This window comes from Paenibacillus sp. 32O-W (assembly GCF_007679495.1).
GTDB lineage: Bacteria > Bacillota > Bacilli > Paenibacillales > NBRC-103111 > Paenibacillus_L > Paenibacillus_L residui.
In genome coordinates this window covers 1-96,731 of sequence record NZ_VEGP01000016.1, presented here as the reverse complement: position 1 = coordinate 96,731, position 96,731 = coordinate 1, and the positions used below count along the sequence as shown (strand labels likewise).

Annotated in this window: 81 protein-coding genes, 1 pseudogene and 1 riboswitch; of the genes and pseudogenes, 54 read left to right on the top strand and 28 right to left on the bottom strand. The window is 50.4% G+C overall.

What is annotated here, in order from left to right; all coding sequences use genetic code 11:
* Positions 1 to 328 precede the first annotated feature (328 nt).
* Together FS806_RS09025 and egtB are read left to right on the top strand one after the other, a co-directional pair.
* Positions 329 to 1,414, top strand: coding sequence for an FUSC family protein (locus FS806_RS09025; RefSeq protein ID WP_144934761.1), 1,086 nt, complete (start codon positions 329 to 331; stop codon positions 1,412 to 1,414).
* Positions 1,415 to 1,426: 12 nt separating this feature from the next.
* Complete coding sequence (gene egtB, locus FS806_RS09020) at positions 1,427 to 2,776, top strand: ergothioneine biosynthesis protein EgtB (RefSeq protein ID WP_260982034.1); 1,350 nt, start codon at positions 1,427 to 1,429, stop codon at positions 2,774 to 2,776.
* Between the two features lie 52 nt (positions 2,777 to 2,828).
* Here egtB and FS806_RS09015 read toward each other — a convergent pair whose 3' ends face one another.
* Positions 2,829 to 3,272, bottom strand: a complete 444-nt coding sequence (locus FS806_RS09015) for a hypothetical protein (protein ID WP_144934755.1) — start codon at positions 3,270 to 3,272, stop codon at positions 2,829 to 2,831.
* A gap of 111 nt (positions 3,273 to 3,383) precedes the next feature.
* Positions 3,384 to 3,827, bottom strand: a complete 444-nt coding sequence (locus tag FS806_RS09010; RefSeq protein ID WP_222126621.1) for a GreA/GreB family elongation factor — start codon at positions 3,825 to 3,827, stop codon at positions 3,384 to 3,386.
* 445 nt (positions 3,828 to 4,272) lie between these two features.
* Here FS806_RS09010 and FS806_RS09005 point away from each other — a divergent pair, with 445 nt between their 5' ends.
* The 9 genes from FS806_RS09005 to FS806_RS08965 all read left to right on the top strand — a co-directional run bounded on the left by FS806_RS09005 (position 4,273) and on the right by FS806_RS08965 (position 17,016).
* The gene (locus tag FS806_RS09005) at positions 4,273 to 6,630 is read left to right on the top strand and encodes a helix-turn-helix domain-containing protein (protein ID WP_186328288.1); all 2,358 of its coding nucleotides are present in this window, start codon (positions 4,273 to 4,275) and stop codon (positions 6,628 to 6,630) included.
* A 484-nt stretch (positions 6,631 to 7,114) separates the two neighbouring features.
* Complete coding sequence (locus FS806_RS09000; protein ID WP_144934745.1) at positions 7,115 to 8,092, top strand: ABC transporter permease; 978 nt, start codon at positions 7,115 to 7,117, stop codon at positions 8,090 to 8,092.
* Positions 8,093 to 8,106: 14 nt separating this feature from the next.
* Positions 8,107 to 8,991, top strand: coding sequence for a carbohydrate ABC transporter permease (locus tag FS806_RS08995; RefSeq protein WP_144934742.1), 885 nt, complete (start codon positions 8,107 to 8,109; stop codon positions 8,989 to 8,991).
* 151 nt (positions 8,992 to 9,142) lie between these two features.
* A complete protein-coding gene (locus FS806_RS08990; protein WP_144934739.1) occupies positions 9,143 to 10,669 on the top strand; it encodes an ABC transporter substrate-binding protein in 1,527 nt (508 codons plus the stop codon).
* Positions 10,670 to 10,983: 314 nt separating this feature from the next.
* A complete protein-coding gene (locus FS806_RS08985) occupies positions 10,984 to 12,663 on the top strand; it encodes a cache domain-containing sensor histidine kinase (protein WP_186328287.1) in 1,680 nt (559 codons plus the stop codon).
* Complete coding sequence (locus tag FS806_RS08980; protein WP_186328286.1) at positions 12,656 to 13,411, top strand: response regulator transcription factor; 756 nt, start codon at positions 12,656 to 12,658, stop codon at positions 13,409 to 13,411. Before FS806_RS08985 ends, FS806_RS08980 begins: the two co-directional genes overlap by 8 nt.
* A 122-nt stretch (positions 13,412 to 13,533) precedes the next feature.
* Entirely contained in the window at positions 13,534 to 15,132 is a 1,599-nt protein-coding gene (locus tag FS806_RS08975) for an extracellular solute-binding protein (RefSeq protein ID WP_186328285.1), read from the top strand.
* Between the two features lie 65 nt (positions 15,133 to 15,197).
* Positions 15,198 to 16,118: an ABC transporter permease gene (locus FS806_RS08970; protein ID WP_144934728.1), complete on the top strand. Its 921-nt coding sequence runs from the start codon at positions 15,198 to 15,200 to the stop codon at positions 16,116 to 16,118.
* A 16-nt stretch (positions 16,119 to 16,134) separates the two neighbouring features.
* On the top strand, positions 16,135 to 17,016 hold the full coding sequence (locus tag FS806_RS08965; RefSeq protein ID WP_144934725.1) for a carbohydrate ABC transporter permease: 882 nt from the start codon (positions 16,135 to 16,137) through the stop codon (positions 17,014 to 17,016).
* 608 nt (positions 17,017 to 17,624) lie between these two features.
* Here the strand turns inward: FS806_RS08965 and serS are convergent.
* The 4 genes from serS to FS806_RS08950 all read right to left on the bottom strand — a co-directional run bounded on the left by serS (position 17,625) and on the right by FS806_RS08950 (position 21,949).
* On the bottom strand, positions 17,625 to 18,923 hold the full coding sequence (serS, locus tag FS806_RS08960) for a serine--tRNA ligase (protein ID WP_144934782.1): 1,299 nt from the start codon (positions 18,921 to 18,923) through the stop codon (positions 17,625 to 17,627).
* A 432-nt stretch (positions 18,924 to 19,355) separates the two neighbouring features.
* Positions 19,356 to 20,792 carry an NAD-dependent succinate-semialdehyde dehydrogenase gene (locus FS806_RS08955; protein ID WP_144934721.1) on the bottom strand — a complete coding sequence of 479 codons (1,437 nt, stop codon included), beginning with the start codon at positions 20,790 to 20,792 and terminating at the stop codon, positions 19,356 to 19,358.
* Positions 20,782 to 20,943: a hypothetical protein gene (locus FS806_RS26095; protein ID WP_222126620.1), complete on the bottom strand. Its 162-nt coding sequence runs from the start codon at positions 20,941 to 20,943 to the stop codon at positions 20,782 to 20,784. The genes FS806_RS08955 and FS806_RS26095 overlap by 11 nt, the downstream gene beginning before the upstream one ends.
* 43 nt (positions 20,944 to 20,986) lie before the next feature.
* Positions 20,987 to 21,949 (bottom strand): acetylxylan esterase, encoded by a 963-nt coding sequence (locus FS806_RS08950; RefSeq protein WP_144934718.1) that lies wholly within the window; start codon positions 21,947 to 21,949, stop codon positions 20,987 to 20,989.
* Between the two features lie 268 nt (positions 21,950 to 22,217).
* Here FS806_RS08950 and FS806_RS08945 point away from each other — a divergent pair, with 268 nt between their 5' ends.
* The 8 genes from FS806_RS08945 (at position 22,218) to FS806_RS08910 (ending at position 34,179) form a co-directional block, all read left to right on the top strand.
* Positions 22,218 to 23,357, top strand: a complete 1,140-nt coding sequence (locus FS806_RS08945; RefSeq protein WP_144934715.1) for a PP2C family protein-serine/threonine phosphatase — start codon at positions 22,218 to 22,220, stop codon at positions 23,355 to 23,357.
* Positions 23,358 to 23,389: 32 nt separating this feature from the next.
* The gene (locus FS806_RS08940; RefSeq protein ID WP_144934712.1) at positions 23,390 to 27,085 is read left to right on the top strand and encodes a response regulator; all 3,696 of its coding nucleotides are present in this window, start codon (positions 23,390 to 23,392) and stop codon (positions 27,083 to 27,085) included.
* A 65-nt stretch (positions 27,086 to 27,150) separates the two neighbouring features.
* Positions 27,151 to 27,987, top strand: coding sequence for a CheR family methyltransferase (locus FS806_RS08935; protein WP_144934779.1), 837 nt, complete (start codon positions 27,151 to 27,153; stop codon positions 27,985 to 27,987).
* 177 nt (positions 27,988 to 28,164) lie between these two features.
* The gene (locus tag FS806_RS08930; protein ID WP_144934709.1) at positions 28,165 to 29,775 is read left to right on the top strand and encodes a hybrid sensor histidine kinase/response regulator; all 1,611 of its coding nucleotides are present in this window, start codon (positions 28,165 to 28,167) and stop codon (positions 29,773 to 29,775) included.
* A gap of 424 nt (positions 29,776 to 30,199) precedes the next feature.
* Entirely contained in the window at positions 30,200 to 30,430 is a 231-nt protein-coding gene (locus tag FS806_RS08925; protein ID WP_144934706.1) for a hypothetical protein, read from the top strand.
* Positions 30,431 to 31,084: 654 nt separating this feature from the next.
* Complete coding sequence (locus tag FS806_RS08920; protein WP_144934703.1) at positions 31,085 to 32,020, top strand: helix-turn-helix domain-containing protein; 936 nt, start codon at positions 31,085 to 31,087, stop codon at positions 32,018 to 32,020.
* Positions 32,021 to 32,190: 170 nt separating this feature from the next.
* Positions 32,191 to 32,985 carry a TetR/AcrR family transcriptional regulator gene (locus FS806_RS08915; protein ID WP_186328284.1) on the top strand — a complete coding sequence of 265 codons (795 nt, stop codon included), beginning with the start codon at positions 32,191 to 32,193 and terminating at the stop codon, positions 32,983 to 32,985.
* A 138-nt stretch (positions 32,986 to 33,123) separates the two neighbouring features.
* A complete protein-coding gene (locus FS806_RS08910) occupies positions 33,124 to 34,179 on the top strand; it encodes an alpha/beta fold hydrolase (protein ID WP_144934698.1) in 1,056 nt (351 codons plus the stop codon).
* 136 nt (positions 34,180 to 34,315) lie between these two features.
* Here FS806_RS08910 and FS806_RS08905 read toward each other — a convergent pair whose 3' ends face one another.
* The gene (locus FS806_RS08905) at positions 34,316 to 34,762 is read right to left on the bottom strand and encodes a Dps family protein (protein WP_225312797.1); all 447 of its coding nucleotides are present in this window, start codon (positions 34,760 to 34,762) and stop codon (positions 34,316 to 34,318) included.
* Positions 34,763 to 35,047: 285 nt separating this feature from the next.
* Between FS806_RS08905 and FS806_RS08900 the strand changes: the two genes are divergently transcribed.
* The 4 genes from FS806_RS08900 to FS806_RS08885 all read left to right on the top strand — a co-directional run bounded on the left by FS806_RS08900 (position 35,048) and on the right by FS806_RS08885 (position 37,162).
* Positions 35,048 to 35,401, top strand: a complete 354-nt coding sequence (locus tag FS806_RS08900; RefSeq protein WP_144934696.1) for an STAS domain-containing protein — start codon at positions 35,048 to 35,050, stop codon at positions 35,399 to 35,401.
* Positions 35,398 to 35,850: an anti-sigma B factor RsbW gene (rsbW, locus tag FS806_RS08895; RefSeq protein WP_144934693.1), complete on the top strand. Its 453-nt coding sequence runs from the start codon at positions 35,398 to 35,400 to the stop codon at positions 35,848 to 35,850. Before FS806_RS08900 ends, rsbW begins: the two co-directional genes overlap by 4 nt.
* Positions 35,847 to 36,626, top strand: a complete 780-nt coding sequence (locus tag FS806_RS08890) for a sigma-70 family RNA polymerase sigma factor (protein WP_144934690.1) — start codon at positions 35,847 to 35,849, stop codon at positions 36,624 to 36,626. The genes rsbW and FS806_RS08890 overlap by 4 nt, the downstream gene beginning before the upstream one ends.
* A gap of 242 nt (positions 36,627 to 36,868) precedes the next feature.
* Positions 36,869 to 37,162: a hypothetical protein gene (locus FS806_RS08885; protein WP_144934687.1), complete on the top strand. Its 294-nt coding sequence runs from the start codon at positions 36,869 to 36,871 to the stop codon at positions 37,160 to 37,162.
* A gap of 28 nt (positions 37,163 to 37,190) precedes the next feature.
* Here the strand turns inward: FS806_RS08885 and FS806_RS08880 are convergent, their stop codons facing one another.
* Positions 37,191 to 37,853, bottom strand: a complete 663-nt coding sequence (locus tag FS806_RS08880; protein WP_260982033.1) for a thiamine diphosphokinase — start codon at positions 37,851 to 37,853, stop codon at positions 37,191 to 37,193.
* Between the two features lie 186 nt (positions 37,854 to 38,039).
* Positions 38,040 to 38,231: riboswitch (cobalamin riboswitch) on the top strand.
* Between the two features lie 164 nt (positions 38,232 to 38,395).
* Here FS806_RS08880 and metE point away from each other — a divergent pair.
* On the top strand, positions 38,396 to 40,690 hold the full coding sequence (metE, locus tag FS806_RS08875; protein ID WP_186328289.1) for a 5-methyltetrahydropteroyltriglutamate--homocysteine S-methyltransferase: 2,295 nt from the start codon (positions 38,396 to 38,398) through the stop codon (positions 40,688 to 40,690).
* 570 nt (positions 40,691 to 41,260) lie between these two features.
* On the opposite strand, the gene FS806_RS08870 is transcribed toward metE, so the two are convergent.
* Positions 41,261 to 41,761 (bottom strand): DUF4825 domain-containing protein, encoded by a 501-nt coding sequence (locus FS806_RS08870; RefSeq protein ID WP_144934684.1) that lies wholly within the window; start codon positions 41,759 to 41,761, stop codon positions 41,261 to 41,263.
* Positions 41,762 to 42,098: 337 nt separating this feature from the next.
* On the opposite strand from FS806_RS08870, the gene FS806_RS08865 reads away from it, so the two are divergent.
* Together FS806_RS08865 and FS806_RS08860 are read left to right on the top strand one after the other, a co-directional pair.
* Positions 42,099 to 42,617, top strand: coding sequence for an NfeD family membrane protein (locus FS806_RS08865; protein WP_144934681.1), 519 nt, complete (start codon positions 42,099 to 42,101; stop codon positions 42,615 to 42,617).
* Between the two features lie 26 nt (positions 42,618 to 42,643).
* Complete coding sequence (locus FS806_RS08860; protein WP_144934678.1) at positions 42,644 to 44,179, top strand: flotillin lipid rafts scaffold protein FloT; 1,536 nt, start codon at positions 42,644 to 42,646, stop codon at positions 44,177 to 44,179.
* A 101-nt stretch (positions 44,180 to 44,280) separates the two neighbouring features.
* Here FS806_RS08860 and FS806_RS08855 read toward each other — a convergent pair whose 3' ends face one another.
* On the bottom strand, positions 44,281 to 48,906 hold the full coding sequence (locus tag FS806_RS08855) for a family 10 glycosylhydrolase (protein ID WP_186328283.1): 4,626 nt from the start codon (positions 48,904 to 48,906) through the stop codon (positions 44,281 to 44,283).
* Between the two features lie 501 nt (positions 48,907 to 49,407).
* Here FS806_RS08855 and FS806_RS08850 point away from each other — a divergent pair.
* Entirely contained in the window at positions 49,408 to 51,309 is a 1,902-nt protein-coding gene (locus tag FS806_RS08850) for an ATP-binding protein (RefSeq protein WP_144934672.1), read from the top strand.
* 106 nt (positions 51,310 to 51,415) lie between these two features.
* On the opposite strand, the gene FS806_RS08845 is transcribed toward FS806_RS08850, so the two are convergent.
* Together FS806_RS08845 and FS806_RS08840 are read right to left on the bottom strand one after the other, a co-directional pair.
* Positions 51,416 to 52,711: a polysaccharide deacetylase family protein gene (locus FS806_RS08845; RefSeq protein ID WP_144934669.1), complete on the bottom strand. Its 1,296-nt coding sequence runs from the start codon at positions 52,709 to 52,711 to the stop codon at positions 51,416 to 51,418.
* A 36-nt stretch (positions 52,712 to 52,747) separates the two neighbouring features.
* The gene (locus FS806_RS08840; RefSeq protein WP_144934666.1) at positions 52,748 to 53,929 is read right to left on the bottom strand and encodes an MGDG synthase family glycosyltransferase; all 1,182 of its coding nucleotides are present in this window, start codon (positions 53,927 to 53,929) and stop codon (positions 52,748 to 52,750) included.
* Positions 53,930 to 54,635: 706 nt separating this feature from the next.
* Here FS806_RS08840 and FS806_RS08835 point away from each other — a divergent pair.
* Entirely contained in the window at positions 54,636 to 55,796 is a 1,161-nt protein-coding gene (locus FS806_RS08835) for a Gfo/Idh/MocA family protein (RefSeq protein WP_144934663.1), read from the top strand.
* A gap of 250 nt (positions 55,797 to 56,046) precedes the next feature.
* On the opposite strand, the gene FS806_RS08830 is transcribed toward FS806_RS08835, so the two are convergent.
* A complete protein-coding gene (locus FS806_RS08830; protein WP_144934661.1) occupies positions 56,047 to 56,391 on the bottom strand; it encodes a hypothetical protein in 345 nt (114 codons plus the stop codon).
* Between the two features lie 146 nt (positions 56,392 to 56,537).
* Complete coding sequence (locus FS806_RS08825; RefSeq protein WP_144934658.1) at positions 56,538 to 57,017, bottom strand: hypothetical protein; 480 nt, start codon at positions 57,015 to 57,017, stop codon at positions 56,538 to 56,540.
* 251 nt (positions 57,018 to 57,268) lie between these two features.
* On the opposite strand from FS806_RS08825, the gene FS806_RS08820 reads away from it, so the two are divergent.
* Together FS806_RS08820 and FS806_RS08815 are read left to right on the top strand one after the other, a co-directional pair.
* The gene (locus FS806_RS08820) at positions 57,269 to 58,168 is read left to right on the top strand and encodes a hypothetical protein (RefSeq protein ID WP_144934654.1); all 900 of its coding nucleotides are present in this window, start codon (positions 57,269 to 57,271) and stop codon (positions 58,166 to 58,168) included.
* Positions 58,169 to 58,358: 190 nt separating this feature from the next.
* Positions 58,359 to 59,552, top strand: a complete 1,194-nt coding sequence (locus FS806_RS08815) for a class I SAM-dependent methyltransferase (protein WP_144934651.1) — start codon at positions 58,359 to 58,361, stop codon at positions 59,550 to 59,552.
* Between the two features lie 530 nt (positions 59,553 to 60,082).
* Here FS806_RS08815 and FS806_RS08810 read toward each other — a convergent pair.
* From FS806_RS08810 to FS806_RS08785, 6 genes are all read right to left on the bottom strand, one after another.
* Complete coding sequence (locus FS806_RS08810) at positions 60,083 to 60,799, bottom strand: response regulator transcription factor (RefSeq protein ID WP_144934648.1); 717 nt, start codon at positions 60,797 to 60,799, stop codon at positions 60,083 to 60,085.
* Positions 60,771 to 62,030, bottom strand: a complete 1,260-nt coding sequence (locus tag FS806_RS08805) for a sensor histidine kinase (RefSeq protein ID WP_144934644.1) — start codon at positions 62,028 to 62,030, stop codon at positions 60,771 to 60,773. Before FS806_RS08805 ends, FS806_RS08810 begins: the two co-directional genes overlap by 29 nt.
* A gap of 128 nt (positions 62,031 to 62,158) precedes the next feature.
* Complete coding sequence (locus FS806_RS08800; RefSeq protein WP_144934642.1) at positions 62,159 to 63,505, bottom strand: GerAB/ArcD/ProY family transporter; 1,347 nt, start codon at positions 63,503 to 63,505, stop codon at positions 62,159 to 62,161.
* Positions 63,486 to 63,743, bottom strand: a complete 258-nt coding sequence (locus tag FS806_RS08795; RefSeq protein WP_144934639.1) for a hypothetical protein — start codon at positions 63,741 to 63,743, stop codon at positions 63,486 to 63,488. The genes FS806_RS08800 and FS806_RS08795 overlap by 20 nt, the downstream gene beginning before the upstream one ends.
* Before the next feature lie 4 nt (positions 63,744 to 63,747).
* On the bottom strand, positions 63,748 to 64,929 hold the full coding sequence (locus tag FS806_RS08790; RefSeq protein WP_186328282.1) for a Ger(x)C family spore germination protein: 1,182 nt from the start codon (positions 64,927 to 64,929) through the stop codon (positions 63,748 to 63,750).
* Positions 64,910 to 66,424 (bottom strand): spore germination protein, encoded by a 1,515-nt coding sequence (locus FS806_RS08785; RefSeq protein ID WP_260982035.1) that lies wholly within the window; start codon positions 66,422 to 66,424, stop codon positions 64,910 to 64,912. The genes FS806_RS08790 and FS806_RS08785 overlap by 20 nt, the downstream gene beginning before the upstream one ends.
* Positions 66,425 to 66,590: 166 nt before the next feature.
* Between FS806_RS08785 and FS806_RS26655 the strand changes: the two genes are divergently transcribed.
* The 7 genes from FS806_RS26655 (at position 66,591) to cdaS (ending at position 72,743) form a co-directional block, all read left to right on the top strand.
* Positions 66,591 to 67,463, top strand: coding sequence for a phospholipase D-like domain-containing protein (locus tag FS806_RS26655; protein WP_260982032.1), 873 nt, complete (start codon positions 66,591 to 66,593; stop codon positions 67,461 to 67,463).
* Positions 67,373 to 68,083 carry a phospholipase D-like domain-containing protein gene (locus tag FS806_RS26650; RefSeq protein WP_260982031.1) on the top strand — a complete coding sequence of 237 codons (711 nt, stop codon included), beginning with the start codon at positions 67,373 to 67,375 and terminating at the stop codon, positions 68,081 to 68,083. The genes FS806_RS26655 and FS806_RS26650 overlap by 91 nt, the downstream gene beginning before the upstream one ends.
* A gap of 93 nt (positions 68,084 to 68,176) precedes the next feature.
* Positions 68,177 to 68,632 (top strand): MarR family winged helix-turn-helix transcriptional regulator, encoded by a 456-nt coding sequence (locus FS806_RS08775; protein WP_144934630.1) that lies wholly within the window; start codon positions 68,177 to 68,179, stop codon positions 68,630 to 68,632.
* Positions 68,633 to 68,858: 226 nt separating this feature from the next.
* Complete coding sequence (locus FS806_RS08770) at positions 68,859 to 70,073, top strand: stalk domain-containing protein (protein ID WP_186328281.1); 1,215 nt, start codon at positions 68,859 to 68,861, stop codon at positions 70,071 to 70,073.
* A 130-nt stretch (positions 70,074 to 70,203) separates the two neighbouring features.
* Complete coding sequence (locus tag FS806_RS08765) at positions 70,204 to 71,094, top strand: PhzF family phenazine biosynthesis protein (protein WP_144934626.1); 891 nt, start codon at positions 70,204 to 70,206, stop codon at positions 71,092 to 71,094.
* 61 nt (positions 71,095 to 71,155) lie between these two features.
* The gene (locus FS806_RS08760) at positions 71,156 to 71,764 is read left to right on the top strand and encodes a transglutaminase-like domain-containing protein (protein WP_144934623.1); all 609 of its coding nucleotides are present in this window, start codon (positions 71,156 to 71,158) and stop codon (positions 71,762 to 71,764) included.
* Positions 71,765 to 72,119: 355 nt separating this feature from the next.
* The gene (gene cdaS, locus FS806_RS08755; RefSeq protein ID WP_144934620.1) at positions 72,120 to 72,743 is read left to right on the top strand and encodes a sporulation-specific diadenylate cyclase CdaS; all 624 of its coding nucleotides are present in this window, start codon (positions 72,120 to 72,122) and stop codon (positions 72,741 to 72,743) included.
* Positions 72,744 to 72,754: 11 nt separating this feature from the next.
* Here the strand turns inward: cdaS and ligD are convergent, their stop codons facing one another.
* From ligD to ku, 3 genes are all read right to left on the bottom strand, one after another.
* Positions 72,755 to 73,639: a non-homologous end-joining DNA ligase gene (ligD, locus tag FS806_RS08750; protein WP_144934767.1), complete on the bottom strand. Its 885-nt coding sequence runs from the start codon at positions 73,637 to 73,639 to the stop codon at positions 72,755 to 72,757.
* A gap of 92 nt (positions 73,640 to 73,731) precedes the next feature.
* Complete coding sequence (locus FS806_RS08745) at positions 73,732 to 74,646, bottom strand: ATP-dependent DNA ligase (RefSeq protein ID WP_144934617.1); 915 nt, start codon at positions 74,644 to 74,646, stop codon at positions 73,732 to 73,734.
* A 1-nt stretch (position 74,647) separates the two neighbouring features.
* Positions 74,648 to 75,478: a non-homologous end joining protein Ku gene (gene ku, locus FS806_RS08740; RefSeq protein WP_144934614.1), complete on the bottom strand. Its 831-nt coding sequence runs from the start codon at positions 75,476 to 75,478 to the stop codon at positions 74,648 to 74,650.
* Between the two features lie 459 nt (positions 75,479 to 75,937).
* Between ku and FS806_RS08735 the strand changes: the two genes are divergently transcribed.
* The 11 genes from FS806_RS08735 (at position 75,938) to FS806_RS08685 (ending at position 87,225) form a co-directional block, all read left to right on the top strand.
* Entirely contained in the window at positions 75,938 to 76,141 is a 204-nt protein-coding gene (locus FS806_RS08735; RefSeq protein WP_144934611.1) for a hypothetical protein, read from the top strand.
* A gap of 58 nt (positions 76,142 to 76,199) precedes the next feature.
* Positions 76,200 to 76,379 (top strand): H-type small acid-soluble spore protein, encoded by a 180-nt coding sequence (locus FS806_RS08730; protein WP_144934608.1) that lies wholly within the window; start codon positions 76,200 to 76,202, stop codon positions 76,377 to 76,379.
* A 456-nt stretch (positions 76,380 to 76,835) separates the two neighbouring features.
* On the top strand, positions 76,836 to 77,378 hold the full coding sequence (locus FS806_RS08725; RefSeq protein ID WP_144934604.1) for an RNA polymerase sigma factor: 543 nt from the start codon (positions 76,836 to 76,838) through the stop codon (positions 77,376 to 77,378).
* Positions 77,371 to 77,688 carry a hypothetical protein gene (locus tag FS806_RS08720; protein WP_144934601.1) on the top strand — a complete coding sequence of 106 codons (318 nt, stop codon included), beginning with the start codon at positions 77,371 to 77,373 and terminating at the stop codon, positions 77,686 to 77,688. The genes FS806_RS08725 and FS806_RS08720 overlap by 8 nt, the downstream gene beginning before the upstream one ends.
* On the top strand, positions 77,685 to 79,196 hold the full coding sequence (locus FS806_RS08715) for a hypothetical protein (protein ID WP_144934598.1): 1,512 nt from the start codon (positions 77,685 to 77,687) through the stop codon (positions 79,194 to 79,196). The genes FS806_RS08720 and FS806_RS08715 overlap by 4 nt, the downstream gene beginning before the upstream one ends.
* Before the next feature lie 425 nt (positions 79,197 to 79,621).
* Positions 79,622 to 80,641: a thiamine-phosphate kinase gene (thiL, locus tag FS806_RS08710; RefSeq protein ID WP_144934593.1), complete on the top strand. Its 1,020-nt coding sequence runs from the start codon at positions 79,622 to 79,624 to the stop codon at positions 80,639 to 80,641.
* Positions 80,642 to 80,644: 3 nt separating this feature from the next.
* The gene (gene tsaE, locus FS806_RS08705; RefSeq protein ID WP_144934590.1) at positions 80,645 to 81,133 is read left to right on the top strand and encodes a tRNA (adenosine(37)-N6)-threonylcarbamoyltransferase complex ATPase subunit type 1 TsaE; all 489 of its coding nucleotides are present in this window, start codon (positions 80,645 to 80,647) and stop codon (positions 81,131 to 81,133) included.
* Positions 81,130 to 81,972, top strand: coding sequence for a tRNA (adenosine(37)-N6)-threonylcarbamoyltransferase complex dimerization subunit type 1 TsaB (tsaB, locus tag FS806_RS08700; RefSeq protein WP_144934587.1), 843 nt, complete (start codon positions 81,130 to 81,132; stop codon positions 81,970 to 81,972). Before tsaE ends, tsaB begins: the two co-directional genes overlap by 4 nt.
* Positions 81,953 to 82,471 carry a ribosomal protein S18-alanine N-acetyltransferase gene (gene rimI / locus FS806_RS08695; RefSeq protein WP_144934584.1) on the top strand — a complete coding sequence of 173 codons (519 nt, stop codon included), beginning with the start codon at positions 81,953 to 81,955 and terminating at the stop codon, positions 82,469 to 82,471. Before tsaB ends, rimI begins: the two co-directional genes overlap by 20 nt.
* A complete protein-coding gene (gene tsaD, locus FS806_RS08690; RefSeq protein ID WP_144934581.1) occupies positions 82,468 to 83,511 on the top strand; it encodes a tRNA (adenosine(37)-N6)-threonylcarbamoyltransferase complex transferase subunit TsaD in 1,044 nt (347 codons plus the stop codon). The genes rimI and tsaD overlap by 4 nt, the downstream gene beginning before the upstream one ends.
* A 924-nt stretch (positions 83,512 to 84,435) precedes the next feature.
* Positions 84,436 to 87,225: a hypothetical protein gene (locus tag FS806_RS08685; protein WP_222126619.1), complete on the top strand. Its 2,790-nt coding sequence runs from the start codon at positions 84,436 to 84,438 to the stop codon at positions 87,223 to 87,225.
* Positions 87,226 to 87,460: 235 nt separating this feature from the next.
* Here the strand turns inward: FS806_RS08685 and FS806_RS08680 are convergent, their stop codons facing one another.
* A complete protein-coding gene (locus FS806_RS08680; RefSeq protein WP_144934576.1) occupies positions 87,461 to 89,386 on the bottom strand; it encodes an ABC-F family ATP-binding cassette domain-containing protein in 1,926 nt (641 codons plus the stop codon).
* Between the two features lie 249 nt (positions 89,387 to 89,635).
* On the opposite strand from FS806_RS08680, the gene FS806_RS08675 reads away from it, so the two are divergent.
* The 4 genes from FS806_RS08675 (at position 89,636) to tatC (ending at position 92,267) form a co-directional block, all read left to right on the top strand.
* Entirely contained in the window at positions 89,636 to 90,304 is a 669-nt protein-coding gene (locus tag FS806_RS08675; protein ID WP_144934573.1) for a 5-formyltetrahydrofolate cyclo-ligase, read from the top strand.
* A gap of 134 nt (positions 90,305 to 90,438) precedes the next feature.
* Complete coding sequence (locus FS806_RS08670) at positions 90,439 to 90,930, top strand: MogA/MoaB family molybdenum cofactor biosynthesis protein (protein ID WP_144934570.1); 492 nt, start codon at positions 90,439 to 90,441, stop codon at positions 90,928 to 90,930.
* 203 nt (positions 90,931 to 91,133) lie between these two features.
* A complete protein-coding gene (locus tag FS806_RS08665) occupies positions 91,134 to 91,388 on the top strand; it encodes a twin-arginine translocase TatA/TatE family subunit (RefSeq protein ID WP_144934567.1) in 255 nt (84 codons plus the stop codon).
* A gap of 126 nt (positions 91,389 to 91,514) precedes the next feature.
* Positions 91,515 to 92,267, top strand: coding sequence for a twin-arginine translocase subunit TatC (tatC, locus tag FS806_RS08660; RefSeq protein WP_144934564.1), 753 nt, complete (start codon positions 91,515 to 91,517; stop codon positions 92,265 to 92,267).
* Positions 92,268 to 92,340: 73 nt separating this feature from the next.
* Here the strand turns inward: tatC and FS806_RS08655 are convergent, their stop codons facing one another.
* Positions 92,341 to 92,721 (bottom strand): glyoxalase superfamily protein, encoded by a 381-nt coding sequence (locus FS806_RS08655; protein WP_144934562.1) that lies wholly within the window; start codon positions 92,719 to 92,721, stop codon positions 92,341 to 92,343.
* A 330-nt stretch (positions 92,722 to 93,051) separates the two neighbouring features.
* On the opposite strand from FS806_RS08655, the gene groES reads away from it, so the two are divergent.
* Positions 93,052 to 93,333 (top strand): co-chaperone GroES, encoded by a 282-nt coding sequence (gene groES, locus FS806_RS08650; RefSeq protein ID WP_144934559.1) that lies wholly within the window; start codon positions 93,052 to 93,054, stop codon positions 93,331 to 93,333.
* Between the two features lie 78 nt (positions 93,334 to 93,411).
* Complete coding sequence (gene groL / locus FS806_RS08645) at positions 93,412 to 95,040, top strand: chaperonin GroEL (protein WP_144934556.1); 1,629 nt, start codon at positions 93,412 to 93,414, stop codon at positions 95,038 to 95,040.
* Positions 95,041 to 95,575: 535 nt separating this feature from the next.
* Here groL and FS806_RS27190 read toward each other — a convergent pair.
* The 3 genes and pseudogenes from FS806_RS27190 to FS806_RS08630 all read right to left on the bottom strand — a co-directional run.
* A pseudogene (locus FS806_RS27190) lies at positions 95,576 to 95,764 on the bottom strand (site-specific integrase); the annotation flags it as partial.
* Positions 95,757 to 96,161, bottom strand: a complete 405-nt coding sequence (locus FS806_RS08635; protein WP_144934553.1) for a type II toxin-antitoxin system VapC family toxin — start codon at positions 96,159 to 96,161, stop codon at positions 95,757 to 95,759. The pseudogene FS806_RS27190 and the gene FS806_RS08635, both read right to left, overlap by 8 nt.
* Complete coding sequence (locus FS806_RS08630) at positions 96,158 to 96,391, bottom strand: hypothetical protein (protein ID WP_144934551.1); 234 nt, start codon at positions 96,389 to 96,391, stop codon at positions 96,158 to 96,160. The genes FS806_RS08635 and FS806_RS08630 overlap by 4 nt, the downstream gene beginning before the upstream one ends.
* Positions 96,392 to 96,731: the final 340 nt, after the last annotated feature.

The window sequence follows — 96,731 nt, the reverse complement described above, 5'->3', positions numbered from 1 at the left end:
TGTTTGGGGGTGAAACAATAGAAGACCCTAGCTAGGAAGCTAGAGTCTGCAACGGAATGTGAATTCCGAGAAGCTTAAGTAATACAAAGGAGGGGCATAAGTGTCTTTCCCTAACCCGGGATACCCAGGGAAGGAGATACGTACCATAGTCCCGGTGTTCTGCGGGAGGCGCTGATGCCTGCGAGGATCCCGACTTATCTATCAGGAAAAGTAACCCCTTTCAAGGTCCCGGTATGCGGGACGAAGGACGCTATGCCTAAAGCCCCTTTTGCCAAATGCACTCCAAACCGTGTAATATGAGGAGAGACGAATCAAGGAGGCAAGCTTGATGGAACTGGGGGCGCGGGTGCTTAAAACCGGTGTAGCGGTTACTCTTGCTCTATACATCTGTGCGCTGTTAGGTCTGACCCCGGCGATAATCGGGGCGGTTGCGGCTATATTTACGATGCAGCCCTCGATCTACCGGTCCTGGAGGCATATTCTGGATCAGGTGCAGACGAATGTGCTGGGTGCCGGACTTGCTCTTTTGGCAGGAATGTTCTTTAGCAACGAACCGATAGCAATCGGTTTGATTTGTATTGTCGTGATTATGGTTTGCATAAAGCTGAAGATGGAGTCGACGATAGGCTTGACGCTGGTGACCGTTATAGCGGTGATGGACGTTGCGGGTGACGCATCTGTTCACTGGCTGTTCGCCGTCAATCGTTTTCTGGTGATTATGATCGGGATCGGCTCGGCCTTTCTCGTCAATATCGCCTTTTTTCCGCCACAGCATGAGAAGCATTTTCTCAAGCAGGTTCGATTTGTATTTGGCCAGCTTTCGCTCCTGCTGCGCACCTCCATCTCTGTGGAGATGAAGGAATCGGTGTTTAAGAAGCAGCGGGAAGAACTGCTTAAGGCGCTTCATAAGCTGGAGGACATCTACGAGATGTTCGAGGAAGAGCGCAAGAAGCTGGGGAAGCGTGGGAAGCGCACGCTCAGCGGGGTCCGTCTGCTCGTCGTTTATAAGCAAATGCTTAGAACATTGAGAAAAGGCTTGGACGTTCAAGAGACCGTCGGCCGTTACTATTTCCATGCCGACGATGGCAGGATGGATGACCGGTTTGACCGGCAATTGGAGGAGCTTATTAAGCATCACGAGCTCGTGCTGTTGAAATTTGAAGGCAAGCTGAAAGCGCACGGAACGGTTCCGAACCGGTCGGAAGAGAGCAGCGAGGCCTTTTTACAGGAAATGATGAGAAACCGAACATTGGATGAAGAGCACTCCTCCCGATTAATTCTCGTGGCCGCAACCATATATGATTACGGCTGTCAGATTACGAGGCTTGATCGGGTGGTCAACAATTATTTGGACAAGAACCAGTCGGGCCGCTCTAATCGGCCTAACCGGCGGAGGACTGCAGAGCGGGCATGATTACGGATGGGGTTGGACGGTTTTCTTGGAACGGAGGAAATCGTCGGCACCGGAACCGATAGGAGGATGATTATGGAATACGCCCAACGGACTGAGGCGGGCTTGTCACCCGGAAGATGGCTGCAGGAACGGTATAGAGATGTTCGGGAAACTACGGAACGGCTGGCCGACCCGCTGGAAGCGGAGGACTATGTGGTACAAGCCATGGAGGATGTATGTCCTCCCAAGTGGCATCTGGCGCATACGACCTGGTTTCTGGAGGCGGCCGTGCTGCAAAGATACGCCCCACGTTACGAATGGTACGACCATAATTACGCAGCTTTGTTTGCCTCCGGCGAATTCGGCGGGGAGTTTCATGCTTCCGCGCCGCGCGGTGTCGGCTTGCGGCCGACCATTGAGGAAATTTACAGATACCGCAGACATGTGGATGAAAGAATACTGGAGCTGCTGGAAAATGCCGACGAGGAGCAGCTCTCCCGGGTAACCCCTTATTTTGAGCTGAGCTTAAATCATGAACTGCAGCACCAGGAACAGCTTGTGGCGGATATCAAATACAATTACTTTGCCGATCCGCTTAAGCCCGTCTATCGTGAGCGCAAGGAAAGCGGACTACATGTGCTTCCCTATTTGACCTGGCACAAGTTTGCGGAAGGTCAGGCCGAAATCGGCCATCAGGGCCCCGGCTTCGCCTTTGACAACGAGATGCCGAGACATAAAGTATGGATCGGGGGCTTTCGGTTAGCCTCCCAGCCGGTTACGAACGGGGAATATCTGCAATTTGTGGAAGACGGCGGTTACAGACAGCCCCGGCTTTGGCTCGCGGAAGGCTGGAACTGCGTGCAAAAATACGGCTGGGAAGCGCCGCTTTATTGGGAGAAAAGGGACGGCAACTGGTGGTATTATACATTGTCCGGCATGAGAGAGCTGGAGCTGGACGAGCCCGTTTGTCATGTGAGCTATTATGAGGCGGACGCATACGCTCGTTGGGCAGGCAGACGGCTGCCGACAGAGGCGGAATGGGAGGTAGCCTTCTCAGCGATCCGGCCTGAGGGCAACTTTGCGGAGTCCGGCTGGTTCCATCCGGCCCCATCCGGAAGCTCGCATGGAGAACTGCTGCTGCAAGGATATGGGGATATCTGGGAATGGACGATGAGCCCATATTTGCCGTATCCCGGCAATAGACGGACCGAAGGTCCGTTCGGGGAATACCATGGGAAATATATGAGCAACCGAATGGTTTTGCGCGGAGGTTCCTGCATTACGCCGCGAGGCCTTATTCGTCCGACCACTCGACATTACCTGCTGCCGGAGAAAAGATGGCAGTTCAGCGGCATCCGGCTCGCGGACGATTTGGAGGAGTAACCCTTGAGCAAACGCCACGACAAGTGGCGTTTTTTTGATCCACCCGATTGGCTTATAAAAGGATCGCCTTTCCTCTCTTCCCTTTCAGATAACGGTCTATCCAGGCATAGAGTAAACCGGCCAGGCCAAAAATCAAAATGGCACTGTTCAAGTTTAAATTATATCCTTCTATAAAGTAACCATCGTGCCAGCCATATAATTTCTTAAAAATTAACATCCCGCCAATTCCGCCTGCCACGGAAAAGATGATGGCCCTTCCAATAAAAGGAATGAATAACTTGCTTAATATTATAGTTAGGGGCAAAAAGGATACGGGATATAAAAGAAAGGCGAACGGCATCACAACGAGAAAATAAATTAAGCCCAAATCAAGCAGTCCCATATACTCTGTTGTCGTGATTTTATTGCCTTCCACCAATTCCAAACTAAAGGTTGCAAAAATAAACAATATCATAAAAGGAATCCACATAATGAAGGAATGCTTAAACCATTTCATCTGAATACCCCGCATATAAAAATGAATTAGTCAAGCTTGGAAAACCGTACTTTGATTAGTGAGCGGACACTGAAAACTATCTGGAGAAGGCGATAGTCCTCCTTTGCCCCCTCACACATCCCCTTCAAAACGGATATCGGCAATGACCGTATCGGTTCCTTCACACTGGGCGGGAAGCCGGACGGTTTCGTGGAGTGAAGCCAACAGCAGCCGCATTCCGATGGGGGAAAGAAAGGACAGGCGCCCCGAATCCGGATCCGCGTCCTGGGGGAAGCAAATTTTGTAGGTTTTCGTCTCTGCCGGCTGCTGCAAAGTGACCGTGCTTCCGATCAGCACTTTGTCGGGCAAGCAGGGAGATTCCCCCGCAAGCCCGGACACAATGTGCTCCAGCTCCGCTACGTAATGCTCCATCCAGGCAGCGGTGGATGAACGTTCCTCGGGCTCCGTGCAATAGGCCGGGAAGTAGGTATCCAGAACATTAAGCTGCTGCTCGTCAAAAAAAAGAAGCTGTCGGATCAAGCTTGTCCGAATTTGCTCCACGGTTTGGCCGTCCATCGATAAACTCGGCGTGAAAAACCCGTGCCTGCCAGGCATACGAGGAAACGCCTCTCCTTTCTAAAATATTTTAAAGAGTGCATATCTTCTTCTATATTGAATTACCCGGAACCGGATCTAGTGATTCACCAATCAAGCGCCAAAGAGGCGTACAGCCTGCGTTTTTTTTCATCATACCACCTTTTGATATTCTGGTCGATAGTCCCGTTATTTGAAAAATATCAGGTGCAATAGTCTCGTTGTTGCGCCTTGTTTCGAGTTATTCCGCGCGAATATCTTCCCGCGGCTGATAGGAATATGGTAAACTGCAAGAGGGTCCTGCCAACGGATGGCGGGGGCCCTTAAGTTTTGTCTGATTTCAAATTATACTGACCGTTTCATGTCTGACTAAGCATCATGTTCGGGCTTAACGTTTTCAGTGATAATGGTCGCGGAGGGAATTGCCGTGAACATCATTCGTTTGTACCGATCCCGAAAATATTTGCGCCGGATTTTGCTGGCGGTGCTCACCATTCCTTTCGTTTTGGTGACGATTTTCTCTATGATTTTGTATATGAATTCCCGGGATACCGCTCTGAAAATTCAATCTGAAGCCGATCGGAAAATATTGGCGCAGATTAACTATAATATTATGTCCATGAATGAAATGGTGGAGAATCTGGCCAAATCCGTTTATTTGGATACCGATATGGTAGCTTTGTTATACGGGCGGGATGAGAACATCTTCGAGCTGCCCTCCAAGATGCTGAAGCTGGAGAAGCTGGTTTCTTCCACCTCCTTTTTGCATTCGATTATTATCTATAACGCTAATACGGGAAAATATTATTCGACGGATTCCTTGTTCCAGCAGAATGCCAATGGGGAGAGAGAACGGCTCGATCGGTTCCTGCATACGAGCGATTCCATCAGCCGCCTTCAGCTCATTCCTATAAGCTACGACCAGGATTCCAGCACGGAAGGCAACGTATCCAGCATCGATTTGTTCGGCTATTTAATGTACGGTTCGGAAGAATCCCCGGCGGACCACTCCTCCAGCATGGTTATCCTGGCCGTCAAGCCGGAATGGCTGTTCGATAATCTGCAGATGCTGAACGGATTAAGCGGCTACGGGGAGAACAGCATTGTGATCGTCAACGGCAAGGGCGAATATTATACCCGCAATCAACTTCCGCCGGCAATCGATCCGGATGAATTGGAGGAAGCCCTGCTGACCGATCAGCCGGGGAGCTTCGGGCAATTTGTCCGCAAGATCCAGGACAGCTCCCACCTGGTCAGCTACATGCATACGGACGTATACGGCTGGACCATTGTCAGCATACGGCCCTATGAGGCTGTGCTCGGCAGCATTTATCAAATGCGCGGGCATTTCATCCTCATCACCGTTCTTTTCCTGCTGCTATCGCTCATTGCCGCGTTTCCGGTTTCAAGGAAGCTCTACGGGCCTCTGGAGAACATTCTGAAGCAATTAAAGCAGGTTCCGCAGTCGATGTTTGCCGGAATGCGGACGGGGGTCCAGGACGAGATGAAGTATCTTTCTCAACTGCATACCCATGTTTTCCGGAAAATGGATGAGTATGAACGGGACCGGGATGCCAAACGATCGATCGTTATCAACTATCAACTGCGGAAGCTTATCCTGGACAGCACGGCCGAGAATGAGCAAACCTTCCGGCAATGGATCGCCGACGGCCGGCTTCGAATTGCCGAGTCCGGGCCTTATGTGCTTATCGTAATGAAAATCGACGATTACAAGCAATATATGCAGTTGTCTTCCGCCGACAGAAGGCTGCTCTCGTTCGCGGTCGGCAATATTTCGGAAGAATTGCTGTCGGTTCTGGCGCCGGTGGAATTCGTGGATATGAAGAACGATCAATTCACCCTGCTCGTCAGTGGGGCGGGAATGGAGCCGGAGCTTATGGACAGGCTGGTCCCTGTTCTCGAAGAGGTTCAAGAGACCCTGTACCGGCTGTACCGTTTGTCTCTGACCGTGGCGATAAGCCAGCCTGCCGCCGATTATAGGGAGTGGACTTCGCGGTATGGGGAAGCTTTGCGCAGTTCGGCCTACCGGATGGTATTCGGCAAGCGCTCAGTAGTCACTCCGGAGCGGATCAGGGAGAAGGCGGGCAGCGATACCTTCCCGAATACGGCCGAATTGGAGAAGAGGCTTGCGGAAAACCTGAAGGCCGCGCGAACGGAAGCTCTTGCCGCCGATTTGGATGAGCTGCTGAACCAGGCGGCCCGCTCCAACATCGAGAACATCCAGCACTGGATTCTTCACCTTCTAGTTGTCATTCGCGGCACAATTATGGAGATTAACAATAACCGTCTGCTTCCCGTCGATATGGACTGGCAGGACGGATATCGCCGGGTGCTCGAGGCCGAAACACTGGAGGAAGTCCGGGACCAGTTCCTTAAGATGTTCGCCAATCTGGAGGAGCATCGGCAATCCTCCAGTGAGGAGAAGAAGGATGCGCTGGTGGATACGATTTGCGAACTGATAGATACCCACTATATGGATATGGATCTCAGCCTGCAGAGCATCTCCTCCATGCTTAAGATGTCATCGGCGTACGTCGGGAGGCTGTTCAAAGCCAATACTTCCGTCACCGTAACGGAGTATATCCATAACGTGAGGCTGAATAAGGCTCTGGAACTGCTGGAAGGGGAAGATTACAGCATCAAAGAAGTGATGGAGCGTGTCGGGTATCGTACCCAAAGTCACTTCTTCAAGCTGTTCAAAAGCAAATACGGAACGACACCCCGGGAATACCGCTTGAAGAGAAGTCTGCCCGGGCACCATTGAAGCCGTTTCCGTTAAATAGAATAAGGAGCCGTCCGGACATTTCGCCGGACGGCTGTTTCCGGTTTCCAAGGTTTGATCAGGGGGCCGAATCAACATTAAAGGCTGAACATCTTCAGCCTTTTTTTGATTGGTTTCGGGGCTCCCCGCAAAGTACCCGGAATACGGTTCGAAGGCTGTGCGTCACTTTGTGGGGTATTTTTTCGGGGCTCCCCGCAAAGTACCCGGAATACGCTTCGAAGGCTGTGCGTCACTTTGTGGGGTATTTATCCGGGGCTGATTTGCTGCGCTAACGGTATATGACAAGCCGGTAAATTCCCTTGATATAGCTGGCTTTAAGCCCTTAATTGTTGCAATTGAGCAGTAAAGTACAAAATGAGCAGTCGTCTTCAGAACAAAAGTACGATCTTTCCAGTTTCGTTTTTCGGGCGGCTCCGATATAGTTCGTACAGAAGCTGAAATTTTGCTTATGACTTGGGGTGAAATTATGGATAAACCAACATCAGGCGGAACGCCGCAAGCGGTACCCATGCGTTCCCGACCCCGCGGCAAGCTGGCCCGAGAGTGGGAGCAGTTCAAGAGAAATAAAGAACTGTTTTTTCTTTCCTTGCCCGGAGTTCTAATCAAGCTTGTGATCAATTATTTGCCGCTCATCGGCTTGATCGTTGCTTTTAAACAGTATCGCTTTGATCTCGGGATTTTTGGAAGCGAATGGAACGGCTTAAACAATTTCAAATTTTTCTTCTCCTCGGAGGCCGCCTTCCAAATTACCCGGAATACGGTTCTCTATAATCTCGGGTTCATCATTATTACAACCACGGCCGCACTTATTCTCGCCGTGCTGATGAACGAGGTGTCCGGACGGTTTGTGAAAGTGTACCAAACGGCTTTGTTCTTCCCGTATTTCTTGTCCTGGGTAGTTGTCGGATACATTACCCTGGCTTTTCTGGAGCATGAGAAAGGGTTCCTGTACCATCTGTTCCTATCCTTCGGGTGGGATCCGGTCCAATGGTATCAGGAGGCGGACAAATGGCCGTATCTGCTTAACGGAGTCCAGCTGTGGAAGGCGGTAGGCTTCTCCACGCTCATCTATTATGCGGGCATTATAGGTATCAATCCCACCTATTATGAGGCGGCGAAAATCGATGGGGCCTCCAAGTTCCAGATGGTCTTCCGCATTACGCTGCCGCTGCTGACGCCGCTCATTATCATTTTGTTTATAATCGCCGTAGGCGGGATGTTCCGGGCCGATTTCGGACTGTTCTATTTCATTCCGAACAACTCCAGCTTCCTGTATACGACGACCGATGTTATCGACACTTATGTTTATCGTTCGCTGCGTGATCTAGGCGATGTTGGAATGAGCGCCGCCGTTGGTCTGTATCAATCCGTCGTCGGTTTTATTCTCGTACTGTCGACCAACTATATCATCAAAAAAATCAACAGCGAAAACGCATTGTGGTAGAGGGGGGCTCGTGAATGTCGACTGACAACCCGAAATGGGCACAAGGAATCATACATTTGTTTTTTATCATCATTACCTTGTGCATGGTGGTGCCGCTCCTGCTTGTTGTCTCTATTTCATTCTCGGATGAAGAAGCTTTGATTCGCGGCGGCTATAAGCTGTTTCCCGAGCAGTTCAGCTTGACGGCCTATCAAACCGTCTTTAAATACCCGGCGCAGCTTCTTATGTCTTACGGCGTGACGATTTTCGTCACGGTCGTAGGTACGGCCGCGGGCTTGCTGCTGACCGCGATGATCGGTTATACGATTTCCCGCCGGGATTACCGTTACCGCCGGATTACGACGTTCTATGTGTTCTTCACCATGCTGTTTAGCGGCGGGCTCGTCCCGTTCTATATTATGATGACGAAGTACCTGCAGTTGAAAGACACGATATGGGTGCTGATCATTCCATACTTGCTTAATCCGTTCTATGTCATGATCATGAAGGGATTCATGGACAAGATGCCGCTCGAAGTGATCGAATCGGCCAAAATCGACGGGGCCAACGAATGGAAAATATTTTTCCGAATTATTCTGCCGTTGGCTACACCGGCGCTGGCTACCGTGGGGCTCTTTATCGGCTTCACCTACTGGAACGACTGGTGGCTGGGTCTGCTGTTCATCGACGACGAGAAGCTGGTGCCTCTGCAGCTGCTGCTGTATCGGACGATGAATTCGATCGAGTTCTTTGCAACGAATGCCCAATACATCAGCGGCAATATCGATTTGTCCCAATTCCCCAGCCTGTCCACACGGATGGCCTTGGCGCTTCTTGGAGCCGGTCCTATGCTCTTCGTCTTCCCTTTCTGTCAGAAATACTTTGTCAAAGGGATGACGGTCGGATCGTTGAAGGAGTAATGTTTCGAGGATGCTTTAAGTAACCGTACGGGAAGCAGGAGCGGAGTCCGCGACAAGCCAAGGAGGTGATGATCGGAGACCGGATTCCGCTCGCAAGCTTCACTTTCCCAAACGGTATAAAAATATATAATTATTCAAGGAGGTCATAAGTATGTCTAACAGAAATAAATGGACTTCGGGATTGACTTTGCTGCTCTCCTCGGCTCTTGTGTTGAGTGCATGCGGAGGCGGAAAGCAGGAAGGAGGGGCTTCTTCTGGAACGGGCTCCGATTCTTCGGACCAGGAATTGAAACCGGTTGAATTGAGCTGGTACTATCCCCAATGGAGCACCCAGCCGGATCTTAAATCGGTAGAGGACGCCGTGAATAAAATTACTCAGGAAAAAATTAATGCCACCATCCGCATGAAGCCGATTGATGGCGGCAGCTATGGACAAAAGCTGAACACGATGGTCGCATCGAACGAGAAGTTCGATATTGCCTGGACATCGTTCTGGATGTTCGACTATGCGCAGAATGCCCGGAAGGGAGCTTTTACCGAGCTTGACGACAGCATGCTGGACAAATATGCTCCGAATTTAAGGAAGGCGCTTCCGGATGTCGTCTGGCAGGCACTGAAGGTGGATGGCAAAACCTACGGCATTCTCAACTACCAGACGATTACGAACAGAGAAGGGTTCTTGATTCAGAAGAAATATGTCGACAAGTACGGCATCGATCCCGAAGCTATTAAAGAAGTGAAGGATATGGAGCCGTTCTTCGAGAAAATCAAGGCAGACGAGCCGGGAACGATTCCTTTCTCCATGACGCGCGGCGGCAAATTTGAAGTAATGAAAACATCCTTCAACAATCTGGAGTTTATCTCCAACCAAGCGCTCATTGGCATTTATCGCGACGACGCTGATCTGCGTGTCGTGGACATCGCGACGACACCGGAGTACAAAGAATATCTCGAATTGATGCACAGCTGGTATAAGAAAGGGCTGATCAATCAGGACGCCCCGATGCTCAAGAGCGACAAAGAAAACCTGAAGGTAGGCAAAGTGGCTTCCTTCTTCCATAACGTGCTGAAACCGGGTCGGGAGCAGGAGGAGAAGACGTCATTCGGCGGCAACGATGTAGTGGCGATTCCAATTACGGAGCCGTTCGTCGGAACGAATACGATCATCCAATCCATGCAGGCCATCAGCAAAACATCGGCCAATCCGGAAAGGGCGCTGATGTTCCTGGATCTGCTTAATTCCGATCCGGAGCTGCTGAATCTCGTCGCCTTCGGAATCGAGGGCAAGCACTATACGAAAGTGAACGAGAATACAGTTAAACCGATTCCTGACGGCGGGTACGATCCTAACCAAACCTGGGTGTTCGGGAACGGATTTATCGCCTACCTGAGGGAAGGACAAGAACAGGCGATTCGCGACCAGACGCTGAAGGAGAACGAGGCTGCCCAGCCGTCCCCGATACTCGGATTTACCTTCGATCCTCAGTCGGTGTTGACGGAGATCGCCAACATCCAGGCAGTAGCCGATCAGTTCGGACCTCCTCTGAATACGGGTGCGGTAGATCCGAATGAGAAGCTGGAGGAATTCATCAGCAAGCGTAAAACCGCCGGCATCGACAAGGTCATAGAGGAAGTTCAGAAGCAGCTCGACGAGTGGAAAAAGCAGAACAAACAATAAGGCGATAAGCAAAGCATAGCCTCAAGCAAGCAAGGGTAGTACCACACCGCAGTCGGCGGACAACCGCCGCTGCGGTTTTTTCATCGCAACGGGGTGAAAAAGAGGAAGACTCCCCAGTTCCCTAAATGAAAGTCATCCTGACCACACCATGGACAATAGTCGCGCTGTCTGGCGTATAATGACTACCCGGCAGTGACGGGATTATGGTAAACTTCATGCAGGTCCCCCTTCCAAATCGTGGGAAGCGGGGCTTTTTTACCGTATTATAAAAATTTGCGGCTCCCATCAATTCAATGCAATGGAGTGGAAGCAACATGAGAGGCATGAAGCCATTGTCGGTTAAGCAGAAATTAACCCTTTATTTTATAGTGTTCTTCTGCTTGCCGTTTCTACTGATTGGATTTATATGGAATTTCGAATCGACCAGGACGATCGAACAAAGTGCAATTTATTTTAACGAGCAGTTGGTCCAGCGGTTGAACAATCAATTGGACGATTATTTTAGAGAAATCAAAGAGGATACGCAGAATCTCCCGGGCCATCCGTTGATTCAACAGTTTATAAAGCTGGACCCAAACAATTCCTATGAAATGTATCAGATCAAAAAACGGATTAGTGATGAATTATACCCGGATATTAATTATAAGCGCAAAGATATCGTTTCTTTTCACATGTATTCTGTCAAAGGAGGCGTTTTTGGGGAGTCCGCTCGCTACAATCTGGATAAAAAAATTGTTGACCATTTGCAGGAAAGCAGTTTTATTATAAACGGCATTGTAAGCACGAACTGGAGTGTAGTGCCGGCTTTTGTTACGGTTTCCCGCCTCATATATGACAATGTCACGTATCAGCCTGCCGGTGTTATAGTGTTCGTATTAAAGATGGATCCGCTATTATCCATTGCAGATGTAGAAACATTCGGCAAGGAAGGCTATATTACTATAGTTGATGCCGAGAACCGTTATATGTATCATCCGGATAAAGCAAAATGGGGGGAAACCATTTCAGAAGAACGATTGGCTAAATTAACATCTCCGCGAGGGCAATTTGTCGAGCATTCGAGCAATGGGAAGAAGAACATTGTTTATAACGTCTCCCGCTTTACTAAGCTGACCATAATATCCGAAGTATCACTAAAACATTTGATTGGAAATTTGGCGGATTTAAGGACGATTACTCTGTTGATCGCCGCCGTTATTTTAGTCTTGGCCTTTATTAACTTCAATAAGATGCTTCTCGAAGTTAAACGGCTTGTAGAAGTCATTCATATCTCCCGGTTGAAGGAAAAGGAGAGCGAGCTTAAGCATAGAGATGCGACTCTGCAGGCTCTTCAATCACAAATCAATCCTCATTTCTTATACAATACATTGGAAGTCATTAACTCCCTTGCCGTTATTGCCAGAAATCGCTCCATCAGCAGCATGACGGTGCGGCTCGCCAATCTGTTAAGATACAGAGTCGGAAACCCCCGGCAAATTATTCATCTGCGGGAAGAGATCGATCACGTAAGCAATTATATTAAAATACAGCAGGAACGTTATGAAAAGCTCGAATTCAGTCTGGAGATAGACGAGGAAATGCTGGATAGAGTGGCGTTGTTCCGCCTAACGATTCAGCCGATTGTGGAAAATTCATTCTTGCATGGATATGAAAATCATGGACTTCCTTCAACCGGGATATATATAACCGGAAAAGCCCATGAGGACTATTATTCCCTGATCGTTGCGGATAAAGGTCGCGGAATGAGCCCTGAATGGATGGCAAAATACAACGAAGCTTTCGAATCGGTTTCGGAGCAGCAAATGCTGGATGGCCGGGTCAAGTTATTCACGAATATTGGACTCTGGAATGTTCATAGCCGGTTGCGGCTAAGTTTCGGTGCTCCCTTCGGGTTGACGATCGTTCGTTCCGACGAGACGGGGACTGAAATAGAAATCAAGCTTCCATATTATTCTCATGCGAATCTTCAACAAAGAGGCGATAATCATGCTTAAAATTATGATCGCCGACGATGAGCGGCTGGTCAAAAAAAGTTTGCGGGTATTGATTGAAACGGAAAGCGAAGGCTTTGAAGTAGTGGCCGAGGCGGATAACGGGCTGGAAGCGCTCCGACTGGCAGAGCAATTCTCCCCGGATCTAATCATTACGGATATTCGTATGCCGAGTATGGATGGGCTCGAATTGATCCAACAGGTGGGAGCGCGCCGAATGAATGCCGAATTCATCATCATTTCGGGTTACAGCGATTTCGCGTATGCGCAATCTGCCCTGCGCTACGGGGTCACGGACTATATTCTTAAACCGGTCGATTCCGATTATTTTCTTACGGTTCTGCAGAACGTTCGAAACAAGCTGCAGGACAAGCTTCCAACCCATACGGATGCGCTCCGGCTGGAAATAGAAGACCATCACTATCAGTCCATGATTAAGGAAGCCTTGGCATTCTTGGAGCAGCATTATGCGGAGCCGGAATTTTCCGTGAAGGATGCTGCCGCTTATTTTGGAATCTCTTCCAATTACTTCAGCACGTTATTCAAGAAGCTTACCGGAATATCCTTCACACAGTGCTTGACCCAGCTTCGCATTGAACAGGCCAAGAAGCATCTGCAAAAACCATTCATTAAAGTGTACGAAATCGGTCAGCTTGTAGGCTATGAGGATTACACCCATTTCTCCAAAACGTTCAAGAAATTAACAGGATGTTCCCCCTCTGAATACAGGAAAAGGTGGAAGGAGCATTAGGCTAAGAGCAAAACCCATAACTTCGGTATTAATTCCATGTTCACTGGTTCGACGGGTTGCTACAATTATTTCTACAAGGGCCTTTGCGATAATAGATGACATGGGAGGGGCATACAGAAGATATGGGACGTCGATCGAAATATATGCTGGTTACCGGATTGCTATCCGCTATGACTGTAGTGGCGGCTTGCGGCGGAGGATCCAACGGCCAGGCGGAAGGCAATACACAAGCAGGCAAAGAAGTGCCGGAGGGCACAAGCGAGAAAAGAGAAATCAGCATTCTGCTGTCTCATAACAATTATCAATTCGCGTCCAGAGCGCCGGAAAGTGAGAAAGAGCTTTATTATAAAGAGCTCGAAAGATTATCGGGATACAAACTATCGTTTGAATTTTTAGGCCATGCGGACGACTACAGACAACAGCTGGCTCTCCGCTTCGCTTCAGGCGAATTGGCTGATCTCGTACGCACAGCGAGTATCGATTGGGATGTGCATGCGGGCGCCGTGGACCAGGGGGTCTTCCTGGAACTAGGTCCGTTAATTGACCAGTACGCTCCAAATTTAAAGAAAAGCATCCCGGAAGTAGCGTGGAACAGTCCCAAAGTTTCGAAAAACGGAAAAATATACGGGATTCCTTTATCCATCGGAGTGCCGGCCGACCGCATCATCATGTACCGCCAAGACTGGCTGGACAAACTGAATATGGAAGTGCCGGAGACGCTGGAAGATTTCTTGAAATTTGCCGAGGCTGTCAAACAGAACGATATGAACGGAGACGGAGACCCCAACAACGAATATGCGGTTTCCCTTACGGATAACTTGGCCTGGAACGATGTTTTCAGCGGATCGTTCGGAGTACGGCCAGGCGCATGGCATATGCGGGACGGTCGTCTGGAGCCGGATATCATTCAGCCGGAAATGAAAGAAGCGATCGCTTTTTATAAACAAATGTATGATGCCGGTTACATTCATAAAGATTTTATAACGAAAAAGCAAGCGGATCGCACAGGCGATGCCTACAAAGGGTTATATGGAACATGGGGAGCCGCAGTCTATCAGTACCCTGGAAACAGCAAGAAGGAGAACTACATTGATCAACCGGATGCCAAATTGACGATGGCCGCGCCGCCTAAAGGTCCGCGTGGAGAAAACTATCTGCAATTGGAGAACGACCAGATTTTTTTCGTGTTCGTCATTCCCTCTACTACGAAAAATCCGGAAGAAGTCATCAAGTTTCTGGAGTGGACCTACACGGACCCGGAAGCCGACAAGTTTTTTACCTACGGAATAAAAGATCATAACTATACAGAAGTAGACGGAAAAATTGTATTGGACCCGGAGGCGGAGGCTAACCAGGGAGGAACACTTGGTTTTGTCCGGGTTTCGCTCAATATGCGTGAATTAGGGGAAAACAGCGAGTCCGTTATTGCGATGCAGCCGGATAGCGATGTTTTAATGGCAGGCTACAAGCTATCGGAAGAAACAACCATTACGAATGATGCCCTGTACTTATCGAAACTGGACGCTTTTGACGGACGCCCAGAGCTGTCAGTAGGATTCTCGCCGGGCAATTTGTTCTATGATACGTTCGTCAAGATCGTTATGGGAAGAGAACCGCTTGATTCCGGATTTGATAATTTTGTAAAGGAATGGAAGAGCCGGGGCGGGGAAGCAGCGATTCAAGAAGCGACAGAATGGTATAACGAATTTCATAAAAAGTAATAGCTAGTAAAGGGAGGTCCTGGCCGAAGCAGAAAGTCGAGGCGGGGCTTCTTTTTATTTCCGTCATGAGAAAGGAGATTGGCAGATTGATTCGTAAACCTAAATCGTTGGATCCTTATGTATTATTCTTAATCGCACTCCCGGGCTTGCTGCATTTTATCGTTTTTAAGTATATTCCCATAGCCGGAAATGTAATCGCTTTTCAGGATTATAACTTATTCCAAGGTTTTATCCATAGCAAGTGGGTCGGGTTAAAGCATTTCATCTTTATGTTCGATTACCCTGAATTTGCCATGGTGTTTAGAAACTCGCTGAAGCTGGGCCTATACTCGATTCTGTTCGGGTTCCCGGCGCCGCTCATTCTAGCTCTGCTGCTGAATGAGATCAGAGTCAGTTGGTTTAAACGGACGACCCAAACGCTGCTCTACCTTCCGCATTTCTTGTCGTGGGTTATAGTAGGAGGAATTTTTACGGAAATTCTCGCCAACGGCGGAACTATAAATTCGTTGTTAAGCCGTTTTGGTTATGAACCTATTTCGTTCCTGACCGAACCGAAGTATTTTCTCGGCATTCTGATCTCGTCCGGTATTTGGAAAGAAGTCGGTTGGTCGACGATTATTTATTTAGCCGCGCTTACCGGCATTAATCCAAATCTATACGAAGCCGCGATGGTGGATGGAGCGGGACGGTGGCGCCAAATGTGGAGCATTACGCTGCCCTTGTTAGTGCCCGCCATAATCGTTCTGCTGATGCTTCGCATTGGGAATTTGTTAGATGCTAACGTGGAGCAGGTGCTGTTTTTCCTCAATCCGTTAGTCAGAGAAGTAGGAGAAGTGTTTGATACTTACGTGTATCGGGCCGGATTGGCGGGCGGACAGTACAGTTATACGACGGCGATAGGTATTTTCAAAGCGGTCATTGGCATCATCCTCGTCGTTACTCTCAACCAGTTCAGCAAGAAGACGACTGGCGAAAGCATATATTAGGAGGGAGGGATAGAACATGAACCTGCATAAATCGGAAAAATCGTTTCAATTTATAAACGGATTGTTTATGATCGTGCTCTGCTTAAGTATGATCGCTCCCATGATTCATTTGCTCGCCATTTCGTTAAGCAATCCTATCTATGCGGAGGCCAAGCTGGTTTACTTATGGCCTAAAGGATTTAATTTAGAGGTCTATAAAAAGCTTTTTCAAATGAATGACATGTGGCGGGCGATGGGGGTAAGTGTCTTTATAACGGTAATGGGGACCTTACTCTGCCTGTTGCTTACTTCTACTCTTGCATTTACATTGACCCGGCCGCAGATGCCGGGACGCAAATGGATTTTGCGGCTCATCCTGTTTACGTTCATCTTTCCGGTGCCTCTGATTCCGAGCTTTCTAGTTGTCAAGTCGCTGGGAATGATGGACACGTTATGGGCATTAATCGTGCCTGGGGCTCTGGGCGCTTACTTCATCTTTATTACGAAAACGTTCTTCCAGGGAATATCATCGGAATTGATCGATGCAGCCAAGATTGATGGAAGCGGTGAATTGGGTATTCTTACACGCATTATCCTTCCCTTATCCACGCCTGTTCTCGCCACCATTGCGTTGTTTCATGCGGTAGGCCAGTGGAATGCGTATTTCGGCGCTTTGATCTACATTCGATCGGTGCACTTGTATCCGCTGCAGTTAAAGCTGCGCAATATGGTACAGAACAGCGTGGCTGATTCCGGCTTGGACGGCGGCGGTTATCAGCTGGACACAAGCATGATGCAAACTCCGGAAATGATGAAAGCAGGCGCTATTATTTTTTCTACCATCCCCATCCTGCTTGTCTATCCATTTTTGCAAAAGTATTTTGTGAAGGGAGCTTTCCTGGGATCATTGAAAGAGTAGCGGCATTGAGCAGCCGGGGCAGAATAGGTACCCGTTGTGGCGCTATGACGTTCTACGATGGTCGACTGCAATGCAAGTGAAGCCCGCCGCGCAAGGTTTTGAGCACCTCGCGAGACACCCAGCGGCCGGTGATTGGCGTCGGATGACGTTGGCGGTCAACCACATGCCTAGCGGTGGCGATAAGGTAGCGCGGCTCATGGGCAGGGAAAGCTTTTGGCGGAAAGAGGGCTTTTGACTCAAAGACGAGCAAAAGTACATTTGAATCCGGCCTATATTCAAAAAAACCGCGAAAGACGCTCAAAAGTGCATGTCTTTTTGACAAAATGGAGCGATTTCTCCCGAAATCGCTCCGAAGACCTGCACAATTGCTTTAGAATAAGGCATGACGGCGCTTTTTCGTAAAAAGACCTGCACAATTGCTTTAGAATAGGGCGTGACGGCGTTTTTCCGAAAAAGACCTGCACAATTGCTTTAGAATAGGGCGTGACAGAGCTTTTTCGTAAAAAGACCTGCACAATTGCTTTAGAATAGGGCATCGCGCCGTTCGGGGCTTCATTCGACCGCCTAACAGTAGGCGACGCTAGGCGCGATATTTAGGCATGCGATGGTCATATTTTCCAAGTTGTCATGTTCGGCCGCAGCTCGCTGAGTCCATTCATATATTTGCGGAGCGCCTTGGGAAGGTAGACGCTGCCGTCCGCTCTTTGATGATTTTCCAAAAGCGGGATGAGAATGCGCGGCGAGGCAACCGCCGTATTGTTTAGGGTATGGCAGTAGCGCGCCTTCCCATCATCGTCGCGATACCGGATATTCGAGCGCCGCGCTTGGAAGTCCAGCAGGCTCGAGGACGAGTGTGTCTCCCCATAGCTGCCGCGGCTAGGCATCCACGATTCAATGTCGTACTGCTTATAATTTTTCTGGCTCATATCCCCGGTGCAAACAGCCACGACCCGGTACGGAATTTCCAGCAGATCCAATAAATCCTCCGCATTCTTCGTCAATTCCTCTAACAGCTGTTCCGAAAGCTCCGGATCGTTGCGGCATAGGATGACCTGCTCCACCTTGGCGAACTGATGAACGCGGTACAGCCCTCTGACATCTCTGCCTGCAGAGCCCGCCTCCTTACGGAAGCAGACCGAGACTCCGGCAAGCCGAATCGGCTCCGTCACATCGATAATCTCATCGCTGTAGTACGAAATGAGAGGAACCTCCGAGGTGCCGACCAGCCATTTGCCCTCCGATGGGATTTCGTAGGTCTGATCCTGACCGAGTGGAAAAAATCCCGTATTCCGCATCGTCTCCTCCCGGACGATAAGCGGTACGTCCATAACCGTGAAGCCGCGCTCCATCAGCAAATCAACGGCAAGCTGCTGAACGGCCCGATGCAGCAGAAGCCCCGCGCCTTTGAGAAAATAATTGCGGGTTCCCGCCACTTTAACCCCTCTGGGCAAGTCGAATAAATCCAGTTCTTCTCCAAGCGCGACATGGTCCTTCATTTCAAAGTCAAAAGCAGGAGGGCTTCCCACTCTTCTAAGCTCCACATTGTCCGCATCGGACAGGCCGTGCGGCGTATCGGGCGATACCGGATTCGGGACGAGCATCAGCAGCGATTGATACCGCCGGTCGAGCTCCGACCAGACGGCTTCCAGCTGCTTTAACTCGAGATTGATCTGTCTGACTTCCTCTTTCAACCGCTCTGCCTTCACTTGATCGCCTGCTTTCATGCAGACGGCGATTAGTTGGGAGCGTTCATTTCTTTCCTTCCGGTTATTTTCAAGTTCCAGCAGCTTTTGCAGCCTCTGGCGGTCTACGTCCAACAACTCGTCCAGGGAAAGCTTAATCCCTTTCTGGTCTGCGACTTGCTGAAGCTGGGCGGCATTGTCCCTAATGTAACGAATGTCCAACATCATTCATCTCTCCTTTCGAAAAAAAACAAAAAGCGCCCTCATCTTTTTGGGACGAGGAGCGCTGCTCGCGGTGCCACCCAACTTGACCGGCGTCCAGGGACGGCCGATCCGCTTGGTTCCGCGGTAACGGCGCGGGAGCCGGTTTACTTAGAGAGGACAAGAAGCGGCTTCTTGCAGCTAGCGGGTTGGCTTCTAGCGGCTAGGTGACAGCGGGTGAAGCCCGAATCTTCAAGCGAGTGGCTCGGCCTTAACGGCTTTGCCTTCGAGTGAAGCACTGCCCGACGCTCATAGATCTTGTCGCTCCGGTCATAAACGCCTCCGAGTTGGATGCTCTTCATTGGCATGATTCCGATCTTGAATTTTTTCTATTATATAGCATAACCAGTTTCCTTGACAATATAGCTAAGTAAAACGTCAGAAGACAGCCATAAATCATAGACCGATCGAAATATATTTCGTCTCCAAGTATTCTTCGATTCCTTCCCGGCCCCCTTCGCGGCCGAGCCCGCTTTCCTTGAACCCGCCGAATGGGGCTTGCGCGGTGGAAGGAGCTCCGTCATTGATGCCGACAATCCCGTATTCCAGTTGCTCGGCGGTCCGGATGGCACGGGTAATATTGGAAGTGAACAAATAGGCGGCCAGTCCGAACCGGGAGTCGTTAGCCTGGGCAATGGCCTCCTCGTCCGCTGTGAACCGGATTAAAGGGGCGACCGGACCAAACGTCTCCTCCTGCATAATCTTCATGTCCGGAGTCACCTCGCCGAGCAGGGTGGGCTCATAGAAGAAGCCGCGGGTCTGATCCGGTTGAACGGGCCGTCCGCCGGAAACGAGCCGGGCTCCTTTGGCAACGGCCTCCTCGACCTGCTCCTTCACTTTGTGCATAGCGTGCTCGTCAATTAAAGGGCCGATGCTTGTTCCCGGCTCCCGCCCGGAGCCAACCTTCAAAGCGGCGATCCGCTCCGCAAGCTCCCGCTCGAAAGCGTCATAGATGCCGTCCTGTACGTAAATCCGGTTAGCGCAGACGCAGGTTTGTCCGGCATTGCGGAACTTGGACGCGATCGTCTGCTCTGCGGCGAGCCGAAGGTCGGCATCGTCGTAGACGATCACCGGCGCATGGCCCCCCAGCTCGAGCGACACCGCCTTGACCGTATCGGCCGCACCTCGCATGATTTGCTTGCCGATTTCGGTCGAGCCGGTGAAGGTCACCTTGCGCACGCGGCTGTCCTGCATGAAAGCATCGCTGATCTCGCGGGCGTCGCCTGTGACCACGTTGAACACGCCGGCCGGCAAGCCCGCTTCCTCGGCGAGCTCGGCCAGCAGCAGCGCGGTCAGCGGCGTCTGGCTCGCCGGCTTGACGATGCAGGTGCAGCCGGAAGCGAGCGCGGGGGCCGCTTTGCGCGTGATCATCGCGGCGGGGAAGTTCCACGGAGTGATGGCGGCAACGACCCCGATCGGCTGGCGAAGAACGAGGATTCTCTTCGCCGAGCTTCTGGCCGGGATAGTTTCGCCATAGATCCGCTTCCCCTCCTCCGCGTACCAGCGCACGAAATCGGCCGCGTACTCCGCTTCCCCCCGCGCTTCCGCCAGCGGCTTGCCCTGCTCCATCGTCATCGTCTCGGCGATCCGCTCCCGGTTGTCCATCATGAGCTGATGCCAACGGAGGAGCAGCTCCGAGCGTTCGTAAGCGGAGCGGTCACTCCAGGCGGGGAACGCTTGGCTGGCGGCATCGACCGCGGTAGATGCGTCTGCGCGGCCGCCCCTGGGCACGGAGGCGACAATTTCCATCGTCGCCGGATCGGTTACTTCGATTGTGTCGCCTGTCATGGACGGAACCCACTGGCCTCCGATGTAATTTAGCTTATGTTCCATAGCGCAATTCCTCCAGGTTTAGGTTTCTTACCGCAATAGAATAAATGAGCTTATGCTCCCTGAACAGTATCTGATTGACGAGCAAGGAGTTTTCCCCCATCCAGCGTTTCAGCAGCGCTTTAACCGGGTAATCATCAGAGATTATGGACACCGCGCGAAGGGTGAGGTGCTTCGCGGCATGGCGCGCCGCATCGTTATCGTTCGAGCAGGTGGCGGTGAATAAAACTTCTCACCCGCTGGCTGTTATGGCGGTTGACGTTATGCCCTCCGAACGGATACACTCCGATCTCCTTATCGGTAGAGGCAATCCGGTTATAGGCGGCGAAGATCGTCTCCGGAGGGCAGATGGTGTCCTTCAGTCCGACGCTCATGAAGACAGGCATCGTCAGCCGCTCCGCGAAATGGACGATATCGAAATAGCTTAACGTTGCAAGGATGGAATCCAGCTTCTCCGGGAACAGATCGGCGAAAGCCGCCAACTCGGTAAGCGAACCGGTAGAATACATGATGCCGTAATCCATGTGGCACATATTGGGGACGCTCGCCGCGCATACGGCCGCCTTGCCGCTCAAGGCCGCCGTGATTAGTGCAAGTCCTCCGCCTTGGCTGGCTCCGGCAACGGCAATTCTCGAGCGGTCGATTTCCGGCTGCTCGGCGACCCAATCGACCGCTCGGATGCTGTCTACGGTGATAGCCTTGTAGTAGCTCTGATCCCGGTCCGCGATCCCTTGGCTCACCCAACCGCTGGTCATTCCCGTGTCGCTGGGAAGGGTGTTGCCGGTCTCTCCGCCTTGCCCTCGGACATCGACTGCGAAGACGGCCAGCCCCATCATTAACCATATGGCGTACTCCTCCGGCATGCCCTTGCTACCGTGATACCCGTGGAATAAGACGACACAGGGAACCGGCTTGGTATCCCGAAACGGGGGAAGCAGGTACCAGCCGTGAATAGGAGTATCATCGAATCCGTTATATTTGACTTTATATACTTCACAATGAGGCATGAAGGGAGAATCCATTCTGGTCTTCTGTTCGTTAAACGGCTTGCTGCGAACTTGCTCCAGCGTATTCTCCCAATAATCATTTAGATCGGAAGGGGCATAAGGCTCCGATAAATATTGGTGGAGATCATTAAGTCTTCTGTTCAGGGCATTCATACAAAATCTATCACCTTTCTTATCATTTATCATTAGTGCTATTTACCATTCATCCTAATAATTTCTTTACACCTTAAAGAATTCCTTCCCGCAGCAGTAAAAGGGCGAAATTAGCCGAAGGAGCGAGCGTGGACAGGGGCTTGCAACCTGGGTTACACTTTACATAATACCGAAACCGGACTCTATTTGCGTTCAGGAGTGCGGCGATACGGGGTCCAACAGGATCTGGAATGGAAGTCTGATCACGCGATAAAGGAGTTTTCACCTTATGAGCATTCTGATCGTAGACGATAATCCGATCAACCTGATTGTGATTGAGAAAATATTGAAGAACGAGGGCTATCCGGATTGTATTAAAGCCCACTCCGCTCAGGAATTGTTCGATTATTTGCGGATCGATTCCGACGAGCCGATGGAATCGGAGGTCGATCTGATTCTGCTTGATTTGATGATGCCGGAAATCGATGGTCTGGAAGCATGCCGGCGGATCAAGCAGGTGGACCGGCTTAAAGACATCCCAATCATTATCGTGACCGCTCTTGGTGATTCGAATAAGCTGGCTAAGGCCCTGGATCTGGGAGCCAGCGACTATGTCATGAAGCCCATTAACAAGGTGGAGCTGATGGCCCGCATTCGGGTAGCCCTGCGGCTGAAATATGAGATGGATTGGCACATTGAGAGAGACCGCAAGATCCGTTACGAGCTGGATTTGGCGAAGCAGGTTCAGCAGAGCGTTCTCAGTCAGCCCATTAACGACGAGCAGATCGATATTCGGGCCAATTATTACCCTTCCTCGGAACTGGCGGGGGACATGTATTCCTGGTTCAAAATCAATGAACACCGCTACGGCATCATTTTGTTGGATACGATGGGCCACGGTATTTCCTCTTCTCTGGTCTGTATGTACATTTCATCCGTTCTGCAGGATACGATCACCGAGCTGACGGATCCGGAGAAGGTCATTCATGAGCTAAATCGCTATATGAGCCAGCTTCATAATAAGGAACATTTTATCCATTACTATTTCACTGCGATTTATATGGTGATCGATACGAAGAACAAGCAGATCGAATATGTCAATGCGGGGCACCCGCCTGCCGTAGTGTTCCGCGATTCCGGACAGGTGACGATGATGGACCGGGGCTGTTGTGCCGTCGGTTTTTTCGAGAAGATCGACATCCGGAAATCCGTCATCCGGTATGAGGAGCAGGCGCGTATTTTTATGTTTACCGACGGATTGGCGGAGGTTCTCGACACGGAAGGGACAGACGGGCTGCAGGAGTTGACCGGGAAGCTCAAGCGGCTTCGGAATCACAAAGTGGAAGATTACGTTCCTCTGCTGGTGCCGGAAGAGCTTCGCGCGGATCACGAGGATGATATGTGCCTGGTGATCGTGACAACGAAGTAGCCGCAGGAGATCTGACTGAAGGGGGTAGGGCCATGAAGATAAGGACGAAATTATTCCTCGGGGTAGGGGCTATTATTATATTAATGTTCTCTTTGGCCGGGATCGGCATTAACCGGCTTTCTTCGATCAATCAGAACATGAATGAAATATATCAAAACCGTTACAGCAAGGTGAAAGTGACCTCCAGCACCCGCAACGAAGTGTCCAAGATCAACAATTTGCTAGTGAACCTGATTCTGAACGAACCCCGGGACCGGGAGGGCCTGATCCGGCAAATTGATGAATCCTCGAACAGAGCGCTGGTTTATTTGCAAGAGCTGGAAGAGCGCTCCGAGCTGGCGGAGGAGAAGCAGCTGCTGGAGGAGGCGGCCGGGAGCTTCGATGCTTATTCAGGCTACAAGAAGGAGGCGATCAACCTCGTCACTTCCGGCAAGCGGGGGGATGCGGCGCAATTGCGTGAAGCGGAAGGCAACCTTATGCTGGATACCCTTCAACAGAAGCTGGATGCCTTGGCCAAGTATCATGAACAGAGGATGGATGAACATTTTCTGGCTTCCCGGGCCAGCAATCGTTCCACACTCACCTTCACCTTGATTCTAAGCATAACCGGCTTATTACTGGGCCTTGTCATCATGTACTGGATCATCTCCAGTATAACGGGCGGCCTGAATATGTTGTCGCGGATGATTGCCGGCTTTGCCAATGGGACCGTCGATGCGAAGGAGCTTAAGCGCATCACTCCGAAAGGCGAAATCGGGGAAGTGGCCGATGCCTTTACCACGATGGCGTTAGATTTGCAGGAGAAGACGAAGCGGGAGAGGGAGATGAACCGGGCGAATGAAGAGCAGGCTTGGTTAAAAACGAACCTGGCCCAGATGACTACGCATCTAAGGGGGCTCGGCGAGCTGGAGGAGGTGGCCCAGAAATTTATCGGCGAGGTGACCCCCATGCTCGGAGCCAGCTACGGGGTCGTCTATTTGCTGGAGGGGGAGGAATCCGACAGACGATTGCGAAGGGGCGGCGCTTATGCCTATAAGGAAGGGCTTCATCCGAGCGGAAGCATCCGGATAGGGGAAGGGCTGGTCGGACAATGCGCTCTGGACAACGAAACGATCCTTCTTAAAGATGTTCCGGCCGATTATATTAAGATCAACTCCGGACTCGGCGAGATTACTCCGGTCAGCCTCGTCTGCCATCCCATCCGTTACGAGAATGAACTGATCGCTGTTGTCGAACTGGCGTCCCTGGGGGAGTTCACTCCCATACAGCTGCATCTGCTGGAGCAGTTGGCAGACCATGTCGGAACGGTGCTTAAAGATATTATCGGACGGAAGAAAGTGGAGGAATTGCTCCGCGTGTCCCAGAGCTTGACGGAGGAGCTTCAGGCTCAGTCCGAGGAGCTGCTTTCCCAGCAGGAGGAATTAAGAGCGTCCAACGAACGGCTGGAGGAGAAAACACGGTCGCTGCAGCGCTCCGAGGAAATGCTGCAGCGGCAGCAGGAGGAGCTGGAGCAGGCCAACGATGAACTGCTTCAGAAGACCCGCCAGCTGGAGCAGCAGATCGAGCAAACCGAGCAGGTGAACAGGCAAATTCAACAGACGAAAACCGAGCTTGAGCGGCAGGCGCTGCAGCTGGCGCTCACCTCCAAATATAAATCGGAATTTCTCGCCAACATGTCCCATGAGCTGCGCACTCCGCTGAACAGCATGCTCATTCTGTCGCAGCTGCTGGCGGATAACCGGGAAGGAAATCTGCATGAGAAGCAGGTGGAATTCGCAGACACGATTCATTCCTCGGGAACCGACCTGCTGAGGATGATAGACGAAATCCTCGACTTGTCCAAAGTGGAGGCAGGCCGGATGGAGGTTCAGATCGAGCCTTATCGGGTACGGGATCTGGAGGATTTCGTCCGCCGCAATTTCGCTCCAATGGCCAAGGAGAATGGACTGGGACTGCATATTGTGGTGGAAGAGGATGTTCCGGAACGGATGAACACAGATCATTACCGGTTGGAGCAAATATTGCGCAACTTGCTCTCCAATGCGTTCAAATTCACCAAGAAAGGGAGCATCAGCCTGCATGTCAAAATGGAGGAGAATCATCCTCTTGTTGAATCCGGACAGTCCGGGGAGCTGATGATCGCCTTTGCGGTGACCGATACGGGGATCGGAATTTCCGAGGAGAAGCAGGAGTTCATCTTCGATGCTTTCCGACAAGCGGACGGTACAACGAGCCGTAAATATGGAGGAACGGGGCTCGGGCTGTCCATCAGCCGGGAGCTGGCCCGACTGCTCGGGGGAACCATTACCCTGGAGAGTGAGGAAGGACGCGGCAGCACCTTCATCCTGTATTTGCCAGTCTCGTCCTCGAGATTGCCCGCATCGGGGCATGAGGATATCGTCGACAGCATGATCAGAGAAGTGGCGATCTCGCGCGGCCATGCGGAGACTTCCGACTTGCCCGCCGAATTAATCATCCCGCAGGTAGAGCTATCGGATCCGAAATTGCTGAATTCCCCGGACGTTGAAGATGACCGCGAACGCATCGAGCCGAACGACAAGGTGCTGCTGGTCATTGAGGATGATGTTCATTTCGTGAAGATCATTATGGATATGGCTCGTCAGCGGGGATTCAAAACGATTGCGGCCCTGCGCGGAGATCAGGGGCTGGCGCTGGCCCGCATGCACAAACCGGATGCCATCATTCTCGACATTCAGCTGCCGGTGGTGGACGGTTGGACCGTTCTGAACCGGTTGAAGGAAAATCTGGAGACCCGGCACATTCCGGTGCATGTTATGTCCGTAATCGATGAATCCTGGCAAGGCCTGACCATGGGGGCTATGGCCTATCTCAAAAAGCCGGTCAGTAAGGAAAATCTGGAGGAGGCGTTTACCCACATCCAATCCTTCCTCGACAAGAAGATCAAAAACCTGCTGATCGTAGAAGACGATAAGGAATTGCTTCGCAGCCTCGTGGAGCTTATTGGCTACGAGGATGTGGAAATCACGGCGATTTCCAGCGGGAAAGAAGCTCTGGAGAAGCTGCAAGGCTGCCGTTATGACTGTATGGTTCTGGATATCGGCTTGTCGGACATCTCCGGGTTCGAGCTGCTGGAGGAGATTCGCGGCCAAGAGCGGCTGAAGGACTTGCCGATCATTATCTATACGGGCAAGGAACTGGATAAAGCGGATGAAATCCGACTGAAGCAATATTCGGAATCGATCATTATCAAAAACGTCAAGTCGCCGGAAAGACTGCTCGATGAAACCTCCTTATTCCTGCATCGGGTAGAGGCCAACTTGCCGGAGGACAAGAGGCAGATGCTCGAGAAGCTTCACAATAACGAGAGTGCCTTCGAGGGCAAGAGCATTCTGCTGGTCGATGACGATATTCGGAACGTATTCGCTCTATCCAGCGTTCTCGAAGCGTTCCATATGAATGTGACCTTTGCTGAGAATGGCATCGAGGCGCTGCAGGTTCTGGAATCCAATGCCGAAATCGATCTGGTGCTGATGGATATCATGATGCCGGAAATGGACGGCTACGAAACGATAAGACGGATCCGCAGCCAGCCCCGGTTCGAGAAGCTGCCGATCATCGCGCTGACCGCAAAGGCGATGAGAGAGGATCGGAATAAGTGCATTGAAGCGGGAGCATCGGATTATATTACCAAGCCGATCAATACCGATCAGCTGTTATCCTTGCTAAAGGTGTGGTTGTACGGATGAGAGGGCGTGAATTCATTCTGCAGAAGCATTCTCCAAGTGATTGGTCATCGGGGGCAGAACGATCGATGAGCCATCCGGACCTTCAGGATAATCGGGAACGAATTGAGATCGAGCTGCTGTTGGAAGGGATTTACAAGCTTTATGGGTACGATTTTCGTAACTACGCCTATAATTCCTTGCGCCGGAGGATTTGGCACCAGGTTCAGGCCATGAAGCTGGGGTCCATCTCCGCCCTGCAAGAGAAAGTGCTGCATGACCCGGCCTCTATGAGGCAGCTGGTGAAGAGCATAATGATCCATGTGACCGAGATGTACCGCGATCCCTCCTTATTTTTAGCCTTCCGGGAGAAGGTGGTTCCTCTTCTGCATACGTACCCTTTTATCCGGATATGGCATGCTGGCTGCTCCACGGGGGAGGAAGTGTTCTCCATGGCTGTTCTTCTTCACGAGGAGGGATTGTATCACAAGTCGAGAATCTACGCGACGGACGTCAGCGAAGATATAGTCAATCAGGCCAGAACAGGGACCTTCCCGCTCAGCAAAATGCAGAGCTATACGAAAAATTATATGCTGGCCGGCGGAACCGGCGCTTTCTCGCAATATTACTCGGCTTCGGGGAGCAAGGTCACCTTTCACCCGTTCTTGAAGGAAAACATCGTGTTCGCCCGGCATAATCTGGTGACCGACCGCTCGTTTAACGAGTTTCACGTCATTTTTTGCCGTAATGTACTCATTTATTTTAATAAATCGCTGCAGGATCACGTTCACCATCTGTTCTACGAAAGTCTGGCTCCTCTGGGAGTGCTGGCTCTCGGCAATCGGGAGTCGATCAATTTCTCGAGGCATGCCGACGGCTACGAAGCGCTTGACTGCCGCGAAAGGCTCTACCGGAAGATCAGGTAGTATTGGCCAAGCGGTTTTGCTGCGCATGGAGAAATATTTATTATCTATCATTTAAGGCCCGGCCGATCCAGATTAATAAGTTCTGGGACTCCCCGCAAAGTACTCGGAATACGCTACGAAGGCATGTGGGGTTATTTACCCGGTCAGGCATAGACCAACCGATACAGGAGGAAGCCGATGGAATATACGGATCCCATCAACATATTGCTGGTGGATGACCATCCCGAGAATTTGCTCGCCCTGGAGGCGGTGCTTGCCGAGGAAAACTATAATTTGGTTCGTGCAAATTCGGGGGAAGAGGCCCTTCGCTGTCTCCTGAAGCAGGAGTTTGCCGTTATTGTCATGGACGTGCAGATGCCGGGCATGGATGGCTTTGAAACGGCGCGCTTTATTAAAGCCCGGGACCGGTCCAAGGATATACCGATCATTTTTATTACGGCGACGAGCAAGGAAGCGGAGCATTTTTTTACAGGGTATTCCGTTGGAGCGATTGACTATATGGTCAAGCCGTTCATTCCCCAGACTCTGAAATCGAAAATCGAGGGCTTCGTCAATTTGTTTATCAGCAGCAAAAAGCTGCAAAAACAGGCCAAATTGTTGGAGGAGCAGACGAAGAAGCTGGAGAAGGCCAATAAGGAGCTGCTGCTGACAACACTCAGCCTGACGAGGGCGGAGGCCCAGGCCAGAATGATCGGGGAGACGTCGATTGATGCCATGTTTACCTTCGATGCCCAAGGCACCATCCTGACGGTTAACCCTGCCGCCATCAGCATGTTCGGCTACACGGAGGATGAGCTGGTTGGCGAGAACGTTACGCTGCTTATACCCGATTTGCGGGCACTGGAGAACAAGGAGCGGAACGGGGAGGGAGAAGGCCGCTACGTAACGGGGAAGATTAGTGAAATGAAGCTGCGGAACAAGCAGGGCTCTTCCTTTCCCGCGGAAATCCAGATCGGCGAAGCTTATATCGGGTCGGATCGTCTGTTTGCCTGCACGGTCAGCGACATAACAGAACGGAAGAAGGCGGAGCAGGAGCTGCTGGCGGCGAAGGAGGCGGCGGAGATTGCGTCACGGGTCAAATCGGAATTTCTGGCGACGATGAGCCACGAAATTCGGACTCCGCTTAACGGCGTGATCGGGGTGACCGATCTGCTGATGCAGACGGACCTTAATCCGGAGCAGCGGGAGCTGACGGAAATTATCCGCAAGAGTGGGGACGCCTTGCTGGCGGTCATTAACGACATTCTTGATTTCTCCAAGATTGAGAGCGGCAAAATGGAGCTGGAAGAGGAGCCCTTCGAATTGCGGAGCTGCCTGGAAGAAACCTTTAATTTATTTATGGCCCACAAGAAGCAGTTAGAGATGGAGTACAGGGTCGATCCCGAGCTTCCGCAATATTTGTTGGGCGATGTTACCCGGCTGCGGCAAATCCTGATGAATCTCGTCGGCAATGCGGTCAAGTTTACCGAGCAGGGTGGGGTATACGTCTACGCTAACAAGCTGGGGGAGGAGGATGGGCGGCTGGAAATCGAATTTGTCGTCAAGGATACCGGAATCGGGATCGCGGAGAGCAAACGCAGCCAGTTATTCCAGCCCTTCTCCCAGTTGGACTCGTCCATGACCCGTAAGTATGGGGGGACCGGCTTGGGCCTAGCCATATGCAAAAAGCTGGTGGAGCTTATGGGCGGCTCCATTCGGATCGAATCCGGCGATGGCCCGGGGGCGGTATTTATTTTTACGGTCAAGGTTTGTCCATTCGACCTGACAGACATGAAGCGCTCCTATTAGAAGAGAATTTTCGCACGGATCGCAATCGCGGTCTTGGCACCGGTTATTGGGACGGGAGTATTGCGATGGGAGCGGCTGGATCAGCTACTTGATCAGGGATTCCGCTCCGTTTATGTAAATCTCGGTTCCCGTAATATGAGAAGCCATTCTTGTCTGTTGAAGAGGCAGAATTGTGAGTCATCATACATTCCTCCTGTTTCAGGTTATAGCGTCCTATTAGCCGGTGAAAGGTGAAAGTAATTATCTAAGTTGATTATAGGATTGTTGCAGCGCCCTGCCAATGATGGCGGAGGCGCTTTTTCATTAGACGGAGATCTATTCATATTCGACGCAGGGAGTTTGGACAGACCTGTTCTGGACAATAATGGAATAATGAACTAACGCTGCAGGCCTTACGGCTAATGATCAAGGAGGATTATGAATCATGCTCGGAATATTATTAGCGGCATTATTCCTTGTTGCACATGTCTATGAAACGGTATGGGTTTATCGGGACACTCTGAAATATAAGGGACCCGGGGCAGCTGTGGAATCAGCCCTGCTCGTTTTTCTGCTGCCGGTGGTCGGGTTAATCTTTCTAATGTCCGCGGCTGAGAGCGCGCAGAGGAAATCCGCTTCTGATATGCCGTCCGACGGGACGCCGGAAACTCTTTAGTCATTACTGAGCAAGGCCGCGGGGAAAGTCCACCGCGGTTTTTTCCATTTAACGGCGGCCTATTCTGGTTCTGACCAACAGTCTTCCGGTTTCATCCTCCCGGCTATTTTTCGGCTCAAGTTCTATAAACCTATTCCTCGCTCCGCAAGCTTTTGACTAATATCCCCTTTGCTCAGGCTGCCCCGAAATTGAAGGCGATACTGATTACCCTTCCTTTAGCGGAATGACTATCCAAGAACAACCGTCAATGAGGGGAGGATATTTAACGGTTCGGTTCTGCCGGGAATGGCTCACCATCCTGAGGCTCGCATCATTTCGCCCATCATCCGATATCTTTCTGACGAATAGGGATAGTAAAACAATAGAATTTAGGTTTGCCCATTCGCCCATTCGCCAAGTGAGGAAAATTGATCATCGCTCCACTAAGTCGGGCCGTCCCGAAAAAACCGCCTCCCCTTAAATCCCCCGGCAGTTAGCCACATCCGAATCGTGTTAGCATGCACTGTTCACCCGATTCGTTGCTTGAAGCTTCGGAGCTGCCTTCCTTCGAGCGGACTGGATGGTTATTATAGTCAATAACTGGTAAAGGTTTCTTTGGCGTGGGCCGGATTCGCAAAAAAGATCAAGTCTTAGCCTGAATTAACATGATAAGCTATGAACCATAGGAGGGGGGAGCTGTGGGTGGTCTATGACGAGCATGTCCGGGCGGTCAAGCGATCCATCCGGTATATAGAAGAGCATCTCAAGGGCGACTTGTCTTTGGAGAAAGTGGCCGATCAGGCGGCCTTTTCGATGTATCATTTCCACAGGATGTTTCAGGCCTATGTCGGAGATACCCTTGCAGACTATATCCGCAAGAGGAGACTGGCCTGCGCCGCCGGGGAATTGCTCAGCACCGAGAGACGAATTCTGGACATTGCTTTGGAGTACCAATTCGAGTCTCAGGAGGTTTTCACCCGGGCGTTCAAGAGGATCTATTATATGACGCCGGGCCAGTATCGAAAATATGTTCAAACCTTACTCACGAGAAAGGAGAGAAGGGGACAAATGGAACCGATCAAGCAGGAGCCGTACGGATGGAAGTTGACAGGCACTCATCCGCATCTTTATACAATGGGGGTTGATAGGCTGGTAACCCATCAAGGGCGGGCATCCGGATATTTAATGTCCGAATCCGAGCAGTTGGAAGGCTTCGCTACTATGATGCAGATGTTTAAGGCTGACCGCTACTTGGGCAAAAGATTGAGATTGACCGGCTTCGTCAAGTCCGATGACGTGAAGGGCTGGGCGGGCTTATGGATGAGAATAGACGGTGCGGACGAGGATATGCTCGGCTTCGACAATATGGGGAATCGCCCGATTGGAGGAACCACACCCTGGAGCCAGTACAGTATTGTATTGGACGTTCCAAAGAGCAGCAAAGAAATAGCAATCGGCGTGTTGTTGTACGGGCCGGGGAAAATTTGGGTCGATAGCTTGCGGCTTGATGAAGTCGACGAGAAGGTCCCGACGACAAATATTGACCTGATGGAAGAAATTCCGGAAGAACCCGTCAATTTGAGCTTTGATGAAGCACCGGAGGACCAATGACGCGAAGCATATCGGGAGTCGATAAGCGTTCCAAAGCAAAGCTGCTAAGCCGCTGCCCGTTTAACTTGCGAATCATCTTGACATCTCATTCACATAGATTTATATTATAATCACATACTTAAAGGTTAATGAATATAACATTATGTGTCCAGGATATGAGGTTGGAAAGCATGATTACCCATGATCAAATCAGGGAAGCGGCCAGGAAGCTTGCTTCCGGCAAGGCATATGACAAAATAACGTTTGCGGATGTCGCGGCCGCTGCCGGAGTCCATTGGACATCCGTCAGACGATGCTTCGGCGGCAAGGAGCAAATGAGAAAATGGCTGGCAGACATTCAGGAGGAGGACGGGGCCGGATTCGCGGATACCCGCTCACGGATTTTGGATGCTGCTGCCGAAGTGTTCACCCGATCGGGATTCGCCGGGGCGACCCTGGATCAGGTAGCGGCCGCGGCGGATATGACCAAAGGGGCCGTGTACTGGCATTTCTCGGGCAAGCATGAGCTGTTTCTGGAGCTGTGCGAACGAAGCCTGGCTGCGCAGCTCAGAGTCCTGCCGGCACAGGCCCATTCCGCCCTCGCTTCGGAGGACCCGATTGAGTCTATAGCCTTATGGTTGATGTCGCAATTGGAGTGCGGACATTCCGGCAAGGATGAGCAGGACCCTTCCATGTTATTTTTTGAATTCGTTGTCTCAAGCCGTGATCCTTCGGTAAGGGAGATGCTGAACCAAGCATACAGCAGCATTATCGAGGGGACGAGCGCCATATTTCAGGAGATGCAGGATAACGGTTTGTTGAAGAGGAATATAGCTCCGCAGGCTCTGGCAACTCTGTTCCAGGCTCTTATTTACGGCATGCAGCTAACTAGAATTATTGACCGGAATCCGGACCGCTTGCGTTCCGGTGTAACGGCCGCTTCTCAGGTTCTGTGGCAAGGACTGGAGCCGGAATCGGGCTCGTGATGAAGCCCGTATTATTACGGGTTTTTGTTTGAAATTAACATACCTATGAGTATGTTAATCGAATATTTAACAGTATGTATTTTTGGCGAAAGGAGGGAATTGAATGCTTTAAATAGACTTACCAAAGGTTGTAACTGTATGTCCTTGGACAAGGACGGCGACAGTCGTTTCTTCTGGATTACCCATTCCCAATCTCAGAAAGGAAGGATCACTGTGGTATGGATATTAACGGGCATCGGTCTGTTGGCGGCAGCCGCTTTGATGGGATATAGCCGGCAGCGGGTTCGGCGGGCCGAGTCGGAATTTCCTCCGACAGGGGAATTTGTTACGGTCGAAGGGATTCGGCTTCATTATAACAGCAAAGGCCGGGGCCGGCCTATCGTATGCCTGCACGGGGGGATGCTGTCGTCCGCTGATTATTCGGGTGTCATGGAGCTGGCGTCCTCTCAATACAGGGTGCTGGTATTCGACCGGCCCGGATACGGATATAGCGAGCGTCCCGGCAAAGGGATAATGACGCCGCAAAACCAGGCGAGGCTTCTCCATGAAGCGTTGAAGAAGCTGGGCGCAACAGAGCCTATTCTCGTCGGGCATTCCTGGAGCGGTTTGCTCGTGCTGTCTTATGCGCTGCAATATTCCGATGAGCTTGCCGGAATCGTTCTGCTGGCTCCCGGAGCCTATGGGGGTAAGGCTTATCCCGCGGGTATCGCCGACCGGATACTCAATGCGCTCGTTCTCTCTCCCTTCGTAGGCAAGCTGCTTCTCCATACTCTGCTAGTCCCGCTCGGGGGTCTGGCGGTCAAATCGGTGACCGACGCCACCTTTGCCCCGGACCCTGTTCCGCACGATTATCGCAGACTGGCGCAGGCGGTCTGGCCCCGTCCGGCACAGATCCGGGCGAACCGGGAGGATATCGAAGGCTTTATCCGGAATGCGGATGCCGTCAGCAGCAGATATGGGGAACTGCGGCTTCCTGTTGTTATAGCGGTCGGTGACTCGGACCCGTTCCGTCCCGAGCTGCAGGCTTACAGGCTGCATCGAGAGATCCCCCACTCCAAGCTGCTGAAGATCGAGCACACCGGCCATATGATTCCGCAGGCAAGGCCTGAGGCCGTTCTGCAGGCACTGAATCTGCTGGAGGAAGAAATAGCTGCGAGAGAAGGCCAGACAGAGCCGCGAACGGCCAACGGTTGAGTCCCGGCGCCGCTTGGTCGTATCCTTGACGCAGGCTGTCGGCACAGCCGGTCCACCGGCACAATAAAACAGGCGGTGAGGTCCGCCTGTTTTATTGGTTGGTCCGAAATTCACCGGAACTACGGATGAATTTCGGTTATTTCAAAAACGCATCCAGCATCCATTTATGCTTCTGCAGTGAGCCTTGGATGGCAATCATCATGTCTCCGGACGGCTCGTCCCCTTCTTCTTCGGCCGCTTTGATGCCTTCCTGCAGCTCGTTGATCATCGTCGCAAAATCCTGGGATACGGTGCGGATCATATCGGTCGGCGACTCGGAGCCGGTTGCTTCCTTAATAGAGGATAGCTCCAGGCTTTCCTTTAATGTTGCCACCGGCCTCTTGCCCAAAGACAGCAGTCGCTCAGCCAAATCGTCCAAATACTGGGCGGCCTCATTATAAAGCTCTTCCAGTTTGACATGGAGGGTGAAGAAATGGTCTCCTGTAATATACCAATGGTAGTTGTGCAGCTTCATGTACATCACCGACCAATTGGCAACTTGCTGGTTCAGTACCGTCGTTACGGATGTCATCGTTTTTGGCATCTTTGTACCTCCTTGATAAGCTATATTGAACTTGCTTGACTGTTCTTTATTTACCCCAAAAACCGGTTTTTTAACCATGAGAATGATTGACGAACCAGCTATAATTGAAAAGGAGGAAGAAGGCAGAAAATTACTATAAAAATTTACAGCCGCCCTGTTTCAAGCGACGTGAAATTCGTGTATATAATTATTGTCGGATTGTTTTGATGAAGGGAAATTTTTCAAATGCTTTAAGATGAAAAGTGTGGGGAACAAAACTTCTAGCGGCATGGGAGGAAAACAGGCATGTATCCAGAGAAGAAGTTTAACATTTACAAGGAAGTGATGGCGGACGAAATCGTGGTGTACCTTAGCGGAGAATTGGATTTATCGGTAGCTGCGGAGATGCGTTCCGATTTGGAGCCGTTCATTAATCAGACCAAAAGAGCACTAACTTTAAATCTTAAAGATTTAAAATATATCGACAGCACCGGCATAGGAATTCTGGTTTCCATCTTAAAAACCCGGGATGCGCTGCAAGCTCCTTTCGGAGTGGAGGAAATCCCGCCGAAAATTAATCGGTTGTTCGATATTACGGGAATTTCACAATATATTCACCCGATAGAGGGATCATCGGAAAGGAAAGAAGAAATCATATGAGCGACTTCCAAAATCACAGCGTCAGTTTAAAAGTTCCGGCAGACGCGGAATTTATAGACATTGTCCGGCTCACCCTGTACGGAATTGCATCAAAATGGGGATTTTCTTACGAAGAAATCGAGGACATGAAGGTGGCTGTGGCCGAAGCCTGCAATAATGCTGTTCTGCATGCCTATCAGGGAGAAGAGAAGGGGCAGATGGAAATCAGGTTTGAAATGCGGGAAGACGGCATTCGAATCAGCGTCAAGGACGAAGGAAGCAGCTTTGACTATGAGCAGAAAGAAAGCCAGGCCGAATCTCTGCATGACAAACCGTTAAGCGAAGTTAGCGAAGGGGGCTTGGGCATCTTTATGATGCAAGCACTCATGGATGAGGTCCAGGTGCATACACAATCCGGAACGGAGGTTATACTGACCAAATTTCTCCAAAGGAAAGAGGAATTGGCATGAAGCCAGAGCAAGCCACGCAAGACCCCAACAATAAAATAGCGGCTATACTTCAATACCAGCAGACGGAAGACAACGAGATAGCGACTGACCTGCTGCTCCATTACGAGCCTATTGTCAAGATGGCCGCCGGGAAAATGTCCCGGAACCGCCCCGACCTGCATGAGGATTTGTATCAGGTTGGGCAGATGGCTTTGCTGCGACTTTTCAAGCAGTACGACAGCACGCTCGGGATCCAATTTGAAGCCTATGCGATGAAGAGTCTGATCGGACATATGAAAAATTATTTAAGAGACAAGTCGTGGTACATTCAAGTTCCCCGGCGGATTAAGGAAAAAGGGCTGATGATTCAACAGGCGGTTGATGAGTTGACTATGAAGCTGGAGCGATCCCCGAACGTAGATGAAATTGCGGAATACTTGGAGCTGACGACGGAGGAGACGATTGAGGTGCTGGCCGGAAGGGAATGCTATAATTACGTTTCGTTGGATACTCCTCTGGCTAACGATGAAGGAAGCGCAACCATCGGTGATTTGATAGGCAGTGATGCGGACGACTTCGGAATGGTCGAGAAAAGGCTGGATCTGAACGAAGCGCTGCTTCTTCTGAAGGAAGAAGAGAAGAAGGTGCTGATGCTCGTCTTTAACGAAGGGCAATCGCAGAGGAGTATCGCCCAGGTGCTGGGAATCTCCCAGATGAGCGTATCCCGCATTCAGAAGAGAGCGATAGAAAAGCTGAAACAATATTTGAACGGACATCAATCATTGGTGGACAAGTAACAAGACACGTCATGGGGGAATGGCGTGTTTTGTGTTTTTTTGCACTGTTGTGGGGATTTACAGAGTTCCCTGCATGCGACTGCAGAGAAAAATGGGTGAAACAGATTCGACGAAATCGATTATAATGGGGATAAGGCTTTCAAGGATCCGATAAATACCGATAAATACTATTCATTCTGTCTATAATAGGAATAAAAATCCGGATCTGGCAAAAGGGCCGGTTAAGAAAGGATGTTGCTTCAATGGGCGTTAAATTCGGCCGAGAGTATGAGGAGATTATTGAAGAATTGACCGGAGCCATGTCCGGTGTAAGAAACTGCAACGAGCTGTTCGAGATGAGCGAAGAGGATTGGCGGGAGATGGACGAGCAGGAGCGGAAGGATTGTATAACGACATTAGCCGATGATATTTTTTATGGCTTGGGCGCGGAGCCGACGATGAGCTTCGGTTCCTGTCAAATTGTCTACGACCGGGACAATCACCTGATCAAAATTGCCGCAGAGGAAAAGGTCGTTCATATTATCCGGTTAATTTAACCGTTTACCGGGATGAGAAAAAGGAAGCCTAGTCTTCCTTGCTGCGGATGACCAGAAGCTTCCCTTCGGTAAGTGTAATGCGACCGGTATCAGCGGTCAGCACATTGCTGATTCCTAACGACTGGCCGGTCTTAAGCTGCGCGTCACACAGCGGGTACAGAAACCCTTCGAGGGTGATGCCTCTTACTTCTTCTGTGAAAGGAATAAGGGAAAGATAGGCGTATTCATTGCGATGGACAATCCATTCATCGTCTATAAGCGTGATTTCGTTATATGCATCCACGATTTTGCAAGGAACGCGGGCTTCCAGCCCTTTGGCCAGCAGTTGAAGGTTGGCCATGGAATGGTCAAGACGGGAACCCATGACGCCGACCAGGACGATTTCTTGCGGGTGAAGAGCCAGCGCTTCGTTGAAAGCCATCTCCGTATCGGTATAATCCTTCATGACCGGATCACATTCTACCCAGCGTTTGCTTGATTCACGGATCCGTCCGATCTCTTCGGGGCGAACGGAATCGAAATCGCCGATCGCCAGATCCGGGCTGTACCCATGCTGTACCAGGAAGGCCGCTCCCCGGTCTGCTCCAATCAGAATGTCTCCGCGTCCAATCTCGCGAAGGGCCCAGTCCCCCAAGCTTCCGCCGCTTACGATAACAACAATTCCGCCTGTCTTAGAAGATATGGCGTTCACAGCGCACCTCCTTCTGACCTTGATTTTCACTGAAACTAACGTATCATACGAAGGAAGACTTGAAAAGTGCCAATAAGGCTGGAGAGAGTGTTCCCGCTTTATTGCAGGCTGGACACCACTTAGAAAGATTAAGCTTGATAATATATACGAGTTGTTGTATGGTTATTACCAAGTCGCATTATTCCAATTGAATAAATGGGAATAGGTGCTTGTAGGCTATGCCTTGCAAGCTTAAAAGGGAATTCGGTGTAAGTCCGAAGCGGTCCCGCCACTGTAACAAGGAAGTCGCAGCAAGAACGCCACTGGTCGACAGACCGGGAAGGCAGCTTGTGATGATGATCTTGAAGCCAGGAGACCTGCCTGTTCCAACAACACTAAATGAAACCTACGGGAGATAGGCGGGTGTTAATTAATGTCCAGTTACCTGACATAGCTGGGACATTTTCGCCATTCATTCTTTTTCATTTAGGCGGGAATGTCCTTTTTTTGTTGCATGGATACGCGTTAGAAGGGATTTGAAAGTGAGAGAGGAGAAGAAGACGATGAATACGGAGAAGAGAAATGGGCTGACCAGCGGAAACCTCGGTTATCCGCGGATTGGCGAAAACAGGGAATGGAAGAAGCAGTTGGAGGCGTATTGGGGAGGCAAGCTGGAACAGGAAGAGCTGCTGGCTTCGATGAAGGAGATCCGTCTTAACCACTTGCGCAAGCAGCGGGAAGCCGGGCTGGATTGGATTCCGGTTGCCGATTTTACTTTATACGACACTATGCTGGATACCGCCGCCATGTTTGGGCTTGTGCCGGACCGGTTCGATTACACGGGGGGCCCCGTTCCGCTGGAAACTTATTTTGCCATGGCACGGGGCAACCGTTCGGCGGCAGCTTGCGAAATGACGAAGTGGTTCACTACAAACTATCATTACATCGTCCCGGAATTCGGCGAGCGCACACCTTCGCTTGTAGATAACCGGATTCTTGCCCTCTATAAGGAAGCGAAGGAAGAGCTGGGCATCGAAGGCCGGCCGGTTCTGATCGGTCCCTATACCTTCCTGAAGCTGTCCAAGGGATATGACCGCACTCGATTCCAGGAGGTTATGCAGAGCCTGCTACCGGCGTATGCCCAGCTTCTGCAGGAGCTGGAGCAGGAAGGAGTGCAGTGGCTGCAGATGGATGAACCGGCCTTGGTTATGTCGGTGACGGACGAGGAAATGCAGGCCGTTCGGGATAGCTACCATTATCTTCATTCGGCGGCGCCCCGGTTGAAGCTTCTGCTGCAAACCTACTTCGATTCCGCCGAGCGTTACTCGGAATTGGTGGCCTTGCCGGTACAGGCGATCGGACTGGATCTGGTATCCGGCCGCACCCGGCATTTGGACGCTCTAGAGCAATATGGATTCCCGGAGGATAAGCTTCTCGCTGCGGGTGTTGTAGATGGCCGGAATATATGGCGCACCGATTTGGATGACCGGCTGCAGCTGCTGGAATCCATCGCCCGCAAGGTGCCTTACGAGCGGATGATCATCCAGCCGTCCTGCAGCCTGATGCATGTGCCGATCAGCCTGGCGGCAGAGACGGCGCTGCCCCCGGAGCTGAGGAATGCGCTGGCCTTCGCCGATGAGAAGCTGGAGGAAATTGCGCTTCTGGCAAAAGCGATATGTCTGGGGGCGGAGCAGGAAGAGGTGAAGACTCGATTGCAAGCGAGCCGTGAGGCTCTGCGGGCATTGAAGGCATCGCCTCTGAGAGCGGCTCGGGCCGGTCAGCCGGCGGAGGCGATTCTTGCAGCGAAGACAAGGACGCCGTTCGCGGAACGCCGGAAGGAGCAGCAGAAGGCTTTTAATCTGCCGCTTCTGCCGACGACTACGATCGGCAGCTTCCCCCAGACGGCGGAGGTTCGCAGGGGAAGACGACTGTGGCGCAAAGGTGAGTGGACGAAGGAGCAGTACGACCGGTTTATCCGTGAACAGATTCGCGAATGGATAGCCATTCAGGAGGAGATTGGCCTGGATGTGCTCGTACACGGGGAGTTCGAACGAACCGATATGGTGGAATTTTTCGGCGAGAAGCTGGCCGGCTTCGCCTTCACCGCCAACGGCTGGGTTCAATCCTACGGCTCGCGCTGTGTGAAGCCCCCGATTATCTGGGGCAATGTCGATTTCGTAGCGCCTATGACGGTGGAAGAGACGGTCTACGCCCAATCTCTAACCTCCAAGCCGGTTAAAGGCATGCTGACGGGGCCGGTGACCGTGTTGAACTGGTCCTTCGTGCGTGACGATATTCCGCGCAAGGAGGTAGCCGAACAACTGGCATTAGCTTTGAGAAGTGAGGTCGAAAATTTGGAACAGGCCGGTATACGCATGATCCAGGTCGACGAGCCAGCACTCCGCGAAGGGCTGCCGCTTAAGGAAGAAGACCGCGAGGAATATTTGGAATGGGCTGTGGGGGCATTCCGGCTGGCGACATCCGGAGTGAAGGACAGCACTCAGATTCATACCCATATGTGTTACTGCGAATTCAGCGATCTGATCGATGCTATCCGCCAGTTGGACGCTGATGTGATCTCTATCGAAACCTCACGCAGCCACGGAGAGCTTCTCGAAGCGTTCGAGACCGACACATATGATAAAGGAATAGGGCTGGGCGTCTACGACATCCACAGTCCCAGGGTGCCATCCGTTGACGAAATGACCGGCCTGATTGAGAAAGCTCTGCGGGTGCTGCCCGCTTCGCTGTTCTGGATCAACCCGGATTGCGGGCTGAAAACCCGGGCCAAGGAAGAGACGGTCCAATCCCTGAAGCATATGGTTCAGGCGGCCCGCCAAGCCCGCGAAGCTTTGTAGCCTATTCATTATTGCGCTGCCGTTCCAGCCGGCGGCATCAGAAAAATCATGAAGTCTTCGAAGAGTGCTTCGAAGACTTCAACGGCTTTTATCAGCAGCGGGTAGGATCCAGCCTGTTTTCATCAGGGGTGGCTATAGAGATTCAAACGCACAAATAGGTGGATGCGAACGAGTGAGTATTGTACGAAAATCATACAGTCAGCCGGCGTATGTCACGAAGGTTTCGATTTTGAATGAATAATCAAATAAACGTACTTATAATTCCGCGCCCCATTATCACAACAGCCCAAGGTTTTCCAGTAAGTTTAAACAGCGAAAATGTAACGGAACTGGAAAACCCTATTTCGTCAAAATAGGCGGTTTTTTTAAACTAACGGAAACAGTTGCGCTTATTGCTTAAAATTCTCCTACTTTCGCGAGCATTTCTTGTGAATAAGGTCATCTGGTTCCGTTAAAATGACCGAAAGGCCCTTTTGGAGCGATTAAGGTCATCTGGTTCCGTTAAAACCAAAATGATCTTAGTTGCACACCATTAATCATTAATCGAAAGACTCCTGGGGTCCGTCTACTTTATTTAAAAAAATCATTCACTTTATTTTCATCTTCAAAGTATTTCTGAGTGAATTTACTGAGTTCATCTTCGCTTTTAAATTCGCTTAAATCTTTTCCGTACCAGGATTCTAATGCTTCCCTCGTCACCCTATATGCTTTTTCAACGAATTTAAAATCAACCCAATCCGCATTTTTAACCAACGCAAATATAAATGTAGCATTGTATAACGCAAGCTCTTTGTAGTCCGCTGCTATTTGATCTGTTGTTTCTGCAGGTACATAATTCAAAACAATTCCATAAGGCGGTTCTGTCGTTTTCAGTTCCAACTCACTTATTTGTTCGCCTGTTGGACTTGGTAACTGTTTAGCAATATTGCCAACCGCACTGTTATCGCCAACGTAAGAATCTTTATATTGGAATAGATCTTCGTTTACGACGCCATTGGAATTAGAATTACATCCACTTAGGAAAAGAAATACCAATAATGAGATGAAGAATCCGGTTGTTATTTTTCGCATCAATTAATCCTCCTTTAAAATCGCCAGGCCTGACTACCGAGCACCCTTATTAACATTGTCTGCTTCGTTGTTTGTACAAGGGCTGAATAATATTTTGGGTCAGGCGAAACAATCCGAAGTTATTTGTCATGTCGAATCCAAATGATATTTTCAAATATCATCTAAATAGTCTAACAGAACGTGTGTCAAAAAAACAGTTATTGTGCGGAAGGGCGAATTTTCGAAATGCTTACGCTCGAAAATCGTTTTTTTTGAAACATAATGTCGGGTAACACGTATTAATTTACAAGAAACGATCAACGACCCGCATAATATGTTCTGGAAAGAAGGGTTGATTATGCTGGAATTGTACTGGGGCTGCCTAATCTTCGGGCTGCTGTTTGCCCTCGTGACCGTTCTGCTGGGTGATGTGATGAGCCACGCTCTGGATGGACTGCTGGATTTCCTGTCGGTTGATTTTCTGCAGCCGATGGTGATTGCCGGGGGCGTAACCATCTTCGGAGGAGCGGGCATTCTGCTTACCCGGTATACCGGATGGGCGGTCTGGGCCGTATTGGCGCTGGCCGTTGGACTGGCGATTCTCGGAGGAGCGGTTATCTACCTCTTCTATGTGAAGCCTATGAACGAAAGTGAAAACTCCATAGGGTATTCCATTTACGATCTGAAAGGAAGTGTTGGCGAGGCTATCATTTCCATTCCGGAGGATGGATACGGGGAAGTCGTTCTTAAGGTAGGAGCCGGCGTAAGCAATCATACAGCAGCGAGCTTCGACGGAGAGTCCATTCCGGCAGGGGAGAAAATAGTTGTTGTGGAGGTGAAGGAGAGAACGCTGTTTGTTTCCCGATTTGACGCTTAACCATCCAGATGAGAGGAGAAGAAGCTATGGAGAATCTTCCAGATTTCTTAGTAATACCGGGTATTATTTTGGCGGTTATTGTTATTCTCGGACTCGCTTTCTGGGCCCGGTACAAAACGGTAGGACCCGATCAGGCGATGATTGTAACAGGGTCTTTCCTCGGATCCAAAAACATCCAGATAGATGAATCCGGGCGCAAGCTGAAGATCGTCCGCGGCGGGGGGGCCTTCATATGGCCGGTGTTCCAGAAGGCCGAGTTCCTGTCGCTGTTGTCTCACAAGCTTGACGTATATACTCCTGAGGTATACACCGAGCAAGGAGTACCGGTTATGGCTGACGGGGTTGCGATTATCAAGATTGGCGGTGCAATTGAAGATATTGCTACGGCAGCCGAGCAGTATATGGGCAAGCCTATCGAATCCCTTAAGGGGGAAGCCCAGGAAGTTCTCGAAGGACATCTGCGCGCCATTCTGGGAACGATGACGGTGGAAGAGGTTTATAAGAACCGGGAGAAATTCGCCCAGCAGGTTCAAGCGGTTGCTGCTAAGGACCTGATGAAGATGGGGCTGCAAATCGTCTCCTTCACCATCAAAGATTTAAGGGATAAACACGGATATCTGGAAGCTCTCGGTAAGCCCCGGATTGCGGCGGTCAAGAGAGATGCCGATATTGCCGAGGCCGAGGCGATCCGTGACGCCCGTATCCAGAAGGCTAAAGCCGCGGAAGAAGGACAGAAGGCCGAATTGCTGCGCGATACCAATATTGCGGAAGCGGAGAAGGAGCGGGACCTGAAGGTGGCCTCCTTCAAACGGGAACAGGATACGGCCAAGGCGGAAGCCGATCAGGCCTACTTCATTCAGGAAGCGAAATCCAAGCAGATCGCTGTGGAAGAGCAGATGAAGGTAGAGCTTGTCAAGAAAAACCGGGAAATTGATCTTCAGGAGAAGGAAATTCTCGTTCGCGAGAAGCTGTATGACGCGGAAGTGAAGAAGAAAGCCGATGCGGACCGGTATGCGGTCATCCAGGCTGCTGAAGCGGAGAAAGCGAAGAAAATGCGCGAAGCGGATGCTCTTCAATATAGAATTGAGGCGGAAGCCAAAGCGGTTGCGGAACAGAAGCGGATGGAAGGTCTTGCTATCGCTGATGCGGAGCGGGCTAAAGGTTCGGCCGAGGCTGAAGTAGTCCGGCTGAAAGGCTTCGCGGAAGCGGAAGCGAAGGAGAAGCTGGCCGAGGCGTTCCAGAAATTCGGCGAGGCGGCTGTCCTTGACATCATTGTCAAGATGCTGCCGGAGTTGGCCGGCAAAATTGCCGAACCGCTGGCTTCGATCGATAAGCTGACGGTGGTGGATACCGGCAATGGCGAGGGAGCGACCCGTGTAAGCAATTATGTGACCCAGCTTATGGCTACCGCACCGGAGATGCTGAAGGATGTCTCGGGTATTGATTTGAACCAGCTTGTTCATCAATTGACTCACAAGAAGTCGGACAGCACAGAAACCAAGACGGTGCCGCCGGTTTCCGAAGCACCGAAGTTCGATATAAATCCGACGGAAGACAAGTAGAGACGGAATCATTTAGAATAAATCAAGATCGACGATGTATGAAAAATAAGCAACCTTAGCCCGGTTGGATTCCGGACTAGGGTTGCTTATTGGTTTGTTGTCTAGTTTAATGTATCCAGCATCCGCAGCAGCATCACTACAGCTTCTGCCCGTGTCGTATGTTCATTCGGTGCAAATTGATTGCCGTCCCGTCCACGGATGATTCCTTCCTGCGCGGCTGCGGCTGCATATCCTTTGGCCCAGCCAGGGATGTCGGCATCGTCGGCAAAGGACGTAGAATGGTCGGATGGTAATTCTACGTTCAGTGCGCGGATAATCATGGCCACCATCTCCACGCGGCTGATCTGCGCATCCGGACGGAAGCTGCCGTCCTCATAGCCGTTGATTATACCTGCTTGCACCGCCAGGGAAATAGCCGGCTGCGCCCAGTCGCCAATCTGATTGCGGTCGGCAAAGGACAAAGGCTTGGCGCTGCCCTCCAACTGAAGCGCCCGTGCCAGCATCAACGTAAATTCCGCCCGGCTGACCGTCTTATCCGGTTGGAAGGTATGGTCGGGATAGCCATTGATTAGGCATTGCTGGACAGCTTCTTTAATATGTTTATCCGCCCAATGTCCGTTGATGTCCGTAAAATTAACATCGACGCAGGCTGGCACTTCAATTACCGGTTCCTCAACAGGCTTCTCAACGGCGAACACTGCGAATTTGGCGAAGTGATCGACTTCCGCAGTCATTTTTCCATCCTTCGCTGTTCCGCCAACTTCAACCCATTCACGTTTATCTTCATCGAAATAGAAGATGGACGGCATTTGGTTCTCGCCAACTATGCTTGGATCATAAGCGATTGTAAGCGTCACTGGCTTCTTGAAATTGCCTTCAACATCCTTCACGATTTCGAAGACGGGACTGACGAGCTTATATTCAGGCATAGATACGTTTAACGGGGAGTTCCATTTCCGAATCGTTAATAGTAAGTCTCGATCAAATGCGCCTTCCGGAAGGATAATAGATACTTCCTCACCGAGCCTGGCTGTTCCGCTGCTGCCTGCTTTCAAGGTCACCGTGCTCGACGGCGGCAGATGGACGGCGCTCCAGCTTCCGGAGCTTGCTCTTACGATGACGTTAACTGCGGCTTGGATATGATCCGGATTGTCAACACCTTCCGGCAATTTCAGCTTGCCTGCGAACACATATTTGCCGGCTTTATGGCCGTTGTAGGCCGGGGTACCGCCATCCCAAATCACGGTTGCCTTCGTCGTGGATTCATCATTCAAAGTCACCATGACATCGGAAGGCAGCTTCAAATCGGTTATTGCGGTTCCATAGTTTACAGAAATATCATCCAGTTTTGCTGCTTTCTTCGCATAGACAGGGCCGGCTTTAACAATGACACGCACTTTCGCTTGAATGTTATCCGGATTGCTGACTCCTTCCGGAATATCCAATGTGCCCGAGAATACATACGTGCCCGCTTGATTGCCGTCATAAGCGGGAGTACCGCTGTCCCAAGTCACCGCGACAGCTGCTTTAGTATCGTCGTTGAATGTGATTTCGACGCTGGCAGGCAGCTTCAAATCGGCCAACACAGTTCCGTGGTCTACAAAAATGTCGGCAAGCGCGGCAGCTTCTTTCACGATAGTCTCAGTCTCCCGGGCCTTAACGATCACCCGCACTTCTGCCTGAATATTCTTAGGATTTTCAACGCTATCCGGCAAATCCAATTTACCCGCGAACACATAGATGCCGGCTTTGTGGCCGTCATAAGCGGGAGTACCGCCATCCCAGGTCACGTTGAGACTTGGCTGCGTACCGTCGCTTAAGGTTACTTGAACGGTTTTCGGCAAATCCAAGCTTTCCAATGCTGTTCCATATGCTGCAGAAATGTCGGACAATTCGGCGGCTTCTTCCACAATGGCTGCTGCTGTCGCGGTTACCGTCCTTGGTTCGCTGAATTCACTTTCATTATGCAATCGGTCAACCGCTGTTACCGCATAGGTATACGTCTTGCCCAAGGTCACATCCCGGTCGACATAGGAGGCCAGATCGGACTTGCGCATTGTAGTTAAAATATGAGCAGGATTATTCCTGTCCGGCACTTGATCGCCGGAAGCACGGTAGATGACATAATAGGCCGTGCTGTCATCCGTATCTGTCCAGTTCAACTGAATGCCGCTCAGAAGAGAGAACGCTTCTATAGCGGGTGCTTCAGGCGCCTCTGTTTCCAACCAGGGCATGACCGGAACGAGTGACGGGTATTTATAGACCTCGGCGATCTTATTCCTTAAATCCGGCTTTCCTATCAAATCCCTTGTCGTAAAGTGGATGCTGCCCTTTACTTGCTCGTAGTTTAAGTTATAAATCAATTGATTCGGGATCTCGTAAGGATCCGTAAAGTTAGCGTCCGAGCCTACTTTATAATCGGCATGACCGATATAAAGATGAGTATTGGCGTTATGCTCCTCAATGAGTTCACTCCACCAGTCCACCAGAATTTCATACGCCGCAGGGGCAAACCCGAAGCTCCAATAGATTTGCGGAGCAACATAGTCTATCCAGCCTCCAATAACCCACTTGCGAATATCCGCATGGAGATTATCGTAGCTTGGCTGTCCGGCGTTCGTGTTCGATCCGTCGGGATCTACGCTTTTATTACGCCATACACCGAACGGGCTAATGCCAAATTTCACGTAATTCTTTTCCTTCTTAATTTCCCGGCTCAGGTTATAGATTAGAGTATCTACATTATGCCTGCGCCAAGCATTAATATCCCCGGGATAATCCTTTCCGTACTTGTCATATGTCGCTTGGTCGGGGAAGCCTTCTCCGTCAAATCGATTCGGGTAGAAATAGTCATCGAAATGAACGCCGTCGACATCGTATTTTTTTACGACTTCCATGACGCTATCCGTTATATATTGAATGGCCTCCGGGACGCCCGGATCGTAATACAATTTGCCGCCATAGGACATGACCCAATCCGGGTTCTGGCGTGCCGGGTGGTTTTCGACTAATTTGTCCATATCCGTATTCATGCTGATCCGATACGGATTGAACCAGGCATGGAATTCAAGATTGCGCTTATGCGCTTCCTCGATCATAAACGCTAACGGATCGTACCCGGGATCCTTCCCTTGGACTCCGGTGATCCAATGGGACCAAGGAGCCAGTTCCGATGAATAGAAGGCATCGGCCGTCGGTTTCACTTGTACGACCACCGCATTCATGCCAAGCGATTGATGAAAATCGAGCAGGTCGATGAAATCCTGTTTTTGCTGCTCAGGATCGTTTGATTTGGGCCAGTCGATCCTTTCTACGGTCGAAATCCAAGCGGCCCGCAGCTCTCTTTTGGGCGGCTGAAGATCGGGATTGTTCACGACGACAGTATAAGTGGCGTTCTTGCCGCCATACTTTGCGGTAATGATGGAAATGCCCAGCGATTTTCCTTGAATCCATCCGTTTTCGTCAATGGCGGCTACACTTGGGTTGCTGGAAGTAAAGGTGACGCCCTCCTTAAGCTCAACTTCAAAAGGTTCGATATTGTAGGTTCCTATCACCTTGGCTTGTTTCGAATCGCCAATCTCCATAGCCGTAAGTCCGGTTAACTTGATACTTTGCAGGATTGGAATCGGTATTCCGACGCTAAGCTCGAGAGTATCCGATTGGTTTCTGTAGGATGCGGTTAGAGTCGTTCTCCCTATGGAATGGGCCTCTATAAGCCCATTCTCATCGATCGTTGCCACTTTCTCATCGCTGCTTGAATATGTGACTCCGGTCAGAATTCGCACAGGCTCGGACACCCCCCTGAAGGTAGCGAACAGCTCCGTTTGAGCTTGCTCAAACATCTGCAATTCGGCGGCCCCGATCAAATCAAGATGTTCCACAAACGGGTCATCATCGGTTACGATCAATTCATAGGTTGCGTCAAAAACACCATAGGACGCTGTAATGGTCGTTACCCCCTTGCTTATCGCAGTAACGGTCCCATTCTCATCCACGGTGGCGACATTTTCGTCACTGCTTGTGAACACTATCGGCCCCTGAACTAATTGAGGAGCGGTATACCCTTCACGTGTCTCGAAGACTTGTGCGGTTTGAGTTTCGCCGGTCTTCATCGGAGTCAATCCAAGCAGATCTAATCCGTATAACCCTCCCGTATCGCCGTAGAATACGCTTACACGATCGAAGTAGGCGGTTCCCGCCGTTTTATTCAGATCGTTGGTTTGTGCTATATAGATCCGGCGAAGTTTAATCGGATCTGTAAATTCCGGTTTGGTCAGCTGTTGGGGAATGTTGACGGTCACGTATTTCCATCCCTTCCAGTTAAAGCCCGAGCTTGATGTAAAATCGGCAACGTAACCCGTATTGAACTCTGCACGGAGCCAATGTTTATTATTGCCGTCTCCGTATACCCACAGGCCCAGCTTGGTCGGCTTGCCTTCTAAAGTTCTGGAATCTGAAGTTCCAGGATCCAAGAAGTTTACATATGCGGCTGCCGTACCGCTTTCTTGGACCAGGTTATAGGTTAGTTTGGCCGAATGATTGCCATAGAGAACCGGCTCCGGTCGGCTTGCCGATTCTAAATTTCCCGTGGCTTTTATAAAAGAAGCTGTGACGTTCTCATTCCCGAAATCTTCGACTACTCGAACAATTGAAGGAGTTGGTTGGCCGTATGTAGTCTTGGTGACCGATTCCTCATCGGCTGTTTGCGTCAGGCCGTATGTAGCCATAGTAACTGAATCATCATTGGTGGATGCGGAACTAGCTGCAACAAAATTGGCACCGCTTACAAAAACGGAAAGTAAAAGTACTGAAACCATAACAAGCGAGATCGTACTTTTGGTTTGATGAAACCACTTCGCCAATGCTTATTCCCTCCCCATCTTTCACTTGTGCAGTTATTAAATTTAGTTAACTGCATAAAATTGTGAAACATTATTTCACCCCTTTGTTAGAATATAGTATATAAAACGGAAGTATTCAATCGTAAATTTCAAAATTATCCAATTTCTAGAATGAAGAATTTTACATGAAACAGTCGGTTCAACACCTTCAACGTGGAGGTACAGCTTTCTAGAATGGCTGCTGATTTATTCTATAAATGTCGAAAAGAAAACCTTAATGGTGGAATAAGAAGGATTTTGTAAAATTGTGTCGAACAATGCACATATCCACTTAATCTAATCGATGCTTTAAACCCATTATCATCTGTATGAGACGGAGTCCCCGAAATGAGACGATGGAGTAAATTTATCCGAATATTCATTTTATTTGCCGGTGTGGTTTGCATTGGTTTCTTGTTCATACGGGCAGATGCTGAAATAGCAGATCGCCTTCCATTGACGGAGTGGGAGTATTACTGGGGGGATTTCCCCATTGGCTCTGATGGAGATTTACAGTGGGAGAGCAGTGCGGATCAGGAAGGAATCCACGATAGCCATTGGCTCCCCGCTCAACAGACGATGAATCTTCCCGGAAGAGGGGACTGGAATGTACTATGGCTGAGAACGACACTTCCGGCCATCTCATGGAAAGATCCGAGTCTGATTATCCAAATATATGAAAATTTCAAGGTTTACGTCAATGAACAGCTGGTATATCAGTATGGGGACGTCGATAATAGAGGCTATAACGCTTATCAAGGGACTCCGGAAAGGGTAGTGCTGCTCCCGGCGGAGCAAGAGGGTGGAACACTTTATATTAAGATATATTCCGGGTCGCCCAATATAGGAATGCTGGATTACCCCGAATTGACGGGTTATTCGGATTATATTCTCTCACTGCATAAGCAGCAGGCGGCCCGCTTCATACTTGGCTGCTTTTACATCATTGCCGGGCTGCTGTCGCTATATCCGTTCTATAAATTGCGGCTCAAGCCGTTTCTGTCCTTCGGCGGGTTCGCGATCAGCTTCGGCCTGTATACGATCTGCCGGACGACGATTATTTATTTTTATTACGATAACCCTCAGGTATGGATGTATCTGGAGCTGGTTTCCTTGATAGCCGGAATGGCCTCGGCCATCATTCTAATTATTCAGTTGTTTGAGGATTCCCAAAGCGTCCGGCCCATGAAATGGCTTTGGAAGGTCCACCTGTTATATGGTCTCGTCTATATCTCATCGGCTTATATAGGGAAGGTGCATTTGCTGACGGGGCTGTTTTACTATCAGTTGTTATTGTTCGTCACTATGGCGGTAACTATTGTATACTTGTCGATTCTTTCCTTCAGGAGAAACAGGGAAGCGCAGATTGTGCTGCTGGGAACGGTGTGCTTCAGCCTGGCAGGAAGCATAGACATCTTGGACAGCATGTTTTTCGGTATGAATATTCCTTCGATTTCCTATCTGGGAATGCTGCTGTTGGTTCTATGCCTCGTGATTGTGCTGATCCGCAAATCGTTCCACATGATTAACCGGCTGAGATATACCGAGAAGCTGTCTCTGGTAGGCCAGTTAGCGACCGGTATAGCTCATGAAATCCGGAACCCGCTGACAGTCATCTCCGGAAATCTCCAATTGATGAACAAGCAGCCCAACAAGAGGGATACGGTGCCTCTAATGCTGGAAGAGGTTAATCGGATTAATGAAATTTTAAGTGAATTGTTATACTTGTCGAGAACGCAGCCTCCTACTTTTGAGAAATATGATTTGATTCTTGTGTTGAAATCGGTCGTTGCTTTATTCCGGAGCCAGTCCACGGAACAGCCCATCCATATTCATTTCCGGAATGAGGAGGAAGAGCCGCTATTGATTTGGTGCGATGCCAATCGGCTCAAGCAAGTCTTCGTCAACATTCTTAGAAACGGGATCGAGGCTATGCCCGAAGGCGGCAATATGGAGGTAGCGGTCCTCCGGGAACGGGATGGGGTACAGATCCAATTTATGGATGAAGGAGTCGGGATAGACGTTAATGATTTGCCGAGTCTCAGTATGCCCTTCTTTACGACCAAGGCTAACGGTACAGGATTGGGACTGGCCATTAGCCACAAGATTGTAGAAGAGCACGGAGGGGAGCTCGGTATGTTCAGCCGCCCCCAACGAGGGACAATGGTCGTCATTAAACTGCCGCTTCGCAGCAGAGTTAAAGAAAAGCAGGGAAGCTTGCCGATAAACGGAAGAACCTCGCAATCCTGAATCAGGAAACGAGGTTCTTTCTGTTTATTCACCGATAAACGCGCCTTTTCAGGAAGGCGGCAGCCATTTATCCTTGCTGCCAATATGAGCTTGGGGCGTTCGGTGATTATGCAATATACCGGTTTTCCAGCTCGCGGGTAGAGATGGCGATAATTTTCGGAACCAGAAGCTCATTCTTGGTTCTTAGTCTATCCCGGCCTTGCGGGTGAAGAACATACATCATAAATTTAAGATAGTATTGCGTAGCAAAGGAGAACATTCCTTTGGGCAGATCAATGACGGTAAATCCAAGCTGGCTGGTGCCCCGGTGAATGAGGCTTATTCCGTACAGCCCTTTGACGTCTTTATATTGAGGATCATTTTGTAATAAGTACAGAATTCTCGGAAGCATCGCTTCTGTCCGCCGGATCATTTGGATAGCCAGATGCACCGAGCTCTTCGACTGGCTGGTCAACTGAACGAGCAAATCGTTATTGAAATGCAGTTCGGCGATCCGGTCCCCTTTGGAAATAATAACGCCATCATTCAGCTTGATCGGGCTGCCATAGTATTCTCGGCAGCGCAATTGGAGGAGAGAGTCCTCCTCGGAAACAGGAACAATATGAAATAACCGGACAAAGCACCGCTCCCACAATAACCAGGCGGACAGCATCAGGCGTCTGATGAAGCCGAGTTCGCCGGCAGCGGGGACGGCCTTCTTCGTTTCGGGAAACATCTGATCCACTCGAACGAATTCGAAGGAATGATCCCACTCCGCCAAAGTCTCCTTCAGTGCCTCGAGCATATAATGCGGTGCCTCTTCATCGGCTCCGAAGGTATCACCGCTGTCATGGAGCAGGATGACCGATCCGTCCGTCACCCGGGTGAGCAGAAGCTTCTTCAATTTCTGCTTGGCCGCTTTGGCATTCCAGTCGCGGGCCATTAGCGACCATAAGACAATCGAGTACTGCCGGCGCAGCAGAAAGTCGCCCAAGTTAAGAATCCCCCAAGGGGGGCGGTAATAAGTTGGGCGAACGCCCGTAATCCGCTCAACAATGTCGGCGGAACGATCAACGTGGTCTTTTCTTACTTTGCGGGGGGTCATCAGCCAATTGGACTTATGGGTATAGTTATGAATGCCAATTTGATGTCCTTCCTGATGAATTCTGCGGATCAAGTCCGGATTTCGCTCCGCTTTGGAGCCCAGCACAAAGAATGTGGCCTTGATATTGTACTGGTTCAGTAGATCCAGTAGCTTGGGTGTGTAATTAGGATCGGGACCGTCATCAAAAGTCAGGGCCACCTGCTTAAGCTTGCTGCCCTTGCGGTGGATTCCCCAACCGAAGACGCGTGATATGATCCATGGCAGGATCATATACAGTCCAAGGAAGGTTAACCCTACCCACAATATTTTCTCTCTCATTTCCCTTAACCCCTTCACTAAGGAAAATTAATACAGTCAGCGGACGGCGTAAACGGCTTCCGGAGGCTGATAAGCGTTCCAGGAAGTTTCCGTCCGGAGAATTTCATCCACGGCGTTAAGCGCCGCATTCTTGGCTCCGAACGTTCCGGCTTTGATCCGCATGTCCCTTAACAGTTGCGGATGGCGGAGAACGTGGGACAGCTGGGCATGCAGCTCGGCTTCCTTCCTGGCAAGAATCGCCACTCCGGAACGAACCCAGTACGCCGCGTTGTCCTGTTCTTGTCCCGGAAGCGGCTTATACAGCAGCATTGGAAGCTGCTGAGCTACCGCTTCGGATGTGGTCAGTCCGCCTGGCTTCGTTATGACAATATCGGATAGACCCATCAGTTCGTGAACATAGTCGATATACCCGGTTAACATAACCCGATGAGGGGAATGAACCGTTTCCGACTCCAAATACTGCCTGAGCTTCTCGTTATGGCCGCAGACGACGATGAATTGCACCGGATCGGGATGCAGCAGGTCAGACCATAGAAGAGAGGTCGATTCCTTACCGATCATACCCAGTCCTCCGCCCATAATAAGAACCGTCGGAATCGATGGATCAATTCCATATTTACGTCTTAATTCCTCCCGGTTCATCTCCTGGGAAAAATGAGGGCGAACGGGGATGCCGGTTATCGAGATTTGATACTCATGCACATGATGCCTCAGCAGGGCATCGCGCACTACATCGGAGCCTACCAGATAACGGTCGGTATACGGATGGATCCAATAGCTATGATCCGTATGATCCGTAATTGTCGTAACGGTGGGTACCTGGGTCAGTCCGTGGCTTTTCAGCAATGACATAGCCGCAGCCGCCGGAGGAAATGTGCTGACTACTACCGTAGGCCGCTCCTCCTCTAACAATTTTATCATACGATTGAGATCAAACAATTTGATTTTCTTAAATAATTGCGACAAAGAATTGTCCGTTCGTGTTTTTTGAAAAAAGAAGCCGTATACGTTAGGGAAATGTTTGACCCATTGCGCATAGCAAAACTTGCCGATGTTATGAAGTTTTGTGTAATTCCATTCCATAAAATCAACAATCTTCACCTGTACATCAGGGCCGTAAAGTCGAGAAGCTTCCAGAATGGCTTTAGCGGCTTGTTTATGTCCATCTCCGAACTCGCCGGATAATATCAAAATTCTATGCTGTTGTTTTCCGTTCACTTCAAGAACACCCCATTTGCAACAATTCTCATTGCACTTATTGTAAAATACTTTTGGATGTCACGGTATTGACTTAAGACCATTTATAAACCTAGACTTAGGTCGGGTTGCCATGATGTGGACGATCAATAATTTATGTGGATGAGACGTTTGTCAGCCCCAGCGGTTTAAATTTCACATCGAAAGCTTAAGTTCAATATTAAGAAATGATTCGACGGTTCCAAAAGGAATCCTAGATACTTGAGTACACTATATAGTTCGGGAGTTCCCCGCAGATGATACGAATCGAAGGCCTCACGTCACTTCGTGGGGTAATTGTTTTCTTCTACTTCTTATTTTAATACAAAATGTTAAACGAATTGCCTATCAAATCCTAAATTTTTTCTTAAGTCCATCATAAGCGGCAGGAAATTGAGGAAGGCTATTGTCAATTATTTCAAAAAAAGACCTTGATTATACTGGTTATTCTACCATAATTCCATTTATTAGGTTAAGATTCTTTTCAAACACCCGTTTTAAATGTTGGTATTCAACATTATTGTCTACGCATGTTGCTTTTTTCCGGATGTTTTCGTTAGGGCATCTATACTAATCTTGGCTAATTTATGCCGATTCCCAAACTTAAATTATCTTTTCTTTGTTTACTGGGCGGCATGGTTTATAATGTAGTCGTAACTATTAATCAACATTAGAATAGGAGGTACCTATGGATAAGGTTCGATTTGGCATTGTCGGCATCGGGAATATGGGATCTTCCCATGCGAAGTATTTAGCCCAAGGAACCGTGCAGGGAGCGAAGCTGGCCGCCGTTTGTGATAACAGACCGGAACGGCTGGCCTGGGCCAAGGAAAATTTGGGCGAAGAGGTCCGTCTGTTTGACAATGTAGAGGCTATGTATGCTTCCGGAGAAATTGACGCCGTCCTGATTGCGACCCCGCATTATGATCACCCGACGCTGGCGATTCAGGCATTTCAGCATGGGCTTCATGTGCTGTGCGAGAAGCCGGCAGGGGTTTATACCAAGCAGGTTCGCGAGATGAACGAGGCGGCAGGGAAGACCGATAAAATTTTCGGGATGATGTATAATCAGAGAACGAATCCGCTCTATCAGAAGCTGAGAGACTTGGTTACTTCCGGCGAGCTGGGCGAAATCCGCCGTACGAATTGGATTATTACCAATTGGTATCGCCCGCAGAGCTACTACGATTCCGGCGGTTGGAGAGCAACTTGGGCCGGGGAAGGCGGCGGAGTGCTGCTGAACCAGGATCCGCACCAGCTCGATTTGTGGCAGTGGACGGTCGACATGATGCCGGTTCGGGTAAGGGCCTTCTGTGCCTTCGGCAAATACCACAATATCGAGGTAGAGGACGATGTGACGGCTTATGTGGAGTACGATAACGGAGCTACAGGCCTGTTCGTAACAACTACAGGCGAAGCGCCGGGAACGAATCGTTATGAAGTAACGGGAGATCGCGGCAAAATCGTTATTGAAGACGGCACTATGACCTTCTGGAGATTACGGGTATCGGAACGCCAGTTCAATGCGGAATATAAAGGCGGCTTCGGACAGCCGGAATGCTGGAAATGCGAAATTCCGATCGTCGGCAGAGAAACCGGGCATAGCGGCATCACCCAGAACTTTACCGATGCCATTCTGAAAGGAACGCCACTGTTAGCCCCCGGAGTCGAAGGAATTAAAGGATTAACGCTATCCAACGCAATGCATTTGTCCTCCTGGCTTGACGATTGGGTTCAACTGCCCATTGACGAAGACTTGTACTACGAGAAGCTGCAGGAGAAGATCCGCAACTCTAAATTTGTCAAGGTTACGAAAGAAATGACTATGAACACCGACGGAACTTATTGATTCCCGATTATAGTCAATCTTTGCTTAAAGGGGCATTACGGCGATATGCCGTTATGGTTGCTTTCTTTTCTCATCTATGTTAACGTGTGCAATAAAATCGATTGTCCATTTTCTCATTTATCAGACCGATTCCGAATAGGAACCGGTTCTTTTTTTTGACAAAAGAAAAAGGAGCAATTTGCATTAATCGATTGGAATTCCCTCTGTATGGCGAATGAAAAAGGCGTCCGCGGACGCCTCTTACCGTAAGTTATTGTCTATACGACGATTGACCGTAATAACGGGAACCCGCCTGCTGAGTGCTGTACGGCTGGTTCACCTGATTGATGCTGTGCATCACTTGTTCCAGCTCATTGCAAATTTGTTCAATGTGCTGCATTTGCTGCATTGCGGTATGGTGTCCTTGCAGCGCTGTTTGAATCATCTGCACCGCTTGCCGTTCTTTCTGGGCAATTTGCTCCAATTCTACAGCATTTTGCTGCTCCTGCTGAAGGAGCTGCTGATACATCATGCTGGCTTGCTCGGTTTGATGCATCATTTGACGAACAGTTTGACGACAATGGTTAAGCTGCTGGCCCGCTTGGAACGATTGCATGTAAGAAGCCTCCTAATAATATGATTGGTCCTTAGCTTGGTTAATTAACGATAACCGTTTGTATTATGGAGTGGAGCCCGTCAAAGTATACTGGTAAACGATGCCTGAGCCGTAAAAAGCGGAACCGCGCAAGATGTGGATCAGCTTCACTTATTGGACGGCTCTTCAGCGATGTGCTTCTTGCCGTTAAAAAGCGTTTCCGTTAACGACATTAATTTCTCGGCTATTTTTCCGTAACCCAAGCCTGCCAGGAAAGCAACGCCGATTCTGGCTTTTTCGTCCGGCGATACCAGAATGGGGAGAATACCGCTCTCCAGCAAAAGAATGACAAAAACAGCCGTGCCTGCACAGAGTAGAGGGCGGGAAAAATACCATAGAAACCATTGCATAGTCGATTGACAGCTATGAAATTGATGCAGCATCCTCACAGCATATAAAGTTCCTCCGTTCGCGCCGGCCCAGGCATAGATCAAATAGCTCCGGATTTCGGGAAGGCTGAGTCCCAGCCATTGCCCCTGCGGCGCTTTATTCCCCATCCAATAGAGCAGCCCGTACAAGCTGCCGGCAAACCATAGCAGAAGATAGACGAATAAAATGAGCTTCCATTTGCACCCCGTTTGAATCATCTTGTCCAACCCCCTCTTGCTATCATATTTATGATAGAGAACAAGCATTGGAATGGGACTAGTGTCCAGCAGCCGCAAAATATTAGCACACTGTAAAATGGCATGGGGGATGATCAACGTCACAGCGCCGTAAAGCGGGTCGGGAGAGTTCCGCTTTGAGCAAGAAAAAGAAGCAGCATAAAATCGGCAGGAAAATCGAATGCTAAGATTGCGTCATTATCCATTTCTCCAAAGAAAAGGGGGAAAGCAAAATGAATAAAAGCAATCGCGGAGGACGATGGCTGAAGGGGCCAATTATTCTTGCCGGCTGCCTATGTTTATTGGCGGCTTGCTCGAGTTACCAGCAAAGTCATGGATTCAACGGATATCGGGGCAGGGAATTCAAGCAGGAGATCATGCAGGAGAATATCCGTAAACGACAAACTCCACGCATGAATGAATTAAGAAGAGCCCAGGGGGAAAGATCGGGAACCGGGCTGATTTCGCCTCATACCAATACGAGAATGGAATGGAGTCCTTATCTGGACGAACAAATTGCAGCTATGGACGAGGTCGATAACGCTAAGTCCGTCGTTACCGATAGATATGTCTATGTCTCTGTAGAGCTTAAGGAAGAGGCCAAGCGGATGGATGCGGGAACGGCGGATGGAGGAAGCGGTATGCTGAATCAGAGGGAAGAACCGTACCGTGAGCAGGTCGGCCCGGAGATACGCAGCGGAATTGCGGGCAACGGACATGACCTGGATACGAGAAGTTCCGGCTTTTCCAGAACAGGGAACCTGACCGCACACCCGCATGGCGAGCTTCATTCTTCCAGCTCGGACGCAGATTTATCCAATATGCCGGTAGCCGTTAAACAAAAAATTGTCCAACGGGTGAAAGAGCTCAGCAGTCCTTCTCTTCATCATGTATTTGTATCGGCGAACGATGAATTTCGGGCGCAGCTCATCAAGCTTCAGGAGATGGAACAACAGCAGGGACAGACCAAGGACCAAATTGTGCCCGCCCTGAATTCTTTAGCTACTCGTTTCTTTCCGGACACGGAAGGGACGGGATCTTACGGCGGCAGTTCCAGTGGCGGTAAAATCGGCCGCCCGATTACAGGCAGTGACGGAATGTACAGTCCCAGCACAGGAGTCAGACAAAGATAGCTTTGAGCGAGAGCATCCCCGCTTCACGGGTGAAGGGAGGGGATGTTCTTTTCTTGCCCGGATTTCGTTCGAGGATTAAACCTGAACCTGCAATCATGCTATACTACTAATTGCAGAATGTTAACTTTCCTGGCATGACTGGCAGGCGGAACCGTTCATACACGACCGAAAATATAAAGCGGGGAGACTTATGACAGACAATCTAAATGACGACAATCTATATCGGCTAGCCGTTGAGTTGATCCATAATGAAACACTCCTCCAAGCCACATTGAGCAATAAACGGAGGAAGGAGCCGCAGCATGCGGATAAAGTGAAGATGAAGCCAGTTATTCTCAAGGGAGAGCGGAAATACCAATTCACATATCAGGTCGGACCGAAGGTCATACATGAAAACCGGAATGCGGATCAAGCGGCAGACCATCTAGCGCAGCTTCTTCGTGAACAGTTCAAGCAAGGCTTGTGGCAAACAGCAGAGGCGGACTATCAAATTTTGGTGAATAAAAAAGGCAAGGCCGCTATTCTTAAAAAGCCGGCTACCAAAAAGACAATAGAATTATCTCATAACCGGAAGAAAAAATATTTGTTGGAGGAAGGAACGCCCGTTCCTTATCTGGTTGAGCTGGGTGTGATGAATGCCCAAGGGAAGGTTCTTGCGGCGAAATACGACAAATTCCGGCAAATCAACCGCTTCCTCGAATTGGTGGATGATGTTGTCAGTGAGCTGCCCCGCAACCGGCCTATAACGGTTATTGATTTCGGCTGCGGCAAATCTTATTTGACCTTTGCCATGTATCATTATTTAACCTACATAAAGAAATTAAATGTACGTGCCATCGGCCTTGATCTTAAGGAAGATGTCATTGCGCACTGTTCGTCTCTGGCGGCTAAGCTGCAGTATACGAACTTAAATTTCTATGTCGGCGATATCAGCCAATATAACGATATTAATGAAGTGGATATGGTCGTCACCCTTCACGCCTGTGATACGGCGACCGATGCCGCTTTGGACAAAGCAGTCCGTTGGGGAGCCCGGGTCATCCTGTCCGTGCCCTGCTGTCAGCACGAGCTGTTTAAGCAATTGGATAACCCGGTGCTGGCTCCCATGCTGGAGCATGGGATCATTAAGGAGAGGCTGTCGGCTCTGGCCACCGATTCCGTAAGAGCCAGACTGTTGGAGCTGGTTGGCTACAAATCGCAAATTGTAGAGTTCATCGATTTGGAGCATACCCCCAAGAACCTGCTGATTCGGGCGGTGCGGCAGGCTGTCTCCGAAGAGAGTCTCCGGAAGCTCGCAGCGGAGTATAAGCAATTCAAGCAGTTCCTGCATATCGATCCTTACCTGGAAAGAGCCTTGCAGGATCGTCTGCAGGGCCTCCTATAGGCGAAGGCCGGAGCAAGCTCCGGCCTTTATTGCTTCCACGTCTTTTTGGAGAAAACCGCGGAGTGCCCTATTCTAGAGCAATAATGCACGTCTTTTTGGAGAAAAGACGCCACATACCTGATTCTAGAGCAATAATGCACGTCTTTGGAGCGATTTTTGCGAAATGGCCCCATTTTGTGAAAAAGACCTGCACATTTGAGCGTCTTTCGCCTTCTTTTTGGAAAAAGGCACGATTTTAATGTATTTCTGCTCGTCTTTGCGATGTCTTTACTGACCCGGATGCGACGTATAGCTTTCCCTCAGGGCTCCGATAGGAGTTTTTCTCATAGTATAAGTTTTCGTCTATACCTGTTCTTACCAAATTAGAAAGTTTAAGTTCATTAAAGCATTAAAATGGAACAACTTTCTAATTGGCATAAAAAGCTACCTCTAGTACCGGGTTATTCATCTTCGAGATGGCTCCGTTAGGTGCTTTTTTTATATTTCATCGGTAAACGCACCTGTTCTAAGGACGGCATAGCTGTTTATCCTCATAGTATTCCTTCGTCGTTCGCTTTTTTGGCTGCCTGCATCCGATCACGAACATCCATCTTGGAATAGATGCTGGAAATATAGTTCTTCACGGTGCCCTCGGACAAAAATAGCTTGACGGCAATTTCCCGGTTATTCAGGCCTGCGGAAATCAACTGAAGCACCTCCAGCTCCCGTTCACTAAGCCCGTAAGAGAACTTGGGCAATTCTTGGGGCGCTGGCTGCAGTTGGGCGCTATGGCTTCCGTGTGAATCGGTGGCTGAGCTGCTTCTGCTTGCTTCGGCGGATTCACCGTTTTTGATCTCTTTCACCAGCATTTTTGCAATATCCTGCGGAATGAGCGTTCCCCCGCTATGCACCCATTTGATGCCCGAGACCAGCTCCTTCGGATGAATGGCCTTAAGCAAATATCCTTCCGCTCCCGCATCCAGCGCCTGAACGACATAATCGATTTCCTGGAACGTAGTGAGGATGATAACCCGGATATCCGGCCACTGCTTCTTAATCTGCCGGGTAGCTTCCACTCCGTCCATCTCCGGCATATGAATGTCCATCAATACGGTGTTGGGCTGCTTGCTGGAGCACAGGTCCACAGCTATCCTGCCATTCTCGGCGAGCCCGACGACTTCGATCTCCGGATCCATGTCCAGTACGATATGGAGACTCTCGCGGATTAAATCCTGATCGTCAACCAGAAGTAACCGAATCTCTTTCATCTATGGTTCCCCCTTGTGATTTGATACCGGCCCGCGAATACGGGATAGTGCAGGTGACGGTCGTCCCCAGCCCTTTATGAGAGTGGATCTGCAAATTCCCCCTCCAGGCGGCGAGCCTTTCCTTCATGCCGTTCAGACCGAACCCCGTATGGATTTTGTCCGAGCCGAGGCCGTCATCCTTCACCTTCAAGGAAATTTGTTCATGGAGATAATTGATTTCAATGAGCACGGATGCAGCTTGTCCGTGCCTCTTGGCATTCGTAAGAGCTTCCTGTAAGCAGCGGATAATGGTCAGCTTCAGCTGCTGGGGGAATTCCCCTTCCTCCCCGGACGTATCTACTCTGACCGAGGTTCCGGTATGAACCGCGAATTCGTTGGCCAATCTGGAAATTTGCTGAGTCAACGGCGCGTTATCTTCCAGTGGAGCAATCTGGTGGATACTCTTGCGGACTTCGTCCAATCCGTTGCGCGTAACCTCCCGCAGCACCTCCAGCTTGGCCTTGGCTTTGTTCGGGTCCAGCTCGATCAAATAGGATACGGCATCCATCCCCATAATGACAGAGGTGAACGTATGGCCTACCGTATCGTGAAGCTCCCTGGCCAAGCGGTTGCGTTCCTCCAGCAGGGTCAGGTTTTCCACCTGGCGGGCATACTGCTCCAAGGCTTTGTTTTGCTGGCGGATGAGGTCGTATTGCTTAACGTTCTCTCCATACAACTGCTTCATTCTCAGGTGGGAGGTCAAGATTCTTTGAATCCCCAATCCCATCACAAAGCTTACTCCATAGGAAGTGAAAATTTGGAGAATAGCCAGCAGCCCGGGCTGATCCATCAACCAAATCGATATAGAAGGGTGAATGACGAGAAAGCAGGGCACCGTCCACCAAATATTTAACCGGTTAGAGAGAAATCCGACGATAATGAGCGGATAGGAGAGCAGGTCAATCATTTCCAGCTTATTGAAGTATAAATAATGCTGAAATCCCCCTACTGTCAGAAGAACGGTTAGGGGAAACCCCAGCATATGCACATAACCCGGCCTCCAGAAGAGAAGCGGGAGCATAAACAGGGTGAACAGCAGCGATGCATACTCCCAGGGCCGAAGCGTCGACATACTGCCCTTATCGAACATGAAGCATGTAGTGATACTGCCGATCACCCATACAGCGTAAAATCCGAGCATAATCCATTCGGACCAGTGCCATCTTCTGCGTTGAACCATTTCCTGAGCCATAAGCTGAACCACCCGAAGAACCGTTATTTCCTTTATTGTACTCGAAAAATAACGGTGGCCATAGTGATTCCGGTCACAAATCGTTTTCCTCCGTCATATGACTTTTGTGGCCAAAGGAATGCCGGGGGTTACCCGGCTTCCGCCCTTTTCTTCTCTTTAACGACACTGAACAAGGCTAGTATCAGGCAGGCTCCGTAGCCAATGGCACAGAAGGTCCTAATCCAGGGGGAGATATAGGAGATGGTCATACCGAGTATTAGTAACAGCATGGAGGAGAGAATCGAAATATTGGTCACTCTGATCCAATAACCAAGCGGCTTCGGAGGCTTGCCCGACCGGTTGTTTCGCTGGTCCGCGGTTGACGATTTGGATTGGGATGCCGTCTGTGGAATCGGAACCGACGGATGCCGCTTCGCAAGAAAAAACAATAGCAAGAACAACAGAGGCTGCACGACAATGACGTAGGCCGGATACGAGTAAAAGGTGAACCGGCCAAGCTCGACAAAATTAGTGAAGGTTATCAGGATGGTCAGCAGCAGAAACCACCCTGTCGAAAGTGAGAGCAGAGTCGGGTCGTTCTTGGAGGTAAAGGCACTGATCCCGATAATGAAGGCAGTAAAAGAGACCACGACGTTAATGATCGCTGCCGGGAAATAGATGCTGAAGGCAAATACATCTACCCGGTCCATGAAGTCCGTAATGTTGATCTGGGCGACCAAAGAGTATATCGGAAAATTCAATCGGGCCAAAATATCGGCCCCAAAGACGGCAATAGCTGTTGCAATAACGATGGTTAACGAAAAAGCCGACAGGATGACACCCAAACGGAAGCCGGTCAGCAGATGCTTCGCGTTCTGGACCGTATGGAGAAAAGCTCCAAAAACAATCAGATCCCCGAAGCGAATGGAATTTAAAATGCTCCCCAGCGCCAATTGTGCGGGGGTTTGGGTAAATACCGGCTCCCATTGGCTGGCTTGGATTTCATTAACCAATAGAAGCGGAAAAAAGAGAATGATCACGAAGGCGAAAGGAAATACGATTTCATTCACCCTCGAGATGACCTCTATACTCGATTTTCCGTAATAAACCATGACCAAAATGAACAGCATGATCAAGATTTCCGGCGGTGTCTTCTGCAGGAGCGTAGCCCGCAAAAACATCGTCGTTGCGAAGGAATCCCGGGCAAAGATGAACCAGATGTTAAGCAGCACCAGGATGTTGATTATGCCGCCGCCCCATTTCCCGGCCACAATGAAGCTGATTTCGAACAGATTCTTGCCGGGAAATTTCTTGGACAGCGAATAGAAGAAATAACAAACTATGAAGGAGAGCAGCAGCGACAACGAATAGGTGAAAATAGCATCGTGGCCGGTGCTGCGCGCCAACTGCTGGGGATCGACAATGATCCCGGCCGTAATAATGGAGGAAGCGATAATTAAGGCCAGTTGGCGGCTGCTAATGACCTGACGTGACATAGTAAATTCCTCCTGTCCAGGCTTTGACCCAATAATATACCGTATTGTTCATTAGCGATACGGGAGTAGGAGGTCTATACTGCATAAATAAGGCGAAGAACAGCAGAAGGGTTAGCGTATTTATGGTAACGAATATAGCCATCATTGATTTCGATTTTGATTGTTTGATTTTACGGAAATCGATGGCGATCCAAATCAGAAAACCGATTATGAACAAAACTTGAAAAATCGGATCCATAGATTTACCCTCCTCTCACAATATTTTCGGAGATCAATCCGAACTCGCTGATGTCCGCCTTCACTTTGACGTCAAACTCCGCTTCCTTAAGTAATTCTCTCCAATTCGGCTCTAGCTTTTTCCATGTTATCGGATCTTTCCGGAACAGCTTCAATCCGAGTTCCGCGGAATCCGCCCCCGATTTCTGAATTAACCGGATCGTATCCATCACCTGAAGCCGTATATTGTCGGCAGCGTGTTTCTTCACCTTCTCCATGACCAGCCGGTTCGTCAAATCTTCCTTCGATTTATTCTCGTTCAATCGCAACCTGGCATCTATACGGATATCGAATCGGAGACGGCCGTCCTGCTCCACGATAGGCTCTATTTTGGCATTGGAACGAATAACGGTAAAAATAAGGTTCTCCGGTTTGTTCAAATTAACGACGACGGTGATCGGCCGAATGTTGTTTTTCAACCAGGATAATCCCATGGCGGATTCCCGCGCCATCACGTCTACCATTCGGTCCTCCAGAAATTGGGCGTACCCGAGCAGTTCAATTTCCTCGGTTCCCTTGCTGTCCTTTTCCTTCAGCTTCTTTACTCCCATATATGGGAGGACCGCATCGCTCCCATAATGGCTTAAGGACATGGCGGTATTCTTTACGTTAGTCGGCACGATTTCTCCCTGCTTAACCATTTCCCGGATGGCTTCGCCGGAGAACCTCTCCAGCTTGGGCTGGGATTTCATCAGGCTTTCTGCCGTCCCCTTGGCCACAATCATGTAGGAGGAAAGCCGGTTCTCCGGTCTTCTGGCAACGATATCGAAGACGTCCTCTATCCCGCTCCTCGCCATCTCTTCTCCTATAATGAGAACCCGGTAATGACCGAATTTCAGTCTGCGTGACATCCGGTCCTGTAGCTGGGCATAAGCTTGAACAAAAGTAGGGGCAATTTCCGAATCGATATAGTCGGCTCTGCCGCTACCGCCCGTGCCTCCCCCGCCGCCTTGAGTGCCTCCTAATTGGGAAGCCAACGGAATCTCTAGACTCACCCGTATGTTTCCATCCTTCTCCTTATCCACCGCAATGGCCAGTACGATGGCAATATCATTAATTTCAATGCGGTCCCAGCAACCGGTCAACAGGAGAGATATAGACAAGACCAGTGCCAGGAGCTTTCTCCGGTTAAGGGTTCGGATCATCATCGGAAGCTCCCTCCTGATCATTTTTCTGATGGGGGTGCGAAATGTTCTTCCCCTTTAAGCCATTATCCCGCTTAATAGTCTCGGGCAATTCTTGGCCGATTCGGATTTGATCCTGAGCCCCTACGAAGCTGGGACGGGTGGTAAGCTCCCATTGCGGCGCACGGATCAGAACGTCCTTGAGATCAGACCACTTGGTCGGGCCTAAAGGAGATAAGTAGGGGACGCCGAAGGAACGCAAATTGGCCATATGTCCGAGGACGATCATTATGCCGAACAGGATGCCGAAGATTCCGAAGATGGAGGCCAGAATCAGCATCGGAAAGCGCAGCATGCGGATAGCGATAGCCCCGTTGAATTGAGGAATCGTGAACGATGCAATTCCCGTAATCGACACTACGATAACCATAGGGGCGGAGACGATTCCGGCTTCGACCGCCGCCTGCCCGATCACGATAGCCCCAAGGATACCGACGGCGGAACCGACCGATTTGGGCAGGCGGACACCGGCTTCCCTCAAGGCCTCGAAGATGACCTCCATAATGAAGGCCTCGACAACCGCGGGAAACGGAATGGCTTCTCGGGATGCGGCTATACTGAGCAGCAGGGAGGTCGGGATCATATCCGGATGAAAAGTCGTAATCGCAACATATAGTGCCGGTGTAAACATCGACGCAAAAAGAAATAAATAGCGGAGCCAGCGAATTAAGGTTGAAATCTGGAACCGTTCGTAATAATCCTCCGCCGTCTGCATCAACTGCATGAATATGGTCGGAAGAATCAGGGCGAAGGGGGTACCGTCCACCATGATTGCTATCCTTCCCTGCAGCAGGGCGCTGGCCAGCACATCGGGCCTTTCCGTATACTGCATCTGCGGGAATGGAGAATAGGCGCTGTCCTGGATCATTTCTTCGATGTAGCCGGACTCCAGTATGCCGTCTATATCGATTTTTTCCATCCTTTGCATGACTTCATCGATCAATGCCGGGTCCGTTAATCCGTCGATATAGGAGACAATTACGTTCGTATTGGTATGCTGTCCTAACACCAGGGGCTTCATTTTTAACCGCGGCGATTTGATCTTGCGCCGCACGAGAGCCGTATTCGTCCGCAGGTTTTCGATGAAGCCTTCGCGCGGCCCGCGAATGGTGATTTCGGTGTTTGGTTCCGAGACAGACCGGGTGTCCGGCCCCCGGATACCAAGCAGAATCGCTTGATCATTGTCTTCTACGAAGATTCCGGTATCCCCGCCCAGAACGGCGATCAGAAACTCGCCGTAATTGTCTTCCGTCGAAATCTGTGAAACCGGAAGCGTCGTAGCGACGATTCGTTCGATTTCCGACTCATTGCCCTCCATAACCATTAGAGACCGGAGAGCGTCATCCAGTACATCGGAGATGACCAGACCGTCGACAAAGACGGCAAGGGCTTGAATGTTTTTCTCGATGACAAAAGGACGGATGACCACATCCGAGCAATCGACGAACAGCTCCTTCATTAACCTTTTATTCTCTTCCAAAGAGGGGAGAATGCTCTTCTTTTTCAGGTCGTTGAGGAAATGATAATCGAGAATGTCTTCTATGGGCGATTTTTTATTTTGACGGTTTTTTGGGTACACTGGATAACCACCTAGCATTAAACTTCTTAGTTGTCGAGGTGAAGCTGTGATTTGGTTAGGCGTTCTGCTGCTTGTCATTTATCTCCAGGCCATCGTCATGGCGAGTCTGGAGTACCGCCATCCGGCCAAAGCCGTGGCATGGCTGCTGGTTCTGTTTATTTTCCCCATTGTTGGCTTTATTATGTATTATTTTATCTCCAGACGATTCTCTCACCGGCGCCATTTGCCCGTCCGGGGTACCAGCCACTTGGAGGCGGCAGCTTATGAAGGAATTACAGGAACCGAGGAGCCTGCCTCCGGGGCAGCGGGGAACTTGGAAGGGAACATAAAGGATAAGGACGGTTGTTACCTCGAGCATGGCGGTACTGCAAACCGCAAACCGGCCGCCGCAGGGGATCAGCAATTGGACAGGCTGCTGCGGTCGGTTCCCGGGCCCGGAATGACTTGTCATAATGAAGTCACCGTATTAACTAATGCTGAAGAAGCTTATAAAGCGATATTGGAAGCTATCGGAATGGCGGAAGATCATATCCATCTGGACTATTACACCATTCGCAACGACGGGATTGGCCGAAGGTTCAAGGAAGCCTTGATCGCGAAAGCGAGGCAGGGGATTGAGGTGCGGGTCATCTATGATGGAATCGGCAGCTACGAACTGGATGAGGCTTACCTCGGGGAGTTGCGGGCGGCCGGAGTAGAGACGAAATGCTTTCTTCCCGCACTCATTGCTTTCCTTGACAAAAGAATTAACTACCGGAATCATCGCAAGATTGTTGTAGTGGACGGCAAGGTTGGTTTCCTGAGGGCATTAATATCGGAGATGAATATTTGGGCGGCAATCCGAAGCTTGGATTCTGGCGGGATACGCATCTTCGTATCAGTGGAGAGGCAGTCCTTTCTTTACAGGGGACATTTCTGAAGGACTGGGAATACGTAAGCGGCATTCGGATTAAGGACGAGCGGTATTTTCCTCCGCAAAGCTCAGAATCAGGCCAGCGGGTGCAAATTGTCAGCGGCGGGCCGGACGCGGAGGAAGATTCTATTCTGGCGGTCACTTTCGCAGCTATCGGGGGGGCCAAGGAACGGATTTATATTGCGACTCCTTACTTTATTCCGAATGCCGGTATCATTCAGGCGCTTAAGGTCGCTGCTCTAAGCGGAGTCGATGTCAGAATCATCCTTCCCGGAATTCCGGATACCCGGATCGTCTATTGGGCGTCTTTATCCTATGCCAAAGAATTGCTTGGGGCAGGGGTGAAGTTCTATCAATATCAGAAAGGGTTTATGCATGCGAAAGTCATCCTCGTCGACGATCGGCTGGCCTCGGTCGGAACGGCCAATATGGATTTGCGCAGCTTCTACAAAAACTTTGAACTAAACGCGATCATATTCGATCGATCGACGGTTCACAGGCTCGAGCGGGATTTCCTGCAAGATCTGAAGGATAGCAAGGAACTGAGGCCCGAGCATTATGCCCGTCGGTTTGGTCTTCATTCATTCAAGGAAATCTTGGCACGACTGCTGTCCCCATTATTTTGAAGAGCCGCCGGATCCCCGGGATAGCTTGACAAGAGCAAGGAGTAGACTTAAGATTACCCTTAATTCAAGATAACGGACAGGAAGGTATTGATTATGAATCCCACTCAGCAAGAATATGAATTGTCTTTAAAATTGTTTGTTGTCTTTTCCCGGGCCAACCGGGCGGTGGTGGACCGGATTAAGGAGGATATCAAAAATTATGGCCTCAACCCGACGGAATTCGCTGTTCTGGAGCTGCTGTTTCATAAAGGAGACCAGCCCATTCAAAATATCGGCAAGAAAATATTGCTGACCAGCGGAAGCATGACTTACGTCATTGACCAATTGGAGAAGAAGGGACTGCTGACGCGAAAGCAGTGCAAGGAAGACCGCCGCATCACCTATGCTTCCATTACGGAAGAGGGACGGCTCTTGATGGAGGATATTTTCCCTAAACATCGGAACGTCATTCACGACATGTTCAGCAGCCTGAACAGAGAGGAACAGGAGCAGATGATTCATCTGTTAAAAAAGCTGGGCCTGCAGCTGGGCAGCCAAAGCATCGACTAAGGGATAAATATGCTTGGTTCGGAAAAAGGATAAGCAATTTCATCTAGCCTTCGAATAATGCAAATAAAGGGATTGGAGCCGTTTCCGTCGAAAGATAAGGAACCGGCTCTTTTTTCATGGCTCTTATTGGATTTCCTTTCTATTTACTTTCCTGTATGAATTGCGATAACTTAATCTCATATGCCCTGTGAGCGATTGAATGGGAACAAGGAGGACACATGGGAAAATGCGGGTATCGAAAAGTATGCTTTCTATAATCGGGGTATGGCTTGCGTTGGCGGTTTGGGTCCTGCTGGTTCCATCCGCGGCCTTCGCAAACTCGAATAATGTCGAACTGCTGCAGTCCGGGCATGAACTAGTGGACGGTAAAATGATGGTGACTGCCGACGTACGTGTGAAGTACGAGGAGAATGTCTCTCTCTTGGTGGTCGGGTACGACGCAGAGGGGGAGATCATAGAAATAAAGAAGGAAGACCACTTTATAGCGGGCGGTCAGACCAAGGCCATTCAACTGCCCATGGAGCATGGGGAGGAGCTTCAGAAAGTGGATGTCCGGGCACTGGGTTCCATTACAGAGCCGTATAAAGTGTTGGAGGAAACGACGGTGGCCAAGAGGGATCAGATGGAGGCCGTCGCAGCTGTCAAGAATGGAGGCAAGCCCCAACTAATTAATGTGGTGGCTACGGCCTACAATGCCAACGGTAAGGTAGTGGAAGTGCGGGGGACCTCAAATTACGTAGTAGAGAATCGGGTATCCATTTTTAAGATCCATCTGGATGCAGTGCACGAAATCGACGAGGTTAAATTTACGGTGCTGACCGATGATCGAACCTATTTGGTTGATTCCGGGACCTACATGAAGGACGGACAGCTTGTTTTTACTTCCGTAGTCAAGAACGGGGATCAGCCGCAGAAGCTTACGGCCAGGGCAACTCCCTATTCGGCCGATGGCAGGGAGTTATCCATCCAGACCGCTGCGGACTTTATTGAAGCTAACCGTTTATTTAATCATCGCTTGACGATTAAAGATTCTAACGCCACCAGGGTGGCTGCGAAATATTACGATGAGACGGGCAAACAGGAAATTGAAAAGAGAGGGACACTGGTCACCGTTAACGGTAAAGGGGTGGCTATGGAGCAGTCACCCGTCAATTTGGAGGGGAATGTCGTTGTCCCGATAAGGGCCATTACTGAGGCTATGGGGGCGGGTCTGGAATGGGAGCAGGAAACCCGGTCGGTAACGGTTACCCGCGGGAATAGAGTGATTAAGCTGCAGAACGGATCGGAAATAGCTTATGTAGATGGACAAGAAATCACCCTTGCCGTTCCGCCCCAAATCATTAATAATCATACTATGGTCCCTGTAAGGTTTATCAGTGAAGCATTGGGGGCGCAGGTATTCTGGGATCAGAATTCCCAGACCGTGCTGATCGTCCGATAACATATTACCAAGATGCCGGCGTGAGAAAATTGACTATCGATGAAGCATCGATCCGGGAGGGTCCGGGGAAGGTCAGTTGCTCCGCCGGCTTTTTTGCCATATATAATGTTTAATACAAGGAGGAACTGTCATGAAGGAAGTAAATGTTTATCATTACGATGCTTTTTCTTCGATCCCCAACAAAGGCAATCCGGCGGGAGTGGTTCTGGATGCGGATGGATTAAGCGAGGATCAAATGCAGCATATTGCCCGTGAGGTCGGCTTTAATGAAATGACTTTTGTTCTCAATTCTGATAAAGCAGATGTCCGGTTGAGATTTTTCACTCCGGGTCACGAGATGAATCTATGCGGCCATGCTACCATAGCCTCTCTGTTCTGCCTGCAGGAAAGAGGAATGATTGACTCGGCAAATAATATCAATATTGAGACCAATGCCGGCATTTTACCTATTGAAATCATTAATGATATTAATGTAACCACTATAAAAATGATGCAGGCGAACCCGCAATTCGGCTCCTTTAACGGAGATATCGAGCGGCTGGCCCACTCCATCGGTTTATCCGTTGAAGAGCTGGACGACAGGTATCCCATCGTATATGGCAGCACCGGCATCTGGACGTTGTTAGTCCCTGTGAAAAGCTTGAGCAGCTTTAGGCGGATGCTCCCGAAGAACGAATTATTTCCGGATATACTCACCGGGAATCCGCGATGTTCGCTTCATCCCTTCTGCCTCGAGACCATAGATCAGAATGCAAAGATGCATGCCAGACATTTTTCTTCCCCCTATTCGGGAACCGTGGAAGACCCCGTTACGGGGACCGCCTCCGGAGTTATGGGGGCCTACTATTTAACTTATATGGAGCCGGAGCTTCAGGAGGCCGCTTTCACCGTTGAACAAGGTCTGGAAATGAACAGGGATGGGAGAGTTAAGGTGGAAGTGCGCAGGTCTTGTCTGGGGCAAATGGATGTACTCATATCCGGAACGGCCGTGAAGGTGAACGAGTTCCGGGTTAGTTTGTGAATGAATTGGTATAAGCCTGGGAAATGGGTTAGGGATGCCGCCCCCGGAAGGAGGAAAAGGTGTGGAATTCATATGTGAATCGGCCAACAAGGAGGATTATCTGCTGGAAACGAAGGAAGTCGATTTCAGTCACTTGGTCATAAGAGAGCAGGTCCGGAAGTGGGACAGAATGGCGCTGAATGAGCCGGAGCTGGTGAAAGAGGTGTTTGAATATGTGCGTGACGAAATAGCGCATTCCTGGGATATTCAGAGTACCCGGGTTACACGGAAGGCTTCGGAGGTTCTCATATTTAAAGAAGGAATTTGTTATGCCAAATCGAATTTATTTGCCGCCTTTCTTCGTGCGTTAGGCATTCCCGCAGGGTTTTGCTACCAAAGACTGACCATCGGGGTCGAGCCGGAGTCCGGATATTGCATTCACGCCTTGAATGCGGTGTACTTGTCGGGCCATAAGAAATGGGTTAGACTGGATTCCCGGGGAAATAAGGAAGGAGTTAACGCCCAATTTTCCATTGAAGAGGAAAAGCTGGCATTTCCGGTGCGAGCCCACTATGGGGAAGCCGATTATCCGACCATCTACGTCCATCCAAATCATAGAACTATGGAAGCTCTCATGAATCATTCGAATGCTCTAGATATGTATCTCCATCACCTTCCGACGGAAATTTAATGATGACTCCATGATTTTAGTGTGATTGGCAATTGCATAATAGAACATGCTGCTTCTAGCGAAATCATTATCAGAATTGAACATGGAGGAGGCGGGCATTGAGCGGTTTGTGCCATTCTGAATTCCAGCATAGATCACTTCTCCATTATTCGATTTAATAACGCTTCTCCAATGATTTAATGACCGAAGGTGAGCAAGTTCGAATGGGTACAAAAGGCATGATTAAGGCGCCGATAGGCTATGACAAACCTGCCGGTCTGCTGAGAAAATGGGTCTGAAACCAACATTCCTGCCGAATGTGAGTGATGGTAAACGGTCATACTGTCATAAAGGGCAAAAATAGGGATGTGATGATATGACCAATGAAGTAAGAACTCCGGACTGTGATTTTTCTCCCTTAAAAGAGCAGCTTAAGCTCGATTTACTGCAAATGAAGGAAGATATAGAAGCAAGTCTGGAAGTATTCAACAACGAAGATCGATGTGTTCTGGGGCAAATTGAAACTTTCAAGGAACGCTTGATCCAGTTGGAATCCAGGGCCGCGACCTTTTATCTGAACTGTTATTTGGCTCCGTTTACCGATAAATACGTCGATTTGTCAATAAGCATAAGACATTTGTCTGAGCGGAGGCACGGGGCCTTGATAGCGGTTGAACGCAGCGAGCCGCTGGAATGGTTAGTGCAGCCCGGTACACCGATAGGTGCGGCAATAACTTATCCGCTTCTGGAATCGATTTTCTACCCGGGCAATCCGCTTCATGACGGGGCGGTGCTGGTACGGGCGATTCAAATTATTTCCGCTGCCAACGTTCTCCCGCTCACCAATACCATGTTCGGACAGAGGAAGCTGGGAACTCGGCATCGCGCCGCAATCGGCCTATCGGAGAAAAGCGATGCAATCGTTCTGGTCGTCTCCGAAGAAACCGGGCGATCCTCCTTTGCCTATAAAGGGCAGCTTTATCCGGTGATCAACCCTTAACCTCGCAGGAGTTAGGTAATAATTTTCAGAACATGATCCAATGACTGCGGTTCAACTCGCTCGATTAAATCCCCGTACTGCTTCAGCCGTTCCTCAATGGTCAACAGATTGAATTGACGGATATCGCAATCCCGGCGGACCTCCTCCCAGAGTAAAGGAGTAGAGACGGTGGCGTGTTCCCGAGCTCTGGGAGTGTACGGGGCCGACAGAGTCTTGCCGTACCAATGCTGCAGGTAGTCGACATAAATGAGATCGCCGCGATTTTTTTTGAGCCGTTCAATGGTAAATAAAGCGGGATACTTCTGCACCAAATATTTGCCGATAAATTCTCCGATGGCACGAAGCTGTTCGAAGGTGTACTTGGGAAGAATCGGGATGAAAATTTGCACGCCGGACGCTCCTGAAGTTTTGGGAACAGATCGGATGTTCATCGAATCCAGCACGTCACCGATCAGGCTGACGGCGTACATAATGCGGGGCTCGTGATCCAAAGACGGATCGATATCCAGAATCCACTCGGACGGCCGTTCGCTTCCTATATGATGGAAGGAAGAATGGAATTCCAGACAGGCTAAATTTCCGAGCCACAGCAAGGTGGGGACGGAATCCATATTGACATAGCGGATGCCTTGGAGCATGGCCGTCTTGACGAAAGCGGGAGTCGGCTCCGGGCAATTTTTCTGATAGAACGATTTGTCATGAATTCCATGGGGATACCGGATCGTAGTCAAATAGCGATCCCGGCAATATTTCAGCAAATAGGGAGAAAGGACAATGAGCTTCTGCAAATAAGTCAGCTTGGAGATGTTCTGCTCGGGCCATAAAATTTTGTCCGGGTTGGTAATCGTCAAGTCATGCCCTTCAATTTGAACCACTCCTTTGGTGGCGCTCTTCATAGGCATGGCGCCGTATCGCCGTGCGCGATGCGCTGGCAGGCGCCCCCCTCCTCTCATAGCTTTCTATACTGCCGGTTCAAGTCTGCAGCCTTTCACTGCCGGGTCATCGGACCGAAGGTAACGATTTTGGGATGGCGCAGCAGTCCGGCATCGGTAATTTCCAGGCCGGTGACTACAATGGCAAAAGGAGTCTGCAGCCAAATGAGCCGATCCCGCCTCAAATCGGAGGGCAAGGAGGCGAAGGGGGACTGCCGTGCGCTGTCCGCAAGAGCGAAATCTTGAAGCTGACGCTTCATCTGCTCATTTAGTCCCAGTGATACCTTGCCTAAATAAACTCCGTCCATCACCATAACGAGGCTGGCCAGACGTCCTTCTCTTATCGTTACGCCGACGATCATCACTTCCAGCTGCAGTGCTGTTTTTTTCTTGTACCAATCTCCGTGCTTCTTTCCTTCCCGGTAAGTGCTGGTCAAGCGCTTGCTGACAACGCCCTCCCATTGATGCTCTTCAACCCACTTCCATAAAGACTCGCCGTCTTCATACAGGTCCGTAACGAAGAACAAGCCGTTCTTGTCCGGAAATTTGTTAAGCAGACGCTGATGTCTCTCCTGATAGGGAAGTCCGGACAGGTCCTCCGATCCGTCCTGAAGAAGATCGAACAGCACGTATTGCACCGGCTGCCTGGAACCGGCCTGGGAAATCGTCCCGGGGCTCCGCATTCTTTCCCTCTGAAGAACTTTCTGAAACACGGGACGCTGCTTGACCGGGTCGAATACTATCGCTTCCCCGTCGAGCACACACCTGCCGCCTACCGCGGACAAAGAAGCGGCAAGCTCCGGGTATACCGAGTTTTTGGAGAGCATTTTGCGCGAATACAGCTCGACCCGTCCCGCGTCGATATGGGCAATCAGCCGGACCCCGTCCCATTTCAGCTGATACCCCCAATCGGTTCCTTCGGGAAGCTGTTCGCGAAGAATGGGGGACATGGGATCAAACGGAGGGTGCATGTCAGGAAACGGTCTCCTTCGCTTTTTTGCCCCGCCCTTTGGGAGCCTTCGGCTTCGTTTCCTTAGGCTTGACGGCATCCAAACTGGCCTGCAGGGCGGCCATCAGATCGATAACATTGGTTTTAGGCTGCTCCGGAGCGACCCTGACCTCCTGGCCGGCGATTTTTTGCTGAATGGCATCCATTAGGGCGCTTCGGTAATTATCGCTGTATTTATCCGGCTCGAAAGGTCCGGACAGCTGCTCGATGAGCATTTTTGCCATATCCAGCTCTTTTTCATTAATGGACGCATTCTCGGGAAGGTTCGGCACTTGGGAAGTAGAGCGGATCTCGTCCGGGTAGAAAATGGTCTCCATAGCAATGCAATTGTTAATAATGCGGATGGCGGCAAGACTGCTCTTGGAACGGATGGAGACGGTCGCTATACCGATTTTGCCCGTTTGCTTGATCGATTCGAGCAGCAGGTTATATGCATTCGAACCGGTATCCCCCGGCGACAGGTAATAAGTTTTTTGAAAATAGATCGGATCGATGTCCTCCAAATCGACAAAATCCATTATTTTGATTTCTTTGTTAACCTCTGAGGAGAGGCTCTCCAGCTCATCCTTCTCAAACAGAACAAAATGCCCCGGCTCATACTCATAGCCTTTAGTAATTTCTTCCCAATCAATCTCCCGGTCACAGGACTTACACTTGCGGACGTAGGAAATAGGCGTACCGCATTCCTTGTGGATATACCGCATGCTGATATCTTTGTCTTCCGTGGCGGCGAACATTTTTACGGGAACATGGACAAGACCGAAGCTGATGGCTCCTTTCCAAAGCGTATGCATCCCTGGTACCCTCCTTTAAAACTAAATTGAAGTGAAGCGAAAATAATAAGGACTCGACATAAGTTCCGGGGCTCCCCGCAAAGTACCCGGAATAAGCTTCGAAGGCATACTTCACTTTGTGGGGTATTTACAGGGCTCCCCGCAAAGTACCCGGAATAAGCTTCGAAGGCATACGTCACTTTGTGGGGTATTTACAGGGCTCCCCGCAAAGTACCCGGAATAAGCTACGAAGGCATACTTCGCTTTGTGGGGTATTTATTATTATTTCCAAATAGAACGGCTTCTAAAAGCGGTAAGACCGGAATTCCTGCCCCTGGTCTGTCCGTCACGAAAGAGGCTCCGATGTTAGTATGTATCCGGCTGTCAGGATTATGAATGGTTCGGGTGGATCGGGGATAAAGTAAGCTATATTGGCACAGAAAATTTCAACTAAATGTTAATGAAAGGCGGGCTTAGAGTATGGCGGAAAATAAAGAGGATAAAAGAAAGCAGGATGAGTTAAACGAAGGAAGAGACGAACGCTTCATGGATATTGACCGGATGGTTAACGAAGGGTTAGGCGGGGGAAATGTAACGGTGGACAACGGATGGATTGACGAGTCGACCACGGATACTATGGACGAAGAGGAATCGTTCTTGAACCTGGAGGAAGACGAAGACTGAGGTTCTTTTCGCAGTCAACTCAACGATCCGGACATATCGAGAGAAAGGAGGGGATATCATGGATTTGCTAAGAGCCAAGGAAATTCTCGATTCCGAGAACAAAATTAATGTAGAAGTAAACGGCCAACGGGTCTGGATCGACAGTGTGGATACGGAGAGCCGGACGGCCAAAGTTCATGTGGAGCATAAGCCGGAAGAGATGAGGTTTGTTCCGCTGGAAGAGCTTCATGAAGTTTAGGGAGAAGATCCCGCGCCTTAATTGGCCGGGGTCTTTCTTTTTTTTGAAATATATGAAAGTATAAGTTTCCATCTGTACCTGTTCTTAGCACATTAGAAAGTTTAAGTTCATTAAAGCATTAAAGTGTAACAAACTTTCTAATTGGCATAAAAAGCTTCCTCTAATACCGGGTTATTCGTCTTCGAAGAGGCTCCGTTAGAAGCTTTTTTTTCCACATTAGAATTTATAAGTTATTGCGTCCTGAATAACTCCAAATTCTATTTGGCGATAAAAACATCCTTTAAACGCGGTCGCTCATCCATGAAATACTTCGATAGGAGTTTTTCTCATATGTCATCGGTAAACGTGCCTTTCCAAAAGGACGGCGAGTCGTTTATCCTTGTTACGACTAAATTAATTGCAACCGAAACAGGGGCTTACCCCGTCTAATATAGAGAAGGGGTGGGAGGGTATAGGATGAACTCGGAACAGGAATGGATAGACAGACTTCAGAAGGGGGACGGTTCCGCATTAGCTTGGCTTATGGACCGTTACGGGACCAGCATATACCGGACTGCCGCGCTGCTCTTGAAGGATCGGCACCTGGCCGAGGACATCAGTCAGGAGGTCTTTCTCAAGGCCTATCAAAAAATAAGCCAATACAAAGGGCAGGGCAGCTTGCAAAGCTGGCTGACCCGGATCGCCGTTCATCTATGCCGGAGCAGGATGAGGCTGGCTTCCTGGAAGAGGCTGTTTATCCGGGATCCGATTGAACAAGAGATCGTCGGAACGGATTCCAACATAGAACAAATGGCGGAAGAACAAACTCTGTGGAACCACCTGCAGAGAATTCCTTATTCGTATAGAGAGGTTATTGTTCTGCATTATTATCAGGATCTATCGATTCGGGAAATAGGGGAGATCACCGGAGATAAAGAAGGAACGGTCAAAAGCAAGCTGTCCCGGGGGAGGGCCATGCTGAAGAAGGAATTAATCCGGGGAGGGTGGGAAAATGAATAATTGGACGAAAGAGGAAGCGGCAAAGATTAAGGAACAACTGGATAAGGAATTGTCCGTCGTTCAATTTACGGACTCGATGAAAGCAAGCGTCCTCCGGCAAGCGAAACGGACCTTCTGGGAGAAGGAGGTTTATATTCCGCACCCGTTTGTAGCGGCTGTGGTCGGAGTGATGGTTCTTGCGGCGGTTCTTATTTTTAACCCGGTATCCAGGGACCAACAGCCGGAGGCGCCTGCCGGCCCCAAGCTGGTCGTGCTGAACAGCGGGGTTTTCTATGAGGAACAGTTACAGGGAGGGGGAAATCGGCCATGAGGGTAAAAATAAGAACGATAGCCATAGCTGGATCTATCCTTCTCCTTATGACTATAGGATTGGTTGTGTCACTTCCCGGTTGGCTGTTGAAGATGGAGAAATATGACGCGCTTCTCACTTGGTTTCCCAAGAGTTCCGAAGCTCCCGAAGCCTTGTTTTGGTCGGCTGATAAGGCGATGAGAGGAGCTCAAACCAACAAGGTGGACCGGATTTATATTTTTCCTAATAGCTCCTCTTACTCTCGTTCAGAGACGGCTGCCCAGTTAGGCTTGGCGATAGACCGATGGGAAAGGCTGCTCGCTGAATATCCGGATTACCGTGATGCGGAGCAGGCGAGACGTAGATTGGCGGAAGCTTATTTTGCCCAAAATAACTGGCCGCAGGCCGAGCGTGTCTACGAGCAACTGGCTTCCTCCGAGAACCAGTGGGTCGGAAAAGAGGCGCAGGGGTATTTGGAGGCAATCAGATCCAGGCTGCCCCGTCCCGGAGAAGAACCATCAATAACCGGCCGGGTAATTGTAGGAGGTAAGGGAGTCGCGGATGTTTTTGTCATATTGAGGAAAAAAACAGAAAACAATACGTGGTATTCCAATCCTTTCGGGTATTATCCGGTAGCGATAACGGATTCGGATGGAACTTACCGATTTTTTGATGTGGAGTCTGGTCATTACGAAGTGGGAGTCGGTATCGGAGCGGATGCCGTCAGCGGGTTTTACCGGACCGGACAAGAGGAGCCGGTGGCAGAGATAAGTGAACATTCGACAGCCGGTTACGATATCGTCTTTCTGCCGAAGGTGGAGACGGTCTCGCCGGTTAACCGGGAATTAATAGACGGGGATGCTATCCGTTTTGAGTGGGAGCCTTATCCTGCGGCTTCTTATTATCAACTGGGCATCACTTCCATAGACCGTGATAAGCAGGGCAAAGTGGCCGGGAGCTCTACAGTATTGCTGAATGAAAAATGGACGGAAACCACCGCCGAATATGATTTGGATACACTCCGGAATTATCGGCGGGGAATTTCCGTGTCTTACGGCCAGGATGAGATGTGGCTGTCCACCCAGGGAGTTCTGGGAGCAATCTTCCCGGGAGGGGAGTTTACCTGGTACGTGGATGCATTCGATGCCGAAGGGCGTAAGATCAGCAGCTCCAGCGGTTATTATTTGTTAAATGACAATCAGGTTCCTTACTTCACGATCGATGACCGGGAGCAGTTGGAAGGGGACCGCTACGTCATGGAACACCGGTATGAGGAGGCTGTCCAGGCTTATGAAAAGCAGCTGGACCATCCTTATGCCCTGCGGGCGCTCGCCCGGCTGTGGTTTACCGGCTTCCGCTACGGGGAGGAAGGGGATAAAGCCAAGGCGCTTACTTATCTCGAACGGTTGGAAAACCCGACGGTGAATGATTATGAGCTGATGCTGCATGCCTATGAAGCTGCGGGGAACGAGGAAGCGAGCCGCCGAATTCAACAGCTTCTTGATGATTTATATGCTAAACAGCCGTAATCGATGTCGATTTAATGGCGTACAGCCAAAGATCATGCGAAAACCTGCACGGTTTGGTTTTAACGGAACCAGATGACCTTATTCCCTAGAAATGCTCGCGAAAGTAGGAGAATTCCAAGCAATAAGCGCGCCTGGTTCCGTTAGTTTAAAAAAACGGCCTAATTTGACGAAATAAGGTCTCCCAGTTCCGTTACATTTTCGCGTTTAACCATAACCAGTTTCATTGGTACTATACCAATTGGGCTTTTCACTATACATCCTGTTGTACACCTTTCCTACAAATGAAAGACAGCCTCAGATTTAGCCCCACTTATCGGTTTGGCGGCGGACGGCGGTCTGATTCGGTAATTCGACAGCGCTTCTTGCGGCATCTTTAACAGAGGGCTATAATATGTTCAATACTGAATGAGGGTGGCCTTGAAAGTATGGACGAATTTGCTCTTATCCGTCGCCTGACCGAACGCAGGACACGAACCGGGGCGGCTCTTCCGCCTCTGGTGGTCGGAATCGGAGACGATGCGGCTGTGGCGGATTGGCCGTCCGGATCGCAAATCGTCATGTCCTGCGATACGATGGTGCAGGAAGTTCATTTCAAGCGAGTGACTATGAAAGACAGTGACGTCGGATACAAGGCCATGGCCTCTAACATTAGCGATATCGCCGCCATGGGCGCCATTCCGCGATATGCTTTATTGTCGCTGAGCGCACCCAAGAACGTACCTGTATCCCGGTTGGACAATCTGTACGAAGGGCTGTACGAATGCGCCGAACAATTCGGAGTTACGGTGGCGGGCGGGGATACGACTTCAACCCCGGGTGAAATAGTGCTTGCCGTTACCATTATAGGAGAGATCGAGCAAGGGCGGGCGTTAGTCCGCTCTTCTGCCCGTCCGGGTGACGCGGTCTTCGTCACCGGCTATCCGGGCTGCTCCGCCGCCGGCCTGCACTATCTGCTCGGTAGGCAGCAGGCTGCCGATTCCATCGGCGAGCTTGCGCAGCCTTACCGCTTTCTTGTGCAGGCGCATCAGAGGCCGCAGCCGCAGGTGAAAGCCGCCCGAATGCTGCTGCAATCCGGCTTCGCCGGGGCGCTGAACGATGTTAGCGACGGCGTGGCCAGCGAAGCCGCGGAGATTGCCGAAGCGTCCGGCGTCGGTGTGCTGCTGGAGGAAGGGCGGCTGCCGGTGCATCCGGACTTGGCGGAATATGCGCGGCTGGCCTCCCGGGAACCGCTCGATTGGATCTTGGGCGGCGGCGAGGATTATCAGCTGCTCGGAACGGTAAGGCCCGAGGGAGTGAACGAGTTGGCCGCGTTGTTCAGCCGACACGGCATTCCGCTGGCGATCGTCGGCGAGGTGAGCGAGCGGTTCACGGGCGTCCGGCTGCTTCGCCACAGCGGAGCTATAGAGCCTGTGGACAAGCGGGGCTATAATCATTTTGACAATTAGGGGATGATGACTACGCAGCCGCAGTATACTTATGAGTCTGCTAACGAGCAGGACACGTCACGCTTGGCCGAAGCGCTGGCCCCGATGATGACGCCCGGTACCGTGCTGGCATTGGACGGCGATCTCGGTGCCGGGAAAACAACGTTCTCCCAGGCGTTGGCCAGGGCTCTGGGAGTGGCGGATGTGGTCAACAGCCCGACCTTTACCATCATTAAAGAATATTCGGGAGAATCGCTTCCTTTTTATCATATGGATGTGTACCGGATAACCGAGGAAGAGGCGGATGAGCTCGGGCTGGACGAGTATTTTTATGGCGACGGGGTAACGGTCGTGGAATGGGCCAGCCGGATCCCGGATTTGCTTCCGGAGGAGCGTCTGACGATCTATATCGAAACGACCGGCTTGCAGGAGCGAAGGTTCCTGTTGACTCCGGAAGGGCCGGTCTACAGGCATTGGTGCGAGACGTTGAAACAGAACGGAGTTTTCATATGACAGAAGAAACCAAGATACAGAATACAAGCGGAAGATGGCTTGCCCTGGATACCTCCACCTCTGCGATGACCGTCGCGGTGCTGGAGGGAGAACGGTTATTGGGCGAACGGAATTCGCGGGCGGAGCGTAACCATTCGATGTATTTGCTGCCCACCATTCACGAATTGTTGGCTGAGCTCCAGCTTCGTCCGGCTGATCTGGACGGCTTCGCTGTCGGACGGGGGCCCGGCTCCTATACGGGCGTTCGAATCGGCATCACCGTGGCGAAGACGATGGCGTGGGCGCTGAAGCAGCCGGTCATCGGAGTGTCCAGCCTGGAAGCGATGGCCTTGGGCGCTGCCGAATCGATGGCCGGGACGGAAAGGGAAGCGCAAGTCCGTGAAGACAGCCAGCCGGGTCCATCCTGGATCGTTCCTCTGATGGATGCTCGCCGGGGACAAGTCTATACGGCTTTATTTGCTTCCGGGTCCGGACGGTGGAGTAGAATTCGCGAGGATGGAATCCGACTGCTGGAGGTTTGGGTAGAGGAGCTGGCGGAGGCGGCCCGGAACGAGCCGGAGAAATCCAGACCGCGGCAAATCCGGTTTGTCGGAGAAGTTGGGGCCTTCGCCGATGCTATAGGACGCCTGGCGGAGCAATGGAGCGGAGAATCAGGGGCATACCCTCATGATATCCATGCATATGATGTCGGTAGGCTTGCTCTACGGCTTCATGCGGCCGGAATTCACGATGACGTGCACCGGCTGGTGCCCAATTACACGCAGCTGGCCGAGGCAGAAGCGAAGCTGTTGGCCAAAACGTCCTCGGGAGGAAAAAGGGATGGAGAAAAGCGTCCATAACGACACCTCGCCCAAGCTTGTTTTTCGCTTGATGCAGGTGGACGATATTGAGCAAATCTGCCAAATCGAGGAGGAGGCTTTCCCTACTCCCTGGACGGCAGCCGCTTTTTATAACGAGTTGGTCAATAATCACTTCGCCCGTTATATGGTGATGGAATACGATGGGGAAGTGGCCGGCTATGCCGGGATGTGGCTGATTATGGATGAAGCTCATATTACCAACATAGCGATCAGGGAGAAATACCGGGGCATCAAGCTCGGTCGGAAGCTGGTCGGCGAGCTGCAGAAGACCGCAGCCTATATGGGCGCTTCGCGAATGACCCTGGAGGTCAGGGAATCGAATGCCATCGCCCGGAATCTGTACCGGAAAATGGGCTTCGAGGACAGCGGGGTCCGCAAAGGATACTATACCGACAACAATGAGGACGCTATTATTATGTGGGCGGAATTGAACAAGTCCCCTCAGGCATCCAAGAAAGGAGCAGGTGGAGGCGAATGAAGCCGGCGGAAGAGCTGCGAAAGCAGCCTTGTTATATAGTTGCCATTGAGACAAGCTGTGATGAAACCTCGGTGGCTGTCGTAGAGGATGGAACGAAGGTCAGATCGAATATCGTCTCCAGTCAAATCGAGACCCATCGCAAATTCGGAGGGGTCGTTCCGGAGGTGGCCTCCCGGAAGCATGTGGAGACCATTACATGGATTATTGAAGAAGCCCTTAGGGAAGCCCGCGTGAGCCCGGCCGAGCTGTCGGCAGTGGCGGTTACTCACGGTCCGGGGCTTGTCGGCTCGCTGCTCGTAGGGATGGTGGCGGCCAAAGCGTTGGCTACGGCGCTCGAGCTTCCGCTTATCGGAGTGCATCATATTGCCGGCCATATCTATGCGAACCGTCTGGTAGGAGAGCTGGAGTACCCGTTGGTCGCGCTGGTCGTATCGGGAGGCCATACGGAAATTGTTCATGTGCAGAAGGAAGGGCGCTTCCGCATTCTCGGACTGACCCGGGATGATGCGGTGGGAGAGGCCTTCGACAAGGTGGCACGGGCCCTGCAGCTCCCCTATCCTGGCGGACCGCATATCGACCGGCTCGCTCATGAAGCGAAGGAGAGCATTACGCTGCCAAGAGCTTGGCTGGAGCCGGGCTCATACGATTTCAGCTTCAGCGGCTTGAAATCGGCCGTTCTGGCCGTCCTGAATCAGGCGAAGATGAAAGGGGAGGCTCTGGACCCCGCACATGTGGCCAGAGGCTTTCAGGAGTCGGTCATCGACGTGCTCGTGGAGAAAGCGGTGCGCGCCGTTCGGGAGACAGGCGCACGGCAGCTTCTTCTGGCGGGCGGAGTGGCCGCGAATCGCGGGCTGCGGACCGAATTGGCGGGACGCTGCGCCGAGGAGGGAATTCCTCTGGTCATTCCCCCGTTCGAATATTGCACGGATAATGCGGCGATGATCGGTGCGGCTGCTTATTTGAAATATACGCGCGGGCAATTTTCATCCTTTGATATGAAGGCTGAGCCGTTACTTTCATTAGAAGAATGGTCGGTTTAGACCAAGGTATTTGAACGGCAGCTCCGGCCATCGTCGATGGCAAGAAGACTAATTGGGACGCACAATCGTTTATCCACAACTTAATAATGTAAGAAATCTACCGTTTGCTTCACCCGTATGGGGGGCAGACGGTTTTTTTGCAGCTTCATGTAGAAAAATGACGAGGTAAGGACTCTGTGGACATAGTTATCCACAACCTATGTGGACAATGTGAATAGAATCAAAAAGTCTATGGGAGAGTAAGGGCGACAATTATCCCCGCTTCGGGATAGTTTTTTCAACAAAAACTGTGGATAATGTGGATAAAGTTGTTGATAGTCATGTTTTTTTCTAATTTTCCTTTGATTTTTTGATTATCCACTTGTGGATAACGATGTGGACATTTTTGTTCATATTCGGGTAGTAAAAGAAACCAGGCGAAAGCTCGCAGCAGATACACGGTTAGGGCTTTTTTTAGCTGGCTGATAGCTCCGGGATAGGATGAAAAAATGCACAAGGGGATTAAACGAATACCTGAAAATTAGCCAACCACTCACCTCGTGTCGATTTCTCCATCGGAAGGCTTCGCGTCAGCGGCATGGGGACTACCTTGAGAAATCCATCTATTTTCATTTTTGCCGGTGCCGTACACGGAATGACGCGTCTAATTGGAATTCAAGTGCGTCCGTTGTTTAGATTTGGCGCGAGAATCGGGTTATTGCCGGGGCTATTCTTGGAAGGTATTTGTACGGAGTATGTCTGCAGGGATTCAAGACGAGACTAGGAATTGGCGGATCTATTCAAAGCTCCAGATTAAGGTAAACGTCTATTGGCCGAAGTCATGGGGCGATGTTGGAAGTCATCTTTATTTTCAAGTAACCTCTGGCGTACTTTCACAAGACCGGGAGGAAGAAAATGGGGTCCCAATCCAGTGTTCGTTCTTTCTTGCTGTTACTTACAGGGCTGTTGGTATCGGCCGGGTACATATTGTTTTTCGCTGTTCTGGGGCATCTGGGACAGGTTTATCTGAAGGACAACATAGCGCGGCGAAGCCCTGTCTCCGGGCAGCCGGTTCATCGTGTGAACTCGTCCGAAGAGAGGGAGTCAGCGGAGCGCTTGACGATTATCTCTATCCCCGGTTTGTCTTTCCTGGAGCTTCGGGAGCCCAGCTTAAGGGTGATGCCGGAGTTGAGCCGGCTATTGCAGGAAGGAGTGCTGGGGGCGGTCAATGCAAGGCTTGCGGGGCAAGGGGGCAAAGACAGCTACGCTTCCATCGGAGCGGGAAGACGGAGTGTGAGCGGCGGTGCTCAGGGGTATAACCGTTGGGAAACGGTAGAGGAGGTTCCGGCTGATGTGCTATATCAGCGATACACCGGACGCCCTTCCGGGAAGGAAGCGATTTTCGTTCCCGCTATTGAAGGGCTGGCGAGTACGAACCGGGCCACTTCTTATGGAGGAAGGCCGGGTTCGTTGGGAGACATTTTAGGAAGGAATCAGGTTCAGACCAATGTCTGGGGCAATGCGGATATAGTCTCGGAAGCCGATCCGGCGAAAGGTCTTCAACGGTACGCGCCATTGGCGCTAATGAATCTGGAGGGAACCGTGGCCCAGGGGGATGTCAGCCGGTCTCTGTTGAGATCATCGCCCTGGCGTGCCGGAGGGGTAAGCACGGACTATTCGGCCATCCTGGATCAGTGGAAACAGAGGGACAATCGTTCTGTCACGCTTATTGAATTGGGGGACTTGCAGCGGTTATATGCTGTTAGATCCTTTTATTCGGAGGAAAGCTTCGCGGCCCAAATGCAGGATGTACTTAAGGAAATGGATTCGTTCATAGGAAATGTTCGCCGGGAGATTGCGGATAAGGAAGATCTGTGGATCTTATCCCCAGTAGTTCATTCGGATGCTGCCAAGAGGAAGCTGACGATGGCTCCATGGATTATGCATCGCAACGATGGCGGAAGGGGGTTGATTTATACGGAGTCCACCCGCCGGGATGGAGTTGCCGTCATGTGGGATCTGACCCCGTCCGTTACCGAGCGGTTAGGTTTGGCCGGAGCTGCGGAATGGACGGGAAAAGCCGTTCAGATCAAGCCGCATGCCGACCCGCTCGCATACCTGCTGGGGGAAATAGGGCGGATGGAGGCGGTTTATCGCGTCAGGCTCCCTTTGTTATCCGTTTTTACGGTATATGAAATTGGGGTGTTATTAATCGGGCTTTATTATGCGTTGTCCCGTAAAAAAGAGGGGCGGCCCTTGGTGCGCGGCCTGTTGTGGTCGATTCCGGCGGCCCCCTTGCTACTGTTTGCCTTGGGCCCCGGGTTGAATGGGACCTTGTCTATCCATGGCCCGAAGCCGGGCGTCGGAGGCTTATCCCTGGCCAGCGCAGAGGGTACGGCGTTATGGAATGCCGCGCAAATAGCGCTGCTGCCGGTTGTTTTGGCAGCCATCAGTCTGTGGCTGGTCCGGAGGAGCCTCTGGGCCGGCTGCACCTGGATCGGCCTCGCCACGGCAGCCGTGCTCATGCTGGACGGCTGGACCGGAGCGAACGTCATGAAACGCTCGGTGCTTGGTTACGATCCGATTATCGGAGCCCGGTTCTATGGAATCGGCAATGAACTAATGGGGGTGCTGGTAGGGGCGGCTGTGTTGGGAACGATGGCATGGGCCCAACAGCGGCAAAGCCTGCCCGCGGGTTCTATGCCCGGGTCTGCTTCAGTTGCGGCCGGACGGTCTGGCCGGCCGAAGCGCCCGGCGTCTCCCACAGCCGCCCGGTCTGGCCGCGCGATCGGCCCAACAGCTCCTGCAGCCGATCGGTTGTTCCGTTGGGGACTGGCGGCTTTGTATGTCGCACTGCTGATCTATCTGGCTTCTCCGGTCGGCGGGGCTAATGCAGGTGGTGCCATAACGGCCGCAGTGACCTGCGGGGCGGCCTGGTTCGGCCTGCGCAGAGGGGAGCGATGGTCCTCGCCGCTTTCTGCTTGGCCGGAAAAGCCATCGCTGCGGGGTGGAGGGCGGATGCCGAAGACAGGCGCAGGCGCTGTCCGTTATCTGGGCCCTCCCATTCCCTTGCGAAATCTGCCCGTACTTAGAGAAACGCCCCGATCCGGGCAGCCGGAGTTAGCTCACACTGACCGGGCATCTATTGGGCGTCAACTCGGGCTGGGACAATACGTACTAACGGTTTCTGGAGGGGAAGAGTTCGGGCGGGCGACGTCCCGGTCCGGAAAGCCGGTGCCAAAACAGCCGGGACATGAGTTCCAGGCGCGTGGGATGAAGCTGCGGACAGCGGTTCTTCTGGGACTTCTGCTGGTGGGTGGCATTCTGGTTCTATGGGTGGCCAATGTATGGTTTAAGGGAGGGCAGCATAGTCATATCGGGGAGGCTTTTCGGTATTTGGCGGCGGGAGATCTGGCGGAGATCAAGGACATTCTCGTGAGGAAGCTGAAGATGAACGTGCACCTGCTCAGGGCATCCATCTGGAGCAAAGTGGTTCTGACCTGCGTTCTGGTCATGCTGGCAATCTTGGTGAAGCCGCCGCGGAGATTCCGCAGGTGGAGAAGGCTTTATCCCGCTTTCCTCAACGGCTGGGCGGCCATAACCATCGGAACGGTTACGGCATTCCTCTTCAACGATTCGGGCATTGTCGCTGCGGGGACGATGATGACCTATGCGGCCGTACCCCTGCTGCTTCTTTCCTTGGAAGAGCAGGTGGAGGAGTCGTCCGACGGATGAAAATGCTTCCGCCCATTTATTCAATTTTGACTAAGACAAGCGTCATTTCAATCAATCACTTAACGAATCAGTGACCGGCATAGCGATGCCTGCTGGATGATAAAGGAAGGCAAGCTTTCCGCCATTGCCGCCTCCCTCAGCTATTGATCCAAAAGCCTCGAAAAAGGGGATAGTCCCTTTTGGACCATCCCCCGACAAGGTGCGCCGCAGACGAACGAATCTCGGCACGTCAAGCCTATTCCATCCATTCTGCCCATTGCTCGTACAGCTGCTCGAGGTGCACTTTTTTCTGTTCCAGGTCGTTGTTCTTCTGCTGTACGAGGACGTAATCGTTAAAGATTTCCGGCTGAGCGAGTTCCGCCTCAAGATCGCTTATCTCCTGCTCGACCTTGGCGATCTCCTGCTCCAGTTGTTCCAGCTTGCGCCTGCGGGTGCGTTCCTCCCGTTTGGCTATTTTATCCGCTTCATAATCGTTCTGTGGTTCAACAGGCTGCTGTCGGCCGCCGTTCGTGGGCTTCTCTTGTTCGCTTTCGGCCTGCAGCTCGGCAAGCTCCTGCTTTTTCTCCATATAGTCGTCATAATTCCCCAAATAACCGGTAATCCCGTCGCGGGACAGCTCGAGAACGCGCTCGGCCATTTTATTCAGAAAGTACCGGTCATGGGAAATAAACAGCAAGGTTCCCTCATAATCGATCAAAGAGGCCTCCAGCACTTCCTTGCTGAACAGATCGAGATGGTTCGTGGGCTCGTCCAGGATTAGGACGTTGGCGTTCAGCAGCATCAGCTTGGCCAGGGAAACCCGTGCTTTTTCCCCTCCGCTTAAGGCGGAAATTTTCTTGAACACATCTTCCCCGCTAAACAAAAAGTTACCAAGCACCGTGCGGATACGGGCCTCTTCCAAATGGGGGAAGGCATTCCATACTTCCTCAAGGACGGTATGATTGGGATTAAGTCCTGACTGGTCCTGATCGTAGAAGCCGATAGTGACGTTGCTCCCCCATTCATAGGTTCCCCGCTCCTGCTTCAGTCGGCCGGTGATGACTTTCAGCAGAGACGATTTGCCGACCCCGTTAGGGCCAATCAGAGCCACGGTCTCTCCCCGATTCAGGTGCAGGGAGACATTCGTGAACAGCTCATGCCCATCGTAAGCAACGGCTATTTGGTCGGCGCGCAGCACTTCCTTGCCGGACGTTCGATCGATTTCGAAGGAGAAGGAGGCTTTCTTTAAATCGCCGAGAGGCTTGTCCATCCGTTCCATTCGTTCCAATGCCTTCCTGCGGCTCTGGGCACGTTTGGTCGTGGAGGCACGGGCAAGATTGCGCCGGACGAAGTCTTCCATTCGGGCGATTTCTTCCTGCTGTTTCTCATAGTGCTTAAGCTGAACGGCATAGTCGGCTGCCTTGATCTCGATATAACGGGAGTAGTTCCCCGTATACCGGCGGGAAGAGTGCCTCTCGATTTCATAGATCGTCTGGACAAGGGCATCGAGGAAATACCGGTCGTGAGAGACGACCAGAATCGAGCCCGGGTAGCCCCGCAGGTAATCCTCAAGCCAGGTTAGTGTAGCGATATCCAAATGGTTGGTGGGCTCATCGAGCATCAGCAAGTCGGGCTCCTGCAGCAGAAGCTTGGCCAAGGCAAGTCTTGTCCGCTGCCCTCCGCTTAAGGTGCTCACCACGGTGTCCGGAGGGAAGTCTCCGAAGCCCATCCCATGTAGAACCCCGCGAATTTTCGCTTCCATTTCATAGCCGCCCTGCTCGCGGAAAGTCTCCGAACGGGCCGCATAACGATTCATGGTTTCTTCATAAAGCTTCTCATTGTTCAGAAGCTCGGGATCAGCCATGCGGACTTCCAGTTCGCGAAGCTCTTGCTCCAGCTCCAGCAGATGAGAGAATACCGTTCTCAGCTCTTCATAGAGGGTCCGTTCCGAGTTCAATCCGCTGTTCTGGGCCAAATAACCGATCCGTGCCTCTTTGGATTTGAACAGTTCCCCGCTGTCATAGGAAAGCTCGCCGGCCAGAATTTGCAGAAGCGTTGATTTGCCCGCTCCGTTCACACCGACCAGGCCGATTCGTTCCCTTTCCGAAATTTGCAGGGAGATGTTGGTGAGCACAGGGCGAACACCGTAATTTTTACATAAATTTGAAGCTTGAAGCAGCATTTATATTAACCTCCGGAATAGATACTTGCATCGGGATAACTACTATCTAGTTTAACTGATGGATGGGCTTCGGACCAGTACCGGAAATCGGCGGCTCAGAAAGCGGGAGGAGTGTCGATTATCCGAAGAAGGGGAGGGTCTTCCAACCAAAAGTGCTTGGCTGCCGCCACGACCTGTATGTTATTTGACGGTTGATATTGGCTGGTTAGCGCTCTTACGGAAACGGCTCCAAAGTAGCTATTCTTCCATATGGCCGTTATGCTACAATTAGTCTACAAGATCAATCGAGGACAAGAGAGGCATGCATATATCATGACCGATATGGACCGGAAACGGCGGCTTCGCCGGGAAGCCGAGGCGCGGCGATCCGGGCTCGCCGAATCCGAGCGCCGTTTGAAATCCGAAAGGATCTGCCAAGAGGCTATCCGGTATTTAACGGAGGAGTCTTCTTTGTTGTCGGAGGGACGGGCATTATTTACTTACCTCCCCTTCCGAACGGAGCTTGATGTTACGCCGATTATAGAATGGGCCTGGGGCCGGCATATTCCCGTAACCGCTCCGCGATCTAACCCGGTTAGCAAGGAGATGGAGCCGGTCGTGATCTCTTCCATGGAGGAAGTAGAGGAGAACGGCCCTTGGGGGATCCGGGAGCCCAAGCCGGATTGCCCGGTATGGACGAAGCTCGACCGGATCGGATGTATTCTTATGCCCGGCCTGGCCTTCGATGCCTGCAGGAGACGGTTGGGGTACGGCGGCGGATTCTATGATCGTTTTCTCTCCCGGTACGGGCGGCAGGGATTGATGATTCCCGTCAGGCTGGCTCTGGCCTTCGATGTGCAGATCATTCCGGAAGTGCCGGAAGAAGAGCACGACTACAGGGTGGACGTTCTGATTACGGAAAGCGCCGTTATCCGCTAACCGACAGTACAGGTGTTGATTGCGGCGCCCGTTATTTATATGATGGAAGAAACCGGTCTTGCCCGCAGGCAACGGCCGGACAGGAAGATCCGAAGCGAAAATCATCAAACAGTTATGGAAGAGGAGGAGCTCTCATGCGCTGGAAAGTGGCTATTCTTACCGCCAGTGATAAAGGATCCAGAGGCGAGAGGGAAGATACCAGCGCCCAGGTTATCCGTGAATTGGTTGAGGAAGAGATGAACGGAGAAATTGTGGAGTACCGAATTGTTCCCGATGAATTGAAGGAGATTATGGCGTCATTGATCGAGATGACCGACTATTATCAAGCGGATCTTATCTTTACGGCAGGCGGCACGGGACTGGGTCCGCGGGATGTCACTCCCGAAGCGACGCTGCAGGTCGTAGACAAGCAGGTTCCCGGCTTGGCGGAGACCATAAGAATGAAGTCGATGCAGAAGTTTCCGGAAGCCATGCTGATGAGAGGAGTGTGCGGGATCCGCGGATCGACTCTAATTATCAATTTGCCGGGACATCCGGAAGGTGTTCATGAGGGAATGAGAGCCATTATCGAACAGCTTCCGGCAGCACTAAATGCTCTCGGCAGGAAGAATAAAGAAATAATGTAGCTTTAGCATATTCTGGTCATGATTTGTTCAATGGACGTTCATATTTTGTTGATTGTACATCCAACAGGGTTGGGGGTATAATAGAATCAATTATTGCGGCAGACGCCCAGGAATGGTTTGTCTGCAGATATGATTGAAAGAACTGCGGATGCTTTAACCGGCATCCCCGGTGCAAGATATAAAGCAGAGAGGAGTTGCAGAGGATGTCAGGAATCGGAACTACTGGAATTATATTGATTATTCTGGTCGCGCTCCTGTTGTTCGGACCGAACAAGCTTCCCGAGCTGGGACGGGCCTTCGGCAGAACGCTTAAGGAATTCAAGAACGGAGCGAAGGATATTATGCCGGACGATGATCAGCCCAAGCGTAAAGAGGTGTATCAGGAAGATACCCAATCTCGCGCTTCCATGTCTGAAGACTCCGATCGCACTCGCGATACGAAAAGACTCCCGGACTGATCCGGGCTGCGGTTTTTCGTGCTGACGCATAAGGTTTAAGTTCAATCGGCCCGGCACTGATTCTGCTGCAGGTCATGAAGGCAGGTTGGACAGCCTCCACAGAGAGAAAGATCGGTTGGTGAAGCTATGCAGGAAGAATCGATGACCCTGGTCGAGCATTTGTCTGAGCTGCGCAGACGCTTGATCTGGGTAATTGTTGTTTTGGTCATCGCGATGATCGGCGGCTTCTTTGCGGCGATTCATCTTTTGGAATATTTTAAATCGGTGCCGCCCGCTTCGGAGATTGAATGGAATGCTTTCTCCCTGTGGGATGGTATCCAGGTTTATATGCAGTTTGCTTTTATTATTGCTCTTATTGTGGTCCTGCCCTTTACTTTGTATCAGATTTGGGCTTTCGTCAGACCCGGCCTGCGGGAAGTGGAAAGAAGGGCTACCCTGAGGTACATCCCGTTTACGGTTGTGATGTTCCTTCTTGGGCTTGCTTTTGCTTATTTTATTGTGTTCAAGATGGCCTTCATGTTTACATCTTCTGTTAACCGGAGCATCGGGTTGACGGAAACCTACGGGATCATACAATATTTTTCTTTCATGTTTAACATTTTGCTGCCGATTTCATTGCTGTTCGAGCTTCCCATCGTCGTCATGTTTCTGACCAAACTGCGAATTCTCACCCCCCCGCGTCTTCGGAAAATGCGCAGATACGCCTATATGATACTTGTGATTGTCGGTACGGTAATTACTCCGCCGGATTTGATTTCCGATATCCTCGTTATCATTCCGCTGATTCTGTTATACGAATTCAGTGTTTTCTTGTCGGGCATGATCTATCGCAAGCAGTTGGAGAGGGACAGGCAGTGGGAAGAAGAATTCGGAGATTGATTCACATAATTGAATGGTATGGAAGCCAGGGAAGGTGCCCTGGCTTTCTTTTGCTTGGATTATAGGAATGAGGTCATTCGGGATGGCCGTAGAAGATTAGCCGATTGCCGAAAGGGTCCGTAACGCTAACCTCTAAAGTACCCCACGGAGTTGTTTCCAGCCCGGGTTTGGCATATGCGTAATTTTTGGACAGCAATCTTTCATGAAAGGCGGCAATGTTCTCGGTTTGAATGCGAATAGCAGAGCCCGGACAACAATCCCCATGATGTTCCGAAAGGTGAAGGACGGTTTGGTCACGGGAGACCTGCATGTACAGCGGGGCTCCTTCCTCAAACCGGTGCTCCCAATCCAATTGGAATTCCAGGAAAGAGAGATAGAACTCTTTAGCCTTATTATCTTCAAAGATTCGCAGAATAGGCGTAACCGATGTGAACTTGCCGTTTAAAGAATCCATGAAAAAAGCCTCCTCATTTTCAAGATAAAATCTTCGGCCTCAATCGTATTGTAGCGAACCTAAAGAGGGAAATAAACCGGGTGCGGCATCGTTTGAAAAATGAGGTGGAGCAATGGAAAACGCTTCAAATTTCCTCGGCTGAAGGGCTGAGGCCGCGGAACGTGTTCTTTTTACTCAGAGCGGCAAAAAAATATGAAATTTCCCTCAAAACTACTTGCAAAAGCATTGGAAAATGTTTATGATAAAAAGTGTTATTAGCACTTGAATCGAACGAGTGCTAATTCGGCTACATAGGCCGCTAAAGCAAAAATTAAAGGAGGCTATTTATCCATGATCAAACCGTTAGGCGATCGCGTTGTTATCGAAGCCATTGCTAAGGAGGAAACTACTGCTAGCGGTATTGTTCTGCCCGACACGGCTAAGGAAAAGCCGCAAGAAGGCAAAGTCATTGCAGTAGGCAGCGGTGCGGTGAAAGACGGGGAACGCATTCCTTTGGAAGTTAAAGAAGGAGACCGTGTACTCTTCTCCAAATACGCTGGTACCGAAGTGAAATTCGAAGGCCGCGAGCTACTGATCATGCGTGAAAGCGACATTCTCGCTGTATTAGCTTAAACCTGATAGATATCGATTCGTTTCGACGTTAGAGAAAGTAAATTTTTTGAGTACCTATTGAAATAGGAGGGTTTATACATGGCCAAAGACATTATGTTTAGCGAAGACGCACGTCGTGCGATGCTCCGTGGTGTAGATGCTTTAGCAAATGCTGTAAAAGTGACTTTGGGTCCTAAAGGGCGCAACGTCGTTCTTGAGAAAAAATTCGGAAGCCCGTTGATCACTAACGACGGCGTGACCATTGCGAAAGAAATCGAGCTGGAAGACGCTTTCGAAAACATGGGAGCTCAATTGGTTAAAGAAGTAGCAACCAAAACTAACGATGTAGCCGGTGACGGAACGACTACCGCTACCGTATTGGCTCAAGCGATGATCCGCGAAGGGCTGAAGAACGTTACTTCCGGCGCTAACCCGATGGTTATCCGCAAAGGAATCGAGAATGCGGTTAAAGCAGCTGTAGAAGAGCTGAAGAAGATCGCCAAGCCGATCGAAGGCAAGAACTCTATCGCTCAAGTTGCCGCTATTTCTTCCGGCGACGAAGAAGTTGGCCAACTGATTGCAGAAGCAATGGAAAAGGTCGGCAACGACGGAGTTATTACCGTTGAAGAATCCAAAGGCTTCGCTACCGAATTGGAAGTCGTGGAAGGAATGCAATTCGACCGCGGTTATATTTCTCCTTACATGATCACGGATACGGACAAGATGGAAGCTGTTCTGGAAGATCCGTACATCCTGATCACTGACAAGAAAATCTCCAACATCCAGGAAGTTCTTCCTGTATTGGAGAAAGTAGTTCAGCAAGGACGTCCGCTGCTGATCATCGCAGAAGACGTGGAAGGCGAAGCTCTGGCTACCCTCGTAGTCAACAGACTGCGCGGTACATTCACTTGCGTAGCTGTTAAAGCTCCTGGCTTCGGAGATCGCCGCAAAGCTATGCTCGGCGACATCGCTGCATTGACCGGCGGTCAAGTGATCACGGAAGAGCTCGGTCTTGAGCTGAAATCGACCGGCATCGAGCAGCTTGGACGTTCCCGTCAAGTTCGTGTTACTAAGGAAAACACGATCATCGTGGACGGTTCCGGCGACAAGAAGGATATCGGAGTTCGTATCCAGCAAATCAGAACCCAATTGGAAGAAACTACTTCCGAATTCGATAAAGAAAAGCTGCAAGAGCGTCTGGCTAAATTGTCCGGCGGCGTAGCTGTCATCAAAGTTGGAGCAGCTACCGAAACCGAACTGAAAGAGCGCAAGCTGCGCATCGAGGACGCCCTGAACTCTACTCGTGCTGCAGTAGAAGAAGGTATCGTATCCGGTGGAGGTACTGCGCTGGTTAACGTATACAATGCTGTAGCAGCTGTAGATGCTTCCGGCGACGAGAAGACTGGTGTAAACATCGTTCTTCGCGCACTGGAAGAGCCGGTACGTACCATCTCCAGCAATGCTGGTCTGGAAGGCTCCGTTATCGTTGAGCGCCTGAAAGGCGAGAAAATCGGCGTAGGCTTCAACGCAGCAACCGGCGAATGGGTGAACATGATCGAAGCAGGAATCGTAGACCCTGCGAAGGTTACCCGCTCCGCACTGCAAAATGCAGCTTCCGTAGCCGCTATGTTCCTGACCACTGAAGCTGTCATTGCCGACAAGCCTGAGAAAGATAAGCCGGCTATGCCTGACATGGGCGGAATGGGTGGCATGGGCGGTATGATGTAATCCAATCATCCAACGAAGGAATTCGAGGATGAGCGACCGCGTTTAAGCGGTAGATTGGATTGCCGATGGAACGCTAGCGCGTACCATGCGGAAATAAGGCTGTAAAGCCTGTAACATCAAGGGTTCTTCGCCGTTTGACCACATCGATATTTAAGACACCTTAGAGTTTTACTCTAAGGTGTCTTTCTTTTTATAAAAAGGGGAGTACTGATTGAGAATAGAAAGAATTGTACTTGTGCCTGGATTGATGTATTAAATAAAAAACAAGATGTTCTTTCAAAATTGCTATCAGATATGATGTCTGTTACTGAGAGCATGAAGGAAGGACTGTTTACCTATATAGGTCGATTCGAGGAGAGGGAGATATATAATTCGAGGGATCCGTATATATCTTCAAGTATGCTTAAACAGTTTTGTGAAGTTATTCTATTTGATAGGGTCTATTCAAGAGGGAATTATGAGGATTATTGCTGAGATAGGGATTATGCATGAAAAACAACAAGTAATAGATAACACTTAAAAAATTGAGGACCCACTACAGTCCTCGTTGGTTTAATAAGTTGTTCATTAATACGCTGAACTTCTGGGAAGCTTCTTTTTTCATACTCTTTGTGACATGCAAATATACTCGTTTTGTGATTTCATCATCTTGATGGCCCAGCCTTTCCATGATCTCATGAATGCCGACTCCGGCCTCCGCAAGCAGCGATGTACCATCATATTTTTAACAAAGTCATCCCATACTCATTCGTAACAAAGTTCATGTCTGAATCCCGGGAAACCAGTACCAAATTAGCTGTAAAGGCAGTTGCAATAATGAGCGCATCCGGAGTTTTTATTTTCCGTCCCTTGCTTCTTTGCTCGCTTTGCATGGAAGCGGCTTTTCTTGCGACGGTGGAATCGACATGTATCATATGTCTGGGGGAGAATAATCGCTCTGCGATTAAAAACTGATTGTGTTTAATACCACTTAGTACTTCACATTCCGTAATCGTCGAAAAGAATATTCGCTGTTTTTCTTCTTGGGCTTGGCGCACTAAGTTAACAGCAGCATGATCGTTGTCCAGAATGGCGATGACGATGTTCGAATCGAATAAATATCCGGAGTGGTTGTGAGTCACTTTCCCCAGCCCTCCCGTGACTCCTGAATGTGGTCTAATAATTCTTGCGCTTCCCCGGGCTTCAGAATTCCAGCTACACTTAAAATGTCATCAACTGAGTAATCATCAAAGTCCTCGATGGTTTCTGCTTCAAGATCTATGATAAGTTTCTTGGTGGAAATATTGTTTTCAGATAAAAACTCCCTTAAGTCTTTTGCTATATGAGGATGGAGTTTGCGTACCAATGACATGGAGAACCACTCCTTTATCAAAATATGTTGCTAAATCGGTCGCTTCCCGCGATCTTTTTTCGATCTTTACTTATAAACATTATACCCGATAATGGAATGAATGGATACGGCCGCGACACACAGAACGAGCTATTATCGAGTGTCTTTCATGTGCTATTGGGGTTAATGTTATAGTGACCGCCATTTGACCACATTTTGACCACGTACTCATCGGAAGCAGCATTCTCAACAGCACACTATGAACGAAATTCCCTGAATACGTGTGATGCTAGACTGAATAGTGGACACCGAGAATCGAGAATGCGACAATAAATTCAGCAAAATCGAGGTGTCCGAAGAT

What these genes read in the sequence shown, in the direction of transcription:
- FS806_RS09025 (WP_144934761.1), top strand. Translation starts at nt 329, where the DNA reads ATGGAACTGGGGGCGCGGGTGCTTAAAACCGGTGTAGCGGTTACTCTT.
- FS806_RS09015 (WP_144934755.1), bottom strand. Translation starts at nt 3,272, where the DNA reads ATGAAATGGTTTAAGCATTCCTTCATTATGTGGATTCCTTTTATGATA.
- FS806_RS09010 (WP_222126621.1), bottom strand. Translation starts at nt 3,827, where the DNA reads ATGGACGGCCAAACCGTGGAGCAAATTCGGACAAGCTTGATCCGACAG.
- FS806_RS09000 (WP_144934745.1), top strand. Translation starts at nt 7,115, where the DNA reads ATGGATAAACCAACATCAGGCGGAACGCCGCAAGCGGTACCCATGCGT.
- FS806_RS08995 (WP_144934742.1), top strand. Translation starts at nt 8,107, where the DNA reads ATGTCGACTGACAACCCGAAATGGGCACAAGGAATCATACATTTGTTT.
- FS806_RS08990 (WP_144934739.1), top strand. Translation starts at nt 9,143, where the DNA reads ATGTCTAACAGAAATAAATGGACTTCGGGATTGACTTTGCTGCTCTCC.
- FS806_RS08985 (WP_186328287.1), top strand. Translation starts at nt 10,984, where the DNA reads ATGAGAGGCATGAAGCCATTGTCGGTTAAGCAGAAATTAACCCTTTAT.
- FS806_RS08980 (WP_186328286.1), top strand. Translation starts at nt 12,656, where the DNA reads ATGCTTAAAATTATGATCGCCGACGATGAGCGGCTGGTCAAAAAAAGT.
- FS806_RS08975 (WP_186328285.1), top strand. Translation starts at nt 13,534, where the DNA reads ATGGGACGTCGATCGAAATATATGCTGGTTACCGGATTGCTATCCGCT.
- FS806_RS08970 (WP_144934728.1), top strand. Translation starts at nt 15,198, where the DNA reads ATGAGAAAGGAGATTGGCAGATTGATTCGTAAACCTAAATCGTTGGAT.
- FS806_RS08965 (WP_144934725.1), top strand. Translation starts at nt 16,135, where the DNA reads ATGAACCTGCATAAATCGGAAAAATCGTTTCAATTTATAAACGGATTG.
- serS (WP_144934782.1), bottom strand. Translation starts at nt 18,923, where the DNA reads ATGTTGGACATTCGTTACATTAGGGACAATGCCGCCCAGCTTCAGCAA.
- FS806_RS08955 (WP_144934721.1), bottom strand. Translation starts at nt 20,792, where the DNA reads ATGGAACATAAGCTAAATTACATCGGAGGCCAGTGGGTTCCGTCCATG.
- FS806_RS08950 (WP_144934718.1), bottom strand. Translation starts at nt 21,949, where the DNA reads ATGAATGCCCTGAACAGAAGACTTAATGATCTCCACCAATATTTATCG.
- FS806_RS08945 (WP_144934715.1), top strand. Translation starts at nt 22,218, where the DNA reads ATGAGCATTCTGATCGTAGACGATAATCCGATCAACCTGATTGTGATT.
- FS806_RS08940 (WP_144934712.1), top strand. Translation starts at nt 23,390, where the DNA reads ATGAAGATAAGGACGAAATTATTCCTCGGGGTAGGGGCTATTATTATA.
- FS806_RS08935 (WP_144934779.1), top strand. Translation starts at nt 27,151, where the DNA reads ATGAGCCATCCGGACCTTCAGGATAATCGGGAACGAATTGAGATCGAG.
- FS806_RS08930 (WP_144934709.1), top strand. Translation starts at nt 28,165, where the DNA reads ATGGAATATACGGATCCCATCAACATATTGCTGGTGGATGACCATCCC.
- FS806_RS08925 (WP_144934706.1), top strand. Translation starts at nt 30,200, where the DNA reads ATGCTCGGAATATTATTAGCGGCATTATTCCTTGTTGCACATGTCTAT.
- FS806_RS08920 (WP_144934703.1), top strand. Translation starts at nt 31,085, where the DNA reads ATGAACCATAGGAGGGGGGAGCTGTGGGTGGTCTATGACGAGCATGTC.
- FS806_RS08915 (WP_186328284.1), top strand. Translation starts at nt 32,191, where the DNA reads ATGATTACCCATGATCAAATCAGGGAAGCGGCCAGGAAGCTTGCTTCC.
- FS806_RS08910 (WP_144934698.1), top strand. Translation starts at nt 33,124, where the DNA reads ATGTCCTTGGACAAGGACGGCGACAGTCGTTTCTTCTGGATTACCCAT.
- FS806_RS08905 (WP_225312797.1), bottom strand. Translation starts at nt 34,762, where the DNA reads ATGCCAAAAACGATGACATCCGTAACGACGGTACTGAACCAGCAAGTT.
- FS806_RS08900 (WP_144934696.1), top strand. Translation starts at nt 35,048, where the DNA reads ATGTATCCAGAGAAGAAGTTTAACATTTACAAGGAAGTGATGGCGGAC.
- rsbW (WP_144934693.1), top strand. Translation starts at nt 35,398, where the DNA reads ATGAGCGACTTCCAAAATCACAGCGTCAGTTTAAAAGTTCCGGCAGAC.
- FS806_RS08890 (WP_144934690.1), top strand. Translation starts at nt 35,847, where the DNA reads ATGAAGCCAGAGCAAGCCACGCAAGACCCCAACAATAAAATAGCGGCT.
- FS806_RS08885 (WP_144934687.1), top strand. Translation starts at nt 36,869, where the DNA reads ATGGGCGTTAAATTCGGCCGAGAGTATGAGGAGATTATTGAAGAATTG.
- metE (WP_186328289.1), top strand. Translation starts at nt 38,396, where the DNA reads ATGAATACGGAGAAGAGAAATGGGCTGACCAGCGGAAACCTCGGTTAT.
- FS806_RS08870 (WP_144934684.1), bottom strand. Translation starts at nt 41,761, where the DNA reads ATGCGAAAAATAACAACCGGATTCTTCATCTCATTATTGGTATTTCTT.
- FS806_RS08865 (WP_144934681.1), top strand. Translation starts at nt 42,099, where the DNA reads ATGCTGGAATTGTACTGGGGCTGCCTAATCTTCGGGCTGCTGTTTGCC.
- FS806_RS08860 (WP_144934678.1), top strand. Translation starts at nt 42,644, where the DNA reads ATGGAGAATCTTCCAGATTTCTTAGTAATACCGGGTATTATTTTGGCG.
- FS806_RS08855 (WP_186328283.1), bottom strand. Translation starts at nt 48,906, where the DNA reads ATGGCTACATACGGCCTGACGCAAACAGCCGATGAGGAATCGGTCACC.
- FS806_RS08850 (WP_144934672.1), top strand. Translation starts at nt 49,408, where the DNA reads ATGAGACGATGGAGTAAATTTATCCGAATATTCATTTTATTTGCCGGT.
- FS806_RS08845 (WP_144934669.1), bottom strand. Translation starts at nt 52,711, where the DNA reads ATGAGAGAGAAAATATTGTGGGTAGGGTTAACCTTCCTTGGACTGTAT.
- FS806_RS08835 (WP_144934663.1), top strand. Translation starts at nt 54,636, where the DNA reads ATGGATAAGGTTCGATTTGGCATTGTCGGCATCGGGAATATGGGATCT.
- FS806_RS08830 (WP_144934661.1), bottom strand. Translation starts at nt 56,391, where the DNA reads ATGCAATCGTTCCAAGCGGGCCAGCAGCTTAACCATTGTCGTCAAACT.
- FS806_RS08825 (WP_144934658.1), bottom strand. Translation starts at nt 57,017, where the DNA reads ATGATTCAAACGGGGTGCAAATGGAAGCTCATTTTATTCGTCTATCTT.
- FS806_RS08820 (WP_144934654.1), top strand. Translation starts at nt 57,269, where the DNA reads ATGAATAAAAGCAATCGCGGAGGACGATGGCTGAAGGGGCCAATTATT.
- FS806_RS08815 (WP_144934651.1), top strand. Translation starts at nt 58,359, where the DNA reads ATGACAGACAATCTAAATGACGACAATCTATATCGGCTAGCCGTTGAG.
- FS806_RS08810 (WP_144934648.1), bottom strand. Translation starts at nt 60,799, where the DNA reads ATGAAAGAGATTCGGTTACTTCTGGTTGACGATCAGGATTTAATCCGC.
- FS806_RS08805 (WP_144934644.1), bottom strand. Translation starts at nt 62,030, where the DNA reads ATGGCTCAGGAAATGGTTCAACGCAGAAGATGGCACTGGTCCGAATGG.
- FS806_RS08800 (WP_144934642.1), bottom strand. Translation starts at nt 63,505, where the DNA reads ATGTCACGTCAGGTCATTAGCAGCCGCCAACTGGCCTTAATTATCGCT.
- FS806_RS08795 (WP_144934639.1), bottom strand. Translation starts at nt 63,743, where the DNA reads ATGGATCCGATTTTTCAAGTTTTGTTCATAATCGGTTTTCTGATTTGG.
- FS806_RS08790 (WP_186328282.1), bottom strand. Translation starts at nt 64,929, where the DNA reads ATGATGATCCGAACCCTTAACCGGAGAAAGCTCCTGGCACTGGTCTTG.
- FS806_RS08785 (WP_260982035.1), bottom strand. Translation starts at nt 66,424, where the DNA reads ATGAAGGAGCTGTTCGTCGATTGCTCGGATGTGGTCATCCGTCCTTTT.
- FS806_RS08775 (WP_144934630.1), top strand. Translation starts at nt 68,177, where the DNA reads ATGAATCCCACTCAGCAAGAATATGAATTGTCTTTAAAATTGTTTGTT.
- FS806_RS08770 (WP_186328281.1), top strand. Translation starts at nt 68,859, where the DNA reads ATGCGGGTATCGAAAAGTATGCTTTCTATAATCGGGGTATGGCTTGCG.
- FS806_RS08765 (WP_144934626.1), top strand. Translation starts at nt 70,204, where the DNA reads ATGAAGGAAGTAAATGTTTATCATTACGATGCTTTTTCTTCGATCCCC.
- cdaS (WP_144934620.1), top strand. Translation starts at nt 72,120, where the DNA reads ATGACCAATGAAGTAAGAACTCCGGACTGTGATTTTTCTCCCTTAAAA.
- ligD (WP_144934767.1), bottom strand. Translation starts at nt 73,639, where the DNA reads ATGAAGAGCGCCACCAAAGGAGTGGTTCAAATTGAAGGGCATGACTTG.
- FS806_RS08745 (WP_144934617.1), bottom strand. Translation starts at nt 74,646, where the DNA reads ATGCACCCTCCGTTTGATCCCATGTCCCCCATTCTTCGCGAACAGCTT.
- ku (WP_144934614.1), bottom strand. Translation starts at nt 75,478, where the DNA reads ATGCATACGCTTTGGAAAGGAGCCATCAGCTTCGGTCTTGTCCATGTT.
- FS806_RS08735 (WP_144934611.1), top strand. Translation starts at nt 75,938, where the DNA reads ATGGCGGAAAATAAAGAGGATAAAAGAAAGCAGGATGAGTTAAACGAA.
- FS806_RS08730 (WP_144934608.1), top strand. Translation starts at nt 76,200, where the DNA reads ATGGATTTGCTAAGAGCCAAGGAAATTCTCGATTCCGAGAACAAAATT.
- FS806_RS08725 (WP_144934604.1), top strand. Translation starts at nt 76,836, where the DNA reads ATGAACTCGGAACAGGAATGGATAGACAGACTTCAGAAGGGGGACGGT.
- FS806_RS08720 (WP_144934601.1), top strand. Translation starts at nt 77,371, where the DNA reads ATGAATAATTGGACGAAAGAGGAAGCGGCAAAGATTAAGGAACAACTG.
- FS806_RS08715 (WP_144934598.1), top strand. Translation starts at nt 77,685, where the DNA reads ATGAGGGTAAAAATAAGAACGATAGCCATAGCTGGATCTATCCTTCTC.
- thiL (WP_144934593.1), top strand. Translation starts at nt 79,622, where the DNA reads ATGGACGAATTTGCTCTTATCCGTCGCCTGACCGAACGCAGGACACGA.
- tsaE (WP_144934590.1), top strand. Translation starts at nt 80,645, where the DNA reads ATGATGACTACGCAGCCGCAGTATACTTATGAGTCTGCTAACGAGCAG.
- tsaB (WP_144934587.1), top strand. Translation starts at nt 81,130, where the DNA reads ATGACAGAAGAAACCAAGATACAGAATACAAGCGGAAGATGGCTTGCC.
- rimI (WP_144934584.1), top strand. Translation starts at nt 81,953, where the DNA reads ATGGAGAAAAGCGTCCATAACGACACCTCGCCCAAGCTTGTTTTTCGC.
- tsaD (WP_144934581.1), top strand. Translation starts at nt 82,468, where the DNA reads ATGAAGCCGGCGGAAGAGCTGCGAAAGCAGCCTTGTTATATAGTTGCC.
- FS806_RS08680 (WP_144934576.1), bottom strand. Translation starts at nt 89,386, where the DNA reads ATGCTGCTTCAAGCTTCAAATTTATGTAAAAATTACGGTGTTCGCCCT.
- FS806_RS08675 (WP_144934573.1), top strand. Translation starts at nt 89,636, where the DNA reads ATGGCCGTTATGCTACAATTAGTCTACAAGATCAATCGAGGACAAGAG.
- FS806_RS08670 (WP_144934570.1), top strand. Translation starts at nt 90,439, where the DNA reads ATGCGCTGGAAAGTGGCTATTCTTACCGCCAGTGATAAAGGATCCAGA.
- FS806_RS08665 (WP_144934567.1), top strand. Translation starts at nt 91,134, where the DNA reads ATGTCAGGAATCGGAACTACTGGAATTATATTGATTATTCTGGTCGCG.
- tatC (WP_144934564.1), top strand. Translation starts at nt 91,515, where the DNA reads ATGCAGGAAGAATCGATGACCCTGGTCGAGCATTTGTCTGAGCTGCGC.
- FS806_RS08655 (WP_144934562.1), bottom strand. Translation starts at nt 92,721, where the DNA reads ATGGATTCTTTAAACGGCAAGTTCACATCGGTTACGCCTATTCTGCGA.
- groES (WP_144934559.1), top strand. Translation starts at nt 93,052, where the DNA reads ATGATCAAACCGTTAGGCGATCGCGTTGTTATCGAAGCCATTGCTAAG.
- groL (WP_144934556.1), top strand. Translation starts at nt 93,412, where the DNA reads ATGGCCAAAGACATTATGTTTAGCGAAGACGCACGTCGTGCGATGCTC.
- FS806_RS08630 (WP_144934551.1), bottom strand. Translation starts at nt 96,391, where the DNA reads ATGTCATTGGTACGCAAACTCCATCCTCATATAGCAAAAGACTTAAGG.